The sequence below is a fragment of the uncultured Slackia sp. genome (assembly GCF_934630525.1).
Lineage (GTDB): Bacteria > Actinomycetota > Coriobacteriia > Coriobacteriales > Eggerthellaceae > Slackia.
Genome location: NZ_CAKTVX010000001.1, coordinates 115,343 through 230,685, shown reverse-complemented (window position 1 = coordinate 230,685; position 115,343 = coordinate 115,343). Strand labels below are relative to the sequence as shown.

General features: G+C 58.3%; 97 protein-coding genes and 5 tRNA genes (2 of these 102 running past the window's edge). 17 read left to right on the top strand and 85 right to left on the bottom strand.

The window, feature by feature from the left end:
* The 6 genes from Q0D41_RS00965 to Q0D41_RS00940 all read right to left on the bottom strand — a co-directional run.
* Nucleotides 1-394 carry the start of a transcription antitermination factor NusB gene (locus tag Q0D41_RS00965; RefSeq protein WP_294373835.1) on the bottom strand. It extends 1,793 nt beyond the left edge of the window, so the window shows 394 of its 2,187 coding nt (coding positions 1-394); it begins with the start codon at nt 392-394; the stop codon falls past the left edge of the window.
* Complete coding sequence (gene fmt / locus Q0D41_RS00960) at nt 395-1,348, bottom strand: methionyl-tRNA formyltransferase (protein ID WP_294373833.1); 954 nt, start codon at nt 1,346-1,348, stop codon at nt 395-397.
* 27 nt (nt 1,349-1,375) lie between these two features.
* Complete coding sequence (gene def, locus Q0D41_RS00955; protein WP_294373830.1) at nt 1,376-1,918, bottom strand: peptide deformylase; 543 nt, start codon at nt 1,916-1,918, stop codon at nt 1,376-1,378.
* A gap of 233 nt (nt 1,919-2,151) precedes the next feature.
* Nucleotides 2,152-4,275, bottom strand: coding sequence for a primosomal protein N' (gene priA, locus Q0D41_RS00950; protein ID WP_294373828.1), 2,124 nt, complete (start codon nt 4,273-4,275; stop codon nt 2,152-2,154).
* Nucleotides 4,276-4,366: 91 nt separating this feature from the next.
* Nucleotides 4,367-5,629, bottom strand: a complete 1,263-nt coding sequence (gene metK / locus Q0D41_RS00945; RefSeq protein ID WP_294373826.1) for a methionine adenosyltransferase — start codon at nt 5,627-5,629, stop codon at nt 4,367-4,369.
* A 201-nt stretch (nt 5,630-5,830) separates the two neighbouring features.
* Entirely contained in the window at nt 5,831-7,282 is a 1,452-nt protein-coding gene (locus tag Q0D41_RS00940) for a radical SAM protein (RefSeq protein ID WP_294373822.1), read from the bottom strand.
* A 214-nt stretch (nt 7,283-7,496) separates the two neighbouring features.
* Here Q0D41_RS00940 and Q0D41_RS00935 point away from each other — a divergent pair, with 214 nt between their 5' ends.
* Complete coding sequence (locus Q0D41_RS00935; protein WP_294373820.1) at nt 7,497-8,099, top strand: TetR/AcrR family transcriptional regulator; 603 nt, start codon at nt 7,497-7,499, stop codon at nt 8,097-8,099.
* Between the two features lie 26 nt (nt 8,100-8,125).
* Here the strand turns inward: Q0D41_RS00935 and Q0D41_RS00930 are convergent, their stop codons facing one another.
* The 5 genes from Q0D41_RS00930 to Q0D41_RS00910 form a co-directional block, all read right to left on the bottom strand.
* Nucleotides 8,126-8,851: an NUDIX hydrolase gene (locus tag Q0D41_RS00930; RefSeq protein WP_294374448.1), complete on the bottom strand. Its 726-nt coding sequence runs from the start codon at nt 8,849-8,851 to the stop codon at nt 8,126-8,128.
* Nucleotides 8,852-8,990: 139 nt separating this feature from the next.
* The gene (locus tag Q0D41_RS00925) at nt 8,991-10,058 is read right to left on the bottom strand and encodes a 4Fe-4S dicluster domain-containing protein (RefSeq protein ID WP_294373817.1); all 1,068 of its coding nucleotides are present in this window, start codon (nt 10,056-10,058) and stop codon (nt 8,991-8,993) included.
* Nucleotides 10,059-10,137: 79 nt separating this feature from the next.
* Nucleotides 10,138-11,721: a glutamate--tRNA ligase gene (gltX, locus tag Q0D41_RS00920; protein ID WP_294373815.1), complete on the bottom strand. Its 1,584-nt coding sequence runs from the start codon at nt 11,719-11,721 to the stop codon at nt 10,138-10,140.
* A 25-nt stretch (nt 11,722-11,746) separates the two neighbouring features.
* Nucleotides 11,747-12,577 carry a DUF1461 domain-containing protein gene (locus Q0D41_RS00915; protein ID WP_294373813.1) on the bottom strand — a complete coding sequence of 277 codons (831 nt, stop codon included), beginning with the start codon at nt 12,575-12,577 and terminating at the stop codon, nt 11,747-11,749.
* A gap of 1 nt (nt 12,578) precedes the next feature.
* The gene (locus Q0D41_RS00910; protein WP_294373810.1) at nt 12,579-13,955 is read right to left on the bottom strand and encodes a carboxylate--amine ligase; all 1,377 of its coding nucleotides are present in this window, start codon (nt 13,953-13,955) and stop codon (nt 12,579-12,581) included.
* Between the two features lie 156 nt (nt 13,956-14,111).
* On the opposite strand from Q0D41_RS00910, the gene Q0D41_RS00905 reads away from it, so the two are divergent.
* The 3 genes from Q0D41_RS00905 to Q0D41_RS00895 all read left to right on the top strand — a co-directional run bounded on the left by Q0D41_RS00905 (nt 14,112) and on the right by Q0D41_RS00895 (nt 17,775).
* Nucleotides 14,112-15,536, top strand: coding sequence for a helix-turn-helix transcriptional regulator (locus Q0D41_RS00905; protein WP_294373808.1), 1,425 nt, complete (start codon nt 14,112-14,114; stop codon nt 15,534-15,536).
* Between the two features lie 9 nt (nt 15,537-15,545).
* Nucleotides 15,546-16,811 (top strand): Mbeg1-like protein, encoded by a 1,266-nt coding sequence (locus Q0D41_RS00900; protein WP_294373807.1) that lies wholly within the window; start codon nt 15,546-15,548, stop codon nt 16,809-16,811.
* A 67-nt stretch (nt 16,812-16,878) separates the two neighbouring features.
* Nucleotides 16,879-17,775: a prenyltransferase gene (locus Q0D41_RS00895; protein WP_294374445.1), complete on the top strand. Its 897-nt coding sequence runs from the start codon at nt 16,879-16,881 to the stop codon at nt 17,773-17,775.
* A 117-nt stretch (nt 17,776-17,892) separates the two neighbouring features.
* Here the strand turns inward: Q0D41_RS00895 and Q0D41_RS00890 are convergent, their stop codons facing one another.
* From Q0D41_RS00890 to Q0D41_RS00740, 31 genes are all read right to left on the bottom strand, one after another.
* The gene (locus Q0D41_RS00890; protein ID WP_294373805.1) at nt 17,893-18,084 is read right to left on the bottom strand and encodes a response regulator transcription factor; all 192 of its coding nucleotides are present in this window, start codon (nt 18,082-18,084) and stop codon (nt 17,893-17,895) included.
* A gap of 44 nt (nt 18,085-18,128) precedes the next feature.
* Complete coding sequence (locus Q0D41_RS00885) at nt 18,129-18,368, bottom strand: hypothetical protein (protein WP_294373803.1); 240 nt, start codon at nt 18,366-18,368, stop codon at nt 18,129-18,131.
* A gap of 59 nt (nt 18,369-18,427) precedes the next feature.
* Nucleotides 18,428-18,955, bottom strand: coding sequence for a hypothetical protein (locus Q0D41_RS00880; RefSeq protein ID WP_294373802.1), 528 nt, complete (start codon nt 18,953-18,955; stop codon nt 18,428-18,430).
* A 150-nt stretch (nt 18,956-19,105) separates the two neighbouring features.
* The gene (locus Q0D41_RS00875) at nt 19,106-20,818 is read right to left on the bottom strand and encodes an FAD-binding protein (protein ID WP_294373800.1); all 1,713 of its coding nucleotides are present in this window, start codon (nt 20,816-20,818) and stop codon (nt 19,106-19,108) included.
* 100 nt (nt 20,819-20,918) lie between these two features.
* The gene (locus tag Q0D41_RS00870; RefSeq protein WP_294374440.1) at nt 20,919-22,259 is read right to left on the bottom strand and encodes an ATP-binding protein; all 1,341 of its coding nucleotides are present in this window, start codon (nt 22,257-22,259) and stop codon (nt 20,919-20,921) included.
* Nucleotides 22,259-22,972: a LytTR family DNA-binding domain-containing protein gene (locus Q0D41_RS00865; RefSeq protein ID WP_294373799.1), complete on the bottom strand. Its 714-nt coding sequence runs from the start codon at nt 22,970-22,972 to the stop codon at nt 22,259-22,261. The genes Q0D41_RS00870 and Q0D41_RS00865 overlap by 1 nt, the downstream gene beginning before the upstream one ends.
* An 861-nt stretch (nt 22,973-23,833) precedes the next feature.
* On the bottom strand, nt 23,834-24,184 hold the full coding sequence (locus tag Q0D41_RS00860) for an XRE family transcriptional regulator (protein WP_294373797.1): 351 nt from the start codon (nt 24,182-24,184) through the stop codon (nt 23,834-23,836).
* 482 nt (nt 24,185-24,666) lie between these two features.
* A complete protein-coding gene (gluQRS, locus tag Q0D41_RS00855; protein WP_294373795.1) occupies nt 24,667-25,602 on the bottom strand; it encodes a tRNA glutamyl-Q(34) synthetase GluQRS in 936 nt (311 codons plus the stop codon).
* 63 nt (nt 25,603-25,665) lie between these two features.
* Nucleotides 25,666-26,832, bottom strand: a complete 1,167-nt coding sequence (locus Q0D41_RS00850) for an iron-containing alcohol dehydrogenase (protein ID WP_294373793.1) — start codon at nt 26,830-26,832, stop codon at nt 25,666-25,668.
* An 86-nt stretch (nt 26,833-26,918) separates the two neighbouring features.
* Nucleotides 26,919-28,274, bottom strand: a complete 1,356-nt coding sequence (locus tag Q0D41_RS00845; protein WP_294374437.1) for a phenylacetate--CoA ligase family protein — start codon at nt 28,272-28,274, stop codon at nt 26,919-26,921.
* A 13-nt stretch (nt 28,275-28,287) separates the two neighbouring features.
* The gene (locus Q0D41_RS00840; protein WP_294373791.1) at nt 28,288-28,740 is read right to left on the bottom strand and encodes an amino acid-binding protein; all 453 of its coding nucleotides are present in this window, start codon (nt 28,738-28,740) and stop codon (nt 28,288-28,290) included.
* 336 nt (nt 28,741-29,076) lie between these two features.
* On the bottom strand, nt 29,077-29,667 hold the full coding sequence (locus tag Q0D41_RS00835; protein WP_123219398.1) for an indolepyruvate oxidoreductase subunit beta: 591 nt from the start codon (nt 29,665-29,667) through the stop codon (nt 29,077-29,079).
* A 12-nt stretch (nt 29,668-29,679) separates the two neighbouring features.
* Nucleotides 29,680-31,410, bottom strand: a complete 1,731-nt coding sequence (locus tag Q0D41_RS00830) for a thiamine pyrophosphate-dependent enzyme (RefSeq protein ID WP_294373789.1) — start codon at nt 31,408-31,410, stop codon at nt 29,680-29,682.
* Between the two features lie 78 nt (nt 31,411-31,488).
* Complete coding sequence (locus Q0D41_RS00825; RefSeq protein ID WP_345725782.1) at nt 31,489-31,995, bottom strand: FHA domain-containing protein; 507 nt, start codon at nt 31,993-31,995, stop codon at nt 31,489-31,491.
* 45 nt (nt 31,996-32,040) lie between these two features.
* On the bottom strand, nt 32,041-33,450 hold the full coding sequence (locus Q0D41_RS00820) for a D-alanyl-D-alanine carboxypeptidase family protein (protein ID WP_294373787.1): 1,410 nt from the start codon (nt 33,448-33,450) through the stop codon (nt 32,041-32,043).
* Nucleotides 33,443-33,868, bottom strand: coding sequence for an amino acid-binding protein (locus tag Q0D41_RS00815; protein WP_114615045.1), 426 nt, complete (start codon nt 33,866-33,868; stop codon nt 33,443-33,445). Before Q0D41_RS00815 ends, Q0D41_RS00820 begins: the two co-directional genes overlap by 8 nt.
* Nucleotides 33,869-33,885: 17 nt before the next feature.
* A complete protein-coding gene (locus Q0D41_RS00810; RefSeq protein WP_294373782.1) occupies nt 33,886-35,202 on the bottom strand; it encodes a phenylacetate--CoA ligase family protein in 1,317 nt (438 codons plus the stop codon).
* Between the two features lie 231 nt (nt 35,203-35,433).
* Nucleotides 35,434-36,120 (bottom strand): CDP-alcohol phosphatidyltransferase family protein, encoded by a 687-nt coding sequence (locus tag Q0D41_RS00805; RefSeq protein WP_294373780.1) that lies wholly within the window; start codon nt 36,118-36,120, stop codon nt 35,434-35,436.
* 343 nt (nt 36,121-36,463) lie between these two features.
* The gene (locus tag Q0D41_RS00800; protein WP_294373778.1) at nt 36,464-36,925 is read right to left on the bottom strand and encodes a 4Fe-4S dicluster domain-containing protein; all 462 of its coding nucleotides are present in this window, start codon (nt 36,923-36,925) and stop codon (nt 36,464-36,466) included.
* A gap of 4 nt (nt 36,926-36,929) precedes the next feature.
* Nucleotides 36,930-38,018 carry a nickel-dependent hydrogenase large subunit gene (locus Q0D41_RS00795; RefSeq protein WP_294373777.1) on the bottom strand — a complete coding sequence of 363 codons (1,089 nt, stop codon included), beginning with the start codon at nt 38,016-38,018 and terminating at the stop codon, nt 36,930-36,932.
* Nucleotide 38,019: 1 nt separating this feature from the next.
* Nucleotides 38,020-38,796 carry an NADH-quinone oxidoreductase subunit C gene (locus Q0D41_RS00790; protein WP_294373775.1) on the bottom strand — a complete coding sequence of 259 codons (777 nt, stop codon included), beginning with the start codon at nt 38,794-38,796 and terminating at the stop codon, nt 38,020-38,022.
* Between the two features lie 11 nt (nt 38,797-38,807).
* Nucleotides 38,808-39,251: an NADH-quinone oxidoreductase subunit B family protein gene (locus Q0D41_RS00785; protein ID WP_114615040.1), complete on the bottom strand. Its 444-nt coding sequence runs from the start codon at nt 39,249-39,251 to the stop codon at nt 38,808-38,810.
* 12 nt (nt 39,252-39,263) lie between these two features.
* Entirely contained in the window at nt 39,264-42,146 is a 2,883-nt protein-coding gene (locus tag Q0D41_RS00780; protein ID WP_294373774.1) for a proton-conducting transporter membrane subunit, read from the bottom strand.
* A gap of 365 nt (nt 42,147-42,511) precedes the next feature.
* The gene (locus Q0D41_RS00775; protein WP_294373770.1) at nt 42,512-43,690 is read right to left on the bottom strand and encodes an acyl-CoA dehydrogenase family protein; all 1,179 of its coding nucleotides are present in this window, start codon (nt 43,688-43,690) and stop codon (nt 42,512-42,514) included.
* A gap of 11 nt (nt 43,691-43,701) precedes the next feature.
* Entirely contained in the window at nt 43,702-45,285 is a 1,584-nt protein-coding gene (locus Q0D41_RS00770) for a class I adenylate-forming enzyme family protein (RefSeq protein WP_294373767.1), read from the bottom strand.
* Nucleotides 45,275-46,129 carry an acyl-CoA dehydratase activase gene (locus Q0D41_RS00765; protein ID WP_294373764.1) on the bottom strand — a complete coding sequence of 285 codons (855 nt, stop codon included), beginning with the start codon at nt 46,127-46,129 and terminating at the stop codon, nt 45,275-45,277. Before Q0D41_RS00765 ends, Q0D41_RS00770 begins: the two co-directional genes overlap by 11 nt.
* Before the next feature lie 425 nt (nt 46,130-46,554).
* Entirely contained in the window at nt 46,555-47,709 is a 1,155-nt protein-coding gene (locus Q0D41_RS00760) for an acyl-CoA dehydrogenase family protein (protein ID WP_294373761.1), read from the bottom strand.
* Between the two features lie 272 nt (nt 47,710-47,981).
* A complete protein-coding gene (locus Q0D41_RS00755) occupies nt 47,982-49,262 on the bottom strand; it encodes an MFS transporter (protein WP_294373758.1) in 1,281 nt (426 codons plus the stop codon).
* Between the two features lie 182 nt (nt 49,263-49,444).
* Entirely contained in the window at nt 49,445-50,575 is a 1,131-nt protein-coding gene (locus Q0D41_RS00750) for a 2-hydroxyacyl-CoA dehydratase subunit D (protein ID WP_294373757.1), read from the bottom strand.
* Between the two features lie 3 nt (nt 50,576-50,578).
* The gene (locus Q0D41_RS00745; protein ID WP_294373754.1) at nt 50,579-51,814 is read right to left on the bottom strand and encodes a 2-hydroxyacyl-CoA dehydratase subunit D; all 1,236 of its coding nucleotides are present in this window, start codon (nt 51,812-51,814) and stop codon (nt 50,579-50,581) included.
* 183 nt (nt 51,815-51,997) lie between these two features.
* On the bottom strand, nt 51,998-53,242 hold the full coding sequence (locus tag Q0D41_RS00740) for a CaiB/BaiF CoA-transferase family protein (RefSeq protein ID WP_294373751.1): 1,245 nt from the start codon (nt 53,240-53,242) through the stop codon (nt 51,998-52,000).
* 274 nt (nt 53,243-53,516) lie between these two features.
* Here Q0D41_RS00740 and Q0D41_RS00735 point away from each other — a divergent pair, with 274 nt between their 5' ends.
* Complete coding sequence (locus tag Q0D41_RS00735; RefSeq protein WP_294373748.1) at nt 53,517-54,176, top strand: TetR family transcriptional regulator; 660 nt, start codon at nt 53,517-53,519, stop codon at nt 54,174-54,176.
* A gap of 252 nt (nt 54,177-54,428) precedes the next feature.
* On the opposite strand, the gene Q0D41_RS00730 is transcribed toward Q0D41_RS00735, so the two are convergent.
* Nucleotides 54,429-54,806, bottom strand: a complete 378-nt coding sequence (locus Q0D41_RS00730) for a PaaI family thioesterase (RefSeq protein WP_294373745.1) — start codon at nt 54,804-54,806, stop codon at nt 54,429-54,431.
* A 932-nt stretch (nt 54,807-55,738) separates the two neighbouring features.
* Here Q0D41_RS00730 and Q0D41_RS00725 point away from each other — a divergent pair.
* Nucleotides 55,739-56,752: a hypothetical protein gene (locus Q0D41_RS00725; RefSeq protein ID WP_294373743.1), complete on the top strand. Its 1,014-nt coding sequence runs from the start codon at nt 55,739-55,741 to the stop codon at nt 56,750-56,752.
* 600 nt (nt 56,753-57,352) lie between these two features.
* Here Q0D41_RS00725 and Q0D41_RS00720 read toward each other — a convergent pair.
* Together Q0D41_RS00720 and Q0D41_RS00715 are read right to left on the bottom strand one after the other, a co-directional pair.
* On the bottom strand, nt 57,353-58,492 hold the full coding sequence (locus Q0D41_RS00720; protein ID WP_294373741.1) for a lysylphosphatidylglycerol synthase transmembrane domain-containing protein: 1,140 nt from the start codon (nt 58,490-58,492) through the stop codon (nt 57,353-57,355).
* 19 nt (nt 58,493-58,511) lie between these two features.
* Complete coding sequence (locus Q0D41_RS00715; RefSeq protein ID WP_294373738.1) at nt 58,512-59,540, bottom strand: glycosyltransferase family 2 protein; 1,029 nt, start codon at nt 59,538-59,540, stop codon at nt 58,512-58,514.
* 621 nt (nt 59,541-60,161) lie between these two features.
* Here Q0D41_RS00715 and sufC point away from each other — a divergent pair.
* From sufC to sufU, 5 genes are read left to right on the top strand one after another with little or no spacing between them, the layout of a single operon-like run.
* A complete protein-coding gene (gene sufC / locus Q0D41_RS00710) occupies nt 60,162-60,941 on the top strand; it encodes a Fe-S cluster assembly ATPase SufC (RefSeq protein ID WP_114615035.1) in 780 nt (259 codons plus the stop codon).
* A gap of 15 nt (nt 60,942-60,956) precedes the next feature.
* On the top strand, nt 60,957-62,369 hold the full coding sequence (gene sufB / locus Q0D41_RS00705; RefSeq protein ID WP_294373733.1) for a Fe-S cluster assembly protein SufB: 1,413 nt from the start codon (nt 60,957-60,959) through the stop codon (nt 62,367-62,369).
* Nucleotides 62,369-63,601, top strand: a complete 1,233-nt coding sequence (locus tag Q0D41_RS00700) for a SufD family Fe-S cluster assembly protein (RefSeq protein ID WP_294373732.1) — start codon at nt 62,369-62,371, stop codon at nt 63,599-63,601. The genes sufB and Q0D41_RS00700 overlap by 1 nt, the downstream gene beginning before the upstream one ends.
* Nucleotides 63,602-63,618: 17 nt before the next feature.
* A complete protein-coding gene (locus Q0D41_RS00695; protein ID WP_294373728.1) occupies nt 63,619-64,947 on the top strand; it encodes an aminotransferase class V-fold PLP-dependent enzyme in 1,329 nt (442 codons plus the stop codon).
* Entirely contained in the window at nt 64,937-65,392 is a 456-nt protein-coding gene (sufU, locus tag Q0D41_RS00690) for a Fe-S cluster assembly sulfur transfer protein SufU (RefSeq protein WP_123219384.1), read from the top strand. The genes Q0D41_RS00695 and sufU overlap by 11 nt, the downstream gene beginning before the upstream one ends.
* 297 nt (nt 65,393-65,689) lie before the next feature.
* Here the strand turns inward: sufU and Q0D41_RS00685 are convergent, their stop codons facing one another.
* From Q0D41_RS00685 to Q0D41_RS00675, 3 genes are all read right to left on the bottom strand, one after another.
* The gene (locus Q0D41_RS00685; protein ID WP_294373724.1) at nt 65,690-65,845 is read right to left on the bottom strand and encodes a hypothetical protein; all 156 of its coding nucleotides are present in this window, start codon (nt 65,843-65,845) and stop codon (nt 65,690-65,692) included.
* On the bottom strand, nt 65,832-66,761 hold the full coding sequence (locus tag Q0D41_RS00680; RefSeq protein ID WP_294373722.1) for an AEC family transporter: 930 nt from the start codon (nt 66,759-66,761) through the stop codon (nt 65,832-65,834). The genes Q0D41_RS00685 and Q0D41_RS00680 overlap by 14 nt, the downstream gene beginning before the upstream one ends.
* A gap of 237 nt (nt 66,762-66,998) precedes the next feature.
* Nucleotides 66,999-68,153, bottom strand: coding sequence for a hypothetical protein (locus Q0D41_RS00675; RefSeq protein ID WP_294373719.1), 1,155 nt, complete (start codon nt 68,151-68,153; stop codon nt 66,999-67,001).
* A gap of 394 nt (nt 68,154-68,547) precedes the next feature.
* Between Q0D41_RS00675 and Q0D41_RS00670 the strand changes: the two genes are divergently transcribed.
* Complete coding sequence (locus tag Q0D41_RS00670; RefSeq protein WP_294373717.1) at nt 68,548-69,204, top strand: hypothetical protein; 657 nt, start codon at nt 68,548-68,550, stop codon at nt 69,202-69,204.
* Between the two features lie 337 nt (nt 69,205-69,541).
* On the opposite strand, the gene guaD is transcribed toward Q0D41_RS00670, so the two are convergent.
* The 4 genes from guaD to Q0D41_RS00650 form a co-directional block, all read right to left on the bottom strand.
* Entirely contained in the window at nt 69,542-70,924 is a 1,383-nt protein-coding gene (guaD, locus tag Q0D41_RS00665; RefSeq protein WP_294373713.1) for a guanine deaminase, read from the bottom strand.
* A gap of 14 nt (nt 70,925-70,938) precedes the next feature.
* The gene (locus Q0D41_RS00660; protein WP_294373710.1) at nt 70,939-72,708 is read right to left on the bottom strand and encodes an adenine deaminase; all 1,770 of its coding nucleotides are present in this window, start codon (nt 72,706-72,708) and stop codon (nt 70,939-70,941) included.
* Nucleotides 72,709-73,095: 387 nt separating this feature from the next.
* Nucleotides 73,096-73,172, bottom strand: a tRNA-Pro gene (locus Q0D41_RS00655).
* A gap of 126 nt (nt 73,173-73,298) precedes the next feature.
* Complete coding sequence (locus Q0D41_RS00650; RefSeq protein WP_294373708.1) at nt 73,299-74,657, bottom strand: aminotransferase class III-fold pyridoxal phosphate-dependent enzyme; 1,359 nt, start codon at nt 74,655-74,657, stop codon at nt 73,299-73,301.
* A 168-nt stretch (nt 74,658-74,825) separates the two neighbouring features.
* On the opposite strand from Q0D41_RS00650, the gene pyrE reads away from it, so the two are divergent.
* Nucleotides 74,826-75,509, top strand: coding sequence for an orotate phosphoribosyltransferase (gene pyrE / locus Q0D41_RS00645; RefSeq protein ID WP_294373705.1), 684 nt, complete (start codon nt 74,826-74,828; stop codon nt 75,507-75,509).
* 244 nt (nt 75,510-75,753) lie between these two features.
* On the opposite strand, the gene Q0D41_RS00640 is transcribed toward pyrE, so the two are convergent.
* The 19 genes from Q0D41_RS00640 to Q0D41_RS00550 form a co-directional block, all read right to left on the bottom strand.
* The gene (locus tag Q0D41_RS00640; RefSeq protein ID WP_294373701.1) at nt 75,754-76,749 is read right to left on the bottom strand and encodes an NAD(P)H-dependent glycerol-3-phosphate dehydrogenase; all 996 of its coding nucleotides are present in this window, start codon (nt 76,747-76,749) and stop codon (nt 75,754-75,756) included.
* A gap of 188 nt (nt 76,750-76,937) precedes the next feature.
* Nucleotides 76,938-77,573 carry a glycerol-3-phosphate 1-O-acyltransferase PlsY gene (plsY, locus tag Q0D41_RS00635; RefSeq protein ID WP_294373698.1) on the bottom strand — a complete coding sequence of 212 codons (636 nt, stop codon included), beginning with the start codon at nt 77,571-77,573 and terminating at the stop codon, nt 76,938-76,940.
* Between the two features lie 6 nt (nt 77,574-77,579).
* The gene (gene der / locus Q0D41_RS00630; protein ID WP_294373695.1) at nt 77,580-78,905 is read right to left on the bottom strand and encodes a ribosome biogenesis GTPase Der; all 1,326 of its coding nucleotides are present in this window, start codon (nt 78,903-78,905) and stop codon (nt 77,580-77,582) included.
* Between the two features lie 123 nt (nt 78,906-79,028).
* A complete protein-coding gene (locus Q0D41_RS00625) occupies nt 79,029-80,399 on the bottom strand; it encodes a DUF512 domain-containing protein (RefSeq protein ID WP_294373691.1) in 1,371 nt (456 codons plus the stop codon).
* A 70-nt stretch (nt 80,400-80,469) separates the two neighbouring features.
* The gene (locus Q0D41_RS00620) at nt 80,470-81,672 is read right to left on the bottom strand and encodes a murein hydrolase activator EnvC (protein ID WP_294373688.1); all 1,203 of its coding nucleotides are present in this window, start codon (nt 81,670-81,672) and stop codon (nt 80,470-80,472) included.
* A 100-nt stretch (nt 81,673-81,772) separates the two neighbouring features.
* Nucleotides 81,773-82,600 carry a 4-hydroxy-3-methylbut-2-enyl diphosphate reductase gene (gene ispH / locus Q0D41_RS00615; RefSeq protein WP_294373685.1) on the bottom strand — a complete coding sequence of 276 codons (828 nt, stop codon included), beginning with the start codon at nt 82,598-82,600 and terminating at the stop codon, nt 81,773-81,775.
* Between the two features lie 139 nt (nt 82,601-82,739).
* Nucleotides 82,740-83,564, bottom strand: a complete 825-nt coding sequence (locus Q0D41_RS00610) for a 1-acyl-sn-glycerol-3-phosphate acyltransferase (RefSeq protein ID WP_294373682.1) — start codon at nt 83,562-83,564, stop codon at nt 82,740-82,742.
* A 9-nt stretch (nt 83,565-83,573) separates the two neighbouring features.
* Nucleotides 83,574-84,254 (bottom strand): (d)CMP kinase, encoded by a 681-nt coding sequence (cmk, locus tag Q0D41_RS00605; protein ID WP_294373681.1) that lies wholly within the window; start codon nt 84,252-84,254, stop codon nt 83,574-83,576.
* 15 nt (nt 84,255-84,269) lie between these two features.
* Complete coding sequence (aroA, locus tag Q0D41_RS00600) at nt 84,270-85,604, bottom strand: 3-phosphoshikimate 1-carboxyvinyltransferase (protein WP_294373677.1); 1,335 nt, start codon at nt 85,602-85,604, stop codon at nt 84,270-84,272.
* 314 nt (nt 85,605-85,918) lie between these two features.
* On the bottom strand, nt 85,919-86,707 hold the full coding sequence (locus tag Q0D41_RS00595) for a pseudouridine synthase (protein WP_294373675.1): 789 nt from the start codon (nt 86,705-86,707) through the stop codon (nt 85,919-85,921).
* Nucleotides 86,708-86,710: 3 nt separating this feature from the next.
* The gene (gene scpB, locus Q0D41_RS00590; protein ID WP_294373674.1) at nt 86,711-87,676 is read right to left on the bottom strand and encodes an SMC-Scp complex subunit ScpB; all 966 of its coding nucleotides are present in this window, start codon (nt 87,674-87,676) and stop codon (nt 86,711-86,713) included.
* Nucleotides 87,667-88,449 carry a ScpA family protein gene (locus tag Q0D41_RS00585; RefSeq protein WP_294373672.1) on the bottom strand — a complete coding sequence of 261 codons (783 nt, stop codon included), beginning with the start codon at nt 88,447-88,449 and terminating at the stop codon, nt 87,667-87,669. Before Q0D41_RS00585 ends, scpB begins: the two co-directional genes overlap by 10 nt.
* A 9-nt stretch (nt 88,450-88,458) precedes the next feature.
* Entirely contained in the window at nt 88,459-89,145 is a 687-nt protein-coding gene (locus Q0D41_RS00580) for a site-2 protease family protein (RefSeq protein ID WP_294373670.1), read from the bottom strand.
* 50 nt (nt 89,146-89,195) lie between these two features.
* Entirely contained in the window at nt 89,196-89,657 is a 462-nt protein-coding gene (locus Q0D41_RS00575; protein WP_294373669.1) for a tRNA (cytidine(34)-2'-O)-methyltransferase, read from the bottom strand.
* A gap of 2 nt (nt 89,658-89,659) precedes the next feature.
* The gene (locus Q0D41_RS00570; protein ID WP_294373666.1) at nt 89,660-91,747 is read right to left on the bottom strand and encodes an ABC-F family ATP-binding cassette domain-containing protein; all 2,088 of its coding nucleotides are present in this window, start codon (nt 91,745-91,747) and stop codon (nt 89,660-89,662) included.
* Between the two features lie 93 nt (nt 91,748-91,840).
* Nucleotides 91,841-93,532: a L,D-transpeptidase family protein gene (locus tag Q0D41_RS00565; protein ID WP_294373664.1), complete on the bottom strand. Its 1,692-nt coding sequence runs from the start codon at nt 93,530-93,532 to the stop codon at nt 91,841-91,843.
* Nucleotides 93,533-93,738: 206 nt separating this feature from the next.
* Nucleotides 93,739-93,813, bottom strand: a tRNA-Asn gene (locus tag Q0D41_RS00560).
* Between the two features lie 45 nt (nt 93,814-93,858).
* Nucleotides 93,859-93,933, bottom strand: a tRNA-Asn gene (locus tag Q0D41_RS00555).
* 6 nt (nt 93,934-93,939) lie between these two features.
* Nucleotides 93,940-94,014, bottom strand: a tRNA-Val gene (locus Q0D41_RS00550).
* A gap of 206 nt (nt 94,015-94,220) precedes the next feature.
* Between Q0D41_RS00550 and Q0D41_RS00545 the strand changes: the two genes are divergently transcribed.
* On the top strand, nt 94,221-94,859 hold the full coding sequence (locus tag Q0D41_RS00545; RefSeq protein WP_294373661.1) for a lactate utilization protein: 639 nt from the start codon (nt 94,221-94,223) through the stop codon (nt 94,857-94,859).
* A gap of 270 nt (nt 94,860-95,129) precedes the next feature.
* Here Q0D41_RS00545 and Q0D41_RS00540 read toward each other — a convergent pair whose 3' ends face one another.
* From Q0D41_RS00540 to Q0D41_RS00525, 4 genes are all read right to left on the bottom strand, one after another.
* On the bottom strand, nt 95,130-95,888 hold the full coding sequence (locus Q0D41_RS00540; RefSeq protein WP_294374431.1) for a molecular chaperone: 759 nt from the start codon (nt 95,886-95,888) through the stop codon (nt 95,130-95,132).
* 69 nt (nt 95,889-95,957) lie between these two features.
* Nucleotides 95,958-97,139 (bottom strand): NrfD/PsrC family molybdoenzyme membrane anchor subunit, encoded by a 1,182-nt coding sequence (gene nrfD / locus Q0D41_RS00535; protein WP_244595040.1) that lies wholly within the window; start codon nt 97,137-97,139, stop codon nt 95,958-95,960.
* Nucleotides 97,140-97,150: 11 nt separating this feature from the next.
* Nucleotides 97,151-97,765, bottom strand: coding sequence for a 4Fe-4S dicluster domain-containing protein (locus Q0D41_RS00530; RefSeq protein WP_294373653.1), 615 nt, complete (start codon nt 97,763-97,765; stop codon nt 97,151-97,153).
* A 3-nt stretch (nt 97,766-97,768) separates the two neighbouring features.
* The gene (locus tag Q0D41_RS00525) at nt 97,769-100,174 is read right to left on the bottom strand and encodes a molybdopterin-dependent oxidoreductase (RefSeq protein ID WP_294373648.1); all 2,406 of its coding nucleotides are present in this window, start codon (nt 100,172-100,174) and stop codon (nt 97,769-97,771) included.
* A 262-nt stretch (nt 100,175-100,436) separates the two neighbouring features.
* Here Q0D41_RS00525 and Q0D41_RS00520 point away from each other — a divergent pair, with 262 nt between their 5' ends.
* Nucleotides 100,437-101,009, top strand: a complete 573-nt coding sequence (locus tag Q0D41_RS00520; protein ID WP_294362137.1) for a TetR/AcrR family transcriptional regulator — start codon at nt 100,437-100,439, stop codon at nt 101,007-101,009.
* Between the two features lie 97 nt (nt 101,010-101,106).
* On the opposite strand, the gene Q0D41_RS00515 is transcribed toward Q0D41_RS00520, so the two are convergent.
* The 10 genes from Q0D41_RS00515 to rimP all read right to left on the bottom strand — a co-directional run bounded on the left by Q0D41_RS00515 (nt 101,107) and on the right by rimP (nt 113,005).
* A tRNA-Ile gene (locus tag Q0D41_RS00515) sits at nt 101,107-101,181 on the bottom strand.
* A gap of 135 nt (nt 101,182-101,316) precedes the next feature.
* A complete protein-coding gene (gene rpoD / locus Q0D41_RS00510) occupies nt 101,317-102,498 on the bottom strand; it encodes an RNA polymerase sigma factor RpoD (RefSeq protein ID WP_294373646.1) in 1,182 nt (393 codons plus the stop codon).
* A gap of 128 nt (nt 102,499-102,626) precedes the next feature.
* Nucleotides 102,627-104,483 carry a DNA primase gene (gene dnaG, locus Q0D41_RS00505; protein ID WP_294373643.1) on the bottom strand — a complete coding sequence of 619 codons (1,857 nt, stop codon included), beginning with the start codon at nt 104,481-104,483 and terminating at the stop codon, nt 102,627-102,629.
* Nucleotides 104,484-104,788: 305 nt separating this feature from the next.
* Nucleotides 104,789-105,709 (bottom strand): riboflavin biosynthesis protein RibF, encoded by a 921-nt coding sequence (ribF, locus tag Q0D41_RS00500; protein ID WP_294373640.1) that lies wholly within the window; start codon nt 105,707-105,709, stop codon nt 104,789-104,791.
* Nucleotides 105,693-106,703, bottom strand: a complete 1,011-nt coding sequence (truB, locus tag Q0D41_RS00495) for a tRNA pseudouridine(55) synthase TruB (RefSeq protein WP_294373637.1) — start codon at nt 106,701-106,703, stop codon at nt 105,693-105,695. The genes ribF and truB overlap by 17 nt, the downstream gene beginning before the upstream one ends.
* Nucleotides 106,700-107,707 (bottom strand): bifunctional oligoribonuclease/PAP phosphatase NrnA, encoded by a 1,008-nt coding sequence (locus Q0D41_RS00490; protein ID WP_294373634.1) that lies wholly within the window; start codon nt 107,705-107,707, stop codon nt 106,700-106,702. The genes truB and Q0D41_RS00490 overlap by 4 nt, the downstream gene beginning before the upstream one ends.
* A 4-nt stretch (nt 107,708-107,711) precedes the next feature.
* Entirely contained in the window at nt 107,712-108,140 is a 429-nt protein-coding gene (gene rbfA, locus Q0D41_RS00485; RefSeq protein ID WP_294373631.1) for a 30S ribosome-binding factor RbfA, read from the bottom strand.
* A gap of 296 nt (nt 108,141-108,436) precedes the next feature.
* Nucleotides 108,437-111,202 carry a translation initiation factor IF-2 gene (gene infB / locus Q0D41_RS00480; RefSeq protein WP_294373629.1) on the bottom strand — a complete coding sequence of 922 codons (2,766 nt, stop codon included), beginning with the start codon at nt 111,200-111,202 and terminating at the stop codon, nt 108,437-108,439.
* 30 nt (nt 111,203-111,232) lie between these two features.
* Nucleotides 111,233-112,438, bottom strand: coding sequence for a transcription termination factor NusA (gene nusA / locus Q0D41_RS00475; RefSeq protein ID WP_181861858.1), 1,206 nt, complete (start codon nt 112,436-112,438; stop codon nt 111,233-111,235).
* Between the two features lie 93 nt (nt 112,439-112,531).
* Nucleotides 112,532-113,005 (bottom strand): ribosome maturation factor RimP, encoded by a 474-nt coding sequence (gene rimP / locus Q0D41_RS00470; RefSeq protein WP_114614999.1) that lies wholly within the window; start codon nt 113,003-113,005, stop codon nt 112,532-112,534.
* 608 nt (nt 113,006-113,613) lie between these two features.
* On the opposite strand from rimP, the gene Q0D41_RS00465 reads away from it, so the two are divergent.
* Both Q0D41_RS00465 and Q0D41_RS00460 read left to right on the top strand, forming a co-directional pair.
* Complete coding sequence (locus Q0D41_RS00465) at nt 113,614-114,801, top strand: acyl-CoA dehydrogenase family protein (RefSeq protein WP_294373614.1); 1,188 nt, start codon at nt 113,614-113,616, stop codon at nt 114,799-114,801.
* Nucleotides 114,802-114,980: 179 nt separating this feature from the next.
* A protein-coding gene (locus tag Q0D41_RS00460; RefSeq protein WP_294373612.1) for a CaiB/BaiF CoA-transferase family protein crosses the window boundary here: on the top strand, nt 114,981-115,343 show its 5' end (the start). It continues 876 nt past the right edge of the window; the window shows 363 of its 1,239 coding nt (coding positions 1-363); it begins with the start codon at nt 114,981-114,983; its stop codon lies beyond the right edge, outside the window.

Sequence of the window (115,343 nt, the reverse complement as noted above, 5' to 3'; positions counted from 1 at the left end):
CATCGCGGTCGAACTTGCGCTCACCGTCATGCTTCTTGTAGCCGCCGCGGTTGTCGTCGCGCTTGAAATCGCGCTTCGGTCCACGATTGTCGCGGTCGAACTTACGGCCTTCACCGCGATCGTCACGATTGCCACGGCCTTTGTAGCCGCCCTGGGGCTTGCCGCCCTTATAGCCGCCGCGGTTGTCGTCGCGGTCGAATTTGCGCTCGCCGTCGTGCTTCTTGTAGCCGCCCTGGCCCTTCGAGCCGCGGAAGCCGCCCTTGTCGCCGTTGCCGCGCCCGCGAGAGTCGCCGCCCTTTCCGCGATAGCCGCCATTGCCGTGGCCGTTGCCGCCGCGGTTGTTGTTCGGTCGGTTGCCGCGAGAATCGCCTGCGCCCTTGTTATCGTATGCCATTTACAATGTCTCCCACTCAATCTCGCCCGACTTGATGTTCTGCACGCCCGCAGCAAACGAACGAGCATCCATTTCCTTTTTCCCATCAGGCTTTATTTCCAGAATCTCGAAAACGCCGTCGGCGCATCCGAGGAACAACCTTTTTTGCGCGAACAACACCTTGCCCTGCGCGAGGCCCGAAGCGGCCTCGAAGCACGAATCGTCTTGCGAAAGCGCCGATGCGGAAAGCACCGTGACGCCTTTGCCCGCAATGGAACACTTCGAGGGGTGCTGCACGCCCGATGCCTGCACATGGCGAAGGTTTTCGACGCAGGTGATCGCGGGATTCAGGTTCAGTTCGCCCTTTTCAATCTTGGGCGCCCACGTAGCGTCTTCCTCAACCTGCTTGACCCAACGTTCCACGCCGTGCTCCACATCGTAGAGGGCGGAAAGCAGCGCATACGCGCCCTTGTCGGCAAGTTCGCCCGTCAAACGCTCGGCATTCATGCCCGCGATTTGGCAAGAACGGCAAATGCAGTAATCGCCCGTGTCAAGACCGGCCTCCATGCGCATGATGCACACGCCCGCCTCGTCGTCGCCATTCAGAATGGCGCGCTCGATGGGGGCCGCGCCGCGGTACTTCGGCAGAAGTGACGCGTGCACGTTCAAGCAACCATGCTTCGGAATATCGAGCACAGCCTGCGGCAAAATCATGCCGTACGCCGCGACGCAAATAACGTCGGGGTTAAGGGCGCGAAGACGCTCAACTTCAGCATCGTCGCGAAGCGTGCGGGGCTCGAACACAGGAATGTTCGCGCCAAGAGCGACTTCCTTCACCGGAGACGGCACAAGTTTCTTGCCGCGGCCGCGCACCGCATCGGCGCGCGTGTACACGGCGACGACGTCGTGCTGTTCCTTCAGCTCGATAAGAATGTTCGCCGCAAAATCGGGGGTTCCCATGAACACAACGCGCATGGAATCACCGCCTTTCGAAAGTGTTTGCTAGTCGATGCTCGTGTCACCCGGCTTGGCGCCTGCCGCTCGCGCAATCTCGTAATCGCGCAGCGCCTTGAGACGCGCAGCGGGCGCAGCGCTTTCAAACAGCGTTTTGCCGTTCAGATGATCGATTTCATGCTGCAGGCAGCGACCGAGTAGGCCATCGCCTTCAATGATGTAGTCTTCGCCGTCGAAGTCGGTGAATTTCACCACGGCGTATTCGCGGCGGCATTCAGGCACGGAAATGCCGGGGCACGAAAGACAGCCCTCTTCTTCGGTGACCAATTCGCCTTTGAGCTCAAGAATTTCAGGATTGATGAGCGTGATGGAATCTTGGCGGCCATCTTCCTGGTCGCAGTCAATCACGATGATGCGCTTAAGCACGCCCACCTGCGGCGCGGCAATGCCGCAACCGTTGTTCTTGTACATCGTTTTCGCCATTTGCTTCGCGAGCTTCTTCAAGCTCTTGTCTTTGATGTCGCACTCCTCGCACACCTGGCGAAGAATGGGGTCGGGGTATTCCACCACCGGGAGCGTGTCAAAAACCATATTCAGTTCCTTTTATCGAAAGGGCCACGAATCAGGCCCCGTTTCAACAAGCAAAGTTTGCAGCCGAGAGTATATCAAAGAGTGGCGCACGGCCCGACAAATGCGCAGATGGTACACACAAATACGCGGACGGCGGGGGTCGACGACACATGCGCGCCTGACGAGTGGCCGATTGGGCATGGCCCTCTGGCACGCCACCCCAGCGCGGCGTACCGGAGCAAAGCTCACACCACCTACAGCAAGCTGTACGGATCGACGTCGACGGCGACGTTGACCTTTTTGTTCGCGCGTCGTTTGCGAATCACCGGCTCGGCGAGCTTTGAGATGTCGGCCCCTGCAGGCGCCTTGATTAAAATATGCCAACGATGCTGGCCACGCAGCTTGTCGATGGCGCACGGCGCCGCACCCAAGCTCTGCCAGCCATCGCCCACGATATCGTCGATCTGCTCCTGCACGCGCTTCGCGAGCGCCTCGGCTTCAGCGCGCACGGCTTCCTCTTCAGCGCCCCATACCAAAATATTCGCCAAGCGCGCATACGGCGGGTACCCGAGCATCTTGCGTTTCGGCAGCTCATCGGCAAGAAAACGCTTGCGATCGTAATGCGCAGCCGCACGAATGGCCATTGCGTCGTGCATATAGGTTTGCACGAGCACGCGCCCCTCGAAGCGCCCGCGGCCCGCACGGCCCGCGACCTGCTCCACCAAGTCGAACGTGCGTTCCGCCGATCGGAAATCGGGCAGGCGCAGCTGCGTGTCGGCATTGATCACGCCCACGAGCACGACATCGTCGAAATCGAGGCCCTTCGCGATCATCTGCGTGCCCAAAAGCACTGCCGCACCGGGCTGGCCGAATTCGGCGAGCAGCTTTTCATGTGCATCGCGCGTCGCAGTGGTGTCGGAATCCATGCGCACCACGCGAACAGCCGGCTGGCCGGTTGCGCTCGCGTGGTCGTCGAGTACGCGTCGCAGCTCCATCTCCACACGCTGCGTTCCCGCGCCGAACTTCTTCAAATAGGGGCTTCCGCACACCGGGCACGTCACGGGCGCCTGGGAGGTTTTGCCGCAATGGTGGCACACGAGCTTGCGGCCCACTTCGTGATAGGTCAGCGAAACCGAGCACGTAGTGCATTCGGGCACATAGCCGCAATCGCGGCACAGCAGGAAGTTCGCGAACCCGCGCTGGTTCAACATGAGCACGACTTTGCGGCCCGCATCGACCGCGGCGAACAGGTTTTCCTGCAGCTCTTTCGCAAACATAGAGCGAGAGCCGCGGCCGAATTCCTTCGCCATGTCGACAATTCGCACCTCGGGCATGGGCTTGCCGTTCGCGCGCGTCGGAAGCACCACGCGATGCCACATATCGTCGACCTTGCAGCGGCACAGCGTCTCGATCGAAGGAGTCGCGCTGCCCAGCACAAGCGCCGCGCCGGTGCGCTGGGCCATCCATGCGGCCACATCGCGCGCGTGGTAGCGCGGCGCGCTTTCCTGCTTATAGGTGCTTTCGTGCTCTTCGTCGATAATGACGAGGCCAAGCGTTGCCATGGGGCAAAAGAGCGCACTTCTCGCACCCACGACCACGCGCTTTTTGCCCAGACGCACCGCTTCCCACTGGTCGAAGCGCTCGCCAGCCGTCATGCGCGAGTGCATAACGGCCACGGTATCGCCGAAGCGGCTCTCGAATCGCGACACCGTTTGCGGGGTAAGCGCGATTTCAGGCACGAGCACGATAGCACCGCGCCCCAACTCGAGCGCATGGCGAATCGCACGCAGGTATACCTCGGTTTTGCCCGACCCCGTCACGCCGTCGACCACGCACACCTCGCCGGCGCAGCGGTCAATGCACGCGTCGACGCACGCGAGCGCCGCAGTCTGGCCTTCGGTGAGCGCAAAACCCTCACGCGCCTCGGCGGCCTCGGCGATTTCTTCATCGAGCGGCACGGGCGCCTCGGCTTCGCCCTTCTTCTTCCTGCGACGCGCAGGCTTTTGCAGCTCCCACACATCGCCGCGTTTCACGACCTTCGGCGCGCGGCCCACGGGCGTGAGCAAATGCACGCACGAGCTGAGGGGCGCCACGTATTCATGAGCGATAAATTGGATAAGCGCGGCGCCGTCCTCATCGAAATAGGGCGAGGAAAGCACCGAGAGCAACGGTTTGAGGCGCGCCGCCGATTCGGGATCAATTTCGGAATCGAGGCGCTCGCAAACTTCCATGACATAGCCAATCGCACGGCGCGCGCCGAATTCGACAAGCACGGCACAACCCACTTCCACGCCGACCATATCGGCGGGAACTACGTAGGTATAGAGGCTGTCAAGCGACTGGGTTTGTATGTCCAAAACTAAGGAAACGGTTCTCATGCAGGCGAGTATATAAGAAAAGCGAGCCTCGGAAGAGACTCGCTTTCAAAATACAACATATGTTCGTGTTTGCGAAATGCGGGCGGACGAACTACTCCAAGCCGCACGCCTTGCGCAGCGCCTCGGCCTTGTCGCGGCGCTCCCACGTGAACTCGGGAAGCTCGCGGCCGAAGTGGCCGTAGTTGCTGGTGAGACGATAGATCGGACGACGAAGGTCGAGCGCGTCGATAATCGCGGCCGGGCGCAGGTCGAAGACTTCGGACACAGCCTTCTCGATGTCGGCCACAGGCACATGCTCGGTGCCGAAGGTGTCGACCATGATGCTCACCGGGCGAGCCATGCCAATGGCGTAGGCGATTTGCACTTCGCAGCGATCGGCCAAGCCAGCCGCCACGACGTTTTTGGCGACCCAACGCGCCGCGTATGCTGCGGAGCGGTCGACCTTCGTGCAATCTTTGCCCGAGAACGCGCCGCCGCCGTGACGGCCCATGCCGCCGTAGGTGTCGACGATAATCTTGCGACCCGTGAGGCCCGTGTCGCCCATGGGGCCACCGATGACGAAACGACCCGTGGGGTTCACGTAGATATCCATGTCGCTTGCGGCCTTCAAACCTTCAGCGGCAAGCACAGGGTTGATCACATGCTCAATAAGCGCGGCTTCGAGCTGATCAGGCTCAACGCCCTCATCGTGCTGGGTGGAAATGAGCACCTTCTCAACGGCTTCGGGCTTGCCATCGACATAGCGGACCGAAACCTGGGTTTTGCCGTCGGGGCGAAGGAACGGAAGCGTGCCGTTTTTGCGAACCTCGGTCAAACGCTCAGAGAGGCGATGCGCCAGGTAAATGGGCATCGGCATGAGCGTGCTCGTTTCGTTGCAGGCGTAGCCGAACACCATGCCCTGGTCGCCCGCGCCAGTTTCGTCTTCCTTGTCGGCAGCTTCGCCGTGCTGGGCCTCCCAGCTCTCATCGACGCCCTGGGCGATATCGGGGCTCTGGCTGTGAATGGCGTTGATCACGCCGCAGGTGTCGCAGTCGAAGCCATACTTCGCACGGTCGTAGCCGATGGAGCGAACAACGTCGCGCACGATGGTGTCGACGTCAACGTAGGCCTGCGTGCGAATTTCGCCCGTCACGAACACCGTGCCCGTCGTGGCAACGGTTTCGCATGCGCAGCGAACCTGCGACACGTCGGCAGGCTTGCCGCTCGGCGAAATGTAGCCGGCTTTTTCGAGCTCGATTTCTTTAGCGAGAATCGCGTCCAGAATGGCATCGGAAACCTGGTCGCACAACTTGTCGGGGTGGCCTTCGGTCACCGACTCAGACGTGAACAGGTAGGTAGCATTCTCGTTGGACATTCAGAATTCCTTTCTTCATCGCTGTTGGCGGGACCACCGTGGGTGTTGCCCCCGGTTGGTACCGGGATCGACGAGCCAACCCTCTTCCCCGGATCTTGATAAATACTGGTGCGCCTGGCGCACAAGCTACACATAGTAGCCGAAATCGACAGCACGACGAGCCAGGCCGCCTGCGCACACGATAACGACACGAACAGGCGATTATGAGCGCAGGCCACCGTTGTAATGCAGCGTGCGGCCTTCCTTCTGCAGGCGTTCGAACTTATGCATATCGGCCTCGGCCATGCCCTGGGTTTTCGTCATGCGCTTGCCATGCATGGGGTCGCGCGGGTCGTTCCACAAACGCTTGGCGACGGGCGCCCACTCCTCGCTGAACGCCTTGGTTTTCGAGCAGAGCTCCTCGGCGCTTTCCTCGTGCTGCAAATCGGTCGATTTCGCGCCGGAACGCGCGACCATATCGGCGAGCATGCCCGAATTTTCCAGAATGGGGCACGGGCGCAGGTAGTTGCCGTCGAAGGGCTGCTCGTAGTAGTACTCCATGAAAATGGGCGAGCGCAACGCGTCAAGCAAGCTTACGTCATGGATGTTCGCGTTCGAATAGTGCGCAAACACACACGGCTCCACATCGCCCGCGGCATTGATGTGCAAGTAGCGACGCCCGCCGGCAATGCAGCCACCCACAAATTCGCCGTCGTCTTGGAAGTCGAGCGTGAACAGGGGCTTCGTCTGGCGCATCTCGCGCACGAAGTTGTACAGATGCTCGCGCTGAGCGGCGTTGGGGATAAGATCGGGCGTGGAACCGTGGCCAACAGGCATAAACGAGAAAATCCAAGCGAACAATGCACCCTGGTCGATAAGCCAATCGAAGTATTCTTCAGACGCAATAGAGCTCGCATTCTGAGCGGTGTAGCAGCATGAAACGCCGAACGGCAGACCGTGCTCGCGAAGCAGCGCCATGGCCTTCGACACCTTCTGGAACACGCCTTCACCGCGGCGCGCATCGGTGGCTTCCTCGAAGCCTTCAGCCGAAATTGCCGGCACGAAGTTCGCCACGCGAAGCATGTCTTGGCAGAACGCCTCGTCGATGAGCGTGGCGTTCGTGAAGCAGAGGAACGCGCAATCGGGATGCGCCTCGCACAGCTTGATGAGGTCGTGCTTGCGCACCAGGGGCTCGCCGCCCGTGTAGATGAACACGTGCGTTCCCAAGGCCTTGCCTTGCTCGATGATGGAATTGATGTCGTCGTAGCTCAGGTTGAGCTTATGGCCGTATTCTGCGGCCCAACAACCCGTGCAATGCAGGTTGCACGCGCTCGTGGGGTCGAGCAGAATCGCCCACGGAATGTTGCACTGATATTTGTCGCGGTTCTTCTCTTGCTCGCCCCATACCATAAGGTTCGAATCGATCAAGAACGATTTCACCAGGCGATTTCGCACTTCGGGGTTCAGATGGGCAATTTTCATGAGCAGCTGATACCAGTTGTTCTTCTCGTCAATCGCATTACGGAATGCCTCGCGTTGCGAAGGGAAAAGGTTGCGCGGAGCGGCCTTGTCGACCATCTCCATCGCCTTTGGAAACCTTGTTTCGGGGTCTTCAAACAGGTAATCGACCATTTTGCACAATGCCGCATGCTTCACGGAATCCAAAGCGACCATAACACTCCCCTTTTCTCGCCGCGTTTTGGCGACGTGGTGCTTCAATATTTTTTCTACATGTGTGGTTTTATGCTCATATGTGCATTATTATGATTCGAAGCAAAGGGGACAATTGCCAGTATTGCTACAGGTGAAGCATAAGCAACAGAGTGTTTTAATTTGGGGTTAACTTTGCCGAAATGTTGATTTCAGATTCAAAGGGGCGCAAAAGAATATGGCACAGGAAAGCGGCGCGAAGAAAATCGATCGACGCGTATTGAAAACACGCCAAGCAATCGAGGAGGGCTTGGCGAGCCTCATCCTGAAAACCGACTACGACAAAATCACCGTAAGCGCTTTGGCGAAAGAAGCCAACATCAATCGCAAGACGTTCTATTTGCACTACGACTCGGTCGACGACGTGCTCGACGCTATGACGAAACGACACGCGCAAAAAACCATGGAGCGCATCAAGGCAAGCGGCGTTTTGGACACCGTGCCGCTCGATGTCGATGGCGTTGCGCACGAGATTGGTGAAAGCTATCGCCAAACGCGCCTGTTCAACCCAATATTCATGGAAAAGCTTCCCATTAAGCACCTTATTTCGGCCATGACGCCCTATTGGGTCGAAGCTATTCAGCGCGAGCGCGCGGCGCGCGGCCTTAAGTCCCTGGAAAACACCGAGTACTACGCACGTTTCATTCTGGGCGGCATGTTCGAAGCCTATGAAAGCTGGTACAACTCGGGCGACGACGTGCCTTTCAACGAAATCGCCCGAATCGTTGCGAAAGCAATGACCCGAGGCGTCAACGGAATCTTAGAAGCAGAGACCTGCTAAATGCTCGTAGCGTTTAGCAGGTTCGATCAGCGATAGGCACGGGTTTTGGCGATAAGCTTGCGGTAGATGCGATCGCGAATCCACGGCTCGCTTGACAGGCGAACGGCATCGTCGAGCGGCACCCATTTCAGGGCGGAATTCTCGTCAGGCTTCACCTTCAGCGGTTCATCGGGATTTGCCTGCGCTAAATACGTCACATTCAGATGCAAGTGGGAGCCCACATATGCGCCGCGCTTCTCGTGGCCGTTCACCGTGAGCACCTCGAGCGAGAAAATATCGCCACCGTTAGGGCGGAAATCAGCTCGTTGGCACGATTCAAAACCCCGCGCGAAACAGCTTTCGCTCGACGCGTCTTGCTCAAGTGGAAGATTCGAACCTCCCAGAACGCCATTCCCTCGAACAAGCTCGCCCTCGGCCGAAACGCCGCGGCCATACGGAAGAATGCGGCCATGCACGCCAGTCTCTTCTTCGAGTTCGCGAAGAGCAACCGCGCGCAAATCGGCCACGCCATCGGCATGACCGCCAATCCACGACCACGATTGGTAAATGTTGTGCCATTCAAGCAGCGTGCGTTCAAAAGAAGCATCAACCGTCCAAATCGATGTCGCCATATGCGCCTGCGCAGAGCGCTCGAAGCAATTGGGGTCACTTTTAAGAGCGCGAAGAATCACCTGTTTATCGACCGATTCCTGTTCATTGAACGGCTTGAAAGCTTCAATGTCGGCAATCAGTCGGGCGCGATCGCGGTCCATCGTTTCCACATGCACTCCCCTCGTACGTTAAAACGAGGCAGGATCGATTCCCTGCCCTGCCCGGAAAGCCGGAAACCAGCAGTTTCCCACCAAGGAAAAATGGGGCAGAAGGCTTTCCTCCTACCCCACTTTCGTACAGCTACTCGTAATCGGCCAGATTGGGCTCAATAGCTGGCTTGCCGGGGCCTTCCGGCAAAAGATCGGCGAAGGTCGCCTCGACGAGCTCGATGGCGTTGCGCGGGCAAGCAGCCTCGCACGCGCCGCAGCCGACGCAGTAGCGCGCGTCGTACTCCAGGTGGCCTTCCTTGGTCGCGATGCGCGCGCCGCTCGCACACTTCGCCACGCAATCGAGGCATTCCACGCAGGCGTCATGGTCGGTCGCGCTCACGGCGATTTCGACATTTTCGGCGATATCGGGCTTGGCGGCATAGGCCTCAAGCAGCATGCGGCGACGAGGCGGCATGACGCGGATCGCCCTGCCCTTCTCGAGCGCGTCGCTTAAGTACTCGCCCTCGCTCAAATTCAGCGCCTCGCGCATGCGTTCGCGTTCCTTCTTGCGATAGGCCTCCTTCAGGGTGTCAGACTGCTTCAGACGGCGGCGGCCAGAAATAATGCCGAACGCATCGTCTTTCACGCTGTCAAACGCGGCACGACGGTCGAATTCGTCATCGACCACAGCTTCCACGGGAGGCGCATATTCGGGAATTTCGCGATCGAAGTGAACGCTCTCGCCCGTTTGCGCCTCGGCAATTTCGATGGCTTTGGTGAAAAGCAACTCGCCGATTTTCGCAGCGCGCGAGCAATCTTCGCAGTACTTCAAATCGCACGCCACGCACACAGGAACGTTCTGCGAGAGCAGAAGCGTCCACAACTCGGGAGGCACGCACGCCAAGCAAGGAAGCACCGTGACATTTTTCGCCGGCTCAAAACCAGGGAAAACGTTCTCTTCGCAGGTGAGGTATACGATTTCTCCGCGCATGGCCACTTTGCGCAAGTGGTCATACAGGCGCAAAGCCGTCGCCGAGCTCGAAGAGAACGCGTCGCACACGCCAATGCACACGCCGCACTTCGTGCACGCATCGCGATCGATAACCGGCGCGCCCGCCTCGTCGAAGGAAAGAGCCTTGGCGGGACACGCGAGCTGGCAGCGCGTGCAATGTGCGCCGTGCGTACGCGTGCAGTGTTCAGGAATCGTGAGAACTTTCATCGCTGCGAGAATCCCCCTTTAAGCAGCCTTAACAACGCAGAGCGCCCGCGCCGAACGCATTGCCGGCGCGGGCGAAATATTAGAATGCGGCAGCGAGCGTCGCGTCGATGCGGGCAAGCACGTCTTCGCGATTCAGCAGCTCAATGCTCTCGAACAGCGGCGGGCTCACCATGTTGCCGCACACGGCAACACGAAGCGGCTGGAACATGAGCTTGGGCTTGATGCCCATAGGCTCGCACAGCGCACGACACGCCTCCTGCATGGGATCGCATTCCCAAGCCTCGGCGTTTGCAAGCACCTCGCGGCACGCGCGCAGCGCTTCATCGGCGCGGGCGCCTTCCTTCTGCAGAACCTTCTTCACGCTCTTGGCGTCGAGCACGACGTTTTTGCCCCAGAACATGTACGGCAGCTTCTCGGCAGCATCGCTCAGGCTCGTCTCGCGCTCGGCGAGCAACGGGTAAAGCGCCTCGTAGAATGCGGGGCGCGCCTCGATGTCGGCAGCGATTTCGGCAACGGCGGCAGCTTGCTCGTCGTCGGAAAGCGCGAACGGCTCAGCCTCGGCAGCGTCAACCACCACAGCGCCCTCGGCGGCAGCCATGCCGGCTGCGCGAGCCTGCGCCAGCCACGGCGTGGACAGCTTCACCCATTCGTCGGCCTGCATGGTTTTGATGTACTGGCCGTTCATCCAATCGAGCTTGGTCTCGTCGAACACGGCGTCTTTCTTCGTAATGCGGTCGAGGCCGAACTTCTCGCACAGCACTTCGCGCGGGATAATCGTGGTCTCGCCGTCGAGGCTCCATCCCAGAAGGGCCAGGAAGTTCACCATCGTGTCGGGCAAATAGCCGCGCGCAGCGTATTCCTCGACGCTCGTGGCACCGTGGCGCTTGGAAAGTTTCTTGCCGTCGGCGCCCAGAATCATGGAGAGGTGCGCAAATGTCGGAGCCTCAAGGCCCAATGCCTCATAAATCAGAATCTGACGCGGCGTGTTGGACAGGTGGTCGTCACCGCGAATTACATGTGTGATATGCATGTTCGCATCGTCGCAGACCACGGCGAAGTTATAGGTCGGCGTGCCATCGGTGCGCACCAGAATCATGTCGTCCATAACGTCGGCCGGGAAGCTCATGTGGCCATACACGGCGTCGTCGAACTCGATGGGGCCATGGTTCTCGGGCACCTTCAGGCGCCATACATGCGGCTCGCCTGCATCGATGCGCGCCTGCGCCTCTTCAGCGGAAAGCGAACGGCACGTGCGATCGTAGCCCGAATAGCCGCCCTCAGTTTTCTCGGCAGCCTCGCGCTTGGCGTCGAGCGTTTCCTTCGTGCAGAAGCACGGGTACACCGCGCCGCGCTCTTTAAGCTGCTCCAGGGCAGCCTTGTAGGTGTCGAAGCGCTCAGTTTGCTTGTAGGGGCCGAAATCGCCGCCCACTTCGGGACCTTCGTCCCAATCGAGGCCGAGCCAGCGCATAGCGCGCAGAATGATTTGCGTGTTTTCCTCGGTGGAGCGCTCGGGATCGGTGTCCTCGATGCGCAGCACGAACGTGCCGCCCGTGGCGCGAGCAAACGCCCAGTTGTAAATAGCCGTGCGGGCACCGCCGATATGAAGCTTGCCCGTGGGCGAAGGCGCGAAACGAACGCGCACGCCAGAGGTCGAATCTGCCATACGAATCTATCCTTCCAATAGTCTCTTAGCGCTTTTGGGTTGACCCTTTGCGCAGCAGCCTTCCTATAGTAATGCAAACGACGCAGCACGCAACCGTGACCACGAGCCAAATAGCGCCCATGCCCACCCAAAATTCAGGTGGATACATACAAATGAGCAAAGAATCCCAGCTGAAGGTCCACGTGCCTGCCGCAAAGAACAGAGAGTGGAATTGCGCGAAGAAGCCGTCGAAATCGACAGCAACCCACGCCGCGAGCAGCGCAAACACCGCCAAAACGGAAACGCCCGCACCTGCGAGCACGCGCCCAAGCACGCGCTTTCCGCCGCGAAACGCCGTCGCCGTGCAGCCAACGCACGCGGCCACCACGGCGGCAAGAAGCCACCACTTCGCAGCCTGCACCACGCCGAACACGTCGTCGAGGTGGCTTATGGCGTCGGGCGTGAGCACGTAGCGCTCGCTCGCCGCGTCGAATGTCGCTTCAAGCGTTGCGACCTGCTCGTCGGAAAGCTCGCCCGCAGCATAGTTCGCCGTCGCATCGATCTTGGGAGCGCCCTTGCCAGCCGTGCCGGCGAGCGCCTCTTGCGCATTGATCGCGGCGATCGTGGCGTACACCGCGGCTTTGTCGTTGTCGTCGATGGTGTAGCGCTTCGTTTGCACCGCAGCCGCAACGAGCTCGTCTTTCGTGAACGGCGAGGCGTCATCGGTCGAATAAGCGCTCGCAAGCGCCTTGGTGGAAATGTCGGGCACGGCGCACGCCGCAAAGCCGGCCGCGACAAGGCTCACGGCCAACGCCACCGCCGAAATCACGGCCACGACGCTCGTTACGATGCGCGCCGAAGACTCGCTTTTCGCCATGCTATTCATCCACCCAAATGGTCGCGGCGGTAATGCCGTGCGTCTTCTTGCAAATAACCGGCTCGGGCCCCAGTCGGCTGAACACGCCAGTGAAGCGGCCGTTGTAGATGTACAGGCCTTCCATATTGTTGTACGGCGAGGGCTCTACCGTGGCATCGGCCTCGGTACCATACAGCGGAATGGCGAGCGTCTTGAACGGCGTGCAGTAACGCTGGACCAAAAACGGCGTGCCCGCCTTGCTATCGACGTGGGCGTCGACGATTTCGACCCACTGTTCGTCGGTATAGTTCGAGCCCGCGAACACATCCTTGGAGCCATAGGCGTCGGTCGGCTTGATGATCCAGTTTTCGCGCATGGCCTTCACGTTGCGTTCGGCCACCACGTCGCTCGTCAAAAACGAGGTGAACGGCACCGTATCGCGCACGAAAGCGTTTTCATCGTCGGTAAGCAACGCCTGCGTTTCGGGCATATGAAGCACCTGGAAAATCTGCTTGTCGTGCACCAAGTGGCCCGCGAAGCTGCCGATGAGCGCCACCTTGCGCTCGCGCACGGCCGAGATAAGCGCCTGCGACGCATCCCAGTTGTCGATGATGTCATTGGTCACGCTGCGTCGCCAAATGGCATCGATTTTCGCGTCGTCGCGGCCATAGAACGCCTTCTTGCCAATAAGCTCGCCGTTCTCGAACGCCAAATCGCGCACATCGTACACCGAGCACTCGATGCCGCGCTCGGCGAACAGGCCGGCGAAAATCTTGAACTCTTCGGTAATGGCGTTTTCCAAGAAGTCGACAATCGCGACGTGCGGATTGGCGACCTTCAAATCGTAGGTGTCGTAGATTTTGAGGAACTCGTCGACCCAGCCGGCGAACAGCTCTTCGTTGCACGTACGAACCTTGTGGGCCGCGGCGAACGCCTTGAAGGGCTCGGAATCCGCGATGCTCGCGGTGATTTCGCGGTTCTCGTTCATGCCCGAAGAACCGTCGGCGTTGAATTCACAGAACTGCGCCGACATGTCGTCTTCGTTCAGGAACAAGTCCACGCGCGCGAACGGCAGCAGCGCGTCGTAGCCGCGCGGCAGCAAAATAAGCTCCACCAAGCGCGGGTCAATATCGTACACATGGCGGTAGCTGGGGTTTTCCAAATACTCGCGCATGACCTTCGACAAAATCGAATAGGTGGTTTCGGCGATATACGCGAAACGCTCGTGCGTCTCACGGTTGTACAGGCGCGGCACGTACGACGAGTCGACCACCTCGTGGTGGTAAATCGCCGTTGAATTGTTCATGTGCTCGCGCGCGGCAAGGCGGCCCTGCGCGTCGCCGCCACGTTCGGCGACAAGCGCGAGGTATTCATCGGTGAGCTGGGCGTTAGTAGGCATGAGCTCTTCCTTCTTTCTGTCGTATACGCGCCTAGCATACGACAAGCGCACGAAGCAACGTGAAACGCGTGCGCATTCTCCCAAAGCGCACCATATCTGGCGAGCGGTCGCGCTATTATGAAAGCTCCCACTAAGCATATTCAGGAAGGCGCCCGCGTGAACAAAACCCAAGAAGACACCCCGAAGCCGTCATGGGCGCGCATCGCAGGCTTCGCATGCTACCAGGGCTTTGTATACGCCGCTTTCTATTTGGGCACGAACCACCAAATGCAGCTCGGCCCCTTTTCGGTGGAGCGTGCGGAATTGCTGCTCACGCTCGCATTCATGGTTGCCGCTTTCATTGGAGAGCGCCTCGCGCCCGATGTCGCCGAACGCGCCCTGTCGCGCAGCGGCACGCTCGCCGCGTTCGCGGCGTTCATGAGCGCCGGAGCCGCCATTTCGGCCGCGCCCGGCACCACCGCGGCCGAAGTTGCCGCAGAAGGCCTGCTCATTGGAGCGCCCATGGCGCTCACACTCATGGCCTGGGGCAAAACGCTCGGCGCCAACCCGCCGCGCCTCGCCGCAACCGAGATTTTCGCCGCCACGGGCATCGCCGCCGCATGCTGTTTCGCACTGTGGTTTGCGCCAGAGGAAATCGGCTTGGCACTTCGATGCGTTCTGCCATTCGCGGGCGTGGCGTTCATGGAAATCGCTCGACATGAGCAAAGCGGCGACACGCCGGAAACGGCGCAGCCTCCCATCATTAAACCAGCGCGCGCTCGCGCGCTTTCCGCACGCATGCTCACAGGCGCCCTCATCTTTGGCTTGGCTGCGGGCTTCGTTGAGGCCTACCGAAGCGACCCCGGCTCGCTTTCCACACCCACGCTCCCCTATGCCATGTTCATCGTGGCGCTGTTCTGCGGCGGCGTTTTAGAAACGCTGCGCGCGGCGGGCGAACGCGACACGTTCTCGGCGAGCTACCGCATCGCGTTCACGCTCATGCTCGCGGGCTTTTTGTTCGCGCCCGTGCTCGTGAACGTCGATATCACGGGCGACGCCATTGTGCTTGCAGGCTACTTGGGCCTATGCGCGGCCTTTGCATCGCTGTTCTGCGCGAGCGCCCAGCTCGAAGGCGCAAGCTGCGCGCTCGCCTTCGCGCAAGGGTTTGCGGTGCTCTACGGCGGCGAGGCGCTCGGAATTTTCCTCGCGAACGGCCTCGACGCGGCGAATTCGCTGAACACCACGCCTTATGCCGCCATGGCCACCGCGGGCCTCGCCATGGTGTGCGCCTACGTGTTCCTGTTCACCGAGCGCGATTTCAGCGCGCTTTCCCGCGCGGTCGACACCGTTGCCGTCGACAACACCGAAGACGTGAAAAAGGCCATTGCCCAGGGGGCGGCTCTTTCGGCGCGCGAAACCGAGGTGCTCTCGCTCGCGCTGCGCGGCCGCACCAACGAGCGTATCGCGCAGGAGCTGTTCATCGCGAAAAGCACCGCCGATACGCACCTTCGCCGCATCTATTCGAAGTGCGGCGTGCACAGCCGCCAAGAACTGCTCGACTTGGCCGAAAAAACCGCCGCCAGCCTGCGATCGCGCGAATAGGAGCAGCTCATGGAAGCACCCGAAAAAATGAGCGAAAACGCCCGCGCGATGCATTCGATGGCGCCTAAGCAAAAAACGCAGAAGTTCATGGCCGATTTCTTGCGCGAGACGCAGGAAAGCTTCATCGAAGTGCCGTTCTGCCCCGTCGACAGCCTCGTGCTTTCGTCGCTCGTGTATTTGAACCTCGACGAATACCGTTACGGAAACGTGCATGGCGCAGAAAGCGTGCCCGTAATCGACATTCTTCGTTTCACGCCGCTGCAAAGCATGCTCTCGGGCGGCTGGCTCGAAGATGCCGAAGAGTTGCCCGAGTTCCTGCGCGCGCTCGCATGCAGCCGCCGCTATGCCGATTTAGGCGTGAGCCTGTTCGCAAACGAGACCGCCGAAATTATCGAGAAGCAGTTCTGCGCGTGCACGTTCACCGTGGGCGCGAAAGACGGCGCCCCTTTGGCATACTTGGCGTTCCGCGGAACCGACGGCACCCTCGCAGGCTGGAAGGAAGACTTCAACCTGAGCTATATGCCCGTGATTCCCTCGCAGAAAACCGCGACGGCATACGTGTCGGGCGTGCTTTCTGCGCTGCCGAGCGACATGCCTATATATGTGGGCGGCCACTCGAAGGGCGGCAACCTCGCCGAATTCGCCGCGCTCACTATCGATGAGGGCGGCTACGCGCGCATCAAGCGCGTGTTCAACCACGATGGCCCGAGCTTTCTGGAAGCACCCTCGCCGCGCATCGACGAGCCCGAATTCCAGGCGAAGCTCGACAAAACCGTGCCCGAGTCTTCCGTATTCGGCATGATCCTGGAAAGCCGCGACGACTTCCGCATTGTGCAGTCGAACGCGATGGGATTCTTCCAGCACGTGCCGTTCACCTGGATTGTTGACGGGTATGACTTCAGCACGCAGCGCACGCTGAACAACAGCGCGAAAATGTTCGACATCACTCTTGATCGCTGGCTGCGCAGCTGCTCGCAGCACGAGCGCGAAGTGTTCATCGACACGATGTATGACCTCATTACCTCGAGCGACGCGAAAAGCTGGGCCGATTTCCAGAGCAGCTTCATGTCCAACATGGCAACGTTCATGCGCGACGGCCGAAACCTCGACGACCAAACCAAGGAAGTCATGGCACATGCCATTAAGAACCTGGGCGACGTGGCTGGCCACACGTTGCGTGAGCGCTTGGGTGCTACGATCGAGCGCATGAAGGAAGCCGTGCCGTTCATCGACACCGAACGCGACGAAGCGCAAAGCACGCGCAGGAAGAACTAACGAGACCTCGAAAGAAGAGACCGTGGAAAGCACTACCAAACCTGAATACCAGAAATTCACCGTGAAAATGGCCGTGCAACTGGCCGCTCCGCACACCTGGCCGGCAGCGATTCTGCCCGCGCTCGTAGCGACGAGCGCGGCAGCGGCAACGGGACACGCGATTTCGCCGATCATGGCGTGCGTGCTGCTCGCGATATGCATTCTTATGCAGGCCTCGGTGAACACGTTCAACGATTACTACGACTTCGTGAAAGGCACCGACTCGGCCGACGACGACGTTGAGGTGAGCGATGCCACGCTCGTATACAACAACGTGAATCCCGTGTGCGCGCTGCGCCTGGGCATTGGGTTTCTGGTAGCGGCATTTCTGCTGGGCGCTTACGTTATTTGGCAGGCAGGCTGGATTCCCTTGGCGATTGGCGTTGTGGGCGCCGTGTTCGTAGTGGTGTATTCCGCAGGCAAAACGCCCGTTTCTTACCTGCCTATTGGCGAGGCCGTGAGCGGCAGCGTTATGGGCGGCCTTATTCCGCTCGCGTGCTACCAGGCGCTCACGGGCGATTTGAACTGGCTTATGCTGCTGTGGGCCGTGCCCGAGATTATTGGCGTAGGCCTGATTATGATGACGAACAACACGTGCGACATTGAGAAAGACATTCCCGTTGGCCGCCAGACGCTGCCCGCGAAGCTCGGTCGCGAGAAGGCACGCAGCACCTACCACGCGCTCGTGCTGGCGTGGCTTTCAGCGATCGTGGTGCTCGTGGGCGCATTTTTCACGGGCGGCCTTATCGTGGTGCCGTTCATGCTGCTCGCCGCCATTCCGCTGCTGAAGGCGCTGTTCGCCAACCCGCTCAATTCGCACTCGCGCATTGGCGCCATGGCTCAGATTTGCAGCCTGAACATCGCTTTGGGCGCATTCTACGCGGCAGCGATTCTTGCCAGTTCAGGAGTTTGTTTTACGCTGTAAAGAAGATAACGCGGAAAGCAAGTCGGAAACTTTACGGCGTAAATTATCGCTCAATGCATCGTCCATGAATGAGTTGCCCTAAACACGTCACAACACAACCGCTGTTCTCGACCTCGATTAATTCTTGATATCAACGAATTCAGCCGGATCAAAATGAGCGAGTTCGCTTTGCACGGCATCGAGCAGTTCTTGGCGTCCATGCACGTCGAATTTGCGATAGATATGCGAGATATGAGTCTTTACCGTTCCATCGGACAAATACAACGCTTCGCAGATATACGGCCGACTACGACCCTGCGCTAGGAGCATAAAGACGTCCGTTTCTCGCGCAGATAGACTGTGCGATTTTGCTATTACCGCATAGCATAGAGCCAAGGACGCTCGAGAGACTCACCCTGCTGATCAAGCAGTGGATTCGGCGACGAGGTATCGGAAACCTCATTTCGATGTAAGACACCCTCCGCCGCAAACGAGAAGCCCGACGAAGGAATTCCCATAACTTGCTCAATCTCGAGCGGGCGAGTACTCATTGGGCGAATAGTTGCAACCATAACGAGGAAAATGGCAATTACCATAAGCGGACGAATATCCATAGTGGCATCCTGCGCCAAGAAGATCCAAGGAATCGCGAGCAATCCAAAGGCCGAATCGCTTACGCCCTGAAAACACCAAGGAGGCATCGTATTGCTGCAATAATCAAAGTGCCGCTCAGCAAATGTCCAAACAATTCAACCGTCAAATACAGCCATTCGAAAAACTGAGCATACCCTGGAACCACAAGGAAAGAATCTTGCAAAACATACAGAACGAAACCCGCCGCCAAAACCAAAAACGCAGGCTGAAAACGTACAAGCATCTGGTTATTACTGTTGCGTATGAGGGTCAGATAGGCAAAGGCAAACAAAACCATCCCGACCACAACGTATCCCATAAAGCTCGATACAGGAGATCCCGTAAAACCCGCACCCCATAAACCAAGATGGCTTGTACCACGAAGAGCAGCAAGCATCAAAGAAACGGCAACAAGTAAGAAAAAGAGGTCATAAATACCCTGTTTCGAGAGCGTTTTGCGGGCGCGATATTCGGAAAGCGCAGCCGAATCGCATCGACCCAGCGCGACAAGACATGCAAACACACAAACCGGAAGCAGTGAAGCGAAGTATACGTTCGAGTCAATCATGTCGTATTTCGTAAGAAACCCCAGTTCAGACAAGCGGTGCCAATTTGGCACCGTAAATATCGTGACGCAATGAGAACTCGGAACGTAATAACACCAGAAGGCCGCGATAATGCGGCCTTCTGACGGAGGAGGGGATGAATTGACGTGAGCTTACGCTTGGGCCAAGTGCTCGCCGAGCGTATAGCCCAGCGTGAGGGCGCTACCGATGCTCACGCCTGGAATGGGCGAGAAGTACGCAACGCCGAAACGCTGGCCAAGGCAGTTGCCGGCAGCATACAAACCCGGAATAGGATCGAGGGCGTCGTTCAGTACGTTGCAGTTTTTGTCTGTCATCAAGCCGCCCACAGTAACCATGACACCACCCACGTGATCGGGGCCGGCCACCACGCCCATATACGGCGGGGTGTCGAGCGTGAACAACACGCGTGGATCCTTGCCGAAGTCCTCGTCGACACCTGCCGTTGCCAGCTCGTTGTAGCGTTTAATGGAGGCCATCATATTGTCTTTGGCCTCACCTTCGATGCCCATATACTGGGCAAGCGTATCCCAATCTTGCGCCACAAACGTACCACGGCCGTCGCCCTCGGCTCCGTTGGCCAATCCCTGCTCGAATTGAGCAGCAATGTTTGCGATGTTCTGCTCTTGCGGATCGAAACAGGTATGGCCAGACACGGAATACGTGCAGGTTTCCTTCAACTTCGAATCGAACAATGTGTAGTACACATTCTGCTTGATGCGGGCAGCCGGCTTACCGGTCCATGTGGGATCACCGAAGAACTCGTTGCAGTAGCGATTGCCGTTCTCATCGAGATAGATGCCTACGCCCGGGTTCATAGAAGGAATGACGAAGTCGCCGTTCATCGAGCCGAGTGGACGTGGCTCTAGACGGCCGCCGGCCCACACGCCCATCTTGATGCCCGAACCGTCCTTGCCACCCATAGGGTCATGCCATTCGGTAACGCCATCCTGCAGCACGTCCTGAGCGGTCACACACAGATCGGTCATCATTTCCTTGTCAGCACTAAAGTCGCCCGCAGCCAAGACAACAGCCTCGTTGGCGCGATAGCGATGATAGTCCCCAGCGGCATCGACGCACACCACGCCTGTAACTGCATCTCCGTCTTTCTCAAGGTAAACGCCCTTGCGATCGAAGATAATCTCAAGGTTGGGCATCTCGGCGAGAGAGGCGTGAATGGCCTTATACACCTCAGTCATATTGTGCTCATTGCCCATACCCCACTGCACGGTTCCCGTCCAGAACTTCTGACCAGCAATCTCGTCGAGCATGTTCTTGTGACGCGGCCAATATGAAATGGTCATCGTCTCCATCAGATTCGCGGGAACTTTCTCCAGAAACCAGTCGACCGCCTCGCCGCTGCGCTTTGCATACTGCATGATGAGAGAGGGGTTTGCCGCATTTTGACTGCGCATCATCCAGTCGTTGAAGAACTCAATCGGGTCGACCTCCGGCACGCCGTGATCCTTCAGGTACTGGGAGTTCAAATGTCCGATATCGTTGCCGATGATAGTGTAGTACTTCTGTTCGAGCGCCTCCAGGAGAATGACGCTCTTGTCGCTCTTCTCGGCAGCGCTGCGCGCCGTCGCCGTGCCGGCATGGCCTGCACCGATTACTACGATATCGGCTACCGACTCATCGACGATAGCGCTATCGTCCACCGGATCGGGAGCGACGCGCCACGCAGACTCCGAAGCTCCCTCTGTCGTCGCAGCATTGCTCCCCGTTTTGGCAGACTCCTCGCTCTTCACCTGAGAAGCGCATCCAAAGCCCGCTGCCGCCATTGCACCAACAACACCCGTGGTTACCGACCCCTTGAGAAAAGACCTTCGACTTAACTGAGACATTTCCGTCCTCCTTGTACGTTGCATTTGCCTCGATAAGCGCAGCATAGAAGCAGCGACAAGCTTGAAGGGCGATACCTGTCAAATTGGGAGAAGCGCCTGTCTATTTGATATTCGAAAACTCTTCACGCGGAACGAGGACGTTCAGAGAAAACACGCCGTCCTCGGCGTCCATCTGCACGGTGCCCCCGTATCGTTCCACCGCCGCTTCGATGCTTCTCAGACCGAGGCCATGGCCACGCGCATCTTCCTTGCACGTCACCGGACGACCTTCGTGCCACCGCAGAGCACCCTGAAACCCGTTCTCGAAATGTAGGTACAACCAGTGCGCGTCGTCGTTGATGCGCACCAGCACCTCGCGTGGACGACCTACGGGAAGAACCGAAGTCGCCTCGATCGCGTTGTCGAGCGCGTTTCCTGCGATAGCGACAATGTCCGCAGGACGCATGAAGCTCATCGCGTCGGCCTCGACGAACAGGACGAGCCGTATGCCGTTGTCCCGACAGCGTTGGACACTGGCCGAAAGCACCGTATCGAGCACGGCATTGCCGGTTTGTAAAAACTGGTCGGAGTCAAACGTCATGTCAAGCGCCTCGCTCGCGTAAGCAAGGCGCTCGTCTTCCGAATCGAGCTGCACCATATATTGCAAATGATGTCTCAGATCGTGATGCTTCCGGCGAATCTCCTCCATAGCGCGGCGTCGTTGCTCGTATTGATCGGCCTGGTGCCGCATCAGCGCTTCCAACATTCGCCGCTCTTGCTCGGCCTCGCGCATAGAGGCGACGTTATCCACGCCGACCATCACAAGCACGCTTGTCATGCTGCAGAACTCGTACAGTGCAAGCCCCAGGGCCTCGCCTCCCCCCTCCAGGCGCATCGCCTGTTCGAAATATCCCACAACCAACACGGGTACCATGGAAAGAGCCATGGGAACGAGCTCCCTCCAGCCGATCTGCTTCGGCTGCACGCGAACGAAGAACTGCTTCAGCACGAAGAATACTCCAAGCGTGAGAGTCGTAGGAGTGATCAGATATATGGCCGCTGCCGAGGGAAACTCAAGAATGGCCGCATGGTTTTCGAGGTTCATCCCCTCTTGGGAAAGAACAAAGGCAGCCGCAGCTTTCTCCACGGCGATTTCCACAAGAAAGAGAATGAACGTGTAGTAAAGCGCCTCACGCAGGCTGATACGATAGCGCGCAACCACGAATAAGAGCAATGTCGCAAACAATTCGGTCAGGCGCAACGCGCCATATTGGTTGGCCAACGCACCATCGAGCCCGCTGCGCAGAGCCAGTAGAAAGGGCGTTACCACCAACACCGCTATCTGAAAAAGCCGAGCACTCGCCTTGGAAGACTCTTCGAATCGTACCGGCAACCCCGTAAGGAAGTACAATATACCCGCCATTTCCAGCGCAAATAGCGCGTAGTCGTACAAGACAATCATCACGAACGACCCCCGGCCAATTGCTTAGCGAGCGCCTTCATGAACGCCGCACGCTTCTGCTTGCTAACAGGCACCTCTCCGCACGGCGTTATCACGCTGTTGCCCACAACGCGCTCCACGTACATAAGGCTCACGAGGACCGATGCGTGACAGCGAAAGAATCGCTGGTCGTCGCCGAGTTGATTTTGGAAATCGCGCAACGACTCGTAAACGGAGTATTCGCCGTCCAATGTATGAACATGCAGCTTGCGGTTCACGAGCTCGGCGAACACAATGCGGTCGACACGCAACCGCACAATGCCGTTGCCATTGTGGATAGTCGCAAATCGCGGTTGCTCGTCATCGTAGTCGCGGCAGAAGTGCAGCATCTTTTCTCGGAAACTCTCCCATTCAACGGGCTTAACGATAAAGTCCATGGCGCGTACCGCATATCCTTGAACGGCGTACTGCCCCAAGTTCGTGATGAAGACGATTTTGACACGCTGGTCAACCTCGCGTATTTCCTCGGCCACCTTGATACCATTCATATCGGGCATTTGAATGTCGAGGAATACCGCATCGTAGCGCTGGTCGAATACCGAAAGGAAATCGAACCCGTTGCAATAAAGTTCAGTCGCAATCTCGCGCTTTTGCTCACGAGCGAACCGCTGGAGATAGCTTTCTATGCGTTCCCGCTGCTCCTCCTCGTCATCGACGATCGCTATGCGCAGCATCTTTTCCCTCCTTTTCGCTACTCTCCCGCTCATCACGCACAGAGGGACATCTCGTAGGCGGCCTCTGCCTCACCGGGAAATCAGCTTGTCTCTTCGTACGCTACATGCTCGCGTATTCTAAGCGCTTTATCAGCACCTGCTGATGGATGGCGTGCTGCAGCATGTTTCCTTGAATATCGTACCTTTCTTTATCAGGCGATACAAACTCTGGTCCGTCGTACGCATGCTGGCGTCAGACGAGCTGGTGATGGCGGCGCCAATCCAGCGGATCTCCTCTTCGCGAATGAGATGCGAATGACTAGCGTGAGACCTCGAGAAGTCCTGGAAGCCGGGCGTGGCTTTCAACACACGAATCGAGAACGCCGCCAAGCGTACTTGGCGCGACTCCATAGAGAAAAGGCGCTGCATCATTCCCGTCCCAGCCTTCTTTGAGACGCACCTGACCACATGGGCATTTCAGAGCCCGCCTAAATCGTTTTTCTCAAGAAACCCCAGTTCGGAGCAACGGTGCCAATTTGGCACCGTAAATAATGCGCCGTATAAGCGTCATCACTTCCAAGCCACTTGCCTCGATACATCGGCGATAGGAAATTCGTGAACTCAATTTGAACTCACCTTGAACTCAGCGTTTTGCATATGCCCAGTTCAGGGATTTACCCCCAATGAATGATGAATCGATACAAACTCGTATCGCTATCTGCGATTACCCCAAGCAGACCACCAAACCATGCACCACTAATGGAACGATACGTTCTCGTATCGGTACTATCATTTACTGACAAATCATCTTCTGCCACAGTATTGTCGCGCTAAAAAAAGCCCTGCTGAGCAGTGCTTCATGGAACGAAGGAATATCAATCGCTACACCTTAAAGGAATCCTTCCAAGCGAAGTACTCACTTTCCGTGATTTCATCGTCATCGAGGTCCCTACGGCTTCCGTACCAGGCATGCAGCACCCTCGAAAGCAATTCCTGATCCGCGGCGACTGCATCTTCAGGCATGGCGACAACGACCATGCCGTTGAGCTTGATGGGCTTGATCCCGAATTTTTCCTCAATATCGAAAAGCGCTTGCATCGCCTCATCAACGGTACTAGCGCAGTCGGAAACCAACGCCTCCCTGCTGACACCGAGCTCTGTAGCCAACACATCTACAGTCGGGTCCTTGGGATAGCGCTCCCCGGCTTTGACCTGTATCGTCTTTTCGGACACGCATGCTAGAGACTTCGATGCTTTAGAATTCATGCCGACGGCGACCGAAGGAACGATGCCATGTCAAACCCATCCGCCAGGCACGCCGGCGAATTCAGGCGCGAGACCGCCGACTGCATAATCTCGGCGGGCGGGCCGATAGTGCGGTGCTGCTCCGAACTCGGCCCCAACCCGAAAACCGTCAGCAAATGGGTCCGGGACCGCCGCCGCGAGCCCGCGGTCCCCGGCCCTCGGGTCGGGCTCGCACCCCCATGCCGGCTAGCTCCAGAGAGAGGACGCTTCCGAAGTTCACATGACGCTTCGAATAGACGACGCCGCAACGCTTCGCCAGAGCAAGCATCATCGCGGAAGACGGATTGAAGAACGATTTCTTGAACATCGGAGTCCCCCTCTTATACCGCTCCGATTGTATCTAATGTCTTCTTGCACAAATCGCTTCCTCGCCTTACGATTTCCCCGCTTTCAGGGTTGAGGAAAAGCGTCTACCGCCACTGAATTTGAACGAGGTTGGGGAAATCGTTTCCCAAGTCGTCCACGCTAAACGTCTGCAGCAGCTCTTCGGGAGTTGCGGGGTCGCACGTAGGAGCCAAGCCCGTAATGCCCGCGATATGGCCGATAATCGCTTCGGGAGTTTTAAAGCGCTCAAGCAGCGCATCGAGCGCGGCATCGTGGTCGCGCTTCGACAGGCGGCGGTCATGCTCGCCCACCACCAAAGGCACGTGCGCATACTGCGCATGCGGCAAGCCGAGCAAATCTTGCAGGTAGCGCTGCTGCGGGCTCGAGCACAACAAATCCATGCCGCGCACCACGCTGTTCACGCCCTGCTCTCCATCGTCGACCACCACGGCGAGCTGATACGCGAATGCTTCATCGCTTCGACGGATGAGGAAATCGCCGCAATCGTGCGCAAGGTTCTGCTCGAAATGGCCTTGGATCAAATCGTCAATCGCGATGGTTTCGTCGGGCACCACGAGCCGCATCGCGGGTTTCCGCACTGCCGCCTTTTCCGCACGTTGCTCGGCGGTAAGGTTACGACATGTGCCCGCATACACGAGCTTTTCGCCATGATGTGGCGCCGAAGCCGCATGCAAATCGGCGCGCGTGCAAAAACACGGGTATACCAAGCCGCGCTCGACGAGCGAATCGAACGCCGCCTGGTAGGTTTCGTCGCGGTTATGCTGGAAATAGGGGCCTTCGTCCCACGTAAGGCCCAGCGTCTCGAAATCGCGCTGAACCGCATCGATGAACTGGGGTTTCGAACGCTCGCGGTCCAAATCTTCCACGCGAAGCACCATGGTGCCGCCCTGAGACTTCGCCACAAGCCACGCCACAAGCGCCGAGAAAATATTGCCCGCGTGCATGCGGCCCGTGGGCGAAGGCGCGAAGCGACCTTTAATATGTACGTTGCTGTTTTCCATGTTCTACAGAATAGCACTCGAGGGCGTGCCATCCGAATAAGGCACGCCCTCGCAAAAATTCGCCTACAGCGCTGCGCGGTAGATTTCCACGATGTCGCTTTCCTCAAGCGGCACGAAGCTGCCCACGCACCCAGCAGCGGCCTTCTTCGCCATTGCGGCAAAGTTCTCTTCGTCTTCGATGCCGACCTCGTGCAGCTTCGAAGGCAGGCTCATCTGGTTGAACAGGAAATCCTCGGTGCGCTCGATGGCAGCGAGTGCCGCCTGTGCATCGTCGGCCTCGGCGATGCCGAACACCGCGCGACCGTATTCGGCGAACGCAGCTGCCTTGCTCGGGTCTTTCGCCAACACGTGTTTCATCCACACCGGCGTCAGAATGGCCAGGCCCTCGCCGTGCGTGATGTCGTAGAACGCCGAAAGCTCATGCTCCATGGGATGCACGCACCACGCCACTTCGGCCCCGCTGTCAAGCAGGCCGTTAATCGCATGCGAGCCGCACCACATAAGGTTCGCGCGGGCATCGTAGTTGTCGGGCTCGGCCAGCGCAATGGGGCCGTAATGCACGAGCGTTTTCAGAATCGCTTCGCTCATATGCGCCTGCAGCGTGGCGCCTTCAACGTTGGTGAAGTAGTTCTCGAACACATGGCTCATCATATCGGCAGTGCCGGCAGCCGTCTGCTTCTTCGAGACCGAGAACGTATACGTGGGGTCGAGCACCGACATCTTCGGCACGAACAGGGGCGACCCGGTTCCCCACTTCTCGTTTTTGTTCAAATCGGAAATCACGGCAAACGGGTCCATCTCGGAACCGGTAGCCGCAAGGGTAAGCACGGAATACACCGGCAGCGCGGCCTTGATTTTCGTGCGATCGATCACCAGGTCCCACGCGTCGCCGTCGTATTTCGCAGCACCCGCAATGACCTTGGCCGCATCGATCACCGAACCGCCGCCCACAGCGAGCACCATGTCGATCGCGTGCTCCTTGCACAGGCGCGCGCCCTCGCGAACCGACTCGATGCGCGGGTTCGGTTCAATGCCCGAAAGCTCCACCACATGCAGACCTGCGTCGGCGAGAATCGCCGTGGCCTCGCCATACAGGCCGCTCTTCTTAATGGAGCCGCCGCCATAGACGAGCAGCACATTCGAGCCGCTTTCCGCAAGTTCGTTCAAATGCGAGATTTGGCCTTTGCCGAAATGAATCCTCGTGGGAACGCAGAACGTGAAATTATTCATGTGAATACCCCTTTCGAATGCCCCTCCATAGAAAGCGGGCCTTAAGAAAAACTTTCCCAGGCCCGCTTTGAATGTATCAATATTCGTTATTTACGCAAGTCTTGCACATGCTTCGTCTTGCCCGTAGAGCGCTCGATGCCGCCAGGCTCGACGAGTTTCACCTTGGAAGCCACAAGCATGACGCTCTTGAGCTTCTCCTCGATCATGCGACGGAATGCGTCCATTTCCTCGAAGGAATCGCTGAAGGCTTCGGGCTTGAGTTCCACATGCACCACCATGCGATCGAGGCCGGTTTCGTTATCGACCACGATGCGATAATGCGGCGTAACGCCCTCGATGGTGGAAAGTACGTCTTCCACCTGGCTCGGGAACACGTTGGTGCCGCGAATGATGAGCATGTCGTCGCAACGGCTGCGCACCTTCTGCATGCGCGCCGTGGTGCGGCCGCACGCGCACTTTTCCTTGATGACGTGCGTGAGGTCGTGCGTGCGATAGCGAAGCACCGGAATGGCATGCTTGCCAAGCGGCGTGAGCACGAGTTCGCCTTCTTCGCCGTCGGGCACCGGCTCGCCGGTCTTCGGGTCGACGACCTCCCACAGGAAGTGGTCTTCGGCGATGTGCTGCATGTCGCGGCTCGCGAGGCACTCGCCCGAAACGCCCGGGCCCATGACCTCGGTCAGGCCATAGTTGTCGGTGCACACGATGTGCATGCGGCTCTCGATTTCAGCCTTCAGGGCAGGCGTGCAAGGCTCGCCGCCGAACAGGCCGACGCGCAGGGTGCTCTTCTCCCAATCGACGCCCATCTTCTCGCCCACTTCGCACACGTGCATGGCGTAGCTCGGCGTGGCAACGAGAACCGTGGAACCGTAGTCTTGAATCATCTGAATCTGGCGCTCGGTATTGCCCGAACCCGCAGGAATCATCATGCAGCCAAGGCGCTGCAGGCCGTAATGCAGGCCAAAACCGCCAGTGAACATGCCATAGCCGAATGCCATCTGCACGCGGTCGCTCGGCACGACGCCCGCCATTTGCACCAGGCGCATAATGCAGTCGGCCCACAAATCCATGTCGCCGCGGTCATAGCCAACGACGATCGGCTTGCCCGTGGTGCCCGAAGAGGCATGCAACTCGACGATATCGTCGAGCGATTCGGCGAACAGGCCATACGGGAACGTTTCGCGCAGGGCGTTCTTATCGGTGAAGGGTAGTTTGCGCACATCGGCCAGCGTCTTAATATCGGAAGGCTTCACGCCCATCGCATCCATTTTGTCGCGGTACCACGCAACGCGGTTATACGTCCATTCAACCTGGTCGATAAGGCGAGCGAGCTGAATAGCCTCAATGCGCTCACGGCTCGCGCACTCGATGGACGGGTTGTGGATGGGCAACTCATCGAAGCGCCCCTCGGCCGCCGCCTTCAGCGCGGCGCCCTTCACGGTCATGTCTGCCACGGAACTACCTGCCTTCCTGGGCATTGCTGCGATCGAGATCGACGAGCGCGGTAAGTTGTGCCTGGTCGATAAGCTCAACCGCTTCTTCCTTCAAAGCCTCTTCGGCCGCCGTCAAATCTTTCACCGAAATGGCGATATAGGTGGAAACGAGCGAATAGCTGTATTCAACGTTGATGTTCAGCTTCGCGAACACGCCCATGATATTGGCAAGCTCGCCCGGCTTGTCGGGAAGGCGCAGGCACAAAACCTCCTTCGCGACAACGGCGCAACCCATGTCGGCCAGCACCTGCTTTGCCTTTTCGGGGTTATCGACCACGAAGCGAACAATGCCGTAGTCGCCCGTGTCGCTCATGCAATAGCCGCGAACCTGCACTTCAGCCTCGACAAAGGCATCGAGCACGCGAGCCACGTGGCCCGGATGGTTCTCGACGAACACGCCAATCTGAGAAATGCTCATACAGTTCCCCTTTCAAGCAATCCTTCGCAAATGCTGTTCAGCGGCGCGCTCATGCGCTTCCGCTTCGGTCAAGTCCTGACTCGCACGAAAGCCACATTAAGTGGCTTTCGGCTCGTGCGGAATCTATCGGAATCGCACGACCGCCCCGCTGAACAGCACTATCTGCACGGTTTTGATTTAAACAGGGATTGGAGCAGCCGATGTGCGTATCCGCAAGATTCCGCACGTTTAAATGCCCTGTGGACATTTAAGCCCCACTCAATTGCACCCGAGCGAGCAGGACCCGCCCGAAGCGGAGACGCATGTCAGCCGCTCCAATCCTGAAGAGGAAAACCCTTATGCGGAGCATTCCTCCACGAACTTTCGTCCAAGTTTGAAGGCTGCGATATTCACGTCCTTGAACTTGGCGGGAACGCGCGATTCGATGACGGAAAGCCAGGTAGCCTCATCATAGCTGAGCTTCGTGGAAAGCGCGCCCAACAGCACGACGTTCACAGCCTTCACGCTGCCGGCCTCTTTCGCCAAAGCCTCGGCTGGCACCAGCACGGCGCCCGCTTGCTCAAGCGATTCGACAACGCCGCTCGGAGCCTGTACGGCGCCCGTAGCAACTGGCAGCGGCTTAATGAACTCGTCGTTCACGAGCAGCGCGCCGCCATCTTTGAGGAACTCGATATTGCGCAGCGCCTCAACCTTCTCGAAAGAAACCAGGTAATCGACGCTGCCCTTGTCGGCGACCATCGAGGCGACCGAATCGCCTAGGCGAACCACAGTGGTCACGGCGCCGCCGCGCTGGGCCATGCCGTGGATTTCGGAAAGCTTCACGTCTTGGCCGCACGCCATGGCGACGCGGCTCAAAATGTCGGCAGCGAGAATAGCACCCTGGCCGCCAACGCCCGACAGAAGCACAGTTTTCGTATCGTTGCTCATTTTCGGCCCTTCCTATTCCGCCTTGCCAATGCAACCGAACGCGCACGTCTGAGAGCACTGCTCGCAGCCGACGCACAGGTTTGCATCGATATGGGCTTTGCCGTCTTCGTCGCGAGAAATAGCAGGACAGCCAATGAGCGTGCACGCGCCGCACGCGCGGCAGTCGGAAGACACAACGAGCGCGGGCTCATGGGTTTTAGAAAGCAGCACGCACGGCGAGCAGAAGATGATCACCGAAAGCTCGTCGGCGTTTTGGGCCGCAGCCTTCAGAGCCGCGCGGGTGGCCTTCAGGTCCATCGGGTTCACCACGGCAACGTCTTCCACGCCAAGAGCGCGAACCAAACCGGGCAGGTCGAGTTCGCGGCTCTCACGATGCTGCAGCGTAATGCCATTCACCGGGTTGCCCTGGTGGCCGGTCATGGCCGTGGTGCGATTGTCAAGAATGCACACGATGCCCGCGCCGCGGTTGTATACCGTGTTCAAAAGCGACGTGATGCCCGAATGCGCAAACGTGGAATCGCCGATAACCGCAACCACGGGCTTATGCTCGCGACCCTGCAGGCCCAGTTCAAAGCCATGGCTCATGGAAATAGACGCACCCATGTCAACACAGGTATCCATCGCGGAAAGCGGAGCAAGCGCACCGAGCGTATAGCATCCAATATCGCCCGTGACGATGGCCTTCATGCGGGAAAGTTCGCGGAACACAAGGCGATGCGGGCAGCCAGGGCACAGCGCCGGCGGACGGCCCGGCAAATCGTCGCGCATCTCGGCATGCTCGGGAGCCTGGGCGCCGAAGGCGACCGCAATGGCACCAGGAGTAAGCTCGCCATCGGGGCGCAGCGTGCCTTCGGGCTCGGAAAGCTGCACGCCCAGGGCGCGCACGCCTTCGCTCAGATAATCGCTGCCCTCTTCGATAACGTACACGTTTTCGACGGAAGCCGCGAATTCACGAATCTTCTTCGGGGGAAGCGGCCACGACATGCCAAGCTTCAGAATATCAGCCTGGGGCAATGCCTCGCGCACGTGCTGGTAGGTTGCACCGCAGCAAATAACGCCGATTGCGCCCCCGTTGCGCTCAATGCGGTTGATTTCGCACGTTTCAGCGTATTCGGTCACGGCGGCCACACGCGCATCAAGCGACACACGGCGCGGCTTGGCGTATGCGGGCATCATGACCCACTTCGCGGCATCTTTCGCATAAGGCTTCGGCTCAACTTCCACACGTTCGCCCAGCTCAACGGGGCATTTCGTATGGGACACGCGCACCGTGGAACGAATCATGCACGGCATATCGAAGCGCTCGGACACTTCGAAAGCGTTCTTGGTGAACGCAAGCGCCTCGGAAGAATCGGCGGGATCGAACATGGGAATATGCGCGGCGCGGGCATAAAAGCGCGAATCCTGCTCGTTTTGGGAGGAATGCATGCCCGGGTCATCGGCCGCGAGAATCACGAAACCGCCGTTGACGCCCGTGTAGGCAGCCGTGAACAAGGGGTCGGCAGCCACGTTGACGCCCACGTGCTTCATGCTCGAGAGCACGCGGCAGCCAGCGGCGCATGCGCCCAAGCCAACTTCTACGGCGACCTTCTCATTCGGGCACCATTCGGCATATACGCCGGGCTGCTTCGCGAACGTTTCCATGGTTTCGGTCGAAGGCGTACCGGGGTACGCCACGCCAATAGTGGCGCCAGCCTCCCACGCGCCGCGCGCGATCGCCTCGTTGCCGGAAATAAGTTCCATAAATCCAATCCCCCTTGGGTCGTACAAAAACTCGCTTGCGCGATAAGAAAAAGGCCCGCCAGGCGGGCCCATGGACGCCTAGCGCATGGTTGGCGTAGCCAAATACATCAGACAGAACGTGCCAATCTGAACGATGTCGCCATCGCGCAGATCGGCGTCTTTCACATTGAGGTTGTTAACCCACAAGCCATTGAACGAGTCGGCGTCGCTGATGCGGAAACCGGCCGGCGTGCGCTCGATGGTCGCATGCATGCGCGAAACCGTCATGTCGTTTAGGAAGATGTCGCACTGCGGGCTGCGGCCCACGGTAAGACGATCGGCCGCCAGGCGGAACGAGCTGCCGATTTGCGGGCCCTTCACGATTTTCAGAGTCGCCTCCGAAAGCAGCGCAGGGTTTGCCATCGCGGGGCTTGCCTGGGCCTGCATGTTCAGCGGCTTGAAAGCCTGGGTGCGGCCAAGCAGCTTGAACCCGCACGCCTCGCACGCGGTAGCGTCGGCGGCAACGGGCGCACCGCACACCGGGCAGTTCTGCAAAACGGTACCCATGGTCTCATCGGTCATGGCGTTCACCTCGTTATCTCTCACACCGCATCAGGCGCTGCGGCGGCGCATTGTTTCTTCAAACGCACGCTAGCGATCGCTTAAAGCCTGCGTGTAATAGCATTCTTGCGTTTCTGCCACCGTGGGCTGGTGCTGAATCGAGCGAATCCAACGGTCGAAGCCCACACCGATGCCCTGAAAGAAATTCGGCGCGGCAACGTCTTCGGCGGCGATGATGTTCGTTTGCGCGATTTGGTTGTCGTCCTGCATGAAAGCAAGGCTGCCAATCACATCGCCCGCATGCACATCGCCGGAAAGCTCGTCGAACGTAGCCTTCGCCTGAACAGAGCCGAACGCGGCAAAGACGTTCGCAGCCAAATCGGGGTCGGAAACAGTGGCATCGACGGTAACATCCACCCAATCATTATGAGCCACTTTGGCCACGAGCGGCACGTGGGCACCAAGATATTCCACATACTGGTCGCTATTGACCAGCGAGCGTTGTGCGATATTGGTATATGCCCAATCCATGAGCGCCACGGTATCGCTGAAGCGCTCGTCGCTCGACGGCGAATCGAGCACAACGCTGTAGAACTCGCCCGCATCACGCGAAACGGCGCCCGCGAAGCAGTAACCCGCGTCGTCAGTCGTTCCGGTTTTCACGCCGCATATGCCGTCGTAGACGCCCATGAGCTCGTCGGTGGTTTGCAGCGCGACATTGCGCGCCGCGCCATCGGCCGACATGACCGTTATTGTCGTCGAACCCGCATCGACAATGCCGCGGAACGTGTCGTTTTGCATGGCATACGACACGAGCGTCGCAACGTCGCGCGCGCTCGAATGCAAGTTCTCATCGCCGAACGCATCGAAATCGAGGCCGTGGGGGTTCGTGTACACCGAATGGGACATGCCCAAATCGGCAGCCTTCGCGTTCATCGCGGCGATGAACGTGTCGTAGCCTGTCAATGCGTCGCCCGACATATGGGCGCCAACCGACTTCGCGATGGCGATGCCCGCATCGTTGCCCGAAGGAACCATAAGGGCGTACAAGGCCGTTTCAAGCGACATGGAATCGCCTTCAAGGAGGCCAGCGCTCGACTCGCCCACCGTGGCTGCTTCGTTGTCGACCGTCACGGTGAGGTCGAGGGGCGCGTTCTCAAGCGCTACGACCGCCGTCATGATCTTCGTGAGCGACGCGATTTTCGCTTCCGCATTCACGTCACGCGAGAAATACACGGTGCCATCGGAGCCCACGAGCATGGCATGCGTCGCCTCGATATCGGGGCACGCATCGGCCGAAAGGCCGCGCGCGGCAACGGTTTTGTTGCCGATTTCATCGCTCTCGAGCACCTCGGCGAAAGCGGCCGCAGGCGCGGAAAGCGCAAACGTGCCAGCGAGCATGCACGCCGCGAGAATGCGACCTGCGCGCGAAACAACGGAAGCGCCCGCAGGTGCGAGCGCTTCGAATCTATTGCGTTGATGAGCTAAAGCCCTAATCAAGCTTGTAGACCTCCTCAGCAGAAACGACATCGAAGCCAGCTTCGGAAAGCTTGCCCTCAACGGTATCGTCAACAACCTTCAAAACGTCAATAGCCGTGGCCTCTCCACGCGAAAAGCAGTAGCCGTATTCGATATTGGCGCCCATCGATTCGATGGTCTCGAGCAAATGTGCCAAACCGCCCGGCTCGTTGGGCACGCGCACGGCGAGCACCTTGGTAACGCTCGCGCGGAAGCCCGCTTCGTCGAGCACCTTCGCGGCGGCCTGGGGCGTATCGCAGAAGACGCGCACGACGCCAAAGTCGCTCGTGTCGGCGATGAAAAGGTCGTGCATGTTGATATTCGCATCGGCAAGCGTGCGGCACAGGCCAGACAGGCGGCCCTTTTCGTTTTGAATGAAAACGGTGAGCTGTTCGATCATGATTGTGCTCCCCCTCGTTAGTTCTGCTGCTTCACTTCGCGCAAATCGATGACGCGCTTCGATTTGCCCTCGCTGCGTTCGATGGTCTTCGGCTCGCAGAATTTAATCTTAACAGCAATCTGCAAGTTCGACTTCAACGCGGCCGCCAAACGCTTCTTCAAATCTTCGAGCGCGCGAATCTCGTCGAACGGGAAGTCGGGCGCGGTTTCCACGCGCAGCTCGATTTGGTCGAGCGTGCCCTTGGTGGTGAGCACGATTTGGTAATGCGGGGTAATTTCGTCGAAGCTGTTCACGACCTGCTCGATTTGCGACGGGAACACATTCACGCCACGAATGATGAGCATGTCGTCGGTGCGGCCCACGATGCGGTCGATCTTCTTATGGGTGCGGCCGCAGCCGCACTCGCCCGGAATGAAACGCGTGAGATCGCGCGTGCGATAGCGAATGAGCGGCGTGCACTGGCGCGTGAGCGTGGTAATGACGAGCTCGCCGAATTCGCCGTCGGGCACAGGCTCGAAGGTGTCGGGGTTCACGATTTCCGCCAGGAACTGGTCTTCGCACAGGTGCAGGCCGTTCGACTCGGAGCACTCCATGGCAACGCCCGGGCCCATGATTTCGGAAAGGCCATACACGTCGCAGTACTGCACGCCAAGCTTGCGGCGAATCTCGTCGCGCGTCGCTTCGCTGCAGGGCTCAGCGCCAAGAATGACGCCCGTGAGCTTGAATTCGTCCATGCTCATGCCCATTTCGGCGATGGTGTCGGCGATGAGCAGCGCATATGAAGGCGTCGCGCACAAAATGGTGACGCCGAAATCTTTCATAATCTGGATTTGGCGCTTCGTGTTGCCCGTGGACATGGGAACGACCATGGCGCCTGCGGCCTCGGCGCCGAAATGCGCGCCCAAACCGCCCGTGAACAGGCCGTAACCATAAGAAACCTGTACGACGGAATCTTCGCCGCCGTCGAGCATGTAAATGCCGCGGGCGAAGCAATCGCCCCACACCTGCAGGTCGTCTTTCGTGTAGCCCACGACCGTCGCCTGGCCCGTGGTGCCCGAAGACGCATGAACGCGCACGCATTCGGAGCGAGGCACGGCGAACAGGCCGAACGGATAGGCGTCACGCATATCCTGCTTCACGGTAAAGGGGAACTTCTTGATGTCTTCGAGAGATTCGATATGGTACGGATCGACGCCAGCCTCATCAAAACGCTGCTTATAGAGAGGGATGTTCTCGTAGCAGCGAACGGCAACGTCGCGCAAACGCTCGAGCTGAAGTTCCTCGAGCTTCGAGTGGTCCATGCACTCGATTTCTTCTTGATAGTACTTCGACATCGGGAAGTCCTTCCTTGTGGAGAGCCTCGCGACTTCACAACAGGCGAGCGCATGGGGCGCCCGACCCAAAAAGTCGTGACGATTACTTTAGCGCACTAAAGCATGCATATGAAGAGAAATTTTGAATATCAAAGTAAAATGCCACGCTCTTCGGGGCGCGGCATAAAGAACGATTTTGTTTTAAGGAAAGAGGGAGCACGCCAGGGCGCCTACGCACTTCGCAGATGGCCCCTACTCCGCCCTGGCCGCCTGAGCCTTCGCGGCAGCGCGCTCGGCCTTGACCCGATTCATGGCGTCGATGCCGCGAAGCACGTACACGGTGGTCGTATAAATGCACAGAATAAGGCCGGCATACACGAACCAAATGCCCCACGAGCACGGGTCAGCGTTAAAACCGGGAAGCCATGCCAAGTCGCATACGCCGAGGCCCGAAACGAGCGGCCAGTTCAACAGCAGGCCCGCAAAGCCCACGAACAGCAGCGTGGTGGCAACCTTGCCAGGGAAAATGACGGCAACGCGCGCCTTGTAGCGAGCGCCCAAATATGCGCCACCGACAATCAGCAGCAGGTCGCGAGCGATTACGAGCGCCACGATCCATACCGGCAGGCGACCCACGAGCAGCAGGCCAACCACGCCAAACACCATGAGCGCACGGTCGACGGCGGGGTCGAGCAGGCGGCCGAGCCTCGAGACGGTATGCGTGCGACGAGCGAGCTGCCCGTCAATGAAGTCGGTGGAAGCGGCAAGCGCGAAAATGAATGTTGCCAAAATATCGTGGCCGTCGAGCAGCAGCACCAAATACACGGGCACCATGCACAGACGAATGAACGACACCACGTTCGCCGCCGTGAAAATGCGATTGGTCACTTCGCTTTCAGGCGTATCCCACGAAGGTCGTTTCTCTTTTTCGTCGCTCATAGCCCAACTTCCACTGCTGAAAACCAAAAATAAGCTCGCCGTGGCGAGCGAAAATCATTCTACACAAGCGATTTCAAATAAAAGCGCACTATACAGCGTTTTCAAACATCTGGCACACAGCTGTTGAAATTAATGCAGAGAAACTTCCGAGTTGCATTGAGGCAGAAGAGCAAGGCGCAGCAACCTAGAAACCACGCCTCCAGAAAGCACAGTCTGCCGAAGCGCAACCCGCCGAAGCCCATCCTGCTGAAGCATAATCCGCTGAAAGCGCCGGTTTCGGCCCTCTTGGCAAACGAGAACCGCCCCCGAAGATCCAAGAACCATCGGGGGCGGCGTGTTTACGTTATTCCTTCGCGCTTTCGGCTTCTTGAGCGGCTTTGGCGGCTTTCGCGGCCTTCGCGGCGGCGATGCGCGCCTCGCGTTCGGCCTTCTTGGCAGCTTCGGCGGCAAGCTCTTCGGGCGTAGGCTCAGGCTTGCTTTCGACCTGGCGCGTTTTCACGGCCGCAACATGCGGGAATTCCATGCTCATGGAAAGCGCGCCCTTCGGACATTCGCGCACGCACGTGTCGCACTGAATGCAGCCGAAATGGTTGATAGACCACGTTCCGGCGGCCTTGTCGACCTCGATGGCCGAGCACGGACAACGCTTCACGCAGATGCCGCACAGAATGCATTTCGCCATGTCGATTTCAACCGTGCCGCGATGGCCTGCGGGAATGTCGCGTTTTTCGAGAGGGTACATGACCGTTTCAGGCTTGCCGAACAGCGAGCGCAAGGTCATCTTCCCCAGTTTGAAGCTTCCCATTGCCCTACCTTTCCGAACAGCTGATACACGGGTCAATCGTCAAGATGATGTTGGGAACATCGGCCAAATCGCACCCTTCGAGCGCCTTCACCATGCCGGCGAGATTCTGTGTGGTAGGCGTGCGCATGCGCATGCGTTCCAAGTTCGCCGTGCCGTTGCCCAGCGCGTAGTAGTAGCATTCGCCACGAGGCTGCTCGAGCACGTTGCACGCCTGAGCGCCGGCCGCAGGCTTGAGCTTGCTCTTCTCGCCGATGCCGTCGTTGGGAATCTTGGCGGCGAGCTCTTTGACGATGGCGATAGATTGGTTCACTTCCGCACAGCGCACCTCGACGCGGGCGAGGCAATCGCCGCCGGTAGACGTGATGGGCGCGAAATCGCTCAGCTCGCCATAGGCGCCATGGCCCAAAACGCGGCAGTCGTACGGCACATTGCTCGCACGGGCGAACGGGCCGACCATGCACAGCTCGGAAGCCTGCTCCTGGCTCAGGTAGCCAACCCCGTCCAAACGGCTGCGCACCGAGGAATCCTTCAGGAAGGTCGCGCGAATTTCCTTATATTCGCCCTCGATGGAATCGAGCTTGTCGCAAATCCAACGAAGCGTGTCGGCGTCGATATCGCGCACGACGCCGCCGATTTGCACATACGACAGAATCACGCGGCCGCCCGTGGTGGCCTCGAAAATGTCGAGCACGCGCTCGCGCAAACGCCAGCAATGCATGAACAGGCTCTCGAAACCGAAGGCGTCAGCGGCAAGGCCCAGCCACAACAGGTGCGAATGCACACGGGACAGCTCGTGCAGAATCACGCGCAGGTACTGCGCGCGCCTGGGAACTTCCACGCCCATGAGCGATTCGATGGTCTCGGCATAGCCGAGCGAGTGGCCGAAGCTGCAAATGCCGCAGATGCGCTCTGCAACATAGATGAACTGATGGATATCGCGCGTCTCAACGAGCTTCTCCAATCCGCGATGCACGAAGCCGATCTGCGGAATGGCCTCAATAACGTGTTCGTCTTCAACCACGAGATCCAAATGCAAAGGCTCGGGCAACACAGGGTGTTGCGGGCCGAAAGGAATCACGGTCGCCTTGCCCATGCTACTCACCGCCTTTCGCAGACGCGTCGCCTTGAGCGGCGCGCACCTTCGCCTCAAATGCCGTCATCACTTTCGCGGCTTTGTCTTCGGGCAGATTCGCGCACTTGGCTTCCACCTTCGCGCGCTCGGCTTCCCAATCAACCGCAGGCTTTACGTCAGCCGCCTTGGCGGCTTCGGCCTGGGCCTTCTTCATCTTCGCCTCAAAAGCAGCCATGACCTTAGCGGCCTTATCGGCGTCAAGATTCGCGCACTTGGCCTCGACCTTCGCGCGCTCGGCCTCCCAATCGATGACCGGCGCGGCCTGGGCGCCCTCGCCCGCCGCGGCTTCGGTTTTCGAGGCAGCCTCTTGGGCGGCCTTTGCAGCCTTGGCGGCCTTTGCGGCGGCCAATTTCGCGGCCTTTTCACGCGCGGCTTTCTGAGCAGGAGAAATAACCGTCATGGGCTTATCCATGGCGACCTTGTAGAAGCCGCCCTTGAAGTCGATGGCGATATCGTCCACCTGCACGCCGAACAGGTCGTGCGCCTCGTTTTCGAAGGGGAACGCAACCAGGTAGAACTTCGTAACCGAGGGAATATGCATTTCGGGCTTCACGCCATGCACGCGATAGTTATGCACCGCATAGCCCTTATCGGCCGTTTTTTGATAGGAATACACCAAATTGATGCCTTCTTCGCCATTAATGCAAAGCACCTGGACGAAGCGGGAATGCGCCTCGTGCTCGCGCTCTGCGACGCTGAGGATATCGTCAATCGAAATGTCTTCGAAATGCTGAGCCATTTGCATTGCCCTTAAGCCCCCTTTCGAGCTTCCGCAAGCTTCGCGCGCTTCTCTTCCAGCACGCCAATGCCCTCTACCACCGCGTCGATGATGGTCTCGGGGCGAATCGCGCACCCGGGAGCATACACATCGACGGGAATCGCCTGGTCAACGCCGCCAATGACGTTGTAGCAATCGTGGAAAATGCCGCCCGAACAGGCGCAAATGCCGCATGCCACAACAACTTTCGGCTCAATCATCTGGTCGTAAATCTCGCGCAGCACTTCGGTGTTCTGCGCATTCACGGCGCCCGTGACCAAAAGAATGTCAGCATGCTTCGGGTTGCCCGTATTCACGACGCCGAAGCGTTCGGCATCGTAAAGCGGCGAGAGCGCGGCGAGCACCTCGATGTCGCAGCCGTTGCAGCTAGAGCCGTCGTAATGGATGACCCAGGGAGATTTCGAAACGTTACTCAAAGCGAGCCTCCTTTACGCGATAAGGGCGAACACGAGCCAGGCAGTGTTGGCAAGACCGCACACCAGCGCCACGATCCATGCCCACTTCAGGCACTTCTGCCACTTCACGCGGGCGAAATTGTTGTCGATGAAGATCTCGAGGAAGAACGCGAGCGCAGCCACGACAACAGCAAGCACGATAGATGCCGGGTTGTCCCAGATGAAGAACATCGCGACCCAACCCAGGAACAACGTGGTCTCGCACCAGTGCATGACCTCGACCTTCGCCAGCGTGCGGCCGCTCATTTCGGTCGTCACGCCCTTCACGAGCTCTTGGTGCGCGTGGTGGCTGTACGACAAATCGAACGGCGATTTACGCAGCTTAATGGTAAGCACGAACATGAGCGCCAGGAATGCAGGAATGCACACGACGATCATGGGAAGGCCGATGGTCGCGACGCCCGCGACATCGAAGGTGCCCAGAGCCAAGAACATGCACACGGCAACGAAGAGCACGGTGGGTTCATAGGCCATGACCTGCAGCGTTTCGCGGTCGGCGCCAACCTCGGAATACGGGGAGCGCGAAGAATACGCGGCCACGATGAAGAACAGCGCCGAAAGCGTGATGAGGAAGACGCACATCAGGAAGTTGCCGCCCGCGAAGAACACGCCGCCGCCGATAACCGTGAGCACGAGCGCGAAGGTGATGTAGGTGCCTTCGACGGTGTTCACGCTCATGTCGTCTTTCTCGATGAGCTTGCGCACGTCGTAATAGGGCTGCAGCAACGGAGGTCCAACGCGGCCCTGCATGCGAGCCGTGATTTTACGGTCGAGACCTGCGAGCACGCAGCCAACCACGGGGCCGGCGATGGCGAACAGCACAATGCCGAGCAGCGTTTGCAGCAAGCCCTCGTTCATCGTGGCAAGCGGCATGTACATGGCAAGCGACGTGCCAACGAAGTTCTCGGTGCCCACCTGCGAACCCGCAAGGCTCGCGACCAGGCCCACGACCATGATCACAGCAGTCACGATAGTGGCAGGCTTGTCGAGCACCTTTTCGCCGAACAGCTCGTTCATATACCAGTTGCGCGACGTGGCTTTCACTTCGCCGCCCAACGAGCCACGGAACAATCGCTCATCGGAGTTGACGGTGATGCCCGCCATATACACAGGCACGGTCTTCTTCTTCGACTTCGACATGCCAAGCGTGCCGAAGAGCATAACCACAACCGCGAGCGCGATGATGGACATGATGTACATGTTGTCGACGCTGATGTTCGCGCCGAGCGCGCCATACGTCACAACGAGGAACGGCTGCACGAACAGGTTAGACAGCGTGGGCATGCAGATGCAGGCGCTCGCCGTGAGCACCGCCATAAGCGCGAGGGCGAACCATTCGCTCTTATGAACGGAAAGCTCGACGTTCTGCTCGTGGGCGGCGATGCCGGCGAGCTTGCCGAGCCATTTGCCCCAGAACATGAACGTTGCGGCGCTGCCGAATGCGAGCAGCACGAGCAGCAGCACTTCGCCCGAAGACGCGAAGCTCGCGAGCGTCGCCCATTTCGAAACGAGCATGCCGAACGGAGCCACGAACATTGCCATAATGCCGAGCATCATGAAGCGAGCCAGACGCGGCATGCGCTCGAACAGGCCGTCCATGTCCTCGATGTCGCGGCTGCCAATGTGATGCTCGGCGGTGCCGACGCACAGGAACAGCAGCGACTTCGCCACAGCGTGGAAGATGACCAGGAAGATGGCCGCCCACACCGCTTCAGGCGTGCCGACGCCGGCGCAGGCGACGATCAGGCCCAGGTTCGCGATGGTCGAATACGCGAGCACGCGCTTGGCGTTGCTCTGCGAGATGGCCATGAAGGAAGCGATGCAGAACGTAAGACCGCCAATGAGCACGACCATAGCCGAAGCCACGGGGAAAACCAGGAACAGCGGCGAGAGCTTGATGAGCAGGAAGCAGCCAGCCTTCACCATGGTGGAAGAGTGCAGCAGCGCGCTGGTGGGCGTAGGCGCGACCATGGCGCCCAAAAGCCACGTGTGGAAAGGCATCTGCGCGGCCTTCGTCATGCCGGCGAATGCGAGCAAGGCCACAGGCAGAACGAATACGCCAGCCGCGGCGGGGTTGGCAACGGCCGTGTTCGCGGCGGTTTCCAAGAACACGCTGAACAGGCGCGACTGGCCCTGAAGGCCAAGCCAAAGAATTGCTGCCTGGAATGCGAGGCCGCCCAACATGTTCATGACGATTTGGCGGAACGCGTTGTTGATGGCCTCTTCGGTCTTCGTGAAGCCGATGAGCAGGAACGAGCACAGCGTGGTGACTTCCCAAGCCGTGTAAATCCAGCACAGGTTATCGGAAAGCACGACGTTATACATTGCGGAAAGGAACGCAAACATGAGGGCGAAGAACCACGGGCGACGGTCCTTCTGCTCGGGATGATGCGCCTGGAAATCTTTCATGTAGCCAAGCGCGTACACGCAGATTCCCGTGCCAACGATGCCAATGATGAGCACCATGATGATGCTAAGCGAGTCGACATGCATTTGGCTTTCGAACTGCACCTCGCGCTGGATATTGTATTCAAACCACAGCGTGGTAAGAATTTGGCCAATTGCCAGCACGAGCGGCAGCACGCGGCGATACTTCACCGAGTAGCACACGATGTACAGGCCAACCGTGATATCGATGACGATATTGACGACGGCAAGGAAGTGGCTGTATTTCATGGGAAGGTCGAAATACAACGAGCCCGCGCCCAGATATTGGACGGCGAACGCGATGGAGAGCAGCGCGATAACGACAGCGGACGCCACGCACAGCACGTCGCGAGCCTTGTCGGCGCGCACGACGAGCATGAGCAGCGCTGCCACGCACGGCACCATGATCAACGAGACTATCAGTTCCATAAGCACTCCTGCCTAGCGATAAAACAAGCGGGAATTGCTACCCGCCGCATATCACTATAGTGAAATGGAGCGAAATGTAACCGCTAGGGTTCTATTTGTGCATAAGCTACACGGCGAGCGGTTGGAGCATATGAGCCATTCATTGCGAGTTTGACGCGACACCTGTTAAATGCTCGTAGCGTTTAACAGGTTCGAGGCGATGCAGAATGGAGCCAGGGACGAAAGCCCGATATTTCACGCCCTTCACAATAAAGCCTTCAAAAGGCAGACGCCTTTCAATAAAAAACCTGCTTAATGCCACGAGCATTAAGCAGGTTTGAGCAGGTTCAATGAATCCACTGAAACTGGGCAATTGCAAGGAAGAGCTACAGCTCCTCCGCTTCGTATTCAGGCTGCATGAATTCAGCCATGATGAACTTTGCCGCCACATGGGCCATGATGTCATCGCTGCCTTGAGCAAGCTGGTTGCCTCGGCAATCTCGCCAAATACGGCTCACGCGCGTTTCATCGGTATACCCCATGGCGCCGAAAATCTGCATGGCGTCATCGGCGACCTCGGTCGCCGCCTTCGGTACGTAGTATTTCATGAGCGCTGAATCCAAATGGGACAGGCTCTCGCCCGCTTCGCCATTCTGGTCGGCGGCATTCGCAGCATCCACGATAAGCGCCTGCATGGATCGCAGCTTGATTTCCATATTCGTGAGCTTCTCTTGCACCTGCGGAATGCTCGCGAGCAAACGCCCCTTCACCATATGCGTCGCAGCATGCTTCGCGGCGTCATTGAAGGCAGCGCGCGCCAGGCCAAGCGACGAAGCGCACACAAGAATGCGGCCAAGCTCATATTGGCGTTTCAACATAGAATCGAGGCGCCCCTCTGTTTGGATTTGCCATTCAGGGGCCAAGCGCACGTGATGGAATTCGATAGCAGCAGCCGAAAGCATTTCTTGACCGACCGCGTTAAGCGGGTACGTTGCAATGCCCGGTCGGGAAAGCGGCACGAGCCACAACGAGAAGCCGCCATCGGCGCCACCGAACATCGGGTCGCTCGCGAGCACGAGCGTCTCGGGCGCGAATTGGCCATTCGACACGAACGATTTGCGGCCATCCAGATAAATGCCACCGTCTTCAAGCGACACCGTGGTTTTCACGGCCGACGCATCGGTGCCGGCATTCGCCTCGGTAAAAGCCTGCGAAAACGACACGCGGCCATTGCGAACCATGAAGTCGTGCGCGATTTCTTCCTGGGAAAGCTCGCGCATGGTAGACATGAGCGCCATGGAAATCATGTCAGACAGAAACGGCAACGTTGCGCCCGCATGCTCGGTGAGGCGAGCAATCACCGCAGCGCGCTCAACGAAGCCACAGCTCTTGCCGCCAATATTCGCCGGCTTAACGTATGAGCCAAGCTCGCTCGCGTAAAAATCTCGATACACCGACCTGGGCACGCCACGCGATTTGATCCACTGTCGCACGTTATCTTCCGTCAGATATTTTTTCGCAAACGCGTCGACCACTTCGACGGCGTGAGCGTTCTCTTCATACATTCCCATTGCTATCACCGCGCATTCTGAGCCGTGCGGAACCTTCCGATCGACCCAAACAAGTCTTCAACATGGGCGCGCAAGGCACGCTTGTCAATCTTACCATTGCCCAAATGAGGGAAGTCGTCCATCTTGAGCACTGTATCGGGAATCTTGCATTTCTCGACTTTGCCCTTCGCGAATTCGCGCATCTCGAACGTGGTCATTTCGACCTCGGGCTTGGGGATGACGCACAGGCACGTGCGCTCGCCCAGCTCGGGATCGGGGTATCCAACGACGCAGCAATCGGCGACGATATCATTCGACGAATACACGCGCTCGACTTCAGCGGGGAAAATGTTGATGCCGCCGCGAATGATCATATCCTTGATGCGTCCCGTGATGGAAAGCATGCCGGCTTCGTCAATCGACCCAACATCGCCCGAATGGAAATAGCCCTCGTCGTCAAGGTCGAGCTCAAGTTCGCCAGATGAGCCAATAACGCCGCGCATAAGTGAAGGCGATTTCACGAGAATCTCGTTCGTGCCATCGGCCAGCTTCACCTCGGCCCCGTCGACGAGCGTTCCCACCGTTTCGCAACGGCCCCTTGCGTCCATCGACAACGGCGTCACCGTGAGCGTGGCCGCGGTTTCGCTCATGCCATAACTCTGCATAATGCGGCAGCCGAAACGACGCTCGAATTCAAGCACCACCGATTCGGGGCAGCTCGCGCCCGCAACAAGACCGGCGCGAAGGCTCGAAAGGTTCCACGCATTGCCCGTGGCAAGACGGAGCTCGCGCACGAACATCGTGGAAACGCCCATATGAATCGTGGCACGAACGTCGTTCAAAAATGCCAGGGCCGTTTGCGGGCGATATTTCACCAACGTCGCCAATGTCGCACCCGACAAAATCGTCGCATATGTTCCCACCAGGCCAAACACATGAGAAAGCGGTACAGGAACGAACACTACGTCAGATTCCACGATGGAAAAGCCGCGCTGCAGCTGAAAGCCATTACGCGCAAACGAAGAGGCTGCGACCACGATTGCCTTCGGCAAACCAGTCGACCCCGAAGAGAACACGACCAAATCGAAGTCATCGTGCTCGTTTTCAAGGGGTTCGGAATTGCCACGACGCATCACATCGGCAACAGAAGGGAAAGAACCATACGGAATGCCGATCGACATTACGCGCGCGTCGGGGAACGCAGCACGCACCATACGACATGCGGCTTCCGTCGACATAATATAGAGGTCGGGATGCACGAGACTCGAACATCGCACGATATCGTCTTTCGCATACGCATGCGAATACAGCACAAGGCGGCATCCGAGTATCTCGCACGCCGCCATAACAATGGGAAAATTCACATCGTTGGGCGCGCAAATGGCAATGGTGCTCTCCTGCGTCATACCGCACGCATCGCGCCAATAGCGGGCAAGCGCATTCGCGCCGTGGTACGCCTCTCCATAGGTGACGCTCGTCGACATGCTCACAGCCATGCGTTTCGTGCCATCCGACTCGTAGCCATGGCGAATAGCACCGGCAAGTGTAGGCTTTCCCCACGGCGCCGAAAGGGGCCGGGCGGGAGCGCCGTGCATAATTCTAGCGGGCATCGCCAGCACAACCTTCGCAACACACAGGACCCTCGCGACGAGGCTCATCGACGTCTATTGCGGGAGCATTTTTCAGAAAAGTCTCACGGGCCGTAAGCGCGGCGCCCAGGGCACCGTTGAACTGGGCAAGCCGGGAAACAAGAATAGGATGGCCGATTTTTCGGGACAGTCGATTGCGAAGGCCCTCGTTCAAAGCAACGCCGCCCGTCATGGCGACCTCGGGCGCGATGCCTACACGCTTGGCAAGGCCTGCCGTACGCTCGGCAACCGACTCATGGATGCCCGCGACAATGTCGGCAATCTGCTCGCCAGCTGCAAGCTTCGAAATGACTTCCGATTCGGCGAAGACCGTACAGGTTGAGGAAATGCTCGCGACCTTCGTAGATTGCGCATCATAATCTTGAAGATCGGAGACCTTGCACTGGAAAACGCCCGCCATCACATCGAGAAAACGGCCCGTACCGGCGGCGCATTTGTCGTTCATGGCGAAGTTTTCCAAGCGACCGCCCTCGCCAATGCGAAGCACCTTGGCATCTTGACCGCCGATATCAATCACCGTTTTCGCCGTGGGGAACAGCATTCCAGCGCCCTTCGCGTGGCACGAAAGCTCAGAAAGCGTCATGTCGGCCCAATCGAGCAAATTGCGGCCATAGCCCGTCGCGCAAGAATAGGCAACGCTCTTGATGGAGATTCCAGCCTCCGTAAGCGCGGCGTCGATTGCCGTCTTCGGGCCATTCGTGCCGGCGCCCGACCCGTACAAGCCTTTGCCAACGATTTCGCCTTCGGCGTTCACCACGACGCACTTTGAAGCCGTGGAGCCAATATCGATGCCAAGAAAGAACATGACATTCCCCCGTTTCGTCTTTCCCCAAATCGCCCAGCGCCCGGCGCCTTCGCCTGCGGCCGCCCCTTCTCGCCCGAGCGCTCGCCCGCGACCACAGCTCGCTACCGCTTCGCCCCTTCGGGGCTTCGCTATGCGCTCGCTTGGCGGTGCTTCATTTTTAATGAAGAACAGAAGTGAACACCGACGGTCTTTGGCGAGCGCTCGGGCGAGAAGGGGCGGCCCTCATGAAAACCGGAATCGCGAAAGCAACTGCAACGGCCTAACGAAAGGGCGAGTGGCGGCCCATCTGGGGTCGTCTGCGCTCAAACTTCTTTTCATTTCAAAGAAGCGCAGCCAGGCGAGCGCATAGCGAAGCCCATAGGGCGAAGCGGTAGCGAGTCGTGGCCCCAGGTGGGCCGCCGCTCGCCCCGCCGGACGAGATTCGATTACTTCTTGTACTTCTTCGCGAGCTGACGGCCGGCGATGTAAACCATGATTTCATCGGTGCCGCCTGCAATCTGCATGCCGCGAACGTCGTTTGCGATACGGCCGACACGCGTCTCGGTGGTGTAACCCAGGCCGCCGAAAATCTGAACAGCTTCCTGGCACACCTCGGTGCAAGCACGGGCGCCATAACGCTTCAGCAAAGCAGACTCGGTACGAATCGACATGCCCTGGTCCATACGCCACAACACGTAGTAAAGCATGTTGCGCACGTTGATGAGCTTCGTCTCCATCTCGGTGAGCTTTTCCTGAATGAGCTGGTAGCTCGAAATCGGCTTGCCAAAAGTGATGCGGTCGTTCACGTAAGCGGCGGCGTCATCCATGCAGGCCTGAGCGCAGCCGAGGCACTGGGCGATGATGAGCGAGCGTTCCATCTCGAAGTTCTTCATGAGATTCTTAAAGCCGGCGCCATATTCGCCAACCATCATGTCTTCGGTGAGTTTCACGTCATCGAAATACATCTCACAGAACGGCATAATCTGCTGGCCGCGTTTCCCGAGACCCGCAGTGGAAACGCCGGGCAAATCTTTTGGAACGAGCCACATGGTCATTTCGGCATTGTCGTGCGAGGGATCCTCGTTCTTGGCGATGACCAGGCAGTACGGCAGTGCTTCGCCAGCAGTGACCCATGTTTTCTGACCATTGAGGATATAGGTGCCGTCGGCCTGCTTCTTGGTGGTAGCGGTCATCGACATATTGTCGGAACCAGCCGCCGGCTCAGAGAAGCCCAGGCTGAAAATCGGCTTGCCCGTCTTCATGTATTCTTCCATGCAGAAGGCGACCTGTTCGTCGCTGCCGAAGTCAATCATGTCGCACATGGCGAGGGTATTGTTCAAAAACGGCGTGATGCTGCCGGCATAGTGCGCGAATTCCTCGGTCAGAACGCCAAGGGTCACGCGGTCGCAAGGAACGCCGCCGAGCTCTTCGGGAATGCCCATAAGGCCAAAGCCTGCCTCAAGGTATTCCTTCAGCAGTTCATCGGTCATGCCGTGGGCATCGAACATCTCGACAATCTTGCGTTCATCGAGGTTGCGCTCGCAAAACTCCTGGATGCTCTCAACCAGCAGCTCTTGTTCGTCGGTGCGTGCGAAATCCATCTTTTCATCCCTTCATCATTGGTATGCAAAGCTCGAATTGAATTGGCGCCGCGTGCGCGGCTTTGATTCGCGGGAAATCGGAATCGTGAGGTCACGGCCTCCACCGCGCGCTGGCGAGGCCGCAAGGGGCGCAACCGAAATCGGCCCCCCGATCGCCTTGGAACCCTGTCCGCTTGGGCGCAAAGGCGATTGGGGGACCGGCCCTCGAGGAAGGGCCGGTTGCTAGCTGCCCGCAGTAAGGAGTCAACGGGCGGAAGCGAGGAAAAAAGAGGCTAGTTCTCGGTCTTTTCAAGCTTCTTGCCCTGGCCCAGCGCAAACACGCCGAACAGGAAGCATGCGACCATGCAGACGATGGAAAGCGTGAACATGATGGAGAAACCGCCGGGGAGGTCAACGACCCAAGCCCAGAACGTGGATGCGACAACGCCGCCCAGGGTGCCAGCCATCGACACGCGAGAGTAGATGTTGGTGTAATCGCGAGAGCCAAAGGTGGTGCGAACAAGCAGCGGGGTCTGAACGGTGGTGCAGGCATACACGAAGCCGAACAGGAACGCGCCGACGAACAACAGGGCAACCACGGAAGGCAGGAACCACATGAGCACGACGCCCACGAGGCCAGAGCCAATACCCAGAGCCATGCCGCCCTTGCACGACTTGTCGTTCACAGCGCCCAGGATGACCTTGCCGATTGCCTGGCCAGCCATGCAGGCGGAAGCCACGACACCGGAAACAGCGGCAATCTCGGGAACGGTGTTCGAGAAGGAAGCGCAGTAAGAGGGCAGGAACTGATACACGGTCTGGTTCACGGTGATCAGGAACGAGAAGCCGGCCAGCGCAAAGAACGCAGCGGTCTTCATGGCCTTGTCGGCAGAGACGCCAACTTCAGGAGCGGCGGGCTTGCCAGAGTCAGCGGAAACCTCGTCGGCGCCATAGGCCTGAACGCCCTTGTCGGACGGTTTGCTGCGAACGATCAGCGCGGTGAACGGAAGGGTCACGACCAAAACGATGATGCCGAACACCAGGTAGCCCGTACGCCAGCCTTCGGGACCCATGTTAATAAGCGCAGTGCCGATAGGATTGAAGATAACGCCGCCAATGCCCGTGAAAGCCATGCACAGGCCAATGAAGAAGCCGACCTTCTTCTTGCACCAAGCATTAATCAGCGAAGGAACGGCCAGGTAGATAAGCGGAGCCGTGCCAATGCCGAGCAAAACGCCAGCGATGTAGAACTGCCATACCGCAGTGAAGAACGACATCGCGATGAGCGTAAGGCCGTCAATAATAACCGCGGCGGAAAGAACCACGCGCGCGTCCATCTTCGACATGAGCTTGCCGCCGATAGGCAGCATGATCATCATTGCGAGGTTCAAGATGGAGAAGTACAGCGTGAACGACGCCTTGGGCACACCGAAGTAATTAGAAACCGGCGTGAAGTAAATACCCGCGCAGCTCAACACCAGAGCACACGGAATGCACGTGATCGCGATGCCGGCGGCAACGATCAGGAAGGCATAGTGGAAGCCTCCCTTTTTCTGAACCTGTTCAGAAGCCATAACGTATCCCCTTTTCAGGATATGCGCCGCCGAAGCGGCAAGGTCTTCGCCCCCTGTGCGCCATCCCCTCGATGGGCCCACAGGGAACGCCTATGCGGGGCCTTCGCCCCGAAGGGGCCGAAGCGCTCGGGAAAACGCCCCGGCCCATCAAAACAAAAGTGCGTACTGCGTATCAAACAGTTTTACGCAAGCAGTTCTTTGAACGTTTCAAGCTGCGTACGAGCCTGCTCATACGACTCGGTGGACTGGTCGACTTCGATGGTCACCACAGGAATGCCAGCCTCACGCAGCGCCTTCGTGGCGAGCGGAGCCTCGAATTCCTCGGGGTCGCAGAACTTCGCGAGAAGAATCACCACGCCCTGTGCGCCGGAATCCTTCGCCTTCTTGACGAGCGCGTCGAGGTGCGCCTTCTTCGGGTCGAACAGCTCGGGGTCTTCCTTGAGGTTGCACCAGCCATCGGCGAGTGCCTCAATGGCGCAACCGGCCTCGGGAACCTCGCGAGAGAACGCACGGCTCTCTTTTGCGAGGTCGTCGGCGACCACGGCGTACTTGTTGGCATCGAGAATCTCGGTGATTGCCGGGATGTCCTCGTAAATGCCGGAAAGCACGATCTTGTTGAAGCCAGCGGTGGATTCGGGCAACTTCGCGAGCTCGGCGTTGAGCGCCTTCACCTGAGCGAGGTGCTCTTCCTTAAGCTCGTAGTAACCCGCGTTAATAACGGCCACGCGTTCGACGACGGAAACCTCCGCCGGATGAGTTCCGGCAAGCTCGACGAACTCGCGCATCGCGGCGCGCCATTCGTTGTAGAGCTTGATGGAAGCGAGCATGTCGTCGTTCTCGATGATCGCGTTTGCACATTCCTCAACGCCACGCTTGACTTCCGTATAGGACTCGATGGCATAGGTGCGGCCGGCCTCGATAAAGCGGTTCTGCGAATTGGTCACGTAAATCATGGGGATCTTCGTGCCCATGGCGGCCTTCCAGTTCTGGCTGAAGGCGCGCAGCGTGTCGCACAAACCGGTGATCATCATGCCCGACAGGCCATTGAGCTTGCCCGTCATGCCCATTTCCAGCGTCATCTGGCAGATGGAGCAATAAAACGGCGGGAAGTACTTCTTGGCGTTATCGGAGGAGCCAATGGCGCCCCACACGCCGAACGGCACAGCGCCAGCGGCATGCACGAGTTCTTCGGGCACATGGTAGGGGCCCACGCCAATCACGCGCTTGCCCTCGGCGAGGTACTTGTCGAGCTGGGCCTTGGGGTTGTTCGCGACCTCGGCGAAACCGGCCAGCATTTCTTTGATTTCAGCCATCGTCTACTCCCCCTTCTTGTTGTTTTCCATGATTTCGAGCAGGCCCTCGACGCGCGTGTTGTACTGTTCTTCGCTGAAGTTACGCGGGTCGGACTGGTCGCCATCGAACGTAACCACGGGAATATGCAGGTCATTCGCGATACGACGTCCCATTTCGGGAGCGATGCCGCTCCACATCTTGCAGGAGCGGTTGTTATGGATCAGGCCACCGTTGACCTTGCCAGCCTTGCACAGCTCCTCGCGCAGCTCAACGGCGCGCTCGAGGTTGATGGCATTCGGCATTTCGGCGTAAGCGCGCATCATCTCATCGGTGTTGCCATAGGTGAAGGCGAACGACGGGCCATACACGCATGCGGTCACGTTGGTGCCAGAATGCTTGAGCGGATGTAGCGTGGCGCGCAGGAACGGCCAGCAAGCGATGCCCTCGAACATAACGCGGTTCTTCTCTTCGACCTTGAACGTGGACTTGTGCTCCTTGACGAACTGCTTGTACTCGTCGATAAGTTGCAGGAAGCCGTCAAGCGATTCCTGCTTGCCACGGGCCATGGTCGCCACGGCCATATGGTTGAACAGCTCAAAACCGTTCAGCGGGCTGGGCTCGTACTGCATGTACTGAGTCGCTTCGAGCCACGCCTGGCCAACTTTGTTGGAAATCTCGCACACCTCGGCGAAGCGATCCTCGTCCCACTTCTTGCCGGTGATTTCCTCGAGCTGCTTAATGCAGTCATCGAACTGGCCGCGCATGTAGGCAACGCGCTTGGCGTCGACGTCGTATTTGTCGTTGTACGGCACGTCGATCATGATTACGGGAATGTCGAGCATCTTACCGATGTTCTCATACCAATTCATCATGCAGTTGCAAATGTTGTTGCAGCACAAAACGAAATCGGGCAGCGGCATTTCGCGCTCTTCGTTGGGGCATTTGCCCAGGTCGGCGTACGCCATCGAAATGCGAGCATATGCGCACAGGTCGTTGGAGAAACCCAGGTCGCCTTCGGCGTGCTCGAGCATGGCAAGGCTGCCGCCCTTAGCGGAAATCGCAGCTGCCTGGCTTTCCGGATACACGCAATGCAAGCCGAGCGTTTCAGGAATCTCTTGCGGGAAGTTCGACGAAATCCAACCGACCTTCTCGCCGCGAGCCTTCGCCTCAATGGCGCTCTCGTATACGTTGTCGGCGATATTCGCGAGAACTTTCTTCGCGGGAAGCTTCTCGGGTACCTCTTTTATTTCTTCGGCCATATTTCCCCCTTTACGAAACAATAAAAGCCAAAACCCATCAGGCTCTCCGTTTAAATGGCGGCGGCGTGCTCAAACAGTCCTGAACTCTCTCGGAAGCCGCTCGATGCGGCTTTCGGCTCGTGCGGAACTGCGCCGCTCGCCGCCATTTAAACTCCGAGCAGAATCAATCGATCGCCGAGAGAGTTACTTGCGCTCGCCCTGCTTGGCGATGCCAGCCTCTTCGAGCTCTTTGATCTCGTCGTCGGTGTAGCCGAGGCCCTTAAGAACGTCTTCAGTGTCTTCGCCCAAAAGCGGTGCCTTGTCGTAGTTCGGCAGCGGCGTGTCGGACATGTCGATCGGAGTGCGAACCAGAGCCTTGGGGCCGCGCGGGTAGTCCATCTCGTAGAACACGTCGTTTGCCCAAGCCTGCTCGTCTTTGGAGACCTCTTCGTAGGTCTTGCATGCGGCGAACGGAATGTCGAGCTCGGTCAGAATGGGGATCCACTCTTCCATGGTCTTCTGCTGGAAGCCCTCCTGAACCAGGTCGTAGGCTTCGCCGAGGCGGCCGGCCTCCTGAATCTTCTTCTGGTCGTTCATCACGGGATCGTCGAGAACGTCCTCGCGGCCGATCGCCTTCATGATAAGCGGCCAGTAAATGGAGAAGTTCGGGCCCATGACCTGCAGGAAGCGCTCGTCCTTGGTCTTGACGGCCGGCTGATAAGGCAGAGGATTCTCGCGACGATCGAACGGATAGCTGACGCCGTGGAACTCGGTTCCGTACTGTGCGCCCTGGATCTGGAACGACTGAACCCAAATAGCGGTATGCAGCAAGTTGGTGGAAACATTCTCGCCCTTGCCGGTTTTGGCTGCGCGATAGAGTGCGCCCAGAACGCCAGCAGTCAGCGCGAGGGCAGCCTGGTGGTCGCCCAGAGCAGGAATGAGGTTCGAAGGAACGGTGCCCTTCTGGTACAGCGATCCCGACCAGCCGGAACGAGCAAAGAACGCGGTGTAGTCAAAGCCGGGCAGATCCTTGTCGGGGCCTTTGTCGCCATAGCCCGTGAGACTTGCATAAATGAGTTTGGGGTACTTGACCTTCAACTCGTCATAGGTGAGGTTCTGGCGTGCGAGCGCGCCAGGGCGCCAGTTGGTCAGGAAAACGTCAGCGTCGTCGAGCATCTTGAACAGCACTTCTTTGCCCTTGGGCTGGCGAAGGTCAAGAACGATGCCCTTCTTGTTGGCATTCTCGAGGTCAAAGTTGGTGTCCTCGTGCGGGTCGGACGGACGGCCCTCGTTCGGAGCAGTGAAGCGCAGATTGTCGCCCTTGGCGGATTCGATTTTGATAACTTCGGCACCCATGTCGGCAAGAATGCGGCCAACGGCGGGAACCGCGATGAACGTCGCCATTTCAACGACCTTCACGCCATCGAGCGGACGCTTAACGTCTTCCATGTTTCCTCCTAAAAGAAAATCCCCTTATAGTCCGGATTCATGTCTCATCCGGACACCTTGTATTGTGGATTGTGTGAAGAGGAAATTCATTAGACGGAAATACTGCGCGTCCAAGGGTTGCTAGACAGATTCACGATATGACTAATTGCAAGCAACCAATGAGCACGCTTTCATAGATGAACAGGATGTATTTGGGCCATTAGGCGATAGATTCTCGCCTTGAGCCCTTCAAGTGCCTATAATTTACCCAGGGGAAGCAAATAAGGGGTATCGCATGGCAAAGCGTGACACGCGCGCGGAAATAGCCGCCGCTTTCAAAGAATCGGTTCGAAAAACGTCGCTATCGCAAACGCGAGTTGCCGACCTCATTTCCGAACTCGGCGTGAACCGCAATACGTTCTACTATCACTTCGGCAGCAAATACGATGTCGCCATGTGGATCTTCCGCACGTCGCTCGCCGCCAAACTGCGTCACGATTTCCCCGAAAGCCAGCTTGTGAGCGCCCCTTTTTCTTCAACGGGCGCAGGCAAAGACGCACTCCCCTATTACGTGCATAAGGAAACGGGCGCCCGCACGCTTGATACGAGCGGCTACTACAAAGCACTCGTCACTACGGTACTCGAAGATCCCGATTTCTACCGCAAGCTTTTTACGCCGCGCGAACACGAGTTCATCCAGCAGGTTGCCGAAACGCTCATTCCTGCGTTCAAAGCGGACATCGACTTCATTTTAGACGGACGCTATATGCCCGACGAGACGAAAGCCCTGCTCGCTGACTCATGCGCATATCAGGCGATTTCGCTCGTAGAGTTCTTCCTCATCAATCGCGGCAGCACGCAAACGCTGCTCGACGAGCACATGAACCCGTTTTGGAACGTCGTGCAAGAAAGCCTTTACACGGCCATTCAGGAGCACCCAATCAACCGATTCTAGCCAAGATGCGCCAACCTACTACATGCCCTGATGTGTTAAATGCTCGTAGCGTTTAACAGGTCTCAAGCAAACCCGAGAAGACGCATTGGAAGTCGCAGACGCGAAAGCGGCACGAGCGCCAATCACGCCCCACAATCCCCAAATGCCAAAACACAGGCGCGAATCTCCGCGCCTGCAATCAAGTCGCCATGCGAAGAAACGATTCCGAGTCATGCGCGGCGCATCCCGCCACCACACGACCAGCTCCCCGCCTTACTTGACCTTCTTCATGTACATCGTCATTTGGGACGTGTTGAACATTTGGCCGTCCGACATGCGGAATTGCTCGACCTTCCATACGCGCACGCGGCCGCCATCGCGCACTGGCGTTGCCACGGTCTCGATGGTGTCGCCTTCGAAGACGGGCAGCAAATGCGTCGTAGTAAGCTCGAGGCCCAATGCATGCGAAACGGCGGGGTCGGTATGCGCCGAGATGCACTCGCTTGCCGCGTGCTCAGCCAAATAGGCGCTGATGCCACCATGGATTACGCCATGTCGTTGCAGCATATCAGCGGTCACGGGCGTATGCATGACGTAACGATCCGGGGTATCTTCAACGATTTCAATATGCAGAATATCGGCCAGGCTCATATGGCGTCCCTTTCAGACAAGGAGTGTATCGCGATGCTGCACATACTAGCGCAGCCCTAAACAGGACGCGCTCCACAACTCACCGTATTCGACCGGAAGCAAGCGCAACATAGCCCTCTTCCCACGACGCAAGCATCCCATTCCGGCAAGTCGCACGAAAGCTTAGCCCGATTACCCGTAACGTCCCTCTTCGATATTACGCAGAAGGCGTCCGGAGCTAATCCTAGAACCTTCCCATCTCAAAAGGTCGGATGAGTCCGAATCTTCTCCATCTCAACCGCTATCGAGGCTTTCCCCATCGCGCTCCCTATTCAAATCTCCTTACGACCTTACTGAGCAACCTCTTGCTTTGAAGCGAAAAGCGAGCCAATTAAACATCCCCGCTTTGCGAATGACGCCGGTTTTGACCAAGAAATAGCCGCCGCTGGTCAAAACGAGCACCATTCGCAAAACTTAGGAACTATGGCAAAGCCGAAAATATCGATGCAACAAACGACGCACCCTCCAAACGCAGCAAATTGGGTTCCGAAACACTATCGCCTCGTTCTCGCGGCCGGATAAGCGCCTTCCAAAAGCGAACGTTCCCCCGCAAACAGTAAGACCCAGGAAGAAATTTGCAAATGGTGCCAGTTTTGACCGCATAAATACGTTTCTTGGTCAAAATCGGCACCATTCGCAAGTTTCACCTCAAGGGAATCGCAGCTACCACCATCATGCCTGCGCTGTGCGCTGTGCGCCCTTGCTATCGCATGCCCCACGATACCAATCATCGCGTTTTCATGCATTTCCCCAGCTGACTTCTGCACGTTTCCCTTCAATTTTCTCGCAGTTTTCACGCAATAATTTGGAGTACATATCACCTGTTCAACAGCTTGTTTTCAAATATCAGCAACCCCCTTTTCAAAACATATCGGAATTGGCAAGATGTGCCCATGATGTATCTCTCCCACATATCGGCATACTTATTCTGGCGCAGCTTCGACGGCGCCAGTTTTCGCGTGGAGCCGCTTTCGATAGTTAACGGAAATCCAGAGAATCGAAAACGTCAACGCGACCGAATCGTCAGCTTCGCCCAAGCCAACGGCTTCGTAGATGTACGCGGCAAAGCCCACATAACAGCCTCGAATGGCGTAGCCGCAGCGCGAAGCTCGGCTATCGCAACGCACAAGATAGAAAACGATGTCGCGGCCTCGTGCCTTCTCATTGATGGAGAAATAGCCGTCTCGAGTCCAGAACTCACATTTGTGCAAATGTCATCGCTACTTGAAAGCACGCAGCTTATCGCCCTTGGAAATGAACTTTGCTCGCGATACGTCATTTCTCAGGATCAAATTTCGCAACGAAAAACGATTACGAGTTCGGCAAAGCTGGGCAAATTCCTGGAGATGAACAGCAATCTACGCTCTTGTACGAAAGCAAAAGCAGCATGCGGCTTCATTGTTGACGGAGCCCGTTCCCCTATGGAATGGAAATGCTTCATGCTCCTGACGCTGAGCCATGTCAAAGGAGGCGCGAAGCTCCCCGCTCCGAAGCTCAATTCTAGAATCGATTTAAAAACCCCAATCCAAGCAATCGACCAATGGGGATACCCCCGAATCATCAACTCGTTTGAATGCGACCTTGTTTGGGAGGAGAAGCGCCTGGTAGTCGTTGAATATCAAGGCAAAGAATGGCACTCAGACGAAAGCGCTCTTTTGCGCGACGCAGTAAAGAACAATAGACTTGTTGGCCAGAACATAACGCTTTTCGAACTAACGAAAGATATCGTCTATGACGAAGTAGCATTCAGCGAGTTTTGCGAAACCCTCGCCAAAGCTCTCAACCACCGCAATCGCATTCGCGCTGCTTCGGCATATGAAAAATCACGTATCCTTCGCCGTGCAATCATGCCGACAAACTGGTTCGAGCAAGCGATTTCCAAATCCCATCAAGCTCGCAAGCGATAACGCGGTTTACAAATTGCGCGAGTTTTGACCAAAAAATCGACGCCTATGGTCAAAATTGCGGCTATTCGTAAAAAGGAATTCAATCCGAAAGACGCGAGGGAGCACATCGGCCCCGAAAGAACGCCCAAAGCACCCCTTAAAACGATAATCCGAACATATTGATCGCAATTTCTATTCCAACGGTCAGACAATGCTGCGAATAGCGGCGATTTTGACCAGCGATAGGCGCAAAGAGGTCAAAACCGCGACCATTCGTAATTTGATTCCACCGAATGAAACGTATGCCCATAAAGAAAGCCGCAAACCCGACAGCTAATGGAACATGGGCGACACAACCAGGCTTCAATAAAACGGCGCCGCAAAGCATGAGGTCGTATAGCCGAAAGCAGCAGACCGTAAACCCTACATCACGAACCGAACACTGCGCAACGGCAGCCTATGGGCTCAACGGCGCCGCGATGCAACAGCTCATGGCGCCATGTCGCGAATCCAACGCCGCAACGCCGCCGCAATTCAGGGCAGCGTAGCCAACACACGACGCGCCGCACGCCGCGCAGCCCCACGCACGACATCGCCTCAAATCATGAACGCTCGTTATTCTTATTCGTGATTTTTGTTTGCCTCTTGAGCACGCACGGCATCGCCGCGATTCACGGCGAGCGTAACCAGCATGCCTGTCACAATGGGGAAATAGAATGTGAGGAAGCGCCAAATGAACGTCGAAAGCGCGACAAACGACGCGCTTGGGTAAATCGTGCTGAAGAAGAGCGCGTAGCTCGTTTCAGCAGCGCCCATGGCGCCCGGCGTGGGAACGAACGACGAAATCATGTACACGAACGCCTGACACGAAATCACGGTAAGGAAATCGCCGTCGCAGCCCAGGCCACGCATAATCACATAGCTAATGGCAAAGAACTCAAGCAGCTGGACGAACGTAACCGCGATGCTTCTCGCAAACAGACGCGGTTTTTTCATCATGTAGCGCATCTCGTTGTACGCGTCGTCAATGGTCTTTGTGGTATCGGCGATCCGCTTTTCGGGGTCTTTCACAATATGCATCTTGCCCGCGAGCTTAAACGCCCAGGTCATAAGCTTAACGATAGCATTGCGCCAAAATGCGATGGCCAACAGCATCAAAAGCAGCCCCAAGCCGCCAATGAAGCCAATAACGACAAGCGTGGTAAGCGCGGGGTTCTCCTCGACGAAATAATGCAGGCGGAACAACAACACCAATGCGCAAAAAGCGCTCGTCGCGACCTGATAGGTCACAAAGCGGCTCACGAGCATCGGCATGCTCTTGGAGAGCGGCATGCCGAAGCGGTTGTAGTAATACGCCTGAAACGGCTGCCCGCCGCTCGAGAGCGGCGTGATGCAATTGAAATACTGGCCGATGATCGTGCACAGAAACGTATCGCGGAAACGGAATTTCGGAAACATGTCGCGCGAGAAAATCTGCATGCATACCGATTCGAAAAACCAATAGCCCACAACCATGAGCACCGCAAGCACGAGCCACGGCCAGCGCATGCTCGAAAGGGCGTTGGCCATATCTTCGCCCTCGCCTGCGAAAAACAGGTAACCAACGAGCATGCCGAATGCGAAAATGCACAGCACGACATTGAGCAAACGCCCTTTAATATGGGGTCGCTCCATGGCCGTTTCGGGAGCGATTTCATTGAGCAAATTCGGCTCGAGAATCGCCTCTTCAAATGGCTCTTTTTTCTGATTATCGTTTGCCATGGCCTCTTCTCACGTTGCGCTATGCGAATTTGAACAGGTTCGCCGCTATGCCGTAGCCGCATTTCGCAGCCCAGCGACCAAGTGCCGTTTTACGATTAACCAGACCCGCCAGCGTGAATCGAAGCTTGCGGCACAGTACGGGATCGCTCTCGCGAAGGTAGCGCCACAGCTTTTTATTGTCTTCAATGGATTCGGGCGTATTGATCTGGAACAGATGGATAGACGACACGGTGAGCATCGCGGAAAGATACCGCATCGAGCAACCCGCCAAACGAGGGCTGATCGCCTGCAGCTTCTCATAATCAAAACCGTCAATCGCCAGATGCGTCGCATGAATCTGGTCGGCAATGTGGCGCTTGAGCACCGAAGGGTCAATTGACTGGCCCTCGCGGCCAATGGTGTACCAATATAAGTCGCAATCGTGGTAATAGAGCTTCTTCACGAAACGCAGGGGCTTGAGCATGAGCAGGCTGTCCATATATGACATGCCTTCAGGCAACACCAAGCCGCTCTCGCGCACCACGCTCGTTCGATACATGGCGCTATGGATCATGATGTACTGGTCAAGACTCGGATTACTCATCGCGTCCCAGCCAACGACCCTATCGCTCGGAAGGAGCTTCTCGTACGAAATGGTATGTCGATCGCCGTTTTCTACGCGGTTGTACACGTAATTCACCATGTACAAATCAACGCCCGCCTGCTGTTCCTCCAACATGCGAAGGCGAGAAACGACTTCGGTAAGCTTCGCGGAATCGAGCCAATCATCGGAGTCGACGATATAGAAGAACGTTCCCGACGCCAGTTCGAGAGCGTGGTTCACCGCACCGCCCCAGTTGCGATTCTCCTGGTCAACAGCCACAACAATGCCCGGATGGCGCTCGGCATAATCGCGCGCCACCTGAAGCGTGCCATCTTTCGAACCGTCGTTGACAACGAGCACCTCAACCTCGTCGCCCGACTGAACGAGCGAATCGAGACACGTGTGCAAATAGGACGCAGCATTATATGCGGGAACGGCAATTGTCAGCAGTTTCGAATTCGGCATACCAATCATTTCAATATCGACTCGAAGCGGCCAAGCGGAAGCGTAGCCGTTTTTCGTAACTGCCAGAGTATAGCCTTTTAGAAAGAAGAAGCATCGACCGCGCCGTCAATAAGCAGAAAACCGTTGCGCGAACGTAAACCAAGCGTAAGGACGAAAGAGCGGGAACGCCGCACGGCAATATAGCGCTACGCAGCACCGCACGAAGGCAGAGGGAACAGCCGCGCTCGACAAAAGCGCCAATAGGCGCAGAAACCAAGCCGAACGAACCACGACGACAAAACAAAGCAACCGTCCCTAGCCTAACGCCCGCGCCGCAGCGAACCAACCGACGCCTTCACGTGTGCCCACCCCAGCAACCGCGCCACCCCAGCAACCCTTCGCCGCCCCGGCAATCGCCCTTTCAGCAACCTCATAAGGACTCTTCGTGCCGATTCGTCCCATGGAAGGATAATTCGCCTTGAATGAGGTGCCTGGTTGGTTTATCTTAATCCCGTTACATAGGTTGGTTTAATAGGCTTGCACGCGCGGGCGCCCGAATCCGAAGACGAAGGTACCATGCAGCGTCGCCTGCCAACAACTCTTGTATTCAAAAGGGGTATATATAAGAGAAAGGCAATTGCCATGGCATTAGAAACCTCAACGGGAGAGCTGCTGCGCGTCAGCGGCCTTACCGCGTCGGTCGACGAAAAGGAGATCTTGCACGGCATCGACCTGAGCGTCGCTCAAGGCGAAACCCACGTGCTCATGGGCCCTAACGGCGCCGGCAAATCCACCCTCGGCCATGTCGTGATGGGCGATCCCACGTACAACGTGACCGCTGGCTCCATCGTGTTCAACGGCCAGGACGTTACCGCGCTTTCGCCCGACAAGCGCAGCCATGCGGGCATGTTCTTGAGCTTCCAGGCTCCCGTCGAAATCCCCGGCGTTCCGCTGTCGAGCTTCCTGCGCGCAGCCGCCGCCGGCCGCGAAGGCCTGAACCTTAAGGGCAAGCAGTTCCGCAAGCACACCCAAGAGCTGTGCGAAGAACTCGACTTCGACCCCGCCTACCTCGACCGCGAGCTGGGCGTCGGCTTCTCGGGCGGCGAAAAGAAGAAGCTCGAAATGCTGCAGCTGCTGCTGCTCAAGCCGAAGCTGGCCATTCTAGACGAAACCGACTCGGGCCTCGACGTCGACGCCCTTTCCGTCGTTTCGCGCGGCATCGACGCATATCGCCGCACCTGCGACGGCACGCTCATCATCATCACGCACAACACGCGCATTCTTGAGCGCGTCGACGTCGATCGCGTGCATGTCATGGTGAAGGGCCGCATGGTGCACGAAGGCCCCGCCTCGCTCATCGAGAAAATCGACACGGAGGGCTTCGAACAGTTCGAGCAAGCCGCCCAGGCCGCGCAAGCGTAAAGGCGGAGGCTCACTATGGCAAAGCAACATTCTGAAGTTGCGGACATCGACCGCAGCCTCTACGACTTCCGCTACGGAGAAGAGGGCTTCGAGCGCCTCGACGCAGGCCTCACGCCCGAAATCGTGCGCGAGATTTCCGCAAAGAAAGACGAGCCCGAATGGATGCTCGAGTTTCGCCTGAAGTCGCTCGAAATCTACAAGAGCATGGCAGCCCCCGATTGGGGTCCGTCCATCGCGGGCTTGGACATGGACAACATCGTCACCTACGTCAAGCCCAATACCGATCAGAAGAGCGACTGGGAAAGCCTGCCCGACGACGTGAAGAACACGTTCGACCGCTTGGGCATTCCGCAGGCCGAGCGCGCATACCTCGCAGGCGTCGGCGCCCAGTACGACTCCGAGCTCGTGTATCACAACATGCAAGACACCGCCTCGAAGATGGGCATCGTGTATTCGGGCATTGAAGAAGCCTTGCACGACCCCAAGTGGGAGCCGCTCATTCGCGAGAAGTTCATGACGCTCATTCCGCCCACCGACCATAAATTCGCAGCGCTCCATGGCGCCGTGTGGTCGGGCGGCAGCTTCGTCTATGTGCCGAAAGACACCAAGCTCGACTTCCCGCTGCAGAGCTACTTCCGCCTGAATGCAAAGGGCGCAGGCCAGTTCGAGCACACGCTCATCATCGTGGAAGACGGCGCCGATCTGCACTTCATCGAAGGCTGCTCGGCCCCGAAATACAACGTGGCGAACCTGCACGCAGGCGCCGTCGAGCTGTTCGTCGGCAAGAACGCGCATCTGCGCTATTCGACCATCGAGAACTGGTCGAAGAACATGTACAACTTGAACACCAAGCGCTCGGTATGCGACGAGGGCGGATCGATCGAATGGGTTTCGGGCAGCTTCGGCAGCCATGTCGGCTACCTCTACCCCATGTCCATTCTTTCCGGCCGCAAGTCGACGTGCACGTTCACGGGCATCACGTTCGCCGGCCAGGGCCAAAACCTCGATACCGGCTGCAAAGTCGTGCTCGCCGCGCCCGACACGAGCGCCGCGATTGAGACGAAGTCGATCTCGAAGGGCGGCGGCGTGTCCACGTTCCGCTCGAGCGTCGTGGCAACCGAAAAGGCCGAAAACTCCGCCGCGTCGGTAAGCTGCCAGTCGCTCATGCTCGACGCCGACAGCCGCTCCGACACCATTCCCGCAATGGACATTCGCTGCAAGAACGTCGACGTAGGCCACGAGGCCACCATCGGCCGCATCTCCGACGACACCGTGTTCTACCTCATGAGCCGCGGCATTTCCGAAGAAGAAGCGCGCACCATGGTCGTCAACGGCTTTGCCGACCCCGTGAGCAAAGAACTGCCGCTCGAATACGCGGTCGAAATGAACAACCTCATCAAACTCGAAATGGAAGGGGCGATTGGATAATGGTCGAAACCACTACGACGACCCTGCGCGCCAACGCGCTCATCTCCCCCACCTGGCATCGTTTGGATATGAACGAAGCGGAAGTCGACGTTATCGACTCCATTGCCGACGGTATCGAGATTCGTGTGCCTGAAGGCGCGCAAGAAGCCGAGTTCGGCGCATTTGCCACCGCTGCGCTTGCCGCGTGGGCTACGCGCCCCGAGCAGGCGAAAACCCCGAATAACACCCAACCCGACGACGAGATTCTCAACGGCGGCGAAGTGAACCTCGATTTGGCCGCAACGTCGCCCGTCACGCGCGACGTGCCTCAGGCCTTCGAACACGGCATGGGCCGTGTCGCGGGCGAATGGCTCGCCGCGCACGCAGCCAAAACGCGTGCCGTTCGCGTTCCCGCAGGCACCGCGCTTGCCGAGCCCATCGTCGTGCATGCGCACGGCAAAAACGCCGCCGCAAGCGTCGCTTCCCTCGACGTTGTCGTCGAAGAAGGCGCAAGCGCGCAGGTGCTCGTGTGCTTCGACGCCCCCGAGACGGGCGAAGGCGTCATCGGCTCCACGCTCGGCGTATTTGCCGACGCCGACGCGCATGTGGACATCCAAACCGTGCATGCCGCCAGCGACGGCTTTACCACCATGGACGACACCGCGCTGTTCCTCGACGACGATGCGCGCATCACCGTGCGCCACACCGTGCTCGGCGCAGGCAAATCGTTTGTAGGCTTGGCGGGCAACCTGTCGGGCAAGCGCTCCGACGTGCACGTGACCACGCGCTATGTGGGCCATGGCGAAGAAGCGCTCGACTTCAATTACCTGCTGCGCCACCGCGGTGAGAAAACCACGTGTCTCATGGACGCCCAGGGCGTGCTCACCGACGAGTGCACGAAGATCCTTCGCGGCACCATCGATTTGGCATGCGGCTGCGCTGGAGCGGAAGGCACCGAAACCGAATCGGTCATCCTCGCCGACGAGCGCGTGAAGAACAAATCGATTCCCATCATTCTGTGCAGCGAAGACGACGTCGCGGGCAACCACGGCGCCACCATTGGCCACATGCGCCCCGAGCAGCTCAACTACCTCATGAGCCGCGGCATTTCGCAAGAAGCCGCCGAGCGCCTGTTCGCCACCGCCACGTTCGAAGATGCCGCGATTACCACGCCCGACGCCTACACGCGCCAGGCGATTGCGAAACTCGCAGCCGAAATTGGCGTTCCCGCCCAATTCGACGAAGCCGAATAGATTCGAGGCTCACGCTTATGACTGAAACCACCAACACCGCCGCGAGCGCCTGCGCCATCGCCGATGCTGCCCACGCCGCGGCAACTTCGGCCACCGCCCCCGACATCGTGTGCGCGGCCAACATCGCCGAAAACCCTTACAAGCGCGACTTCCCGCTGCTTGCCAACCATCCCGACCTCGCGTTCCTCGACAGCGCCGCAACCGCGCAGCGCCCGAAAACCGTGCTCGACGCCCAGCGCCGCTTCTATGAGGAAATGAACGCGAACGCACTGCGCGGCCTTTACCGCCTGTCCGTTGAAGCAACGGAAGCAATCGACGTGGCGCGCAACCGCGTCGCGAAGTTCATCGGCGCCCCCAAGGCCCAAGATGTCGTGATGTGCCGCAACGCGAGCGAGGCGCTCAACATCGTTGCCAAGGCGTTTGCGCCAACGGTGCTTGAACCGGGCGACGAGGTATGTATCACCATCATGGAGCATCACTCGAACCTCATCCCGTGGCAGCAGGCCTGCCGCGCGGCGGGCGCGAAGCTCGTGTACCTCTACCCCGACGAGAACGGCATTATCACGCCCGAGGAAATGGACGCGAAAATCGGCCCGAAGACGAAGATTCTTTCGTGCGTGCACGTGTCCAACGTTTTAGGCATCGAAAACCCTGTCGAAGAGCTCGGTCGCCGCGTGCATGAACAGGGCGGCTACTTCGTGGTCGACGGCGCTCAGTCCGTGCCGCACGTGAAGGTCGATGTCACCGAAATCGGTTGCGACTTCCTGGCGTTTTCGGCGCACAAGCTCTTCGGCCCCTTCGGCATGGGCGTGCTGTGGGGCAAAGACGAGCTGCTCAACGCCATGCCGCCCTTCCTTACCGGCGGCGAAATGATCGATAACGTGACCGAGCAAGACGCCACCTGGGCGCCCGTTCCCGAGAAGTTCGAGGCCGGCACGCAAGACGCGGCGGGCATCTATGCCACCGCGGCTGCCGTCGCCTACGTCGAATCGGTGGGCATCGACGTCATCGAGGCTCGCGAGAAGGCGCTTGTGGCCTATTGTATGGAAGAGCTCGGCAAGCTCGACTTCATCACTATCATCGGCCACCCCGATGCAGACATGCATCATGGCGTCGTGAGTTTCAACGTGAACGGCATTCACCCGCACGACGTGGCGAGCATCCTCGACATGGACCAGGTCGCCATTCGCGCTGGCCATCATTGCGCCCAGCCGCTTCTCACCTGGCTTGGCGTTGAAAACCTCGCCTGCTGCCGCGCTTCGCTTGCTTTCTACAATGACAAGGGCGATGTCGACAAGCTGGTGGCTGGCCTGAATCGAGTTTGGAGCATGTTCCATGGCGAATAGCGGAATTTATACCACGGCGTTGATGGACCACAACGCCCACCCCGATTACAAATACGAGATGGATGGCGCCACGCATACGCACGAAGGCATCAACCCGAGCTGTGGCGACGAGCTCACGCTGTCGCTGCGTGTCGAGGACGGCGTGATTGAGGAAGCGGCCTTCACCGGCCATGGCTGCGCCGTGAGCCAGGCTTCTGCCGACATGATGGCCGACGTGATTACTGGCGAGACCGTCGAAGAGGCGCTGCGTCTCTCGCAACTGTTCATCGACATGATTAAAGGCAAGGAGCTCACCGAGCAAGACAAAATCGACCTCGATGAAGCCGCCCAGCTGCAGGACATTTCCCACATGCCTGCACGCGTGAAGTGCGCTGAACTCGCTTGGCGCACCCTCGATGGCATGCTGCGCGAAAATGCCGACGCAGCTCCTGCGACCACCGAATAGTTGCTTTCTTCGAAGTTCGTTCGACCTACCGAGGGGGCCTAATTCTCATTCCTTCACAACGTTCCAGGCGTTCAGGAATGAGAATTAGGCCCCCTCTTGGTTTTTATCTTTTCCTCTTGGTTTTTATCTTTTCGAACATCAATCCACGCTATGCCCTGCCTTTCACCCTCTCGCTTTTTTGGGCCAAACAACAGAAAAGCGGCTCCTTCACACCGCATAGAGCGAGAAGGAGCCGCTGATAAAATGGCAAGGCGCCCAAGGGAGGGGTGGCGTCTCGCGTCGGAGGGGATGCGAAAACTATTTCGCCATGGCGTTGCGGGCGGCGATACGGCCGAACACGACGCACTCGCCGATATTGCCCGTGCCCTGGTACATGTTGCCCCAGATGGAGCCGAACTCGCCAGCGGAGTACAGGTTCTCGATCGGGTTGCTGCTCTGCCTACACCGCGACACTCGTCGCAAGCACGATTGCCGTTGCGGCCACAATTGCCTCAACGATCGTGATGCCGTTCGAAAGACCGGCGAGTTTTTCATCGCCGCCGCACCATAAGGTAAAAGTGGGTCCCATGGCGCTCGCAGGAGCCCAAAGAAGAATGCAAATAACGAGTTTCGTCGTGAAATCGAACGGCAAAAGCACGAGCGCCATCAGACAAAATACAATCGAAAACAATGCACGCGCGCCAAGAATAATCGCAACCTTCTTGAGCTTCGCGCCCGCCGACGTAAAGCCGATCATAAGACCGAGCATAAGCATTGCGCAAAATGCGTTCGCATTCGCAATGGGTTCGGTAAAGGCGACGATTTGCTGCGGAATTTGAATATCGAGAATCGCGAGCACGATTAAAACGAGATACGCGTCAAATGACAGTGAACCGAACAGGCGCTTCGCGATGAATTTCAAAGGCTGTTCGATTGGCCCCTTGCCCGTTCTCACAATAAGGCCCATTAGCGCATAGGCGCCGCCTGTCATCATCATGGCGTTTCCCGCATCGAACATGCATACCGCAACAGCCATTTCGGGTGAAAAAAACGCCTGAACGTACGGCAGCGCGAAGCAGCCGATGTTGAAGCCGCAAATATTGAGCATGTAGAAGATTCGGTCGGCCCGCTCGCAGCGCCGGCTCGCGATTGCGGCCACGGCGTACGGAATGAACGCGCACGCGAGTCCAATGGGAACGAGTATCAGAAGCTGCGGCGTGAACTGGGCACTTCCGAACGCGTGCACCACCGAGCAAGGCAGCGTGAACGTGAATACGATTTTCGATACAACTTCGCCGGGGCGTTTTCCGAACGAGCCCGATCGCCCAGCGAAGTATCCAGCGATGATTATCGCCACGAACGCTGCAACCTTTATGAGAACGCCTTCCACGGCGCGCCTCCTCAACGCAAAAAGAACAGTTGCCTAAGGCAAAGCAAGTGAAGGTTATGCGCAGCGCTCCATTCGCCGACCGCCACGAGCCAACGCACAACGCGCAACGTGCCATCCGTCGACACGCCGCTCGCCAACGCGGCGCTCGCTGGCATGCCGCCGCGCTCACCCGAACTTCAGGCAATCAAAAAGGCGCCAGCCGAAGCCAGCGCCTAATTTCATGCTATGGAACAAGCCTTATTCCTGAGGCTCCTTCTTGCCGAAGAGCTTCCAGCGAATAACCTGCACAAGCACCACGACCATGAAGATGATGCCAACGTAGCCCACGAACGGGTAAATGATGTTGATGAGCACCGAGAACTTGAACTGGCCGCCGATGAGGAAGATCACAGCAAGCGCAATGAGCATCGCGCGATACTTCACGGGATCTTTGTCGTCTTTCACGAACAGGTTCGCAACCGAAATCATCATAGGAACAATCGTGTTGTAAATCATGATGATGAGGATGGCCGCGTAAATTGCGCCCATAACGGGGTTGAGCATCTTGGCGAACTCAAGGCCAGGAACCTCAAGCATGTAGACCTGATCGTAGGTGGTGAGCATGCCGAAATTCAGCGCAAGCGCGCACAGACCCAGCAGAATGCCGCCGAGCAGGCCACCCCACAGAGCTTCCTTGCCGTTTTTCGCCTGCGTGCCAACCTTGGAAATGAACGGAACGCCCGCGACGATGTTGTGGGCAACATAGTTCAAGGCAGTCACGATAATGACGATCCACAGCGGAGCCGCGAAATCGACGGCGCGCAGCACGTTGCCCGAAGCGTCAGCGGCAGCGACCATCGCGTCGGCATTAGCAAGGTTGCCCCAGTTCATCGCAGCAGTCACAAGGGACACGCCAACCAAGAACACGATGCAAATGGGAGCCGTGGAACCCAGAACTTTGGTCAGCTTTTCCAGACCGAGCCATGCGCTGCCCAAGGCGATAAGCGCCATAACCGTAGAACCGGCAACCGCGGGAATGCCGAAGTACTGCTCGAACATCGCACCCGAACCAGACGTCATGACGATGCCGACCAGGAAGCAGAATAGCACCGAGAAAATATCCATGAACGTGCCGAAATACTTGCCGCAGTAGTGGCGGAATGCGGAGAAGTGCTCCGATTTCGCGAACTTCCAGCCGTAATACGTAACGGCCGCGCACATAAGCGCGAACAGCACCATGGTAAGCACGGCGCCCCACACGCCCGGAATGCCGTACGCCGTGAAGTACTGCATGACTTCCTGGCCCGACGCAAAACCGGAACCGACGAGCGTGCCAACGACGGCGCCGCCGATTTGCAGCACGCGCCCAGCACTGGACTTTTCTTTGGTTGACTCTTTGACTTCTTCAGCCATGGCCAAACCTCCTTGTCTCAAGCGCGAAGTCCCTTCACCAGGCAGTGTGGCGACCTTTGACATTCGCCCGCGCATCCCAAATGAAACGCCCGCGAATGCCTCCTGGCATTCTTCACGTGCATGGCGCTTCGCGCTATCGCTCTTGCACGCTTCTTTGGGACAAATCGATATCGCTTGTCCCAAGTTAAGAAGCTGTTATATCAAACGAAGATTTCCGATTTGTTACGAAGATGTCACAGTTGGAAAATACAGGCGAGTTCCTATGGGATTCCAAAGCAATCATACGAGCGAATGAATGAACAATCGAACATTTGTGCCTTTTTCGAAAGCGCGCTTTCCTCAGGTACCGAGGTGTTAGAATCAGACGCTGTTTCCAAAAGAAGAGGTTGAATCCATGAAAATACACAACGGCGTACAACTGAGCGACGTTGAATACGAAGAGCTGCTTACGCTCGCAGAAGCCGCCGATAGCGGCGAAGATGTTATGCTCGCGGCCTTTATGAGGCTGTGCCCTACCGGCCAAGAAGGCGCATTCGACGAATCGATCGTAGCAGCGTATGCCGCACTCGCCGATTTGGGCTTTATCGAAGGCGTGCAAGAAGGCGGCGAATTCTTCTTCGAAGACATCACGCCGGCTGGCCGCTCGCTCACCAACCCCACCTTCGCTGCAAATCGAGGCGACGAATCCGCCTTGTTCGACGAAGCCGTTTCCTTCAACGAGTCCGAAGCGTTCGATGAGCCCGCGACATTCGATGAGCCTATCGATGTTGCGGCAGAAGATGCGCAAAGCGACCACGAACGCACCGCGCACGCCGAGCCGCAGCCGCATTTCGAAACCGAGGCCTCCGAAGCGTATGGCGAAAACGACGACGACAGCGAATCGCTTGAAGAGGCCAACGAACAGACCGAAGCCTCAAACAATGGGGCATCTGGCAGCGCGCTCGCAGCGCTTTTCGAAAATCCCGCAACCAAGCAGGCCGTTATCGCGGGTGCCGTAGCAGGCTTTGTCGCGGGCGCCATTGCCGCGGCCATCGTGTGCTTCGTGCTGTAAACGAGTTTTTTGAAGCTCTCGATGCGCCGGGAGCCAAAGCATTCAGCGCATCGAACAACTCATCTCGAAAAAGAGAGGCCCAGGAGACAGCTACGTGCCTCCTGGGCCTTCTGTAGGTCTTCTGTGGCTCCCGAACCTCCTGGGCCTCTAGACCTCCTGAGCCTCCCCGCACATCAGAGCGTTCGAATGCAGCCATCCTATTGCTCTCGCTGCGTTATCGAGCACCTTATGTACCCCTCAACATCCTTGCCGCACAATCGAACACTCGTGCCGTACTACTGTGCAACCTTGTCGCGCACTCGAGCGCCCATGCGCGCTACCTCGCATCTTCCTCGCGCTATCGAGCATCCTTATCGCACACAAGGCGCCCTTGCGCATAAACCTTGCGCACATTATCGGGCGTCGATAAATACAGAATGCGAGCCAAGCGGTCAATTGGGCTGTCAAATACGCCAAAGCCCGTAAGGTCGCAATCGGGCCGCTTGGTATCGACCACTTGCATATCGAATGCACGGCCCGGCTCGAACGTGCCAACCGGCAGACCGAGAGCCTCGGCGCCACCCGTCGTAGCAAGCCAGAACGACTCCACGATCGACACGCGCGTGCCCTCGCCCAATCCGCCGCGTTCATCAGGCGGCAGCATCGCATTCACGCCCGTTTCAAGAAGACGCGAAACGAGAACCGCCTGGCGAATATTCTCGTACATGCTCGGGCTATAACCGCCCGAGATATCGGTGCCAAGACCCACGTGAATGCCCTGCTTGCGGAAGCGTTGGATCGGAGCCACCGCGCTCGAGAAATACGAATTCGCCATAGGGCAATGGGCAATCGCCACGCCCAGCTCGGCGAACATCTCGCCCTCTTCCTCCGTGACGTACGGACAATGCGCCATGATGGTGAGTTCGTTCACCAAGCCGAAATCGCGAAGCGCATACGGGTCGGTTTTCCCAAAACGCTCCAGCACCACATCGTGCTCCCATTGGCCCTCGTTGCAATGGGTTTGCACGTAGGCGCCCGTTGAAGCCGCAAGGTCGCCCAGACCGCGCAGCACTTCATCGGTGCAGCTCGGAATGAAGCGCGGCGTGATAACTGGCCAAATGCCCTGTTTGCTCGCGCGGCCAATAGCTTCGACTTCCTTAATAAGCGTTGCCGTATCGGCGACAGCCTGCGCAGGCGAAGCATCGCGATAATATTCGGGGTTCGCAGCCGGGTCGTCCATGACCGTTTTACCGACAAGTGCGCGCTGGCCCTTTTCGGCGCAAATCGCCGCAAGCTCGATGCTCGATTCCAAATGCGCGCTTCCCAAATACACCGTGGTCGTCGAGCCGCGCGCGAGCAAAGCATCCACGAGGTCGCCGTACACGCGGCGCGCGAATTCCATATCAGAGAATTTCGACTCCAAGGGAAACGTGCGCTGCTCGAGCCACAAATACAGAGGCTCATCGAGCGCAAGCGCGGCCTGGGGCCATTGCGGAGCGTGAACATGAATGTCCACGAAGCCAGGCAGCCCGAAACGCCCCTCTCCCAGCTCTACGAGCATGTCGCGATCGCGATAGGCCTCAAGAAGGTCGCGCTTGCACGGGTCGTCGTTCGTCACGACGCGCACGATGACGCCATCGCCATCAACTTCGATAAGCGTGTCTTCCAAATACTCGAATTCGCCATACACGGGAGCATGGAAAAACGAGCCGTAGTACGCGCTTTTCACTTCCTTCGACATGAAACCCCCTCGCGTTATTCCACGACGCCCTTGATGGGGTCCTCAATTTGTAGCGTCAGCACGTTGATGAACCCATGGTCGGTAATGGCGCACGCGGGCAACGCCGCCAGGCAAATGAACGACAGGAACATGAACGGGATGGAAATGATGCAGCCGCGCTCAGCGCACGCCGCATTCAACGCGCTCTTCTTCGCCGCGAGCTCCTCGCACGAAAGGTCGGAAAGCAAGCCGCAAATAGGATATTCGACGCATTCAATAACCTCGCCGCCGTCGACGAGGCACTGTCCGCCGCCGATCTCAACGAGATGGTTCACCGCAATCGACATGTCTTCGAAGTTCGTGCCCATAACGATGATGTTGTGATTGTCGTGTCCCACCGACGAGGCAATGGCGCCGCTCGTCATATGGAAGCCGCCCATAAACGCCTTGCCCACGTTGCCGTTCTTGCCATAACGCTCAACCTGCGCGATATAGAGCACGTCCTGGTCGACATCGCACGCCACGTAGCCGTCGACGCAAGCGAGCTCAACCTCGCGCGGCTGGGTGATGGGAATCCACGGCAGCGTGTCCATGCATGTGGCCTTCACGCGCGTGGCGCCTTCGGGAGCCGCGATCTTGAAGCTCTCGGGCGTGATGGGGTTCAGAAGCGTCATCGTGTTCAACAGGCACGGGTCATGCTGGGCGATTTCGTAATGCACGAGCATTTCGCCATGGTCGACAACCTGCTTGCCACGCGACCACACACTCACCACGTTGAAATCGTCGGCCGTATCGCCTGACACGATATTGATATCGGCACGCTTGCCCGGCGCCAGTGCGCCGATGTCGGTCAGCTCGAACGCGCGCGCCGCGTTGATAGTCACCATTTGAATAGCCTTCACGAACGGCAGGCCGCTGCCAAGGGCGAGCTTCAAATGGTGATCGAGGTGCCCCGTCTCGTTCAGGTCGCAGCAATGCAGGTCGTCGGTCACGATGCTCATCATCGAAGTATCGATGTCTTTGCCCACGATGCATTCGAGCTGCTGCGCAAGCGTGCGCGCAGCCGACGATTCGCGCAGCATCGCATGAACGCCCACGCGAGCGCGGTCCATGATTTCGTCGGCCGAAAGCGCCTCGTGGCACGTTGAGATGCCCGCAGCTGCGCACTTGTTCAAATCGGCGCCCTTCATGTCGACCAAATGACCTTGGGCGGTCATGCCCTTCATGCCCGCAACGTCGTCGAGGGATTCCAGAAGATCGGGCAAATCGGCCAGAACATAAGGACCAACGCATTCGGAAATGCCTACCGCGTCGGGGCGCTTAAGCGCTTCGCGAATAATCTCGGGATTGAAGGAACCGCCGCTTGTTTCAAGCGCGGGCGAGAAAGGAACATGGGAGGGCACGACGAAATACAGGTTCAAATCGGTCGCCTGGTTTTCCTCGATTACCGCCTCTATGCCTTCAAGGCCGCTCACCACGCCCACTTCGTGCAGGTCGGTCATAATCGACGTCGTACCATGCTTGAGCACCGCTTCTGCGAAAGGCCGAATGGCCAAGTCGGAGCTTTCGGGATGAATATGGCCATCGATGAAGCCCGGCGTAATGAAGGCGCCTTCGGCATCGATGGTCTTCGTGCCTTCGCCGATGCAGTAATCCACATCGCCGACCGCGGCAATCGTTTGACCGCTTATCGCCACGCCGCCATCGTAGATTTCACCTGTGTACACATTCACGATGCGACCGTTCGAAATCACGACGTCCGCCGGCTTGCTGCCGCCCGCTACCGCAAGAAGTTCCTTGTCCATGTGCCATTCCTTTCAAAAAACCGCTCTTGCAACTGCACTGAGCAATGTAACACCCAGCGAGCGAGTTTTTCGTTCGAAAGAGAGAAATGTTTTCCCACTTGAAGCCTTGTTTTTACAGGCCGTTTCAAATGCCATATCATCGCACCGTGAAAAGCCCCAACGTGGCAAGATGTGCGAGATAGGGATCACAATTGCATCAGGGTCGCTGCGAATTGGCTGAATACGCGACAAGGGGGCCTGATTGCAGCAGAGTCACTGCGCATTGTCAGAAAATTTTTGTCCTATAAGCCCCGATTTACTACCAATGCGACGCCAAGGCCGCTGCCAAGCCCGAGACAAATAAAAAAGCAGGCCAGACTTTTTATCATCTGACCTGCTCTAATAAGCTGGTCGGGTTGACAGGATTTGAACCTGCGACCCCTTGACCCCCAGTCAAGTGCGCTACCAAACTGCGCCACAACCCGTTGCGGTTTCGAGCTCTTCGCTCAAACGCAAGACGTTAGTATACGCATCTCTCCCATGCCGCGCAAGCGTTATTTTCAACTTTTTTTGAAAATATGTCGCACCGCAGCAAAAAGGCGCGCCGACGATTACCAACCCGCTTGGTTTACCAGCACGTCGTCAGAAATCTCGCCCGCTTCATATTCCGAAATCGCCTGATTAGCAATCGCGAAGCCGCGACGCAATTCTTCCTCGGTGATATTAAGCGGCGGCTGAATGCGCAAAATATTGTCGGCGACCGAAATCATGAGCAAGCCCAACTCGTAAGAGCGATACACGATTTTGAACGTGCCCGTGGTATCGGCCTTCATAGAACCGTCTTCGCCCTTCTTCACCACAGCCAAGCCACGGGACATGCCAACGCCACGAATGAAACCGATCGTATTGGGGTGGTCGGCCATCGTCTGCTCGAGAAGCTCGAGCATCACGCGTTCGTTGCGCTTCAAAATGCCCTGGAATTCATCGGTTTGGTAATAGTCGAACGCCGCGCAGCCAGCCGCGCACGCGATGGCGTTGCCGCCAAGCGTGAACAGATGCGCCGGCGCAGGCAAGCTCTCCATAATGTCTTTGCGGGCCATGAACGCGCCCAAGGTAAGGCTCGCGCCCACGGATTTGCCCATGATGACGCCATCGGGCACGATGCCATCGAAGCATTCGATGCCGAACCAATGGCCGTCGCGCCAAAATGCCTGCTGCACCTCTTCGGAAATGAACAGAATGCCGTACTTTTTGCACAGGTCATAGAGCGCATGCATGAACTTGTCATTCGCCAAATTCAAGCCGCCGTCGCCCTGCACGGGCTCGATGATGACCGCGGCCACCTCTTCAGCGGGCAAATACGTGTCGAATGCCTCCTGAATCTCTTTCACATACCACTCGGCGGGCATGTCGGGCGCTTCGGAGCCGTAGAACGGGAAATGGTAGATATCGCCCATGAACGGGCCCATTTTCGATGCCATGCGCGTGGTAACGCACGAAAGCGCGATGGAGCCGTACGTAGAGCCATGGTAAGCATTGATGAACGTGATGATCTTCCGGCGGCCGGTATAGGCGCGCGCGAACTTCACCGCGGCGTCGTTGCAGTCGGAACCGCAGTTGCCGAACGCGATGCGCACGTCTTCAGCGGGACGACCGGGAAACACCGAGCACAGGCGCTCGGCATACTCGATCGTCGCAGGGCTGTACGTGTAGGCCGCGGTGTACTGCGTGCACTTCGCCAGCTGCTCCTGAATGCCCGCGGTAATGTGCTCGTTGCAACTCCCCAAGTTCAGCGAGGAGGCGCTCGTGAGGAAGTCGATGAACTCGTTGCCGTCGGTATCGACTACCGTGGAATCTTTCGCATGGTCAACCGCCAGCGGAAAATACGACAGGTGCTGACACGGCGCAATCACCTTCTTGTCGCGCTCGACCCATTGCTTACACACGTCTTGCTTGATGGATTCGCCCATGCTATCGCCTTCCGTCATAATCCGCCCCGCGTCAAAAACCGCGCAGACGATGGCCTTTTGCGGCCCTTACGCTAAACGCTGCCGATTATAGAACCAAATCGGGTATCATGGCGAATAGTTTATAGCCCAGCCGTTGGGGCCGGGCGCGAATCGAAGGAGTTCAGCGGAATGGAAGATTACAAACGCGAATTCATCGAGTTCATGGTTGAAAGCGATGTGCTCAAATTCGGCGAGTTCACCCTGAAAAGCGGCCGCAAGTCGCCGTTCTTCATGAATGCGGGCGCCTATGTGACGGGCGAGCAGCTCAAGCGCCTGGGCGAGTACTACGCCAAGGCCATTCATGACAACTTCGGCCTCGACTTCGACGTCGTGTTCGGCCCTGCCTACAAGGGTATTCCGCTGGCCGTCGTAACCGCCATCGCGCTGCAGGAGCTCTATGGCAAAGAGGTGCGTTACTGCTGCAACCGCAAAGAGGCCAAAGACCACGGCGCCGATGCGGGCAACCTGCTGGGCGCGACCCTCAACGACGGCGACCGCGTGATCATGGTCGAAGACGTGACCACCTCGGGCAAGTCGATCGACGAGACCTACCCCATTGTGACGGGCGCTGCAAACGTCGAGGTCAAGGGTCTTATCGTGTCGCTCAACCGCATGGAGGTCGGCAAGGGCGGCGTAACCACCGCGCAGAAGGAAATCCAGGCGAAGTACGGCTTCCCCGTAGCCAGCATCGTGAGCATGGCAGAAGTGACCGAAGCTCTGCACAACCACGAAATCGACGGCAAGGTCGTTATCAACGACGACATCAAGGCCGCCATCGACAAGTACTACGAGCAGTACGGCGCGAAGGAATAGCACCAGGACAAGAACGCAAAGGCGCAACTTTGGTTGCGCCTTTTCTTTTGCTTCGATTCAATCGGGCGGCACGATCATGCTTCGACTCGTCCCGATAAAACGATGCGGGCAGCGCCCGAGGCGATCTAAATTTGCCCTAGGGATCATCCGTCTCGTTCATTCCGCCATACGCCGCCGAATGTACCGAGGGGCTCATTCTCGCATCTTTTGAAACTGTCCCCTCGCCGCGCGGCCTTCGAGTGGTCTAATAGAACTCAGGCTTCAACTCGCGACCGAACAGCTGCGCGGCAGCCTGCTCCAAGTTGGACCCTTCCCACACCACACGACGCACGGTTTCGGCAATGGGCAGCTCAACTCCCACCGATTCGGCGAGCGACATGAGCGTGCGACACGCAAGCGCGCCTTCGACCACCATATGGGTTTCAGCTTTGTACTGCTCAAGCGTTGTGCCCTGGGCCAGACGATAGCCGAACGTGCGATTACGTGAATGCTCACTCGTGCATGTAGCAATGAGGTCGCCCACGCCCGCCAGGCCTAAGCATGTCATGGGCATGCCGCCGCACGCGGCGACCAAGCGGCTCATTTCCGCCAGACCGCGCGTCATCAAAAGCGACGCCGTATTGTCGCCATACCCCATGCCATACGACAGGCCGCACGCGATGGCGACCACGTTTTTCGCAGCCGCGCACACTTCAACGCCGATCACATCTTCGCTGATGTAGGTGCGGAAGGCATCGGTAGCGAAAAGCTCTTGGAAAAAGCGGGCAGTCTGCTCGCTTTGTGAGGCGATCACCGTGCCGGCAGGAATGCCAAGAATCACTTCTTCGGCATGGTTGGGGCCGGCAAGCGCCGCCAGGCGGCTCGCATTGCCCAGTTCGGCCTCAAGCACCTCGACCGGAACAAGGCCGCTCCCCTCTTCGACGCCCTTGCAGCACACCACGATAGGAGTGTCGCCGTTGATGTACGGCGCGATGTTCGCGCACGTTTGGCGAATCACGGCCGAAGGGGTCACAATAACCACGGCGCACGTGTCGGAAAGCACTTCCTCGAAACTCGTCGATGCCTTCACATGGGAATCAATCGTGCAGCCAATAAGATACCGTGGATTTTCGTGGCGCTCGTTTACGCCATCGCATACTTCCTGTTTGCGGGCCCAGAGCATCACATCGTTGCCGCCAAGTCCCAAAACGTGGGCAAGAGCCGTGCCCCACGACCCAGCGCCAATAACCGAAACCTTCATTTCGACCTCCAGCAAAGAAAGCTGCGCGCCCGACAATAGTCAGCGAGAGCGAGCGAAGTACCACAGATCAGCTTGAAATCAAGGCGCCGCGTCGCAGAGCTCCGCAAGACGAAGATTCAAAGCCAAGATGCAGTGCATCGCTCGCTTGCAGCGTCGGCATAATTCATCGTTCGTCAGAACGGCGAACGTTACTTTTTCGAACCCACGCGGCGCTCGTTGCCCGCGCGCAAACGCTCGATGTTGCCACGATGGGCCCACACGACCGTCATGCCCGTGACGAAATAGCACGCGATGGCGCCCCAATCGCCCCAGAACAGGAAGCATGCAATAACCGGGCACAGCGCAGCGGATGCGATGGAGCCCACTGAAACATAGCGCGTAAGCACGACGAGCACGGCGAAAATGCCGAACAGCTCGATGCACGCCGCCGCAGGACCCCAGCACACGAACAGCGCGCCAATGGCCACGGCAATGCCTTTGCCACCGTGAAAGCCCAGCCATGGGCTGAAAATATGGCCCAAGGTGCAGCCCATCGTCGCTACGCCGAGCAGGGTTTCATAGCTGACGAAGCCGCCCGTCAAAAGCGACGCCGCGCCCATGCCAATGAAGCCCGACGCGACACCCTTGCCGAAATCGAGCAGGAATACCGCGGCGCCTCCCTTTTTGCCCATCGTGCGCATGGCGTTCGTAGTACCGATGTTGCCGCTACCATGCTCGCGAATATCAGTGTGATAAAACACCTTGGAAATAATGAGGCCCCAAGGAATCGAACCGAGCAAAAACGCCGCGACAAACACGCCAAGCGCGACCAATGCATCTATCATGTTCCGCTAGTCCTTCTTCTTGAACTTCCAACGAATGGGCGTGCCCTCGAAATCGAACGTATCTCGGAAGCGATTTTCGAGGAAGCGCTGATAGTTGTCGTTTTCACGCACCAAGTCGGGCTGATTGCAGAACAGCGTGAACTCAGGCGGGCAAATGTGCGTTTGTGTCATGTACTTCAGCTTCAGCACCGCCTTGCCCTTGCGCACGGTGTGGCCGAATTCGCGCACGCCCTCGAGCCACGCGTTGAGCTTGCTCGTGGAAACCTGGCGGCTGAAGGCGTCATATGCCTTGTCGATGGCGTCCCAAATGCGCAGCACGCCTTTGCCAGTGAGCGCCGAAATGCTGATAACGGGCGCATAGCCCACATACATCATGCGGTCGTGAATGCGATCGCGCAAATCTTCGAGCTGCTCGCCCGATTCCACGATGTCGCGCTTATTGAGCAGAATCACCATGGCGCAGCCGCGCTCCTGCGCGTAGCCGGCGACTTTCTGGTCTTGGTCGGTAAGACCGAGCGTGGCATCGATCACGAGCAGGCACACGTCGGCGCGGTCGATGGCGCGCATCGCGCGAACGAAGCTGTAGTATTCGACATCTTGGTCGATTTTGCTCTTGGCGCGCAGGCCCGCCGTGTCGACAATCTTGTATTTCTTGCCGTCATGCTCAACCACGGTATCGATTGCATCGCGCGTCGTGCCGGCGACATCGCTCACGATAGAGCGGTCGACGCCGATAAGGCGGTTCGTGAGCGAGCTTTTGCCCGCATTCGGACGGCCGATAATAGCGACGTTGATGACTTCCTCTTCCTCAACTTCCTCATGCTCGGGAAGCTTGGCGAGCTCTTCGACGACCTCGTCGAGCAAGTCACCCGTACCGTGGCCATGCGAAGCGGAAATGGGGCGCGGGTCGCCCAGGCCCAGACTGTAGAACTCCCACAGGGCCTCGTCTTCCTTATCGGGATTGTCGAGCTTATTCACCGTAAGCAACACGGGTTTGCCGCTCTTGCGCAGCACGCGGGCCACTTCGATGTCGTCGGGCGTAGCGCCCGTGCGGCCGTCGACGAGGAAAATCACGACGTCGGCCTCGTTCGCGCCAGCAAACGCCTGCTCGCGAATGGATTTCTGGAACGCGTCCTCGTCGCCCATCTCGATGCCGCCGGTATCGATGAGCGTGAAGTGCACACCATTCCAATCGGCCTCATGATAAGAGCGGTCGCGCGTGACGCCGCGCATTTCGTGAACGATGGCCTCGTTCTTGCGGGCAATGCGGTTGACAAGCGTGGACTTGCCCACGTTGGGGCGGCCCACAATAGCAACGACAGGTAAAGCCATGGTTGATCCTCAATCTATAATTGGTTGCGACATGAGCGCCAATCGAGCACCAGGCTCGGACCGGCGCATGGGGTTTCGCGGCGTGGCCGCATCGCGCCTAGCGCAACACACTTGCAATTTCGCCTAATAGCCAACGACCAGTTCTTCAATTTCGGCGAGGTATTCAGGCACGCTGCATGATACCACGGTCACGGGCACGCCCGACGTGTCGCGAATATCGTCCACGGTCATATCATCAAGCGTATAGCCGTTGGAGTTGAACATGATCTTCGGAAGCACCACGTAGTCGCGAGCGGAAATGCCGCGAATCGCCATAGCCACGTCGAAACCGCACAGAAGGCCTGTGACGTCGACGTTGCCGCCGAAGTGGTTGTTCTTCACCACGAGCGGCACCAGGCGGCCCTTGGTGGGAGCCTCTTCCATCAAACGAGCCATGCAGGGGCGCTGTGCCTCGCCGAAGATGTAGTACACGCGCGCATCTTCCTCTTCGAGCACTTCGGCCAAATGCTCGAGTTGCTCGGCGCACGATTCCCATTCGTCGACCGACGTGCGCACGATGCCAATGCCGTCTTCAAACATCTCGAAGTTGCCGTAGTGTTCGGTGGGCGGAAGGTGCTCGAGCAGGCTGTCGGGGTACGCGTTGCAGTAAAACTCATCGGCCAAATACACCCACGGAAAGCCGCGCTCGGCCAAGGCGTGCTTTTGCATGGGCTCCACGGTGTCAATCACGTCAAGAGCGGCATCGACGTCGTTATAGCTCTTCTCGAACGAGCACTGGTGCTTGGTATATCCAAGTGGCACAATGCCAATATTCAGAATCCCAGGATGCATATAAGCCCAGGTGAGCGTTTTCTGCAGTTCGAGGCCATCGTTATAGCCGGGAGTGAGCACGATTTGAGCATCGAACTCGATGCCAGCATCGAGCAACCTCTCGAGCATCTCGATGCCATGCGGCGCATGCTTTCCGATCATTTTGCGGCGCACCTCGGGCGTGATGCAGTGCAGCGAAAGACGCAAAGGCGAGATATGCCGCTCGACGATTTCCTCAAAATCGTCTTCGGTCAAATTCGTGAGCGTGACGAAATTGCCCTGCAGAAAACTCAGACGCCAATCGTCGTCGCGCAGCACGAGCGAAGCGCGCGCGTCTTCGGGGAGCTGGCGCATGAAGCAGAACACACAGGCATTGCGGCACGTTTTGATTTTATCGAACACGGCGCCGTCGAATTCGATGCCCCAATCTTCGCCCTCGTCGCGGAAGAGGTCGACCTCACCCGCCTCGCCATCGGTATCGACGTACGCAACTGTGATTTCCTCGCCATCGGCATACCACCGCCAGTCGAGCACATCGCGCAAAGGGTTTCCGTCGACGGAAAGAATACGACAGCCCGGCGTGAAGCCCGCGTCATCGAACGGCGAGCCCTCTGCAACGCTGATGATTTCGCCGCCGCCTTCGGGCGCACCCGGATATTCGTGCACATAGCGGCTCTCTGCCATGCACACTCCTTTCCTCAATACGAAAGCGGGCGGCCGCACGCCGCCCGCAAAATGTCACATTCGATAAATGCTACCAGCCGAAATAGGCCGCCGGGTTCACGGCCGTGCCCGTTACGCCATTGCTGCACCCCGTATTGATTTGGAAGTGCAGGTGGGGGCCGGTGGAGAAGCCCGTGCTGCCAGAAATCGAAATCTGTTGGCCGGCGGAAACGCGCTGGCCAACCGAAACGAGTACCTGAGAATTGTGCAGGTACCACGTTACCAAGCCGCCGCCATGGTCGACCGTAACGGCGATGCCGCCCGTGCCAAACCAACCGGCCGTGGTAACCGTGCCATCAGCCATGCAGTAGACAGGCTCATACGAGCTCGAAAGGTCGACGCCTTGATGGAAGTCGCCAATGGAGGGTCGCCAGCCAAAACCGCTCGTGACATACTTGCCAGGAGCCGGGTTCACCCAGCCCGAAACGCTGCCGGAATAGCTCGCGGAAGAACTGTTCGACGAGCTGGAGTTTGACGAGCTCTGCTGAATGGCCCTTTGGGCGGCCGCCGCAGCTTCCTCTTCCTTCTTTTTGGCCTCTTCGGCGCTCATGCGCGTTTGCTCAGCCTCGGCGAGAATGGCGGAAATATCGCTGTTCATGTCGTCGTACTGCTTCTGCAGGGCTGCCTGAGCGGTTTCCAGCTCTTCCTTGGCTGCCTTGGCGTTGGCGAGCTCTTCCGCCGCGACCTTTTCCTGCTTGGAGTATTCGGCATGGGCCGCCTCGGCTTCAGCCTTGGCGTCTTTGTTCTGCTGCACCAATGCGGCATCTTGCTGGCTGATGCGCTCAACGGAATCCCAGTTGGTAACGAAGTCGTCGAACGACTGGGAACCGAAGATGACGTCGATCATGCTCATGCTGCCTTCGCGATAGATCGAATTCGCGCGTTTGGCCAGCTGGTTGCGCGTGCTTTCGATGAGCGACTGGGCCTCATCGATGCGCTGCTGGGCGGCATCCATGGCAGCAACGGCAGCCTCGTGGGCGTCGTTTGCGGTGTTGTAGCGCTCGAGCGCTTCATTGTATTGCGTTTGAAGAGAATCGAGCTTGGCCTTCATTTCGTCGGCTTCAGCCTGCTTCGAGGCGGCAGACGCGGCGAGTTCGTCGGCTTTCGCGTTCAATTCATCGGATTCGGCGGCGTATGCCAGCCAAGGGAAAAGCATCGCGCATCCCGCGATGCCGGCAGCTTTCAAGAAATTGCGGCGCGTCCAGCCGCGAAGTTCAGAGCCAGTTTCGTTCATAGCGTGGTTGCTCCTTAATCTGTCGTTGCGCACCCCGCAATGCGAGAATGCGCAGACCAACAGACTGATTTTAGCAGGAAACACATGCGACGAGAAGCAATTACATTGCTTCCAAACATTCCACCACTTCTTGGATTTGATCGGCAGGGGTTGAGGCGCCAGCAGTCACACCCACGGTTTTGCAGCCCTCGAACCACGAAGCGTCCAGTTCATCGGCGCCTTCCACGAAGTGGGACTTCTCGCAGTGTGCCCTGCAAATCTCGAAGAGATGCGTGGTGTTCGACGAGTTCTTGCCGCCCACGATAACGATGGCGTCGACTTCCCCAGCAAGGCGCGCGGCCGATTCCTGGCGCTGGCGCGTCGCGAAGCAGATCGTGTTTTTCACGGTAGGCTCAATGCCGCGCGCGCGAATAGCCTCGACTACCGATTCGAGCTTTTCGGTGCTTTGGGTCGTTTGCACCACAACGCCAACGGGCTCGACAAGCTCATCGGGCAACTCGTCGGCATTGGCAACCACGACAGCGCGCTCGCCCGCATGACCGCACAGCCCGCGCACCTCGGGATGGTCGGCGCGGCCCACAACCACCACGGTACCGCCCATATCGCGAAGCTGCGCAGCGGAGCGCTGGGCCTTGGCCACATGGGGGCACGTCGCGTCAATGACGGTAAGCCCTCGTTCGCGCAACGTCGCGAGCACGTCAGGCTCCACACCGTGGCTGCGAATGATTACAATGCCCTCTTGCACGTCATCGGGCGATGCGGCAACGTGCACGCCATTGGCGTCGAGCTCTTCGACAACCTTGGGGTTGTGGATCAAGGGTCCAAGCGTATAGGTGTCTTCATCGTCGAGCATGGCAGCGTTTGCCATATCGAGCGCACGCTCGACTCCGTAGCAAACGCCAGCATGTTTGGCGCGAATCACTTCCACGGGCACATCCTCCTTGTTTGGCGGGGCATTGCGCGACCCCGGCATTTTTTCTTATCGAATAACAGGCGAAGCGCGACGTTCCGCTCGCGCGACATGACGCGTTCGAAGCCCATCGGATTGCCGCCTAGGCGAGCATGCGCTAGGCAAGCGGGCGCGAGAGCACTTTCCCCGCAAGTTCAGCGGAAAAATCGCGCGCTTCGGGGAACAGGGCTTTCATGTCCACGTCCTCGCGGTTCACATCGTCGCGAAGCGCATAGCACTCGCGCATGGCGTACCACGAAACAGCATCGAGACGGTCTTCCTTGGGCAGGAAGTCGAAATCTTCCAGGTAAATGGGGGCGCCGAACACCACCGTGACCTTCGGAAAATGCATGCGCTCGCCCTTGCGCTTAATGGCATCGACGTTGCGAATGGACGACGGAACGATGGGCGCCTTGCCCATGCGCGCGATAAACGCCGCGCCGCCGTGCAATTCCGGCTCGGCCGTGCCACGGCCGCGACGCGTGCCTTCAGGGAAAATGCCTACGCTTTCGCCGCGCTTCAGCATGACCGATGCGCGCTTGATCGCCGCACGGTCGGCGGAGCCGCGCTTAATGGGAAACGCCCCGACGCGCGAAATCACCTGGCCCGCAAGGCCGCCGGCGTTGGCGAACATGTTGTCGCGCGCCATGAACCGCACCCATTGCTTCGGACGTGCAGCAATCCACAAAAACGCCGGATCGAGGTAGGAAACATGGTTGCCAATGACCACCGCGCCGCGCTTGCCATCGAACTGGCGCAGGTTTTCGATACCTTCGACTTTGTAGCGGAAGGCGATTTTGAACGCAATGAAAATAATCGCGTACACGATGTTGCCAACGAAGTGCCCGACGCGCTTCGGGGCGCTCTCGCCTTCTCTTACCTTTTCAAGCCCGTCAACAGGGTCGATGGGCATATCCCACATGTCTTTGTATGCGAGAAACACGCGTTCCTCCTATGCGTTCGCGCCAGCAGCGCGCGCCATATCGCAGATTTGCTCGATGATTTCGTCGATCGTAAAACCGGTGGAATCGATGCATTTCGCATCGGCGGCGGCAACGAGCGGCGAGGTCTCGCGGGCGGAATCGAGTTCATCGCGCCTCACGATGTCAGCGAGCACCTCATCGAAATCGACGGACCCAATGCCACGAGCTTCGTTTTGCGCCACGCGGCGACGCGCGCGCTCTTCGTTGCTTGCGGTAAGGAATACCTTGACTTCAGCCCGGGGGAACACGACCGTGCCAATATCGCGACCCTCGACCACGTAATCGCCCTGCGAGCCGATGCGACGCTGCTGATCGACGAGTGCCTCGCGCACTTCGGAGTGCTTCGAGGCGGAACTCACCGACCTGTCGATGCGTGCCGTGCGAATGTCGCTCGTCACGTCAACGCCATCGATGAACACCTGCTTCGGCGCTGGATTGCCCGGCTCATGGGAAAAGGAAATCGCACGCTCGCGTGCAATTTCGCCCAAAGCGGCAGAATCCTCAAGAGAGACGCCATGCTCGAGCGCATACCATGCGATGCTTCGGTACATCGCACCCGTGTCGAGGCAGTTGAAGCCAAGCGCCTTCGCGACCGATTTGGACACAGTCGACTTACCGGCTCCAGAAGGGCCGTCAATAGCAATAATCATGAATAGTTTGCCTTTCTAGCGCTCACGAACAAGCGAGCGAATGTCGGAAAGAAACGCGGGGTAGCTTACCGCACACGACTCGAAATCGGCAACCTGAACGGGACAATTGCCCGAAAGACCCGCAAGTGCCCATGTCATGGCGAGACGATGGTCTTTGCCGGTTTCGAACTTCACGCCTTCGGGAATCACCAAATCGGGGTTGCCCTCGATGAACAGGTCGCTGCCATCGGCCCAGGCGTCGACGCCGATCTTCGTAAGGCCGTCGATAACAGCGGCCACGCGGTCGGTTTCCTTCACGCGCAGCTCATCGACGCCGCGGAATACCGTGATGCCCTTCGCGTGCGCCGCGACGAGCGCGAGCACGGGGACTTCGTCGACGAGCGACGGAATTTTATCAGCGGGAACCTCGCAACCGTGGAGCTTATCGCAGTATTGCACCGAAATGATGCCCGAGAGTTCCTTGCCCGACGACGACACACTGCGACGCGATGCGTCGACGCCCATTTGCTCGAGCGTGCGCAAAAAGCCGATGCGAGCAGGATTGAGCGACACGCCTTCGATTTGAATGGCGCTGCCCGGAATAAGGGCGGCAGCGCACGCGATGAACGCCGCCGAAGACGGGTCACCCGGAACCACGACTTCGGACGCTTTAAGCGTTGTGGGGCCGACGACTTCCGCGACACCCGAAGCAGCCGTGGTATGGGCGCCGAATTCGGGCAGCATGAGCTCGGTATGGTTGCGACTCGGCGAAGGCTCCGTGACGCGCGTGGTGCCATCGGCGGAAAGGCCAGCGAGCAGAATCGCGGTTTTCACCTGGGCCGACGCAACAGGCGCATCGTAATCGAGCGCCTTGAGGTTGCGCGTGCCACGAATCGTGAGCGGCAGCGTGTCTTGGCCTTCAGGCAAAAACTTCGCGCCCATCCTCGAAAGCGGGCCCGAAACGCGACGCATGGGGCGGCGGCGAAGCGAATCGTCACCGGTGAGCTCAACCTCGATATCCCACGGGGCAAGAATGCCCATGAGCAAACGCGTCGTGGTGCCGGAATTGCCGCAATCGATTGGCTCGCCAGGCGCAATGGGACCCTTCGCGCCCCAACCCGTGATGCCGCCATACAGGCTTCCATCGGGAGCTTTTTCCAAGTTCACCTTGGCGCCGAGCTTGCTTACCGCGCCAAGGGAGCTGCGCACGTCTTCAGAATCGAGCACGCCCGAAAGGCGCGAGGTGCCTTCGGCCATCGCCGCGAAAAGCACCGCGCGATGCGAAATGGATTTGTCGCCCGGCACCGAGATGCTGCCGATAAGCGGGCCGTTAACCGGCTCGATAGTCGTAAGGTTTTCCTGGGCAGTCATATCGCCCCTCCTCATTCCCGCGAATCCACCAATCCTGTCGTTTGCGTTCGCTCCCCTTGATCCGCTTCGGTCAAGTCCCGCTCGCGACGAACAGCACATGAGGTGCTGTTCTGCTCGTGCGGAATCTAGCGGCCCGAGGGGAGCGCACGCAAACAAGTGATTCTGCGCCTTGCCGTTCACCTCGAACCTCGCGATACGCAAGATTCCGCACGAGCCGGAAGCCACGTAATGTGGCTTTCGCGCGAGCCAGGACCTGCCCGAAACAGAGCTTGAAGTCCGAGGCGAACGGCAACGGCTGGTTGCCTATCGAAATTCTAGCACGCCTTGTACTCCATGCCAGCGGCTTGGCGAAGGGCTTTCACCTCAGCATCGCTGAGCTCGCGCCATTGCCCTTCTGGCAGGCCATCCAAGGCAAGCGGTCCGAAGTTCGAGCGATGCAGCTGCAGCACCTCGTGGCCGACTGCCGAACACATGCGTTTCACCTGGCGCTTCCTGCCTTCATGGATGGTAATTTCCACATCGGTTTTGCCTTTGGCGATGCGTTCGATACGCACCTGGGCGGGCAACGTGGGGCCGTCATCGAGTTCGATTCCGTGCTCAAGGGTTTGCGCCTGCTCTTGCGACATAATGCCCGCGACGCGCGCATGGTACGTTTTATCGACATGGTGGCGCGGGTGCAGCAAGCTGTTTCCGAGTTCTCCGTCGGTCGAGAACAGCAGAAGACCCGTGGTGTCCATATCGAGGCGCCCCACAGGGAAAAGCCCAGGAAAGCGATCGGTAGGCACAAGGCTTGCCACGCAGGGACGCCCGTGAGGGTCGGACATGGTGGTCAAATAGCCGGCGGGCTTGTTGAGCATGATAGTGACCGACGAATCGAACAGGCGCACGATCACGCCGTCGACCTCGACCACATCGCACAGCGGATCCACCTTGCTGCCGAGCTCGGTCACCACTTCCCCGTTCACGCGCACGCGGCCCGCAGTCATGAGATTTTCGCTTCCGCGACGGCTCGCGGCGCCCGCTCGCGCAAGGAACTTCTGCAGGCGCATGGGAACAATGGCCTCGCCGTTCGGGCCAAACTGGGTGGGCTTGGGGTCGCTCATCGGCTAGGCCTCGCTTTCGTCGTTGCTCGCAGCGTCTTCGGTATTGCAAGCGCCATCTTCGGCGCCAGCCAAATCGCTTCTGCGGCGGCGCGCGTCGCCCTCGACGTCGCGAACGTCGGCTTCTGCACCGTGTGCATCACCTTCAGCGCCTCGCGCGGCTTCTTCGTTGCCTTCATCGACCGACCATACCGATTCAGGCATGCCGAAAGCCTGGGCGATCGCGTCGCCCATATTCGATGCTGCGGCGAGCTCGTCGCCTTCCCCGCCTTCAATCGCAGGCGCGAAATCGCCCACGATGCGCTCGCTTTCGTCAAGGCCCAAATCGAGCGTCAAATCGTCATCGAAAAGCGTCGCGGCCTGCTCTTCGTGGGCCTTGCGCGTGGCGCCCAAACGCTCGCGAATGAGCTCGCGGCTCTGCTCGTCGGGCGCAAAATCTTCCAAATTCGGCAAGTCGCGCGTTGACGCAAGGCCGAATTTCTCCAAGAACGTACGCGATGTGGCATAGAGAATCGGCTGGCCGGGCGCATTCTTATCGCGTCCCGCCTCGCGCACGAGACCCTTTTCGACAAGGGAATTAATCGGGCTGTCGGAATTCACGCCGCGCACCGATGTCACGCCAGCGCGTGTAATAGGTTGGTTGTACGCGATGACGGCAAGCGTTTCCAGAGCCGCCTGCGTAAGCTTGCGCGTGTCCCACGACAGCACGTATTTCTCGATAAGCCCATGGTGGCGCGGGTGCGTATAGAAGCGCCAACCGCCCGCAACCTCGCGCAGCTGGACGCCGCGATCTTCTGCCTCGAGGCGCGCACGAATCGCATCGAGGGCCGCTTCGACGGCTTTCAGATCGGCCTCGAGCATCTCGGCTATCGTAAGCGCGCCCACTGGCTCGTCGCTCACGAACAGCAACGCCTCAATGGCTCCGGAAATATCGGGCGATTGCACTTCCCCATGCTCTTCCATTACGTCCATTGCTCCTCATCAGATTCGGTGAAGACGAGCTCGCCGCTGCCTTCGATATAGTCGATGCGAATGTCGGCGAACGAGCCCGTTTGCTCAAGCGAAACCATGCCGCGCTTGTACAGCTCGAGTATCGCCAGGAAATTGACCACGCGCAGCTGCAAGGTGGGCGCCGCCTCCAAAAGCTCGCTGAACATCATGCGCTTACGCATGCTGATACGCCTATGGATTGCGCGCACATGCGTTTCCACGGGAATGGGCTTCGCCGCGATATGTTCGCTTTCGAGTAGGAACACCTCGCGCCGCGCCATGACCTCGGCGCACAAAAACGCGAGCGAATCGAGCGTGGTCGCCTCCAGATAATCGGGCATAATTCCCAAAAATTCCTGGTCAGGGCCGCAAAGACGCGGATGCATGCGCCCTTCGAGCTCGAAGCGGCTTTTCAGGGCTGCGGCCGCATTCTTATATTGCTTATAGGCGATGAGCTTTTCGATGAGAATTTCTCGCGCTTCATTCGGGGAAAGCTCCTCAAGCTCGTCTTCGACCTCGCTTTTCTCGCTGGGAATGAGCGAGGCGGCTTTAATGTCGAGCAATGTCGACGCCACAAGCAGAAAATCGCTCGCGACATCTAGATCGAGCTTTTGCATGCGATCGATATAGGCCACGTATTGGTCGACAATTTCTGTGATTGAGATAGACCCGATATCGACCTTTTGACGGCTCACTAAGTAGAGCAGCAGGTCAAAAGGCCCTTCGAAGCTCTCTATGCGTACGCGATACGACACGCTGCACCGCTAGTAGATTTTGAACGGGAAGCAGAAATTCGCCAAATTGCCCGCCGTGACATCGAGATATATGCCGATGGGATTCACGTTGAAAAGGTACGGCACCAAAATGATCACGATCATGAACACGGGCAACGCGTACTGCTGAATGCGGTAATACGAACGCAGCTGCTTATCGTTAAGGAACAGCGCAATGATGCTCGAGCCATCGAGCGGCGGAATCGGAATGAGGTTGAAGAACATCAAATACAGGTTGATGAGCGTGAACATGGGCAAAAACATGAGATAGAAGTACTCGAACACCTCATTTGAACCCACGAGGCCCGGCGCATACGGGTACAGAATCCAGGCGACAAAAGCCGAGGCGAGCGCCATGAGCAAATTCGCCGCAGGACCAGCCAAGCCGACAATGGCCTCGCCTTTGCGCAGGTTCTTGAAATACATAGGGTTGTAAGGCACGGGCTTCGCGTAGCCGAACACCGGACCGCCCATGGCCATGAGCAGCAGCGGCATGAGCACCGTGCCGAACGGGTCGACGTGCTTGAGCGGGTTCAGACTCAAACGGCCCTGGCTTTTCGCAGTTGGGTCGCCGAGTTTGTGCGCAGCAAAGCCGTGCGCGACTTCATGCAACACAATGGCGGGCACGAAGCACAGGACGCTAATGATGATGTAGATGATGTATGACTGGCTAAACATAGTAATTTGATAGTGTATATCAAAACTCTCGCTTTAGCCAGACTGCCACACTATTGTAAATAAGGGTAGCCGTTTTGTCGCAAAGCCTCGAACGCCGCGATGGCCACAGCGTTGCTCAAATTCAAGCTGCGCATGCCATCGCGCATGGGAATGCGCACGCAGGCCGACGCGAAACGCTCCATCCAACGTTCGTCGAGCCCACGGCTCTCACGACCGAACACCAAATAGCATTCGTCGGAATACGCCACTTCACCAAACGTCGTGCTCGCATGACCCGTGAAAAGATGCAGCTCATCGGCAGCGTGCGCTTCGAAAAATTCCTCGGCGCATGCCCAGCGCACGATTTCGACGTCGTTCCAGTAATCGCAGCCCGCGCGGCGCAGATTGCGCTCGGTAATGCGAAAGCCCGCCGGCTCCACCACATGCAACCGCGCGCCGATGCATGCGCACGTGCGCGCGATGTTGCCCGTGTTCTGGGGGATTTCAGGTTCAACGAGAACGATATTCAGCATGGTTACGCCTGCTCCTGCTGCTTGCGCATTTCTTCTTCGAGCTCTTCGTTGAGCAAGAACCATTCCTCTTCCGCAGCGGCGATGCGCGCCTTAAGTTTGCCGTGTTCGGCGATGGCATCGGAACTTTCCGCTTCATTGATATAGAAATCGGGGTCGGCCATAAGCTCGAGCAGCTCTTTCATGCGGGCATTGTCGCGCTCGAGCTGGCGATCGAGCTCGGCGATACGCTTGCGATGATTCTTGAGCGCCGCATATGCGCGATTACGGGCTTCGGCCTCACGGCGCTTCTGCTCTTTCGTTTTCGGTGCGCTCGCACGCGGGGCCGTAAGCGGCTCAGCAGGCTTTGCGGGCGCGCCCTTCCGGCGATCGTTCCCCGATACGGTGGTTTTCGCCTTTTTCGATTTCGCCTTGGAGCGTGACGCTGAATCGTGCACCTCGCCTTCGGGCTGGTTCAAGAAATCGTCGAGCGAGCTCGCCGAAAGGTCGCTTCCGCCTTCAAGCTGGCCCGATTTGAACAGGTAATAGTCGTAATCGCCGTCATACACGGTCACCTTGCCAGGAACGACCTCGATAATGCGGTTCGCGACGTTGCGAATGAGGTGGCGGTCGTGCGTGATGAGCAGTACGGTGCCCTCGAAACGGTTGAGCGCCTGCTCAAGAATGTCGGCGCTCGCGATATCGAGGTGGTTCGTAGGCTCATCGAGGCACAGAAGCGGAGCGGGCGCCACGAGCATTTTCGCAAGTGCCAAACGACATTTCTCGCCACCGGAAAGCACGCTCACGCGCTTGTCGACAGCGTCATCGGTGAACAAGAACGCGCCGAGAAGGCTGCGAACCTGGCTCATGGTCCAACCAGGGGCAGCGTGGTCGAGCTCCTCGAACACGGTGTTGCCCGGGTAGAGCTCTTCAAGCTGATGCTGGGCGAAATAGGTTTTCGACACGTGCACGCCGTATTCGATGGTGCCCGCATCGGGCGCGAGCACGCCCGCGATCATTTTCAGAAGCGTCGACTTGCCAGCGCCGTTCGGGCCGACGAGCGCGACCTTCTCGCCGCGATACAGCGACAAATCGAGGCCATCGTAGACATGCTTCTCGCCGAAGTGCTTGACCACGCCGCTGCAGCGCACCACCATATCGCCCGTGCGCGGCGGCTGCACGAAGTTGAAGTGCACGGTCTTCTTTTCCTGAGGCACCACGATGCGCTCGATTTTCTCGAGCTTCTTCACGCGGTCTTGCACCTGCTTGGCCTTCGTGGGCTTGTAGCGGAACTTCTCGATAAAGGCTTCCATATGCGCGATTTCCTCAGCCTGGCGTTCGGCCTGCTGACGAAGGCGCTCGATATGCTCATCGCGCTGCTTCAGATACGCGGAATAGTTGCCCTTGTACAGCTCAAGACGGCCGGCATCAATCTCGGCGACGCGATCGACCATGTTGTCCATAAAGGCACGGTCGTGGCTTACCACGACAACCGCGCCGTCGTAGCCGCGCAAAAAGCCCTCAAGCCACTTCACGCTTTCAAGGTCGAGGTGGTTGGTGGGCTCGTCGAGCAGGAGCAAGTCGGGTTTGCGAATAAGCAGCTTGGCGAGCGCGATGCGCATTTGCCAGCCTCCCGAGAAATCGCCGGTATGGCGAGCCATGTCATCTTCCTTGAAGCCCAAACCGAACAACACGCTGCGCACCTGTGATTCAAGGCGGTACCCGCCGAGTGCCTCATAGCGCTCGCGCGCACGGCCGCACGCGGCAAGCTTCTCGGGAGTGGAATTTTCGTTCAAGCTCACCTCGAGCTCATGGAGGCGCTGCTCGGCCTCGAGAATTTCTTGCTGGCTCGAGATAACCTCGTCGAAAATGGAGCGGTCTTCCATCTCGATGGCTTCCTGCTCCAAATAGCCAACAACGGCACCCTTGGCGAACACCACATTGCCCGAATCGGCATCTTCATGCCCAGTAATGACCTTCAACATGGTAGTTTTGCCCGCGCCATTCGGGCCCACCAGCGCCAATCGATCATGGGCCTCAAGGCGAAAGCACGCGTCGGAGAATAGCGTTCTGCCGCCGAAGCTTTTCGTGAGATGCTCTACCTGCATAATCATGTGCGTTGCCTCTTCCTCTATCGCGCCTTGCGTCTTGGCGCAAGCAAGCCGCCCCGAAAGGCGGCCTGCGATAATTGCATTACATAGTGGCGCTTACCAGTGCACGATAACCGGGTCGCCGTTTTGAATGATGCCGTAAATCTCGGCCGCCTTATCGGTGGGCAGGTTCACGCAGCCATGGCTGCCGTACGTCTTGTAAGCATCGGGATTGCTGAATACCGAAGAAGGCTGCCAGCTGGCGTCGTGAAGGCCTACCAGATTGCCCACAAACGGCATCCAGTATTGCACCTCAGATTCCCATTCGTACTTGCCATCCTCTTTCTTCGGACCGCGCAGCATCGAGGGACTCTGGTGGGTTTTAAGATAATAGGTGCCCGTAGGGGTCGCATCGCCACCGCCGGGTTTGCCCGAAACAATGCCCGACTCCCAAAGCAGGTTGCCCGACGCGTCGTAATAGCGCGCATGTTGCTCGGTAAGGTCAACGTCGCAATAGGCGCCCCAATCCATGCCTGGCGCCGTAAACCCGTTGCCCGTTTGCGAGCACGGTACAGAGATTTCGCCTTGGCTTCCGTTGGTAACGGCGTCCTCAATGGTCGACACGAGCGACGAGGTATCAACGGCCCAACCGTAATCGCCGCCACTCACGCTCACCTGCTTGCCATCGCCACGCGTGTAGGTTCGCGTGGAGCCTACCGTGTTCAGCGAGGCAACAAGGGCGTTCGCCCATTCGCTCATAACGGCCTCGTTGAAGACGGGAGCGTAGTTTTCGTCGAAGGTTACCCATTGGGAAATCACATCGGCATTGATTTGCGTGATGTCTTCCGTCGTATTGGCGAGTTGCGCCACAAGCGTCACGTCACACGCGACAAGCTTGTTCGCGGCTTCGGTTCCCTGAATCAGGCGAGAATCGGTCGAGAGCACCTGGGGCTTGATAACCACGTCATCGCCGATTTTGAGCGTGTCTTGCATGCTGAGCATGGCGGTGATCGCCTGCTGCACGACTTCTTCCGCATCGAGCTGCGAACCGTTGACCTCGGGCTGGATTATGTAGCTGTGCGACTCGGCGTCGTAGACGATCGCGGCATCTTCGGAAGCAGTTTGACCCGCGTTGAATTCCTCGATTTCCTCAGTGAGCAGGTTGCGAAGCGCCGTCGAGTCGGCCGAAGCGGTCAGATTCTCGGTAGCGTCATGCGTACCCCACATGTTCACAAACCACAGCGCGGGATTCATGCCGCCCTTCGCGGCAGCAATCACCTTGTCGGAATCGAGCTGAATGCCACCCTGCTTCGCGGTGATATTCGTAGAAAAGCCCTCGCCCGAAATCGAAAGCGCGTATGATTTCTCGGCCGATTCGAGTTCATCGACAGCTTGGTCGAACGGCTTCATGGACAAATCGAAATTGCCCAACGTGGTGTTCGGGTAGAAGCGGCCCATGAATACAACGGCGCCCGCGACGTACACGACAAGCAGAAGCGCCACAACGACGAGCGCAGCAATTGCAGCAGGGTTGCGCCTGCGCCCTTCAGCGAACTTCTGGGAACCAGCAGTTCCGCCCGGAACCTTGCCCCCCGGGTAAGCCGCATCGGGGGCCGCGCTAAAACGATGGGGACCGTGGCCGCTCGTCTGAACCGGATTAACGCCACCGCTCATTGAACCCAAATCGAAATCGGACGACATGGAGGGCTTCGCCGCATGAGCGGCACTTTCTGCCTTGTCCAACTGAGGGAATGCCTCAGAGCGATGCGGTTTTTGTTGCTTATTTTGAGATGCGTGCTTGCCTTCCACGGCAGTCACCCTTCTTTGAATCGAACACAGCACGACTGTTACGAAGTCGTAAATCAGAAGTATAGCAGCGAAAATGCTTCAGACGATTCTTTGAGGGAGGCCTCGACGAATGCGCCATATGTTGCACACGATAGACGGGGCGAAAATGTTGCAGAATCGAGCAAGATACAAAAAGAGCTCGCATTGCACGAGCCCGAAGTTTTGGATGGCTCCCCGGGTAGGATTCGAACCTACAACCTATCGGTTAACAGCCGAGTGCTCTGCCGTTGAGCTACCGAGGAATATGCGAAATCAAAAGCCGCCCTAAGGCGGCTTCAAATTTTGAATGGCTCCCCGGGTAGGATTCGAACCTACAACCTATCGGTTAACAGCCGAGTGCTCTGCCGTTGAGCTACCGAGGAATGAAATGGTGGGCGTTATAAGATTTGAACTTATGACCTCTTCCGTGTGAAGGAAGCGCTCTCCCCCTGAGCCAAACGCCCATTTCTTTCGTGCGCCGCAGCGCGAAAATGTATATTACGCACTTTCCCCCTTCGGTGCAAGCATTATTTTCAACTTTTTTCGAAGACGCATGGCAAATGCGCCTTCTTTTCCCTACGACCTGGAAAAACGGGAGAAAGATATTTTGTACCAGAAAAAGGTGCGACAATGCACATGATGCATTCGTTACCGAAACCAAGGGGGAATCATGGCCGATCCTCGCAAAGACGCCTTTGCCACCACGTCGAAAACGATTATCAAGAATCTTGAGCGAGCTGGAATGGAGGGCTACTTCTGTGAAACGTCCGCCGACGCGCGCGAGCTCGTGAAGTCCCTTGTGCCCGAAGGCTCGAGCATCGCGTGGGGCGGCACCGAGACTTTCAAGGAAACCGGCGTGAAGGAAATGCTCGAAGCGGGCGCCTACACCATGCTCGACCGCGCGAAAGCAACCACGCCCGAAGAGCAGCGAGCCATCTATCTGCAGCACTTCGATTCCGATTTCTTCTTCATGAGCGCCAATGCGCTTACGCTCAAAGGCGAGCTCGTGAACATCGACGGCAACTCCAACCGCGTAGCATGCCTCTCGTTTGGACCAAAGCACGTTATTGTGCTCGTGGGCATGAATAAAATCGCTAAGGACGTTGAAGAGGGCCTCAAGCGCGTACGCACCATGGCGTGCCCGCCGAACGCCGCCCGCCTGCACACAGGCACGCCCTGCGAAACGGTAGGTGTATGCGGCATGTGCCACGAGCCGGGCTGCATGTGCTGCAACACCGTCATCACGCGCCATAGCCGCCACGCTGGCCGCATTAAAGTCATTCTCATCGCAGAAGACCTGGGCTTCTAAACGAAAAAGCCGGGAGCATATGCTCCCGGCGATTACTTATTTGCCCATCGCAAACCAGCAATCCCTATTGCTAATTCCCGGCATTAGCCCTAAACCACGGCTTCCCTCGCCTCGTGCGATATCTCCATAGCAGGTCCTCTCAACTCGCGCAAGCCACCCCTATGGCCGCCCGCATGCCCCTGTGAATTAGCGAGCATCGTCTTGAACGGGCAGTAGAGCGCAAACCTCAAACACTATCAGCTATGTTACCGCTGACGACATATCCCCTCCTTACGCAACCAGTTCCAACAACGCTTGGATTAGCTGCAACAGAGGTGCGTAAAAACCGTTGGGGGATTCACGTTCTACCGCTTCGCGCAAGGCTGACATCCAGGAAAGCGGGCGGGTGCGCACGAAGTCGACAGCATGCTGCGCCGCGCTCAGGGCGTTTTGCGTATTCGCATCCGCGCCTTCGCTCACAGCAGAGGGAACACACCCTGCATCTGCGCCCCAATCCTCGCCTTCACCTGCTCGGCGGCATAATTCGCTTGCCAGCAGAAGCTCGATGCCCATATGGTCCTCGTACTGCCTACCCGCCTGCGCCAACTCCAAACCGTTGTCGCGCAAGGCCGTGCGCATCTGATGAGTCGCCTCGCCGAACCCGACGGCACAACCCTGCTGGCAGTAAAACGTCTCCCACGGGGCAACAGCCGGTTTCGGCGGCCCCACGAACAGATGCGCGAACTCCACCGATGCGCGTTGCACTCGATCATCAAAATTACTCGAGCCATCCCTGGCGTCTAAAATACTTACCCCAGTTTGCGCTTCCCACGATGCGGCCGCCGTCTCTTCGCGCCCGTCAAGATACTTCACCAGCTTATCTGCTGCATTCGCCACCTCGGCGTCTTCGCACGCCGCAAGCTCTTCCCATAGGCGAGCGTCAAATATAGCCGCACTCTGCACACCTGCCTGCAAGGGCGGCGTTAAAAGCGCGTTGCCGGCAATCGCCAGCCAGGGCGCCACCTGCGCAAACGTTTCCCTATCCACCATCAGCAATCCGCTACCTCTCACGAAAAAGGGAGCCGGTCACTAATTGCAACCGACTCCTACACGCCATAGCTATTGTTCACCACCGCATTTTGGCAGCACGCACTTCGATAGGATCATGTACGCCAGCGCACCCGCGCACACCACGCCCGCAAACACTACGACCTCCGGCAGCGTAGGCGCATACACGCCCAGCGTAGTCCACACGTCGCCGGCATCGCCTACCTGAGCGGCAGCCGTACCCAACGTAATGCCGTTGCCGCCATAGACGTTCGGCACGGTGAAGCTGGTGAGCAACAGCCACGCACGCTTGCAGAACACGCCAAGCACTATCAGCGCACTCGCCAGCACCACACACGCCGGTTTTTCGCGATTCCGAGCGAACACGAGTACCAAAAACGGCACAGCCAAGCCACCGATAATCTCAAACCAGAAGAACGGCGCCGTCTTGCCGGTGGCCATGATAGCCAGCGCCTCGGCCTCGCCCGCACCCGGGTAGCCCATGGTCAAACACTCGCAGGCGATGAAGAACGCGTCCACCGCCACGAACACCGCAAGCAGCCCCGCCAACGACTTCATCAAATCGCGGTCGAACTTGAACAACTTCGCACGGTCAAGCGCCAAAAGGCAGATAAGCAGCAATGCCAGACCCGAATCGCAGGCCGATGCCACAAAAATGGGAGCCATGATCGCCGAGTACCACGCCTTGGCAATCTGCAGGCCGAAAATCCATGCCGTCACGCTGTGCACCAGGATGGCAACCGGCAGCGCCACACGAGAGAGCACTGCCACCTTGCGCTCGTCGCCGCGCACCAACCACACCAGGTCAAGCACGTTGATGACCAGGTAGCACGTGATAACGATCATGTCCCACGCAAGCGGACTGATGAAGTTCAACCCCACGAACATGCGCCACACACGCGCCACGCCGCCAAGGTCGATGAGCACGAACGCGCCAGCACAGCAGATGCATACGATGGACGTGATGACCGCCGGCACCGACACGCGCTTAAACGACTCTATGCCGAACACGTGCGCCGAGCTTGCCACAATCAGACCGCCAGCCGACAGGCCGACGAAGAACATGAACGCCATGATGTACAGGCCCCATGAGTTGGAGTTGTTCATGCCCGTGATACCCAGGCCGTACATCTGCTGGGCAACCCAGCAGCCCACCGCGGCTAAAACCACCGCCGCCAACACGACAACAACCACCATAGTTCGCCCGCTGAACAGGGCTTTTCGCTTATCCATCCATCAACCCCCTAGTTCACGTAAAACATTTGCGGACGCGTGCCCTTTTCCTCGAGCAGCACATGACCGCCACGACGCCAAAGCCTCGACACTGCTGAATCCGGATCATCCAGGTCGCCGAACACGCGAGCATCACCCGGGCAGCAATGCACGCACATAGGCTCGTCGCCGCGATCGGTACGCTCCTTGCACAGGCTGCATTTCTCGGCCACGCCGCGTGGGCGAACCGGCACGCTGGCATCGCCATAGTGGAAACCTGTCGCGCGCACAGGCTCGTTCCAGTTGAACACGCGGGCGTTATACGGACAGGCGCCCATGCACATACGACAGCCGATGCAGCGGTCGTAATCAATCTCCACGCGACCCTGCTCATCTTTGTATGTGGCGCCGGTCGGGCACACCTTCATGCATGCAGGATTCTCGCAGTGCTGGCAAGCAACCGGCAGATACGTACGCGAAAGGTTGGGGTACACGCCAACAGCGTCGTCGAACATTTCCACGCCCTCGGTAAGCACGCGGTTCCACAGCATGCCATCAGGGACGTTGTTCTGCATCTTGCAAGCGATCGAGCATGTGTTGCACCCGATGCAGCGGTGCAGGTCTATTCCGATAGCCAGTTTCGTCATGGGCTATTCACCTGCCTTTTTGATCTCAATGAGCGTGTCGTTATACGGAATCATGGGACCGAACATCATGTCGTAACCGCGCGGGTTCATCGTATCGTTGGATACGCTTTGCATCAGCGTCCCCTCAAGATACTGACGGTACGTGCTTTCGGCCATAAACGCGCTTTCAGGCTGCACGGCGTTGTTCAGGCGCAGCTTCGTGCGGAACGAACCGCGATCGTTGTACACCTCAACCTCGTCGCCATCGACAAGGCCACGCGCAGCGGCATCGGACGGGTTCAGCTCGATATGCGGCTCGAACAGCTGCCGGATCCACTTCGCACCCGAATAGGCAGAATGCACGCGGAAGCGCGAACGAGCTTGGCTGAACTGCAGCGGGTATTTTTCGCGCAGCGGGTTTTCCGGGTACGCCTCGTTAGGACGCTCCCACTGCGGGAACGCCTGGCCCCACGCCAGCATGTTCTCGTAGTACGGCTCCTGCTTGGTCGAAGGCGTTGCGTAAGTCATGCCCACTTCCTCGCCGACGGTATCGTCCCAATCCAGCACCAGCTTGCAGGCGCCATTTTCCCTGTTCAGCGCTTCAAGTGTGATACCTTCACACGACGGGTCGTCCGTGGTCAAGATAGCGCGAGCATATTCTTCGCCATTCTCCGGATACAAACCGCCCAGCCCCATGGCTTCGGCAATGCCCTTCTCAATGTAGAAGTCGGATTTGGAATCGAACAACGGGTCAAGCACCTTCTGGTTCTCCAGAATGTAGCCGTTGGCGTTCTTCACGCCGCCCACGCTGTCGGCGCACTCGAACTTGCTGCACACGGGAAGCACCAGGTCAACGTAGTCAGCAACCGAGCTGTGATAGATGTCTGCCAGGCACACGAAGTCAAGCGAATCCAACCAACGCTGCGTTTTTGCCCAGTTCGCCGCCTTCTGCGTGGGAATATCGCCGAAGAACATGGCCGCGTGCACGTCGTCGGTGTTCACAATATCGTAGAAGCCTTTTTTGCTAGGCGTGGGCTTTCTGTTCTCAGGCAGCTTCCAGGCGCCCAACTTGGCCTCGGACAGGACAGTGTGGTAGCAGTAGATACCACAACCGGTACCGCGCTTGCCATAGTTGCCGGTTAGCGAGGCGATAAGCGCATAGCAGTGGCCGGCGATGTCGTTGTTGGAGAACTTATCGATACCGCCCACGCCATTGCAGATGATAGACGGACCCTTTGCATACTCGCGCGCCACCTGGGCGATAGTATCGGCCGGCACACCGGTAACGCCCTCGGCCCAGTCGAGCGTGTAGTCGGCCATCTGCTGCTTGAGCAAGTCATACTCGGTGATATATTGCACACCGTCCACCGTGAAGGTGCCTTCGAGCGCAGGCTGCGCGCCCGGCGTATTATGCAGCACAGCCGCACCCGTTGCGCTGTCCCACACATACGGGACTTTCACCTGCTTCGGCTCGCCAGTTTCCTTATCCACTGTATCGTGCATCTCGCCGAGCACCTCACCGGTGTTCGCGTTCACAAGGAAGGGGAACGACGTGTGCGCCAGCATGTGCTCGCGATCGCACAAGTCGTTGTCCAGCAGGTACTTCACCATTCCCAGGAAAAACGCCGGGTCGGTACCCGCGCGCAGCCCAACCCACTGGTCTGCCTTGCTTGCCGTTGCCGTGAAACGCGGGTCAAGTACGATGATCTTCGTGCCAGCAGCCTGAGCATCAAGGAAAGCGCGCGACCACATCATGCCCGTTTCCAGCACGTTGCAGTTGGCCATAAGCACCACGTTAGCCTGCTTCCACTCCCATATGGTGTTGAGCGCGAACATGCCCGACCAGCCGAACGCTTGACCCTGACCGTTGCCCTGGCCCATGTCGTAGCCGTTCAAACCGCCAGCTTGCGCGCCCAAAATGGAAGCTAGTAGCGGACTGAAGCGCTGCGAAGCCTCCGTGGAGTATTGAATCCACAACGCCTGCGAACCGTACTTGTCGATGGTGGCCTGAAATTTCTCGGCGATGATTTTAAACGCCTCGTCCCAGCTGATTACCTCGAACTGACCGCTGCCGCGTTCTCCCACGCGACGCATAGGCGATTGAATGCGCGCTTCGCCATAGATGTGCTCGATCTCGGAAATGCCCTTAAGGCACACGTTTTGGAAACGCTTGTCACTATTCGGGCGCGGTTGCACCATGACCAGGCGTCCGTCACGCACCGTGCACTGCAACATGCAGTTACACAGGCAATGCTCGTTGTGGTACGTGAACGCCGTGCGCTCTTCAGGCGCCGCTGTTGCCTGCGCAGGTGCCAGCCAGCCCTGCGTGGTGGCCATACCGCCCACAGCAGCAAGTGCGCCGCTGGCAGCACCTAGCCTGAGGAAGCTACGACGATTAAGCACCGCACGCATCCTTTTGCTACCTTCCATATCCTCTCCTTCGTTCCGCATATCCCGTTTTCCCAGGTAAAAGGGATATAATTACGATGACCGATTTATACTGGACCCGTTCTGCACCTGCATTATGAAGGGTATGGAAACCTCGTTCACTGTCCAGCTTCGCGATATGGTGCTTAGGCAACGAGCGCAAGAAATCGGGGTATAATCGACATATTTCGAACGAAGGGGGATTCGCCACACGTGCATTTTTCTGTGGCGAAACGCATAGGCGCAGCCAAGGTACGGGGGGATCATGACCGAAAGCAAAACAGATTTGCGCGTCGTGCGCACGCGCAAACTCATACGCGATGCGTTCATGGATATGGTGGGCGAAGTAGGCGTGGCGAGAATCACGGTGAAGGATTTAACCGAGCGCGCCGGCATCAACCGCAAGACGTTCTATCTGCACTTCGAATCTATCGAAGCGCTGTACGACAGCGTGATGAATGAAGTTATGAACGACTTTTTCGATAATTACGAAACCACTGCCGACCAGCCAAAAGACCTTGACGGCCATGCGCAGCGTTTCTTTTTGTTCCTTGCCGGGCAAACTCCTACCATTGAGAAGCTTATCTGTTCGCCCGGGCCCTACGACTTTGGCAACCATATCTATCGTGAGCAGATGATGCGCTATAAGTCCGCTGGGCAGGACCCTTTTGCATGGATGGACGCCGACGCCGAGGAGTTGGTGCTGAACTTTATCCGCACCACGGCGCTGGACTTTTACCGCGAATGGGTGCGGCGCGGCAAACGCGTCGACCCGCAAGAAGCCGCGCCGCTGCTCGGAGCCATCACCTGCCATGGCGCCGCCCCGCTCATGCGCTAGTGTGGGGCCTCAGGCCTAGGCCCCACACCATAGGCCGATTTTTGGGCCTGAAAACAAAAAAGTCGGAAGCAAAAATGACTTCCGACCAGGTGTTTAGTGGTGGGCCCGCCCGGATTCGAACCGAGAACCAAAGGATTATGAGTCCCCTGCTCCACCGTTGAGCTACAGGCCCTTCTGTATACGCCGCGCATGCAGCCCGCCTATTGTAGCGTAAAACGCCCTTGAGCGGAGCCGCATTCTAACGGCAGCGTCGAAAGCGTTGCGCCCGATGGCAAAACTACATAGGACGCAACGCGATACGCAACGACTAATCTTCCAGATAGTCCTTCAATTTAGAAGAACGGCTCGGGTGGCGCAGCTTCGCAAGCGTCTTGCTCTCGATCTGACGAATACGCTCGCGGGTAACGCCGAATTCGCGGCCCACTTCCTCAAGCGTATGCGGATGGCCGTCTTCCAAACCGAAGCGCAGGCTAATGACCTTGCGTTCGCGCTCGGCCAAGCCATCGAGCACCTTGGAGAGCTGCTCTTGCAGCATCGAGAAGCTCGCCGCGTCGGGAGGCACGATAGCCGCGTCGTCTTCGATGAAGTCGCCCAGCTGAGAGTCTTCCTCTTCACCGATAGGCGTCTCGAGGGAGACCGGCTCCTGGCTGATTTTCTGAATTTCACGCACGCGCTCGGCGGTCAGGCCCATTTTCTCGCCAATTTCTTCCGGCGAAGGGTCACGACCGAGCTCTTGGAGCAGCTGGCGCTGAATGCGCACAAGCTTATTGATGGTTTCAACCATGTGCACAGGAATACGAATGGTACGCGCCTGATCGGCGATAGCACGCGTGATAGCCTGGCGAATCCACCACGTGGCATACGTGGAGAACTTGAAGCCCTTCGTATAGTCGAACTTCTCGACGGCGCGAATAAGGCCCAGGTTGCCTTCCTGGATAAGGTCGAGGAACAGCATGCCGCGGCCCACGTAGCGCTTCGCGATAGAAACGACGAGACGCAGGTTCGCTTCAATAAGCTGCTGCTTGGCATCGAGGCCAACCTGCTCCACGCGGGACAGGCGGCGCTTCTCGCGGCGCTCAAGCTCAACGCCCTCTTCTTCGGCCTTCTCGAGTTCGGCGGTAGCTGCAACGCCGGCCTCGATCTTCATGGCGAGGTCGATTTCTTCCGCGGCGGTGAGCAGCGGAACCTTGCCGATTTCTTTGAGGTACATACGCACGGGGTCGCCCGTAAGCATCGTGACCGACGCATCGGTCGAACGACGGCGCGCGCGTGCACGAGCGCGGGTGGAGTTCACCTTGGGCAGGGCAGCCACGGCGCTCGACTCAACGGCCTTCAGCTCTTCCTCGGGGATGCCTTCAAGCAAATCCTCGTCTTCGAGCGATTCGTCTTTTTCATCTTCGATGACATCGTCGGCAGGAAGCGCGACGTCGTCGACGGATTTCTTGGTTTTATTCTTCTCTACGGTCGCATTAGTTTTGGCAGCAGACACAGATGCTATCCTTTCGCCGTGAAAAGGGCATAGGAGCCCTAAAGATACAGCTCACTAGCTTATCACTTTTCCCTATGTTTGTGCGGGATTCACCGCATGATTTCCGCAAAATGAGACTCTTCGGGTCGCTATTCGATTCCGAACGGCTTGTGCGCGAGCTTCGCAGCGGCAAGCTCTTTTTGCATGGCCACCACGCTTTCGAACACGAGATTGTAGTCGTCGGCCGACATATCCTGCGGGCGCTTGAGTTGCGCGTTCATCTCGCGAATAAGGTCTTCCATGTCGCGAATCGCGAGCTCTTCGGAGAAAAAGCGCGCGAGTTCGCCCGGCTCGCGATCGTCGTGCGTGCTTGAACCAGAAATGACCGATGCCGCTCCAGGAATGGACTCCTCGAGCCGACGCACGATTTCCGCCGCAGGCGCCGTTGCATCTTCGGCAAGCACGTCGAGTAGTTGCATGGCGATTTGGCCATGGATGTCGCGATGCCACACCGTTTGCGCCAAAGCGCCCGCATACGCTAAGCCAATCGAAGGCTCGCTCGCACACAGCGACAGGAAATCGCGCTCGATGCGCAAGCGCTCCTTTTCACGCGGGGGCAACGCAACCTTAGGCTCACGAGGTACCGGCGCCGCAGCAGCCGTAGCAGGCGCAGAATCGAATTGGCGGGGCTCGCGCGTCGCCGCAAGCTTTTCAACCACCGCATTCACATCGAGCTGCAAACAATCGGCGATATAGCCCGCATATTCCTGCGCGAGCACCGAATGCTTGATGGGCGCCAAAAGCTCGAGCACTTCGGTAAGTGCCCTACCTTTTTCGCCGAAATCGACGAGATTGCGGCCGCGAAGCTTTCGATCAATGGCATAACGAAGGAGCGGCACCGCATTATCGATGAGCTCCTGAATCGCTTCGCCCCCGCGTTGCACCACGAAATCGGCCGGGTCGAGATTATCGGGAAGCGTAACGGCGCACAGGTCGACCTGCTTGCGGCCCGCCTCGGGGAGCATGCTTTCGTCGATGAATCGCGCCGCGCGATCGGCTGCGCGTTGACCAGCCTCGTCGCCGTCAAACAGGTATACGATTTTATGCTTGGCATGCCGCGACAGCACGCGAATATGCTGCACGGTAAGGGCGGTACCCAGCGTGGCGACCACGTTGGTCACGCCGGCCTCGTGCATCATGATGACATCGGTATAGCCTTCGCAAATGATGGCAACGCCGGTCGACGCCATAGCCGCCTTGGCCTTATCGAGGCCAAAAAGCACTTCAGATTTATGGAAGATGGGGGTTTCCTGCGAGTTGAGGTACTTCGGCTCGCCCTTGCCCACCACGCGTCCGCCGAACGCAATCACATCGCCGTCGACATCGCGAATAGGAAACATGATGCGTTCATAGAAACGATCACGAGCACCGCCGCCTCGCCCCTCGACGGCCACGTTGGCCTCGATCATTTCCTTCGGTTTGAAGCCCTTCGAGCTGAGATATGCGACGAGGGAGCCCGACCCTGGAGCAAAACCGAGCTGCCACTTCTTCGGCACCTCTCCGCCCAAATCACGCCCTGCCAAATAGGAACGAGCCTCGTCAACCTTCGGGCCACGCCCGCGCATAAGCTGGGTGTGGAAGAATTCGGCAGAGGCGTTGCATACCTCTTTCAAGCGCGCTTTCTTACCGCGATTCATGGCGGCGCCAGGCGCTTCGGTAATTTGAATGCCCGCGCGGCGCGCAAGCTCGCGCACGGCATCGACGAAACCGATATCGTCGAGCTTCATCACGAAGCTGAAAACATCTCCGCCTTCGCCACAACCGAAGCAATGCCACAACTGCGTCGACGGATCGATTTTGAACGAGGGGGATTTCTCGTTATGGAACGGACAGCAACCCCAGAAATCGCGGCCACGCTGACGCAGAACGACCCGCTCCCCCGCAATGGAGACCAGATCGCTCGCCTCGCGCACGCGGCGAATATCATCATCTGGAATTCCCGCCAAAGCATTTCCTTTCCATCTCATCGCTTGCCGCTTGCGCTCCACCGATTAGCAAGACGCACTGCCAGCACCGTTTGCGGCGCGAATTCCTTGATCCGATAGATTCCGCACGAGCCGAACAGCCTGGGGCTGGCCCGACGGAAGTGCTCGGTTTCTCAAATCTTCCAAAACGGGAAACCGGAGCGAGGCGCAAAGCGAGCCGAAGGCGAGCGGTAGCCTCGCGGGCACTTCGGTCAGGCCAGCGCCAGGCTCCCGCCCAGCAACCGCGAAAACAGGTCCAAAGGCAATCGTCCATGACGCGCGTGCGCCTAGAGGTTTTCCCTCACCCATTCAATATTGCCCTTGACGGTTGCGATGAGCTCATCGACCGAGTCGAACTTGATCATCGGACGAAGGAACTCAACCGGCTCGACTTTGATCGTATCGCCGTAAATCTTTCCGTCGAAATCGAGGATATGCGCTTCGCACGTTGCGGTCGCATCGGCGAACGTAGGCGCAACCCCCACGCTCATCGCAGACTTATAGCGCACGCCATCGACAGTGACATAAGCAGCGTACACGGCCTCGCCGAGCACCTGCATCATCGCAGGCAGCTGCAAATTCGCCGTGGCAAAGCCCATGTTGTTGCCTTGGCCGCGGCCTTGCTGCACCACACCCTCGAACGTATACGGATGGCCCAAAAGCTCAATCGCCGCCGCAACCTTGCAATCGCCCAAAAGAAGGCGAATGCGCGTGGCGGTGATGGGACGCCCATCGAAGCTCTCCAGATCGTGCGAGCAAATACGCGTTCCGCGCGAATCGCCCCACTCATGCAGCTCAGAAACGGTGCCTGCCGCTTTCGCGCCAAAACGGAAATCGGTGCCCACATGCATCGCATACGGCGCACATCCACCGAACGTCGCATCCATGAACGCCATGGGCGACTGCGCGGAAAACGCCGGGGTGAACGGCAGAACCACGACGCAGTCGACGCCCGTATCGGCAAGCGCTTTCACGCGCTGCTCGTTGGTCATGAGCTTCTTCAGGCGGTCGGCATGAAAACGCTCATCGGGGTCGATATCGAACGTGAGGGCGATCGACTTGCCGCCGCTTTCCGCAGCGGTGCGCTTCGCCTGGTCGATAAGGAACCTATGCCCCCTATGCACGCCATCGAACACGCCGAATGCGCAGGAAGCGCCAATAAACAATGTATGGTCGAATGATTCGTCGACCCTATAGACTTTTGCCACGCGTAACTCCTTGCGAGAACACACACTTAGGCGAAACCTTACCAGTTTTTTCGTCGAAAGCGTAGAGCGCCTTCAAATCGTTGCCGTACACCAGGCAGACGAGCTCCCCATCGCGAAGCGGGCTCGTCGCAGGCACAGCGCATCGCCGCGGGCCGCAATCGTCCGCGTCGAAACGATGCGGGGCCTCATACACCGCAAGCTCCGATGCGTGAAGAGGCTTGCCATTGCACACATCGGCATATGCCTCATCGCTCAAAAACGCCATGCGGCTTTCCAGCAGGAAAACCGGGTCTATCGCTGCCTCGGCGCCATAGCGTTCCAGGGCATCGAGCGACAGGCAGTCTTCCACATCGAGCACGCCAGCTCGCGTGCGACGCAGCGTTTCGACATGGGCGCACGTTTCGCATGCTGCGCCCACGTCTCGGGCGAGCGCGCGAATATATGTGCCCTTCGAAACGGAGAAGCGCACATCCCACCAAATGCTATCGGCGCGCGGATCGCGCTCCAAATCGAGCAATTCAGCCGAATAGACTTCAATGTCACGCGGCTCAAGCGCGATCACATTGCCCCTTCGCGCCGCGTCGCACGCCTTCACGCCGCCTTTTTTGACTGCGGAATATGCAGGAGGCATTTGCTTCTGCTTGCCCACAAACCCACTCAGTACCACCTGCGCGAACTCAGGATCGCACACCTGGGCGGGAACGTCGATCGTGCGAATCACTTCGCCGAGCTTGTCATCGGTATCGGTGGCGGCGCCGAACGAAATGCGCACGTCATACGTTTTGTCATGCCCAACCATGTAAGCATCGAGCCTCGTCGCAGGACCAACGCATACGACGAGCGCACCCGTCGCCAAAGGGTCGAGCGTGCCCGTGTGGCCTACGCGGCGTTCGCCGAAAATACGGCGGCAGGCATTCACCACGTCGTGCGAGCTTTTACCCTCGGGCTTGTCGACGCCCACGACGAGGCACATGTCGGAATCTCCACGCTTCATTCCTTGCCTTCACCGCCTGCAAACAAACCATTGAGCAAAGCGGGCATTTCGGCCAAGGCGTCGTCGATGCTGCCCTTATAGGTGAATCCTGCAGCCGCTTTATGGCCGCCGCCCCCTATTTCGCGCGCGAGCGCAGCCACGTCGATGCCGTCACCCTTGGCGCGAAGGCTTCCACGCACCACGTCTTCCTGCTCACGCAGCATGCAAGCGACCCGAATGCCGTCGAGCGAACGAAGCACGTCGATAAGAGGCTCGGCATCGGCCTTCACCGCACCCAGGCGCTCGAAATCGTCGAGACGCGCATACGAAAGCGCCCACTCGCCCGAAGGAGCAACCTGCATGTTCGAAAGCATGGCCCCTTCAAGGCCAAGCGAGGCGGCGCTGCGGCGTTGATAGATCTCTTGAGAGCATTCTTCAGGCCTCGCACCAGCCGACACCATTTCGCCCGCAAGCGCGAACGCTTCAGGAGTGGTGTTCTGGAACTGAAAGCGCCCCGTATCGGTCATCAGGGCCAAATAGCAGCACTGAGCCATCTCGAACGTGCGCTCAACCCCCATCTCGCCAATAAGGCGCCACGCGAGCATGCCCGTAGCCGGCGCATCGGGGTCTACGTAATTGTATTCGGCCATGCAGCTCTCAACCGCATGGTGGTCAAGCGTGAAATGCGCGCCTGCGCTTTCATGAACGCGGGCCGCATCGCCCAAACGTTCAAGATTGGGCACGTCGATCGCGATAAACGCGTCGACATCCCCTTCGAATTCGCACGCGGGAATCAATTCGCTCGCCCCGGGAAGGAAGAGGAAACTCTTATCCACGGCATCGTTGTGCGCAAGCAGGCACACCGCACGCTTGCCTTTTGCACGCAAGGCATGCGCGAGCGCAAGCTGCGAGCCCAGGCAGTCGCCATCGGGGCTCACATGCCCGCACAAGGCAAAACTCTCGAAGCGATCAAGGGCTTCGGCGAATTCCGCAAGCGTCACATTGGTTTGCGGAGTAGTTGCCATGCCGCTACTCCTCGTCTTCGAAATCGTCGTCTTCGTCGTCGCGGTGGTACACCGAATCGTCGAAGTCGGCATTTTTGCGCGCGCTTTCCTCGTTGCGCTCAGCATCGCCCGCAAGAGCCTCAGCGATACGCTGCGCCTCATCAACGCTCGCATCGAGCATAAAACGCAGCTCGGGAGTCACGCGCCAATGCAGGGCGCGGCCCATGAGCGAACGAATGCGGCCATAAGCGGCGGCAAAGCCCGCGGCGGCGTCTTCATAACGGCTCGGATCGACGGTGTAATACACGTTGCACATGCTGCGGTCGAAGCTCACCTCGCAGCCCGTGATGGTAACCATGTCGAGGCGCGGGTCGCTTACCTCGAACAACAGAATATGCGCGAGCACCTCGCGCGCTTGTTCGTTGAGCTTTCGGCTCGAAGAGTTCTGTTTCATGTGGAATCACCCTTTCTCGCGACGCGTCGGCGCCGCATAGGCGGTTCAAACGCAGGAAACGCAATGCCGAGAACTCGGCATTGCGCATTCTGGAGTTCAATTTGTTCAAGTCATAACAACATCAAAGATGCTGTCGCACGCCGGTCGGCGAGCGGCTATCCGGTGCCCCAGATTGGCCTGAAAGAGGAGCGACGCGTACTTCGGTACGCGAGCGACGATTGAAGGCCAAGATGGAGCGCCCGATAGCCGCACAGCGTCGGCGAAGTACTTTGGCCGACAGGCCAAAGTACTCATAACTACTCGGTGCGCTCGACCTCTTCGGTGCGATAGCCCTCGATAACGTCGCCGACCTTGATGTCCTGGTAGCCGTCGACGCCAATGCCGCACTCGTAGCCCTGCTTGACCGACTTGACGTCATCTTTGAAGCGGCGCAGCGAGGAAATCTTGCCCTCGTAGATGACCTTGGAGTCACGCACGACGCGCACCTTGTCATCGCGAGAGATTTCGCCCTCGGTGATGTAGCAGCCGGCGATATTGCCAACCTTCGGAACGCGGAACACGTCGCGGACCTCGGCGGAACCGGTGTCTTTGTCGACGAATTCCGGCGCCAGCATGCCGATACGAGCTGCGTTGATGTCTTCAATCGCCTGGTAGATAACGCGATACAGGCGAATGTCGACCTTCTCATGCTCGGCAGCCTTACGCGCACCTGCGGTCGGGCGCACGTTGAAGCCGATGATGATTGCGTCGGACGCGGCGGCCAGCGTTACGTCGGTCTCGGTCACGCCACCCACGGCAGAGTGGATGATTTGGATCTTGACCTCGGACTGGTCCATCTTCTCGAACGCGTCGCGCAGCGCTTCGATGGAGCCCTGAACGTCGGCCTTGACGACCAGGTTGAGCTCGGTCGTGCCCTCTTCGATGCGATTGAAGAGGTCGTCGAGGCTCATATGGCTCTTGGTCTGCTGCTCTTTCAGGCGGGCACGCATCGCACGCTCTTCAGCGAGCTTGCGGGCATCGCGCTCGTCCTCGAACACGCGGAACTCGTCACCCGCGGTAGGAACGCTCGACAGGCCCAGAATCTCAACGGGGTCGGAAGGCGTAGCCTGCTTGGCATGGTTGCCATGCGGGTCGATAAGCGCGCGAACGCGACCGTAGCTCTCGCCGGCGACAACGGAATCGCCCGGCTTGAGCGTGCCGCGCTGCACGAGCACGGTAGCCACCGGGCCGCGACCCTTGTCGAGGTTCGCTTCGATAACGAAGCCGGAGGCCAAAGCATCGGGGTTAGCCTTGAGCTCAAGAACGTCAGCCTGAAGGATGATGGTCTCGAGCAAATCGTCAATGCCGAGCTTCTGCTTCGCAGAAACGTTCACGAACATGTTGGAGCCGCCCCACTCTTCAGGGATGACGCCATGCTCGACGAGCTCTTGACGCACGCGGTCGGGCTGCGCGCCGGGCTTGTCGATCTTGTTCACGGCAACCACGATAGGCACGTTTGCGGCCTTCGCGTGGTTGATAGCCTCAATCGTCTGGGGCATAACGCCGTCGTCGGCGGCAACCACCAAGACGATGACGTCGGTCACCTGGGCGCCGCGAGCACGCATGGCGGTAAATGCCTCGTGGCCCGGCGTGTCGATGAAGGTGATCTGACGACCATTGATGTCGACGACCGAAGCACCGATGTGCTGCGTAATGCCGCCAGCTTCACCCGACGCGACGCCGGTGTGGCGGATGGCGTCGAGCAACGACGTTTTGCCATGGTCGACGTGACCCATAACGGTGACCACGGGAGGACGAGGCTTGAGGTCTTCTTCCTTGTCGTTGTACACGACGGCGAATTCCTCTTCAGGCGACACGATGCGCACCTTGCGGCCCATGTCGTCGGCGATGAGCTCGATGAGCTCGTCGCTCATGGTCTGGGTGACGGTAAGGGCCTGGCCGAGCAGGAACAGGCGCTTGATCACGTCGCCCGAGGGAACGCCGAGCAAATCGGCGAATTCACCCACGGTGGAACCCTGCATGACCTCGACGACATTCTCGTCGAGCATCAGGCTGGGATCGATGCCGCGCTCCATTGCCTCCTGGGCAATGCGCTCGCGCTGAGCGGCCTCGCGCTTTTCCTTGCGCTTCTTACGACGGCCTTCGCCTTCGTTATTCGATGCGGCGGCAACGGCGGCACGCGCTTCGGCGAGCACCTTGTCGCGCTGCATCTTCTCGGCCTGAACGGCCATCTGGGCATAACGGTCTTCGCCGTTATTGGAAAGCTCGGGAACATCGGGCTCGAAATGGTGGCCTCCACGCTTGCCAGCGCCCTTGGCATTCTTCTTATTGCCCGCAGCGGCATTGTCGTTGCGAGACGGACGGGCTGCCTTCTCGGCGGTAAGGCGGTTCTTCTCGGCCTCGATCTGCGAAAGCAGCGAGTCGAAGGAAGACTTGCGCGGCGCGGCGGTCGGAGCGGGCTTCGGGCGACGCTCGGCAGCGGGTTTCGCGGCAGGCTTTTTCGCGCCACGGTTCGCCAAGGCCTCGGCGACAGCCTTCTTCTTGGCGACTTCAGCAGCGAGTTTCGCGGCGCGCGCGTCTTGCGCGGCCTTCTTGCGACGATGCTCAGCGGCGGCCTTCTGCTCCTCGATTTGGCGAGCCAGGCTCGAAAGGCCCGAATTCACCGCAGGCGCGGGCGGGCGCTTGGTCTGCTTGGCGGAAGCGGCCGCAGCGGAAGCTTCGCCCTTTGCTGCGGAATTATGGTCGCGACGCGCACGCTCCTCGGCGCGAAGCTCACGCTCGCGCTCGACGGCGGCACGACGCGCGCGCTCCTCTTCGGCCTTCTTCTCGTCGGCGGCAGCCTTTTCGGCCTGGGCCTTGGCGGCTGCTTCGGCATCCATGCCCGCAGCTGCCTTGGCGCCGAGCTCGGGAGCGAGCGCCTCGCGGATTTTTTCTACGTTGGCCTCGGAAAGGACGCTTGCGTGGCTCTTCGCGGCGATCTTGAGATCTTGGATGCGAGAGAGCAGCACCTTGCTGTCCATGCCGAATTCCTTCGCCAACTCATGAACTCTCATGCTGGCCATATGGTTCTCCTAGTCTCCTCTCCTGCGATGCTATTCGCAGTCGGCATGGACGCCGCAGAAGCGACTTCCAGGACGTGCATGGTTGCGGCAAGGGGTTCCGTCTTCGGCGACATATGCGCAGAATTCGCCCTCTTCAACGTCCTCTTCCTCGTCGAGCAAGAGGTTCTCTTCGTGCACGGGCGCAGAAGCATTGAAGCTTGCCGATTTGATGTCAATGTGCCAGCCGGTCAAGCGCGCGGCGAGGCGGGCATTCTGGCCCTCCTTGCCAATGGCGAGCGAGAGCTGATCGTCGGGGACGATGACGGTGGCGTAGTTTTTATCCTCGTCGATGATGACGCGGTTCACGCGAGCAGGGCTCAAAGCCTGAGCAACGTACTTCGCGGGATCTTCGTCCCACTGAATAACGTCGACGCGCTCGTTGCGAAGCTCTTCGACAACCATGCGCACGCGAGAGCCCTTGGGGCCAACGCACGCGCCAACCGGGTCGAGATTGGGCTCACGGCTTGCGACGGCGACCTTGGAGCGGGCGCCGGGCTCACGGGCAATGGATTTGATTTCGACCATGCCGTCATAAATCTCGGGCACTTCGAGCTCGAAAAGACGACGAATGAGGTCGGGGTGCGTACGGGACACGACGATGGCGGGACGTGCCGCTTCGCCACGGGTACGAGGCTCGAGGGAGTTGGGGTCGCGCACATCGATGATGAGCACCTTGATGCGCTGGTTGTGGCGATAGTGCTCGCCCATCGGACGCTCGTTGCGCTCGTTGGGGTTGCGCTTCTGGTCGTAATGCGGAAGCTCGGCCTCGACGCCGTCGCGAATCTTCACGATGGTGAAGTCGGGCGTCGCCTGAAGCACGGTGGCGGTCACGATGTCGCCCACGCGGTCGCTGAACTCTTCGTAAATGCTCTGACGGCCCGCTTCGCGAACCATGGCGGCGATAACGCCCTTTGCATTCTGAGCGGCGATGCGGCTCACGCCTTCGGGAGTGACGTCGCGCTCTTCGAACTCGGCGTATTCGCCGGTCTCCTCGTCAGGCTCGCCAACCGGAACGAGCTCGTAAACATAGATCTTGCCCGTAGTACGGTCGATGGTGACGCGAGCGTCCCACTCAAGGTCAAGAATGTTCTGGTAGCTCTTGGCAAGCGACGCCTCAAGACGCTCGATAAGATAGAACTCGTCGATCTTCTTCTCGTGCGCCAAGGCCTGCAGGGCCTCCATAAGCTGGGATGCCATTGTCTTCCTTCCTCTTCTCAATAAGGCGCATATGCGCCCTCTCGGTGCAAATTCGTATTGGGGGCAACCTTCTCTTTATAAAGAAAAGTTCGATTAACGGAATTCGACGACGCCTTTCACATGCGCCTTCTTGATGTCGGCAAGCGGAATGTCGCAACGCGCGCCATCGACATCGAGCAACACGCATTCGGTTTCGGCGTTAAAGCCCGCAAGCGTGCCCGTAAAACGGCTTCGGCCTTCAATGGGACCATTCGTGACCACATAGGCCTCATCGCCAGCGAAACGCTCGAAATGCTCGGGCGTGCGCAGTGGGCGGTCAATGCCGGGCGAGCTGACCTCCAAGGTGTATGCACCCGGGAACGGATCGATCTCGTCCATGATCTCGTTCACCCACACTTGGGCGGCCGTGATCTCATCGAACGAAATGCCCTTTGCGGTATCGAGATACACGCGAATCGTGGGGGCTTTGCGGCTGCCGACGATTTCGACGGTCACAACCTCGACGCCTTCAGACGCCGCACGCGGTTCCAAAGCCGCAAGCAGGCTCTTCTCTTTGGCGGTGAGCATCGATGCCTCCTTTCGAACGGTTTCGCGCGAGGGCGAAACTCCCCTATACAAAAAAGAAAGCGGGACCAGGCCCCACTTTCTCTCAATGACGAAAAAGTTGTAATGCACAAGGGCTACGCCCGAGTGCGTGGTCTTTTTATAACACAGTCACCTACGGGTATGCAAGATTCATTCACGGCAAAATCATGAACGTTTATTCTTGTTGTTTATTTGAACGGGCGCACGCGTATCACGACTTCCGCATCTGTCAAGCAACAAAACTTCCAACTTCGATAAGCTATCACTATCAATTACCCTAGTTCTGCTTATAGTTAAAAATGCCATACCCAACAGTTTCGCTATTCTGTGGGTATTTTCACCTCTCTTTTTCGGATATTTATCCCCTGTTTTAGACGGTATTTCCTTATGCCCACACATAAAAGCACCCACTTTGGCACCTATGTATAAGCGAGGCTTATGAATTCAAAACAGTTTTGGTGTTTCTATTAATTAGATTTTTCCCCACGAGCGGTGCACAATATGCTCACAAGCTGAACGGAGGCGAGAGAGCAAAAGCACTCGAGCCGAGGTTCAAGGTAAGCGCTTAGGTAACCTTAAGGAGGGTTCACATGAGCAAATTGTCCAAGGAGCAGTTCGACGCATATCTCGAGCAAATCAAGGAGCTCGCAGAGGGTCCGTTCGAGGAGATGCAGCCCGAGATCGAGGTGACGAACGTCTTCCCCGAGAAGTTCTACGAGCTGGCCAAGGAAAACGACCTGTATCGTTTCGCTCTCCCCGCTGAGTACGGTGGATGGGATCTTTCGGAGCTCGACATCCTGCGCGTTCAGGAGCAGTTCTCCCGTGGTCCTGGCGGCATGCGTATGCACCTGCACTATGCAGCTGACCTGAACTGGCGCATCCTCGACGACTACGGTTCGGACGAGCTCAAGGCCCAGTACATGGACAAGTTCCAGGACAAGACCATCTTCACCTGCTTCGCTCTGACCGAGCAGTCCGGCGGCACCGGTGCTGACATCCACACCACCGCTGAGAAGGACGAGAATGGCGACTACATCCTCAACGGCGAGAAGTGGCTCATCTCTCACACCGACTGCTGCGAATTCGCTTACGTCATCGCTGTGACCGATCCCACCAAGCAGGGCGACGAGCGTCTCTCCGCTTTCTTCGTCCCCGTTGACACCCCGGGCTACGAAGTCACCCCGATGCCTCACATGATGGGCGCTCGCGGTGCTGCTCACACCGGCCTCAAGTTCACCAACATGAAGCTTGACAAGAAGTACCTGCTCGGCAAAGAGGGCATGGGCATGGAGATTGCTATCCACTCCCTGTCTGTTTCCCGTGCTCACATCGCTGCTTCTAACCTCGGTATGTGCCAGCGTATGCTCGAGATCTCCCTCGCCCGCGCTAACGACCGTATCACCTTCGGCAAGCCGATCGCTTCCCGTCAGATGATCAAGCGCGAAATCGCTGAGATGCAGATGTACACCCATGCTCTCCGTTGCATGGTTTACGACTTCGGCCGCGAGTACGACGCCGATCCTAACGGCAAGTACATCGAGGAGAAGGCTGCTATGTGCAAGCTGTTCTCCATCTACTCCACCCGTATCGTCTCCGACGGCATGCTGGAGATCTTCGGTGGCGACGGCTACTTCGAGGACAGCCCGTACGGCCCGACCGAGCGCCTCTACCGCGACGCTCGCGCCATGTGGCTCGAAGAGGGTGCTCCCAACGTTCAGCGCATCACCATTGCCCGCAACTGCCAGAAGTTCGGCGGCAAGGTCGAGTACCAGCTGTAATCACCCTTTTGAAGGCGTCGATCGCACAAGAACAAATTCACTCATGAAAGGAGGGTCGTCTGCCTTAGGTGGATGGCCCCCTTTTCTTTTTTTGCGAAATCGCCACGAAATGCGTCCGGAAGCTCCCGGACCATACAACCGGGAAACCGGGTATTGCATATTTCAACAAGGAGGAAAGCATGCAACCACTCAAGGGTCTTAAAGTCGTTGACCTCACCACCTTCCTTGCGACCCCGACCACGGGCCGCATCCTCGGCGAATGGGGTGCCGATGTCATCAAGGTTGAGGCGTTCAAGGGCGATCCCTGCCGTGTCAACCAGGCTGTCGTTTTCGGCATGCCCTCCAGCGACGAAGAGAACCTCGCGTTCGACGTGGCCAACTTCCATAAGCGCTTCGTCGCTTTGAACCTCAAGACCGAAAAGGGCCTCGAGGTCATGATGAAGCTCCTCGCGGAAGCTGACGTCTTCATTACCAACACCCGCACCAAGTCTCTGGCCAAGATGGGCCTCGACTGGGAAACCCTGCACGAGAAGTTCCCGCGC

Bases quoted from the DNA above. Each gene is read 5' to 3' on its own strand.
- Q0D41_RS00530 (WP_294373653.1), bottom strand. From the start codon at position 97,765: ATGACGAAACTGGCTATCGGAATAGACCTGCACCGCTGCATCGGGTGC.
- Q0D41_RS00765 (WP_294373764.1), bottom strand. From the start codon at position 46,129: ATGTTCTTTCTTGGCATCGATATTGGCTCCACGGCTTCAAAGTGCGTC.
- Q0D41_RS00575 (WP_294373669.1), bottom strand. From the start codon at position 89,657: ATGCTGAATATCGTTCTCGTTGAACCTGAAATCCCCCAGAACACGGGC.
- Q0D41_RS00830 (WP_294373789.1), bottom strand. From the start codon at position 31,410: ATGGAACTTATTTCCGGCAACGAGGCGATCGCGCGCGGCGCGTGGGAG.
- Q0D41_RS00770 (WP_294373767.1), bottom strand. From the start codon at position 45,285: ATGCCCGCTAGAATTATGCACGGCGCTCCCGCCCGGCCCCTTTCGGCG.
- pyrE (WP_294373705.1), top strand. From the start codon at position 74,826: ATGGAAGATTACAAACGCGAATTCATCGAGTTCATGGTTGAAAGCGAT.
- gltX (WP_294373815.1), bottom strand. From the start codon at position 11,721: ATGGCAGATTCGACCTCTGGCGTGCGCGTTCGTTTCGCGCCTTCGCCC.
- Q0D41_RS00730 (WP_294373745.1), bottom strand. From the start codon at position 54,806: ATGAGCCTGGCCGATATTCTGCATATTGAAATCGTTGAAGATACCCCG.
- Q0D41_RS00780 (WP_294373774.1), bottom strand. From the start codon at position 42,146: ATGGAACTGATAGTCTCGTTGATCATGGTGCCGTGCGTGGCAGCGCTG.
- nrfD (WP_244595040.1), bottom strand. From the start codon at position 97,139: ATGGATAAGCGAAAAGCCCTGTTCAGCGGGCGAACTATGGTGGTTGTT.
- Q0D41_RS00465 (WP_294373614.1), top strand. From the start codon at position 113,614: ATGAGCAAATTGTCCAAGGAGCAGTTCGACGCATATCTCGAGCAAATC.
- rbfA (WP_294373631.1), bottom strand. From the start codon at position 108,140: ATGAAACAGAACTCTTCGAGCCGAAAGCTCAACGAACAAGCGCGCGAG.
- gluQRS (WP_294373795.1), bottom strand. From the start codon at position 25,602: ATGGAAAACAGCAACGTACATATTAAAGGTCGCTTCGCGCCTTCGCCC.
- Q0D41_RS00735 (WP_294373748.1), top strand. From the start codon at position 53,517: ATGGCAAAGCGTGACACGCGCGCGGAAATAGCCGCCGCTTTCAAAGAA.
- Q0D41_RS00525 (WP_294373648.1), bottom strand. From the start codon at position 100,174: ATGGAAGGTAGCAAAAGGATGCGTGCGGTGCTTAATCGTCGTAGCTTC.
- Q0D41_RS00660 (WP_294373710.1), bottom strand. From the start codon at position 72,708: ATGGACAAGGAACTTCTTGCGGTAGCGGGCGGCAGCAAGCCGGCGGAC.
- Q0D41_RS00800 (WP_294373778.1), bottom strand. From the start codon at position 36,925: ATGGGAAGCTTCAAACTGGGGAAGATGACCTTGCGCTCGCTGTTCGGC.
- Q0D41_RS00695 (WP_294373728.1), top strand. From the start codon at position 63,619: ATGACTGAAACCACCAACACCGCCGCGAGCGCCTGCGCCATCGCCGAT.
- Q0D41_RS00760 (WP_294373761.1), bottom strand. From the start codon at position 47,709: ATGGATTTCGCACGCACCGACGAACAAGAGCTGCTGGTTGAGAGCATC.
- Q0D41_RS00580 (WP_294373670.1), bottom strand. From the start codon at position 89,145: ATGTTTAGCCAGTCATACATCATCTACATCATCATTAGCGTCCTGTGC.
- Q0D41_RS00875 (WP_294373800.1), bottom strand. From the start codon at position 20,818: ATGTCTCAGTTAAGTCGAAGGTCTTTTCTCAAGGGGTCGGTAACCACG.
- rimP (WP_114614999.1), bottom strand. From the start codon at position 113,005: ATGCTCACCGCCAAAGAGAAGAGCCTGCTTGCGGCTTTGGAACCGCGT.
- Q0D41_RS00545 (WP_294373661.1), top strand. From the start codon at position 94,221: ATGGCCGATCCTCGCAAAGACGCCTTTGCCACCACGTCGAAAACGATT.
- Q0D41_RS00675 (WP_294373719.1), bottom strand. From the start codon at position 68,153: ATGGCTGAAGAAGTCAAAGAGTCAACCAAAGAAAAGTCCAGTGCTGGG.
- Q0D41_RS00620 (WP_294373688.1), bottom strand. From the start codon at position 81,672: ATGAACGAAACTGGCTCTGAACTTCGCGGCTGGACGCGCCGCAATTTC.
- cmk (WP_294373681.1), bottom strand. From the start codon at position 84,254: ATGATTATTGCTATTGACGGCCCTTCTGGAGCCGGTAAGTCGACTGTG.
- Q0D41_RS00595 (WP_294373675.1), bottom strand. From the start codon at position 86,707: ATGAGCGACCCCAAGCCCACCCAGTTTGGCCCGAACGGCGAGGCCATT.
- Q0D41_RS00815 (WP_114615045.1), bottom strand. From the start codon at position 33,868: ATGATCGAACAGCTCACCGTTTTCATTCAAAACGAAAAGGGCCGCCTG.
- Q0D41_RS00795 (WP_294373777.1), bottom strand. From the start codon at position 38,018: ATGGGCAAGGCGACCGTGATTCCTTTCGGCCCGCAACACCCTGTGTTG.
- Q0D41_RS00700 (WP_294373732.1), top strand. From the start codon at position 62,369: ATGGTCGAAACCACTACGACGACCCTGCGCGCCAACGCGCTCATCTCC.
- Q0D41_RS00650 (WP_294373708.1), bottom strand. From the start codon at position 74,657: ATGGGCGAATCCATCAAGCAAGACGTGTGTAAGCAATGGGTCGAGCGC.
- Q0D41_RS00925 (WP_294373817.1), bottom strand. From the start codon at position 10,058: ATGAAAGTTCTCACGATTCCTGAACACTGCACGCGTACGCACGGCGCA.
- Q0D41_RS00715 (WP_294373738.1), bottom strand. From the start codon at position 59,540: ATGCCGAATTCGAAACTGCTGACAATTGCCGTTCCCGCATATAATGCT.
- Q0D41_RS00670 (WP_294373717.1), top strand. From the start codon at position 68,548: ATGAAAATACACAACGGCGTACAACTGAGCGACGTTGAATACGAAGAG.
- Q0D41_RS00640 (WP_294373701.1), bottom strand. From the start codon at position 76,749: ATGAAGGTTTCGGTTATTGGCGCTGGGTCGTGGGGCACGGCTCTTGCC.
- plsY (WP_294373698.1), bottom strand. From the start codon at position 77,573: ATGATAGATGCATTGGTCGCGCTTGGCGTGTTTGTCGCGGCGTTTTTG.
- def (WP_294373830.1), bottom strand. From the start codon at position 1,918: ATGGTTTTTGACACGCTCCCGGTGGTGGAATACCCCGACCCCATTCTT.
- Q0D41_RS00850 (WP_294373793.1), bottom strand. From the start codon at position 26,832: ATGAATAATTTCACGTTCTGCGTTCCCACGAGGATTCATTTCGGCAAA.
- Q0D41_RS00745 (WP_294373754.1), bottom strand. From the start codon at position 51,814: ATGGCCGAAGAAATAAAAGAGGTACCCGAGAAGCTTCCCGCGAAGAAA.
- Q0D41_RS00540 (WP_294374431.1), bottom strand. From the start codon at position 95,888: ATGGTGGATAGGGAAACGTTTGCGCAGGTGGCGCCCTGGCTGGCGATT.
- Q0D41_RS00740 (WP_294373751.1), bottom strand. From the start codon at position 53,242: ATGGAAGACGTTAAGCGTCCGCTCGATGGCGTGAAGGTCGTTGAAATG.
- Q0D41_RS00915 (WP_294373813.1), bottom strand. From the start codon at position 12,577: ATGGCGAAAAGCGAGTCTTCGGCGCGCATCGTAACGAGCGTCGTGGCC.
- Q0D41_RS00835 (WP_123219398.1), bottom strand. From the start codon at position 29,667: ATGAGCAACGATACGAAAACTGTGCTTCTGTCGGGCGTTGGCGGCCAG.
- Q0D41_RS00750 (WP_294373757.1), bottom strand. From the start codon at position 50,575: ATGGCTGAAATCAAAGAAATGCTGGCCGGTTTCGCCGAGGTCGCGAAC.
- Q0D41_RS00880 (WP_294373802.1), bottom strand. From the start codon at position 18,955: ATGATTGACTCGAACGTATACTTCGCTTCACTGCTTCCGGTTTGTGTG.
- Q0D41_RS00490 (WP_294373634.1), bottom strand. From the start codon at position 107,707: ATGGCAACTACTCCGCAAACCAATGTGACGCTTGCGGAATTCGCCGAA.
- Q0D41_RS00755 (WP_294373758.1), bottom strand. From the start codon at position 49,262: ATGGCTTCTGAACAGGTTCAGAAAAAGGGAGGCTTCCACTATGCCTTC.
- Q0D41_RS00865 (WP_294373799.1), bottom strand. From the start codon at position 22,972: ATGCTGCGCATAGCGATCGTCGATGACGAGGAGGAGCAGCGGGAACGC.
- Q0D41_RS00805 (WP_294373780.1), bottom strand. From the start codon at position 36,120: ATGAGCGACGAAAAAGAGAAACGACCTTCGTGGGATACGCCTGAAAGC.
- Q0D41_RS00720 (WP_294373741.1), bottom strand. From the start codon at position 58,492: ATGGCAAACGATAATCAGAAAAAAGAGCCATTTGAAGAGGCGATTCTC.
- Q0D41_RS00890 (WP_294373805.1), bottom strand. From the start codon at position 18,084: ATGCTCCTAGCGCAGGGTCGTAGTCGGCCGTATATCTGCGAAGCGTTG.
- sufC (WP_114615035.1), top strand. From the start codon at position 60,162: ATGGCATTAGAAACCTCAACGGGAGAGCTGCTGCGCGTCAGCGGCCTT.
- Q0D41_RS00845 (WP_294374437.1), bottom strand. From the start codon at position 28,274: ATGACCGTGAAGGGCGCCGCGCTGAAGGCGGCGGCCGAGGGGCGCTTC.
- Q0D41_RS00725 (WP_294373743.1), top strand. From the start codon at position 55,739: ATGATGTATCTCTCCCACATATCGGCATACTTATTCTGGCGCAGCTTC.
- Q0D41_RS00895 (WP_294374445.1), top strand. From the start codon at position 16,879: ATGGCCGTGCAACTGGCCGCTCCGCACACCTGGCCGGCAGCGATTCTG.
- nusA (WP_181861858.1), bottom strand. From the start codon at position 112,438: ATGGCATCCCAGCTTATGGAGGCCCTGCAGGCCTTGGCGCACGAGAAG.
- metK (WP_294373826.1), bottom strand. From the start codon at position 5,629: ATGTCCAACGAGAATGCTACCTACCTGTTCACGTCTGAGTCGGTGACC.
- Q0D41_RS00625 (WP_294373691.1), bottom strand. From the start codon at position 80,399: ATGGCAGAGAGCCGCTATGTGCACGAATATCCGGGTGCGCCCGAAGGC.
- Q0D41_RS00900 (WP_294373807.1), top strand. From the start codon at position 15,546: ATGGAAGCACCCGAAAAAATGAGCGAAAACGCCCGCGCGATGCATTCG.
- Q0D41_RS00935 (WP_294373820.1), top strand. From the start codon at position 7,497: ATGGCACAGGAAAGCGGCGCGAAGAAAATCGATCGACGCGTATTGAAA.
- Q0D41_RS00775 (WP_294373770.1), bottom strand. From the start codon at position 43,690: ATGTATGAAGAGAACGCTCACGCCGTCGAAGTGGTCGACGCGTTTGCG.
- Q0D41_RS00930 (WP_294374448.1), bottom strand. From the start codon at position 8,851: ATGGACCGCGATCGCGCCCGACTGATTGCCGACATTGAAGCTTTCAAG.
- truB (WP_294373637.1), bottom strand. From the start codon at position 106,703: ATGAAGCGTGGAGATTCCGACATGTGCCTCGTCGTGGGCGTCGACAAG.
- Q0D41_RS00790 (WP_294373775.1), bottom strand. From the start codon at position 38,796: ATGGCTCAGCATTTCGAAGACATTTCGATTGACGATATCCTCAGCGTC.
- infB (WP_294373629.1), bottom strand. From the start codon at position 111,202: ATGGCCAGCATGAGAGTTCATGAGTTGGCGAAGGAATTCGGCATGGAC.
- Q0D41_RS00520 (WP_294362137.1), top strand. From the start codon at position 100,437: ATGACCGAAAGCAAAACAGATTTGCGCGTCGTGCGCACGCGCAAACTC.
- priA (WP_294373828.1), bottom strand. From the start codon at position 4,275: ATGAGAACCGTTTCCTTAGTTTTGGACATACAAACCCAGTCGCTTGAC.
- der (WP_294373695.1), bottom strand. From the start codon at position 78,905: ATGGCTTTACCTGTCGTTGCTATTGTGGGCCGCCCCAACGTGGGCAAG.
- Q0D41_RS00570 (WP_294373666.1), bottom strand. From the start codon at position 91,747: ATGATTATGCAGGTAGAGCATCTCACGAAAAGCTTCGGCGGCAGAACG.
- scpB (WP_294373674.1), bottom strand. From the start codon at position 87,676: ATGGACGTAATGGAAGAGCATGGGGAAGTGCAATCGCCCGATATTTCC.
- Q0D41_RS00840 (WP_294373791.1), bottom strand. From the start codon at position 28,740: ATGAGCATTTCTCAGATTGGCGTGTTCGTCGAGAACCATCCGGGCCAC.
- Q0D41_RS00940 (WP_294373822.1), bottom strand. From the start codon at position 7,282: ATGGTCGCTTTGGATTCCGTGAAGCATGCGGCATTGTGCAAAATGGTC.
- Q0D41_RS00885 (WP_294373803.1), bottom strand. From the start codon at position 18,368: ATGGATATTCGTCCGCTTATGGTAATTGCCATTTTCCTCGTTATGGTT.
- Q0D41_RS00870 (WP_294374440.1), bottom strand. From the start codon at position 22,259: ATGATTGTCTTGTACGACTACGCGCTATTTGCGCTGGAAATGGCGGGT.
- sufB (WP_294373733.1), top strand. From the start codon at position 60,957: ATGGCAAAGCAACATTCTGAAGTTGCGGACATCGACCGCAGCCTCTAC.
- Q0D41_RS00910 (WP_294373810.1), bottom strand. From the start codon at position 13,955: ATGCCTACTAACGCCCAGCTCACCGATGAATACCTCGCGCTTGTCGCC.
- fmt (WP_294373833.1), bottom strand. From the start codon at position 1,348: ATGCGCGTTGTGTTCATGGGAACCCCCGATTTTGCGGCGAACATTCTT.
- aroA (WP_294373677.1), bottom strand. From the start codon at position 85,604: ATGACTGCCCAGGAAAACCTTACGACTATCGAGCCGGTTAACGGCCCG.
- Q0D41_RS00810 (WP_294373782.1), bottom strand. From the start codon at position 35,202: ATGTCGAAGTACTATCAAGAAGAAATCGAGTGCATGGACCACTCGAAG.
- guaD (WP_294373713.1), bottom strand. From the start codon at position 70,924: ATGTCGAAGGAAGTGAAAAGCGCGTACTACGGCTCGTTTTTCCATGCT.
- sufU (WP_123219384.1), top strand. From the start codon at position 64,937: ATGGCGAATAGCGGAATTTATACCACGGCGTTGATGGACCACAACGCC.